We start from the raw sequence: 115343 nt of genomic DNA, 5'->3' as shown, positions 1-115343 counted from the left end.
CGGCATTCTTGACCGGCTCCTTGGCGGCCGTCTTCCAGCCGCGCGCCTTCCAGCCGTGTATCCATTCGCTGATGCCTTTCTGCACATACTGGCTATCCGTGTGCAGCGTCACCAGACAGGGGCGCTTGAGCGCCTGCAGGGCTTCGATCACGGCCTGCAATTCCATCCGGTTGTTCGTGGTGTCATGCGCGCCGCCGCAGATCTCTTTTTCGGCATCGCCTGCCACCAGCAGCGCGCCCCAGCCGCCGAGACCGGGATTACCCTTGCAGGCACCGTCCGTGTAGATCTCGACCTTGTCCATATTTTCCATACTGCTTTACCGCCTTTTATTCGTCGCCGGCACCACCGATGGTGCTGCCGCTGTTTTTCTGCTCCATGCCGGACCGATCAGATGCATGCCTTTGACACGCTTGATCGCCTGCACAATATATACGCCACCCAGATAGGGCCACCAGCGCGGTCCCGCATTATCCATGAAGGTATAGCGTTCCAGCCACTTCTGCGTGCGACAGGCTGGTGCATAACAGCCAAAATGGCTGTGGCTGGCCGTCATATTCAGTAATTTTAACCAGTCCTTCAGGCGCGGCATAGAAATCAGCTCTTCCGTGCGGGGCAGAAAGCCCGTGCCGCCCACACGCCGCAGCACCTGCCGCGCGCCCCACAGGCTGGTCGGATTGAAACCACAGATGATCACCTGCCCTTCCGGTATCAGCACGCGCTCGACTTCACGCAGCACCTGATGGGGATCGGGCGAGAACTCCAGCACATGGGGCAGCACCACCAGATCCATCGACTGGCTAGCAAACGGCAGCTCGACCGGATCGCAGGTCAGCGCTACGGCGCGGCGAGGTGCCTCAGCCAGTGTGCGGATCTTGCGGTCGGCCAGATACTTGTAGGGCATGCGGTTGGCGGCCAACGTATCGAGCTGGGGCATGCCGATCTGCACAGCATTAAAACCGAAAATATCGGCTGTCAAGTGGTCAAGTGTCTGCTGTTCCCATGCGCGCAGGTAGACACCGGCGGGCGTCTGCAGCCAGCCTTCCAGCGCTATAATGGATTTCTCCGAACCTGCTTTATCCATGCCCTGCCTTTACGCTCCAATGACCCATTCTACCAAGCCCGCACTGGAAGTCTTGACGATCCCTGCCTTTCGCGACAACTACCTGTGGCTGATCCACGATGGTGCGCATGCTGTCGCTGTCGACCCCGGTGATGCCCAGCCCATACTGTCAGCTTTGCAGGCCCATGGCCTGAAACTGACCGCCATTCTACTCACCCATCATCATGCTGACCATATCGGTGGTGTGGGCGAATTATTACAGCATTATCCCGTGCCCGTGTACGGACCTACCAATGAAAGCATAGGCTGCGTCACCTTACCCGTCAGCGAAGGAAAATTGATCGAAGTGCCGGGGCTGGATTTGCGTCTAAGCGTACTGGACGTGCCGGGCCACACCATGGGCCACATAGCCTATGTGCGACAGGGCACGCCGGGCTGGCTATTCTGCGGCGACACCCTGTTTGCCGGCGGTTGCGGTCGTCTGTTCGAAGGCACGCCAGCGCAGATGATCAGCTCGCTGGGCAAACTGGCGGCATTACCGGACGATACGCTAGTCTATTGCGCGCACGAATACACGCTGTCCAATCTGCGCTTTGCACGAATGGTCGAACCGGACAATCTCACCTTACAGCAGCGCGTAAAAGACGAGACCGATAAACGCGAGCGTGATCAGCCCACAGTACCCAGCACGATAGCGTTAGAAAAAGCCACCAATCCCTTCCTGCGCTATCGGGAAAAGAGTATCGCCGAGCAATTACAACGCGCTGGCAAGCTTGAGGCTAATGAAACGCCGCTGGCCACATTCACCGCCTTGCGGCTATGGAAGAACGAATTCTAATTCGGTGCCAACGTTCGGGGTCAAAAGTTCGGGGTCAGATCTGTCATTCGGACATGCCGCCTGAAAGGCTGACGAATCTCAATATCAAAATAAATTTCGAATAGTCCGAGATGACTGTGCCAGCGCAAGGGTGAACGCTAAATCATCCACTACTGTGGGGACATGAGCCGACCGCTACGACTAGACCTCGAACGAGCGCTTTACCATATCACCGCGCGTGGCGACAGGCGCAGTGCCATCTATCATTCGGATACGGATCGACAAGTATGGCTGTCCATGCTGGGCAAAACGTGCAAGCGTTTTGAATTTCGCATCCACGCCTACTGCCAGATGGGCAACCATTACCACCTTTTGCTCGAGACACAACATGGCATGCTTGCGCGCGGCTTGCAACAGCTGAACAGCACCTACGCCGCCTACTACAACCGCCAATACAATCAGGTCGGACATCTATTTCAAGGTCGCTATAAAGCCATCCTATGTCAGAGCGACACTTACCTGTTGGAACTATCGCGCTATGTGGAACTCAACCCGGTACGAGCTCAACTAGTTACGCACCCAGCTGACTGGATTTGGAGCAGCTATCGAGCGAAAGTAGCGCAGACCAGCGCACCGAGCTGGCTGGACACGCAAATGGTACTTGGCCATTTCAACACCTCGAATACGATTGCCGCGTACGCAAGCTTTGTCGCTGATGGATTGCTTGGGCGTAGCCCCTGGGCCGATCTGGCTCATGGCGTGCTGCTGGGAGATGCTGAATTTCAAGCTGCCTACCAAGAACAACCACAATACGGCAATCAACTCGAAATCCAGCGCACCCAACGCAAATTCCTCACGCCAGGCTTAGACGACTTCTTCCAGCGCTATTCCGACCGGCGCGAAGCTATGGCGCGAGCCTATTTTTCGCACAGCTATACGATGGCGGAAATTGCCCGCCATGCACAGGTATGTGTAAAAACTGTCAGTCGCGCTATCGCCGCCTTCAGAGAACTAGAAGAGCACACAAAAAGAGATTGAGGCAGCTCAATAGTGCGGCAAGGATGTCCAAATGACAGATCTGACCCCGAAGTAAAAACGGCCCCGCAGGGCCGTTGGTTTTTGCGGCTTAGATTTCTTCGTACAGCGGCAGCGTCAGGAATTCGGCGAACTGGTCGGACGTCGACATTTCTTCGAAGATCTGGGCAGCGCGGACGTAGGTCGGACCTTCGCCGCCCGGTGCGTCGCGCTGCACTTTGGCCAGTTCTTCCGGGATCATGGCGCGCACCATCTCGGCCGTCACTTTGCGGCCGTCTTCCAGCGTGCCTTTGCTGGAGCGGATCCACTGCCATACTTGCGAACGGCTGATTTCGGCCGTGGCAGCATCTTCCATCAGGTTGTGGATAGGCACGCAACCGTTGCCGGCCAGCCAGCTACCGAGGTAGTGGATGCCCACGTTGATGTTGTAGCGCAGACCCGCTTCCGTGATCGGGGCTTCCGGTTTGAAGTCCAGCAGTTCGGCTGCCGTCACTTCCACGTCTGGACGCTGTTTGTCGATCTGGTTAGGCTTGTCGCCCAGTACTTTCTTGAACTCGGTCATGGCCAGTTCCACCAGACCAGGGTGTGCTACCCAGCCGCCATCGTAGCCGTCGGTGGCATCGCGGGCCTTGTCGTTGCGCACGCCACCCATGGCCACTTCGTTTTTCTCCGGATCGTTCTTGATCGGGATCAGTGCTGCCATGCCGCCGATGGCCGGTGCATTGCGCTTGTGGCAGGTCTTCAGCAGCAGCAGTGCGTAGGCCCGCATGAACAGTGCCGTCATGGTCACTTTGGCGCGATCGGCCAGGCAGAAGTCCTTGTCCAGCTTGAATTTCTTGATGCAGGAGAAGATGTAGTCCCAGCGGCCAGCATTCAGGCCGGAGCTGTGCTCGCGCAGTTCATACAGGATTTCGTCCATTTCGAACGCAGCCAGGATGGTTTCGATCAGCACGGTGGCTTTGACGGTGCCCTGTGGCAGACCCAGTTCGTTCTGGGTCATGACGAAAATGTCGTTCCACAGACGGGCTTCCAGATGCGATTCCATCTTAGGCAGGTAGAAATAAGGACCGGCGCCACGTGCCAGCTGTTCTTTTGCGTTGTGGAACATAAACAGGGCGAAGTCGAAGATGCCGCCCGAGATGCGCTTGCCGTCCACCAGCACGTGCTTCTCGTCCAGATGCCAGCCGCGCGGACGTACCACCAGCGTCGCTACTTTGTCGTTCAGTTTGTACGATTTGCCATTCTGTTCCATGGCAATGGTGCCGCGCACGGCATCGAACATATTGATCTGGCCGTCGAGCTGGTTTTCCCAGTTCGGCGTATTCGAATCTTCGAAGTCGGTCATGTAGCTATCGGCGCCCGAGTTCAGGGCGTTGATGACCATCTTGCGATCGACCGGGCCGGTGATTTCTACGCGGCGGCATTCCAGTGCTTTAGGGATAGGGGCAACTTTCCAGTCGCCAGCGCGGATGTGCGCGGTTTCTGGCAGGAAGTCAGGACGCTCGCCCGCATCCAGACGCTTGGCGCGCTCGACGCGAACCGCCAGCAACTGCTGGCGACGGGCTTCGAATTCGCGCGACAGCTTGGCCACCAGTGCCAGCGCTTCGCTGGTCAGGATGTTTTCGTAGCCCGGCTTGATGTTGCCGGTGATTTCCATGCCTGCTGGCAGAGTGAGGGTGGACTGCGTCATGAGCTTCTCTCCGAAAGAAAATATTAACAACCAGACTAATTATAAGCATGCGCCCCAGTGTTGCACGGCTATGTTTTTAGTGTGCAGACTCAGTTACGCCCCGATATGTTTTACAGTATATTCACTAATAAGTTATACAAACAAGACTAAAAATCACTTCATCTATGCGTTTTTCTCACAAATGACAGGTTGATGTATCTATGGGTCAATTCAGACAGATTTCCACCTTTGTCGAGGTGGTTTCCAAGGGCAGTCTCTCCGCTGCCGCCCGCGCCGAGGGCATCGCGCCCGCCATGATAGGCCGACGCCTCGATGCGCTGGAAAGCCGCCTCGGTGTGAAATTATTGCAACGCACCACCCGCAAACTGGCCCTCACCAACGAGGGCGCGGCGTTTCTGGAAGATTGCCAGCGCATCCTGACGGAACTGGAAGAAGCCGAGTCGGCCGTGGCAGAACGTAGCGCCCATGCCACAGGCCATTTGATGATCTCGGCACCGGCAGGCTTCGGTCGCCAGCACGTCGCCCCCTTGATCCCGTCGTTTCTGGCCGAACACCGTGATGTCAGCATCACCTTGAACATGAGCGACCGTGTGGTCGATATCGTCGGCGAAGGCATCGACGTAGCAATCCGGATCGCCAGCCTGTCCGATTCCAGTCTGGTCAGCGTGAAACTGGCCGACAACGAACGGGTGGTGGTGGGCGCCCCCGCCTATCTGAAGCGCCATGGCGTGCCGCAGACGCTGGCTGACCTTTCCAAACACAATTGTCTGGCCATCAGTAGCGAAGGCAGCCAGCGCGGCTGGACTTTCCGCGAGAATGGCAAGAATGTGGTGCTGAAAGTAGCAGGTAATATGGGCAGCAATGACGGGCAGGTGCTGCACGACTGGGCGCTGGCCGGCAAAGGACTGGCCTGGCGCTCGATGTGGGAAGTGGGCAATGAAATTGCCGAGGGCAAGTTGCAGACGGTGCTCGATCAGCATTCCGCGCCGGGCAACGATATCTATGCCGTGTTTGCCCAGCGCCGCCACCTGCCGCTGCGCATCCGGGCGTTTGTGGACTTCCTGCGCCACACTTACGCGCAGCCGGAATACTGGCGCAAGACAGGCAAATAATCCGCTCCGCGCCAAACGCATGGGCAAAAAAAATCCTCGGGAACCGAGGATTTCTTATTTCGTTAGATTCAGCGTATTACAGTGGCTGAATGTTCGAAGCTTGCTTGCCTTTAGGGCCGGCAGTTACTTCGAAAGAAACGCGTTGGTTCTCTTGCAGCGACTTGAAGCCTGCGGTCTGAATCGCCGAGAAGTGAGCGAACAGATCTTCGCCGCCTTCATCAGGGGTGATAAAGCCGAAGCCCTTCGAGTCATTGAACCATTTTACGATACCAGTTGCCATTACAATTCCTATTTCAGTTAAGTTGGGCTTGCGCCCGTGATATCGTTTGAGGCAAGAAGAAAAACAGCGAAACTGCACTACTCTTGAATCTAAACGATGCCGCATTATACCCATTTACTCGAGAAAAGCACGTTTTCGCCAAAATAAATGCAAACTCGCGTCTTTTTTGGTAGAAAACTCGCTTAACTCAGGGTCTGAGTACAACTATAGACAAGTATTTACTTTGCGATTTGAGCTAGATCAATCGCCACTATCAGTCGTAGCGGGTAGCTTGGGGGTCGCGCGCGGCCCAGCGCAGATACTGCTCGACTTGCGGCGCGATACCGTTCCAGCCGGAACCATCCTGCATGGCCGCCCGCAGTTGCTGCTCGATGCGACGGGCCTGCTGGCCCAGCATGGCGTAACCAAAGGTGGCGGCCGAACCGGCCACGCTGTGCAGGGATTCGTGCAGCGCTGCCAGCTGCGCGCTGGTGGGCGTTGCGCCACCGGCCACGCAGGCCGCTAGCGCCTGCGCAGTCTTCTCCAGCATTAGCGGCAACTGCGCGGCAAAGCGCGCATTCAGCGCTTCCAGCCGGGCGCGGAACTCTGCTTCCGCCGACACGGGATCGGCCATTACTTGGTGCCGAAGATACGGTCGCCCGCATCGCCCAGGCCCGGTACGATGTAAGCGTGGTCATTCAGGTGCGAATCGAGCGAAGCACAGTAGATCTTCACGCCCGGATGGGATTTCTGGAACACGGTAATGCCTTCCGGCGCCGCCACCAGTGCGAGGAAGATGATCTGGTCATCCGTCACGCCGCGCGATTTCAGCACATCCACCGCGTGCACGGCCGAATTACCAGTCGCCACCATCGGGTCGCACAGAATGAAAGTACGCTCGGCCAGATCGGGCAGGCGCACCAGATATTCCACCGGCTGGTGGGTTTCCGGATCACGGAACACGCCGATATGGCCGACCCGGGCCGATGGCACCAGATTCAGCAGACCGTCGCTCATGCCGATGCCGGCGCGCAGTATCGGTACGATGGCCAGCTTTTTACCGGCGATGACAGGTGCATCGATGGTCATCAGCGGAGTTTCGATGGTACGGGTGGTGAGCGGCAGATCGCGGGTGATCTCGTAGCCCATCAGCAAGGTGATTTCTTTCAGCAGTTCGCGGAAAGTGCGGGTCGAAGTATCTTTTTCCCGCATGTGGCTCAGCTTGTGCTGAATCAGCGGATGGTCGGTGATAAACAGATTGGGGAAGCGCGGATCTTGTTTCATTGTGGATTCTTTCTTGAAGTACCGATCATTATACTAGGGCTGAGGACCTAAAAACATGGCCACGGCTTCCTCGGCAATCTGGTCGAGATTCAGGCCCTGCCCCGGTTTGTACCACAGCACACTGTAGTTGATAGCGCCCATGAGCAATAAGCGCGCCACCGCACTATCACTTTGCAGCAGGCCTGCCGCCAGCAGCTCGCTCACCACATCCTGCCACAACTGGTCGTAGCGGTCGCGCAGCACCTGCACCCGCTCGCGCAACTCCGGCGTCAGGCGGCGCCAGTCATACAGCAGCACGGGAATAAAGTCATGGCCCTCGCCCAGCACGATCTCCAGATGGGCCCGCACCAGGGCATGAAACTTCTGGCGTGGCGATAGCGCGCTGTCGACGATGCTCTCGGCCGCTGGCAGCCCCGCTACCAGCCCCTCCTCCATCACGGCCGCCAGTATCTCCTGCTTGCTTTTGAAGTGGTAGAACGGACTGCCCGAACGCATGCCGACCGCTTCGGCAATATCGCGCGTGGTGGTGCCGTCAAAGCCCCGTTCGCGAAACAGCCGCGCTGCAACTCGCACCAGCTCGGCACGCCGATTGTCTACTACTACCGTTTGAGTCATCACTACTTTCCGTTATTCGAGCAAGGCACGCGCCAGTATCTGGCCGTATGCCAGGTTTTCCGGCAGGCGGCCATAAGCGCCACCGGGTGCGCATCTGATGCGTGAGGCAATAAATGCCGATGATACATAAGCTGGCGCGTGGCGCAACAGCAATCCTGCCTGCACTGCCAGTACGATACGTTCGGCCAGCAGGCGGGCACCAGCCTCGCTACACTGCAGATCGGCCAGCAAAGCCTGACGATAGGCGCTGAAATCCGCATCGGCATCACCCGCCAGCGCCAGTTCGGCCGCCAGCGCATCGCGCGCGGCAGGAGTCTTACCCAGCGCGCGCAGCAAGTCAAGGCACATCACATTGCCCGAGCCTTCCCAGATGGAATTGACGGGCAGTTCACGGTATAGCCTTGCCAGCGGGCTATCTTCCACATAGCCGCTGCCACCAATCACTTCCATGGCCTCGGCACCGAAGGCTGGGCCGCGCTTGCAGATCCAGTATTTACCCGCTGGTGTCAGCAGCCGCGCCAGCATAGCCTGTGCCGGATCGGCGACTTCGTCAAAACAGCGCGCCAGCCGCAGCGCAAACACCGTCGCCGCTTCCGATTCCAGCGCCAGATCGGCCAGCACATTCTGCATCAGCGGCTGCTCGCATAAATATTTACCGAAGGCTTTGCGCTGGCGTGCATGGTGCAGCGCATGCACCAGTGCCGCGCGCATTGCACCAGCGCTGCCCAGTATGCAATCGAGCCGCGTGTGGCTACCCATTTCCAGTATGGTGGGCACACCCCGCCCCTCCTTGCCGATCAGCCAGCCATAGGCGCCGGTGAATTCCACTTCGGAGGATGCATTCGAGCGGTTGCCCACCTTGCTCTTGAGGCGTTGTACACGAATGCGATTACGCTCGCCATTCGGCAGGAAACGGGGCAGCAGCAAGCAAGACAGGCCATTGCCGTCCGCCGTGGCGGTTTGCGCCAGTATCAGGTGGGCATCGCTCTGGGGTGCGGAAAAGAACCATTTGTGGCCAATCACACGGTAGACGCCCGCCCCCTCGCTACCGAACAGCGCCTGCGCCTCGGCGGCATCGAGCGCTACCGCCTGCGTGGTATTGCTGCGCACATCGCTACCGCCCTGCTTTTCCGTCATGCCCATGCCGATCAGGGCGCCATGTTTCTGTTCGATGGGGAGCGAGCGCGGGTCATAGCTACGCGACAAAATCTTCGGTAGCCATTTCGCCGCCAGCTGCGGCGCCTGCCGCAAAGCGGGAACGCTGGCGTAGGTCATGGTCACCGGACACTGGGAACCATTTTCCACCTGCCCGAACATCAGGTAGCGCGCTGCGCGGGCAACCTGTGCTCCATTGCCGTCCAGCCAGGGGGACGCGTGGGTGCCGTTTTCGATCAGCAGACGCATCAGGCTATGCCAGGCCGGATGGAACTCCACCTCGTCGATGCGCTGCCCGCCACCATCATATTGCTGCAGCCGGGGCGGGTATTCATTGGCCAGCCGCCCCAGTTCCAGTATCTCGGCCCGCCCCAGCTGGGCACCCAGCGCCTGAAGTGCTGCATCGTCCTGCGCCGCGCCTTCGCGCAGAACGCCTTCGCGCAAAGCGGCATCGATCTGATACAGGTTGACGTTGGCCAGCGGGGCCGTTGTGTTGTGCACCTGATGTGTTTCAAACGGTTGCATGGTGTCTCCGGCTTAGTATGGGTTTTAACGCTTAGACTAGCCTAGGGCGGATTGCTAAGCAAGCGCTTGCTTTGCGGAATATCCAGCCCTATGATGGCTATCCTACTCGGGAGACACCATGGAACACGCCTACCTGTACGACGCCATCCGCACCCCGCGCGGCAAAGGTAAAAAAGACGGCAGCCTGCACAGCATCAAGGCCATCGATCTGCTATCAGGGTTGATGCAGACGTTGCAGCAACGCCATCAGATCGATACGTCGCGCATCGACGACGTGGTGCTGGGCTGCGTAACGCCGATAGGCGAACAGGGTGCCGATATCGCCAAAACTGCGGCGCTAGCCGCCGGCTGGGACTGGAAAGTTGCCGGCGTACAGCTCAACCGCTTCTGTGCCTCGGGACTGGAAGCGGTCAATCTGGCGGCACAAAAGGTCCGCTCGGGCTGGGAAGAACTGGTGGTGGCCGGCGGCGTGGAATCCATGTCGCGCGTCCCCATGGGCACGGATGGCGGCGCGTGGGCGAATGATCCGGCCACCAGCATACGCACGGACTTTCTACCGCAAGGCATAGGGGCCGATCTGATCGCCAGCATCGACGGCTATAGCCGCAGCAGCGTCGATGCCTATGCGCTGCGCTCGCAACAGAAGGCTGCCGCCGCGCAGGCAGCAGGCCGCTTCCGTTCTGTCGTGCCGGTACTGGATCAGAACGGCGTACTGGTACTGGGCCATGATGAATTCATCAAACCCGGCACCACGCTGGAGACACTGGGCGCGCTCAAACCATCGTTCGCCCAGATGGGAGCGGCTGGGTTTGACCAGCTGGCATTGCGCCGCTATCCGCAATTGCAGCAGGTACAGCACGTCCACACGGCAGGCAACTCGTCGGGCATCGTCGATGGTGCGGCGCTGGCCCTGATCGGCAACGCCGCGATGGGGCAGCGGCTCGGCTTGCGCCCCCGCGCACGCATCGTTGCCGCTGCCGTGACAGGGAGTGATCCGGCCATCATGCTGACCGGCCCAGCGCCCGCTGCCCGCAAAGCCCTGCAGAAGGCGGGGCTGAGCATCAACGATATCGACCTGTTCGAAGTGAACGAAGCTTTTGCCTCCGTGGTTCTGCGCTTTATGAACGAACTGGAGGTGCCCGAACACAAGGTCAACGTCAACGGCGGTGCCATCGCACTGGGACATCCACTGGGTGCCACCGGCTGCATGTTACTGGGGACGCTGATCGATGAACTGGAAGCGCGCACCCTGCGCTACGGCATGGTCACACTGTGCGTGGGCGGCGGCATGGGCATCGCCACCATCATTGAACGGGTATGAACGGAAGCGCCATGATCAATATACAACAACAGCAACAGCGCTGCGTCGTCACGCTGCATACCCGCAGTATCAATCCGCTCAGTGCTCTGTGGCAGGATGCATTGCAGCAGCTGCTAGAGCAGCTGGAGCAGCTGGCCGCCAGTGCGCAGACTGGCGCCGTAGTCCAGATCAATTTCGAAGGTAGCCCGCCCGACTACCAGCTGGAACAGGTCGCAGCATTGGGGCGGGCGCAGGCCAGTGCCTGTATGCAGCGGCTGGCCAGCTACCAGCAGTTACTGCGCCGGCTGGAGCGGCTGAGCATACCGGTGCTGGCTATCCTTCAAGGTCAGGTGCTTGGTCACGCCTGGGGCTTAGCACTGGCCTGCCATCGCCGCTACGCCCTCGGCGCCGGACAGTTTGGCCTGCCACAAGCCACACTGGGGCTGATGCCCTGCGGCGGCGCCCTGGTGCGCTTCGGACGACTGCTCGGTCTGCAAACAGCCCTGCCCCTGCTGCTCGACGGCGCTGCACTGGACAACGCCAGCGCACTGCAACTGGGGCTGCTGCACGGCGCTGCCGCCGACGCGCCCGCATTGTCTGCGCTGCTTGCCGCCGCGGCCAACAGCGCTATGCCGCCGCAGCAGCCATGGGATAGCACCCGTCCGGCATTGCCGGGCGGTGCCCTCGACAGCGCTGCCAATCGGGCTTTCCTGCAACTGGCACCCGCGCGGCTACGCACACGCCACGCGCAGGATGTGCCCGCCGAGCAGGCCATTCTCTGCGCGCTGGCAGAAGGGTTGCTGGTGGATTTCGACACGGCCGTGTTGATCGAAAGCCGCTATTTCTGCCAGATTGCCATCGCATTTCAAGGCTGACTTCGTAAGTTTGTCCAGAACAATTGTGTTTAACTTTCAATCAACAGAAAAACCGTTAATTTCTGCCTGAAAAATCGCCGAAATATAGCCTCCAAATGGCGATTTTTCACTCTGAGCGACGTTTTTTTCATCATGATTGTAGGAAAACAAAAAAAGTCTGAAAGATATTGTCATTTTTCATGTGATTTCCCCGCTATCAGTGATACATTGCGCTCTGGTGTAGCCTTATTTGTGCTGGCGCCTTACCGGCATAAAAACTGAAAGATTAAAATCACGCGATGTACTCCAGCATTCCCGTCCCGTCTCCGCGACATGAATTGGATAACCTCATGGAGGAGGCTGGCGACGTTGTATTCCGCGTCAGTGCCGATGGACAGATACTGTTTGCCAGCCACCGCGCCGTCCAGCTGATTGCTGCGGCCGCGCCACTGGCGGGTACCGCACTGGTTCAACTGCTCACCGAAGATGACCGCCCTGCGCTGCAAACGGCGCTGACGGATGTGCTATCCGGTGCGGCGAGCCGTCTGTTCGAGAGTCGTATCAAGTGCGCCGCCAGCGAGACGCCGTTCGAGTTGCGCCTGTCCTGCTACACCAGCCAGCAAGGCAGCCGGGAACTGCTGGTGGTGGGCCGCAATATGGCGCAGCAGCGCGCCACCGAAGAGCGCTTGCGCCACATGGCCACCCACGATGCGCTGACCGAGCTACCCAACCGCTTGCTGCTGTCCGACCGTATCCGCATGGTCATCGCCAATGCGCGCCGTTCCGGCCAGAGCTTTTCCGTCGCCTGCATCGGACTGGACGGCTTCAAGAAAGTCAACGATGGGCTCGGCCATCCGGTCGGCGATGCCGTATTGCGCACCGCCGCCAGCCGGCTGCGCAAGACCCTGCGTGATAGCGATACCCTGGCGCGCGTGGGCGGCGACGAATTTGTTGCGATTTTGCCCGGCACCGCCACCGAAGCGCAGATCAAACTGGTCACCGGCCGGCTGATTGCCACCTTGCAGTCGCCGTTCGAAATCGACAGCCACACCATCTATGTGGGCGCTTCGGTCGGCGTGGCCGTGTATCCCCAGCACGCCGAAGAAGAAGGCCGCCTGCTGGCGCTGGCCGACGTGGCCATGTCGCGTGCCAAGGAAACGGGCAAAGCCCGCTGCGTGGTGTACAGCCAGAACCAGTCCGGCCCGCCCGAACATGATATTTCGCTGGAAGCGGCCATGTTCCAGGCCGTGCGCGAAGGCGAATTCCTGCTGTTCTACCAGCCCATCGTGGATGCCCATACGCGCGAAATCCAGGGTTTCGAAACGCTGATGCGCTGGAAGCACCCGACGCTGGGCATGGTGCCGCCGGCCCGCTTCATTCCCATCGCTGAAACGAATGGCCTGATCAATCTGCTGGGCGCCTGGGCGCTCAAAGCCGCCTGCGTGCAACTGCGACAGTTCGAGGAAGTGGCCAAGCGCCCGCTCTACATTTCAGTGAACATCAGCCCGCGGCAATTCCGCAACGACAAATTTCTGGACGTGCTGGACGATGCCATCGCATTCTCCGGCTTACAAGGTGAGCAATTGGTTCTAGAAATTACAGAGGGCACGCTGATGGTCGATCCGGTACATGCCGAGTCCATCCTGTCCAAAATGGCCGAACGCAAGGCGCGCATCGCGATTGACGATTTCGGCACCGGCTATTCTTCGCTGGCCTATCTCAAGCGTTTCCCCATCTCGGTGCTGAAAATCGATCGCACTTTTATCCGCGACTTGCCGAATTCGGAGAAAGACGCGGCCATCTGCAATGCCGTGCTCGATCTAGCCAAACACCTCGATCTGTCGGTAGTGGCCGAAGGCGTCGAAACGGAAGACCAGCTGGCCTATCTGCAGCAGCGCGGCTGCCAGTACATTCAAGGCTATCTGACCGGCAAGCCAATGGCGGCCAACATCGCCATGGCCGCGCTGCGCGAAAGCATGCATCTGAAAATCGTCCAGCCTGATCTGCGGCAGGTGGCCAAATGAGCGTCCGTAGCACAGGCAACGCACTGGGCGACGCTACGCTGGCCACGCTGTGGGAAAGCACGCGCCGGCGCGGCGACATGCCGGGCTTTGCCAAGGCTATCAGCGCGATTCTGGGCGCCATGCGGGGCGAGGACGAGCAGGAATTCAATATGACGCGCACGGTGCTGTCCGACCCTGTGCTGACCCAGAAAGTGCTGCGATTGGCCAATAGCGGTATGTATGCCGCCTTCGGCCAGCACATCAGTACGGTCTCCAAAGCCGTGCAGGTGCTGGGCACGGATGCCATCGGCCATCTGGCACTGGGCTTGAAACTGATCGAGGAACTGTCGGGCGCTTCGTCCGATGCCACGGCCTCCCATGTGGAGATGGAAAAGGCCGTGCTGGCCGGTATCGTCGCACAGCAGATCGCCAACACGGCCGAAAGCCGCCATGGCGAAGAAGCCGTGGTGTGTTCCATGCTGCATACGCTGGGCCGTATGATGCTCACCTACTACATGCCGGAACGCTGGCACGAGATACAGCGCAGCGCAGCGCAGGAAAACTGCGACGTCGAGACTATCGCGCCCAAGCTGCTGGGACTGGGGCTCGATGAAATCGGCCACGCTGCCGCCTTGCACTGGGGCCTGCCGGCCGGGCTGATCAACGGTATGCGCAAGCTGGCGCCGCCCGAGCCGGGTGGTGAAATCAGTTCTTCCGACTGGATAGCCGGTCTGTCCACCATGTCGGCCGCCTGTGCCGAATCGCTGTGGAATGATGACGAAGCCGGTGCGGCAGCCGTGGCGCAACTGGCCGACGCCTATTCGGCCATGCTGGGCGTGCTGCCGGAAAAGCTGATGGGCGCCATCGAGCAAGCCAAAGTGGTCGCCGCCAACGACCTGACCATCGCGCCGCTGTCGAAACCGGCCGAACGGCGCGCCAAGGCGCTGGCACGTACGCGCCAGCGCGATGCGGGCAACCAGATACTGCTCAGCGGTCTGGCCGATATGCGCGACATGATCCATACGGCCAATCCCGGCCAGATGGTGCAGATCGCGCTGGAAACCGTGTTCAAAGGGCTGGAATTCTCCCGTGCACTGGCCTTTGTGCGCAATCGCAAGGACAGCCAGTACGCTGCCAAGATCGGTTTCGGCAACGACATCCGTGACATCCTGCCTCAACTGGTGTTCGAAGATACCTATCAGCCCAACGTATTCCATGCAGCACTGAATAGCGACCGCGTGATCTTCATCGAGAATGCACGCGACGCCAAGTTCGCCGCCAAACTGCCGGACTGGTGGCGCAACACCTTATCGGCGGCGCACAGCTTTGTGATACTGCCGCTATCGGCCAACGGCCAGTCGGCCGGCTTCCTGTATGGCGACTGGGACGACAGCTTCCCTCCTATCGAACTGAGCCAGACCGAGTTCGGTCTGCTCAACGATATGCGGGCTCTCGTGGTGCGTGCCGTGCTGAAGCGCCATCAGCAGGAAACTGTCAGCAAATAATCCGCTGACAATGCTGGCTAGTGGCCATCGTGCTGCTGCCAGCGTGCCGACAACATGGCTGCCCCCAGCGCCAACAAACTCAGCAGCGCCGCCACGTAATACACCGAGGCTGGCCCTGCTTCCTGCCACCACTGGGCCAGAAACAGCCCGCCCAGCGAACCGCCTATACCGTACGACAGGCTCATGTAGAGCGCCTGCCCGCGCGCCTGCAGGGGGCCGGAGAACCAGCGCTGCAAGGTCATCACCGCCGAGGAATGATGCAGCGCGAAGGTGGCCGCGTGCATCAGTTGCGCCACCAGTAATAGCCACAACAGATGCGCCGCCATACCGATCATGACGAAGCGCGCCGCCGCCAATAGCAGCGTCACATACATCAGCTGCATGGGACGCCAGCGGCGGAACAGGGGCGCCTGAAAATAGAACAGCGCCACTTCCGCCAGCACACCGAGCGACCACATGGCGCCGATCACCGTCTTGCTGTAGCCGTTGCGTTCCAGATACAGCGAATAAAAGGTGTACAGCGAAGTGTGGGCGGCCACCATCAGCGCGGTGGAACAGAAGAAGGCGATCACTTCGCGCCGGCGCAGCAGCGTCAGCAAAGGCAGCGGCACTTCCTGATGGCGCTGGCGCGGCACATCGTGCAGACGAAACGCCGCCACGATGGTCAGCACCAGCAGGCCGGCAGCAATGGCGGGCAGCGCCACGATGCCGTAATGGTCGAGCGCATAGGCCGATGCGGAGACGGCGACGATGAAACCGATCGAACCCCACATGCGGATGCGGCCATAATGGGTCAGATCGCCGCGCATTTCGGACAGCATCAGCGCTTCACAGATGGGCGCCTGTCCGCTGGTAAACAGATTCAGTACCACCATGGCCAGCATGAAGTGGCCGAAAGTGGAGCCGAAAAAGAAACCGGAGAAACCGATCAGTGCAGCGAAACCGGCCATCCGCAATACGGTGACGCGGCGATCATAGTGATCCGCCACATAGCCCCAGACATTGGGGCCGATGATGCGCAGCACCTGTATCATCGACATCAGCACGCCGATCTGCGCCACCGTCATGCCGTGGTCGGCAAAGAACAGCGTGGCGTAGGTCGACCAGGTTCCTGCGTGCGCGTAGTAGCAGAAGAGGAATAAGGCGAAGCTGAAGGCCTGAGCCGGCACCGCTTACAGCGCGATGTTAGGCGTATGCACCTTGACGTCGCCACACTGGGCGCGGTGCATCAGCGCATGATCCATCAATACCAGTGCCAGCATGGCTTCGGCGATCGGCGTAGCACGGATACCGACGCAGGGGTCGTGGCGACCGAAGGTTTCTACCAGCACGGGATTGCCATCCTTGTCGATCGACTGGCGCGGCGTACGGATAGACGAAGTGGGCTTGATAGCGATCGAGACGGTGATGTCCTGCCCCGTCGAAATACCGCCCAGCACGCCACCGGCGTTATTACCGATAAAGCCTTGCGGCGTCAGCTGATCGCCGTGTTCGCTGCCCTTCTGCACCACCGACTGGAAGCCGGCGCCGATTTCCACGCCTTTCACGGCATTGATGCCCATCATGGCGTAGGCAATATCGGCATCCAGCTTGTCGTAGATAGGCTGACCCAGACCGACGGGAATATTCTGTGCAATCACATCGATCTTGGCACCGATCGAATCGCCCTCCTTGCGCAGCGCATCCATCGCCGCTTCCATGCGGGCGATCAGTTCGGCATCGCCACTGGCAGCGAAGAACGGATTGTCATGCACGTGGGCCCAGTCCTGGAACGGTACGGCGATGTCGCCCAGCTGGCTCATGCAGCCTTTGAACACGGTGCCGTACTGCTGCTGCAGCCATTTCTTGGCAATCGCGGCGGCGCCCACCACCGGCGCCGTCAGGCGGGCCGAAGAACGGCCGCCGCCGCGCGGATCGCGCACGCCGTATTTATGCCAGTAGGTGTAGTCGGCGTGGCCGGGACGGAAGCTCTCGGCAATATTGCCGTAATCCTTGCTGCGCTGGTCTTCGTTGCGGATCAGCAGCGCAATCGGGGTGCCGGTGGTCACACCCTGATAGACACCGGACAGGATTTCCACCGTATCCGATTCCTGCCGCTGGGTCACATGGCGCGACGTGCCGGGCTTGCGGCGGTCCAGTTCCGGCTGGATATCAGCTTCCGTCAGCGGCAGTCCCGGTGGGCAGCCATCGATCACGCAGCCGATGGCCGGACCGTGCGACTCACCAAAGGTTGTAACGGAAAACAATTTACCAAAAGTATTACCGGACATAGGAAGAGAATCTTTGGAAAAAGGTGGAGAATTCCGTATTCTACCAGCCAGAGCCCCTCTCTGCGGCACTGCGAAATTAATTTCCACTTGGCAATTTTTCCTTGGTAGAATTCCTAATGATGCAAAAAAATTCAACACCGTTGCACAGCGCCACACAGCGAGGTGCAAAAGAGTAGGAAAACTGCATTCTTTTTGACAATTCACTATATACTGAACCGAAGAACACCAAGCAATCCTGGAGAAGCGACACATGCCCCCACCGGTCACACCACTTGATCCAGCCAAGGACGATCAAGACGATCTGGTATTCTTAGAAGAGCATCCGGCTACACCCGTTGCCATGGGTGTGCGCAATGTATGGCGGGTCATGATTATCGATGACGACGAAGACGTCCATTCGACCACTACCTTTGCGCTGGGCAACCTCGACATGCAGCACCGGCAGCTGGAGTTCGTTCACGCCTATTCGGCTGCGCAAGCACGTGAATTACTCAAAACGGAAAAAGAGATCGCTGTCATTCTGCTCGACGTGGTGATGGAGCAGGACGATGCCGGCCTGCATCTGGTGCGCTACATCCGCGAAACACTGGGGCTGAGCGATGTGCGGATCATCCTGCGCACGGGACAACCCGGCTATGCGCCCGAAATCGATGCCATCCGCGACTTCGATATCAACGACTACAAGACCAAGTCGGAATTGACGCGGATCAAATTATTTACCACCGTCACCTCCGCTATCCGCTCCTACGAGCAGATCCGCAAGATCAATGACAGCCGTCGTGGCCTGAGCCAGATCGTGCATGCCAGCACCCAGCTGATGTCGCTACACGGCGTGCACAATTTTGCTGCAGGCGTGCTGGGCCAGATCGCCGAGTTGCTGGGTCAGCAGGCCAGCGGCGTGCTGTGCGTGCTGGAATGCCCGGAAGATGGCTGCCGTGAACTGATGGTCATGGCCACCGTCGGCCCCTATCACAAGTTCGATAACACCACCCTGACCGTACGCTGTGACCAGCGCATCCACGATGCGATGGAACTGACGCTGGCGCAGGGCCGCAATGTGTACGGCCCCGATTATGTGACGCTGTATTTCGCCGGCAAAGCCAGCCGTGATTTCGTCGCCTTCCTCGACGTCAAGACGGCACCGACGGAAATCGACGAACGCCTGCTGGAAGTATTCTGCGCCAACGTGGCCGTCGGCCTCGACAACGTGGAACTGGTGAGCCACCTGCACACGGCGGCGTTCTACGATCAGCTGTCCAAACTACCTAACCGCACCCGACTGATCGAAATCCTCGACGCCACCCTGACCAGCCCTATCCGCGACGAAACCACCCTGTCGCTGGTTGACCTCGATCACTTTGCCGAAACCAACGATGCGCTAGGCCACCGCTTCGGCGATGCCCTGCTGCTGGCCGTGGCTGGCCGGCTGCAGACAGAACTGGGCGATGCGCTCACCGTGGCCCGTCTGGGTGGCGATATCTTCTGCGTGCTGGGCGATTCCTCGCAAGTCAATCCGGCCAATATCCTCACGCTGTTCCAGCGCCCCTTCAGCATCGACGGCCAGGACGTACAACTGTCCGCCACGCTGGGACTGGTGCGGCTGGGCGAACATGAAGGCGGCGGCGTCGACGTGCTGAAGGATGCCGACATCGCCCTCAAACGCGCCAAAACCCAGCAGCGTTCCGGCCACTACTATTTCTCGCGCTCGATGGGCGTAGAAATCCGCGAACGGGTGCGCATGATGCACGCGCTGCGCAAGGCCTTCGGCCAGAACGAACTATTCGTGGTCTACCAGCCGCAGATCGATCTGGAGACCCGTCGCCCAAAGGGGGCCGAAGCCTTGCTGCGCTGGCAGACGCCAGACGGCAAGTTTGTTTCGCCTGACCGTTTCATTCCGATTGCCGAATACTCGGGCCTGATCATCGATCTGGGCGAATGGGTGCTGCGTACCGCCTGTCGCGAGCTGGTGGCACTGCACAAGGCTGGCCACACTGACTTCATGATGTCGATCAACGTGTCGCAAGTCCAGTTCCGTCACCCCTACTTCCTCGAAATGCTGCGCAAGGCACTGGAAGATACAGGCGCACCACCCGAGTTCGTCGAACTGGAAATCACCGAATCGATGGCCATGGAGGAGCCGGATCTGCTGATCAAGATGCTGGCCCAGATCAAGCAGACGGGCGTGAGCATTGCCATCGACGATTTCGGCACGGGTTTCTCGTCGCTATCCTATCTGCAGCGCCTGCAGATCGACAGGCTCAAGATAGACCGCGCCTTCGTCACGGAAATCACTGGCTCCGCACGTGGCAGCAGCATTGCCGAAATGGTGGTGCAACTGGGCCGCAATCTGGGTCTGGCTGTGATCGCGGAAGGGGTGGAAGACGAACGTCAGGCGCAAATCCTGCATGCACTGGGTTGTCCGCTGGCGCAGGGCTTCCTGTTCGCCCGTCCGATGACGGCCGATGCCCTGAATGGCTGGCTCAGCAACGAAGCCCTGCAAGGCGCCGCCTGATCCCCTGCAAAACTGAGCCCCAACAAAAAAGCCATGCAATGCATGGCTTTTCTCTTTAGCGCCTACGCTTTTTTAGTCGGCTGCCTGCTCGGCGGTTTCACCGGGCCAGTCACGGATATAGGCTTTCAGCATGCGGTTCTCGAAGCTCTGGGCTTCCAGCACAGCGCGTGCCACGTCGTAGAACGAAATGACGCCGAGGATGGTCTTGGCATTCATCACCGGCAGATAGCGCGCGTGCTTTTCCAGCATGATGCGGCGCACTTCATTGACTTCCGTATCGGGCGTGACCGTGATCGGGTGATCGTCCATATGCTTGCGCACGGTGCCGCCACCGACCGCACCGCCGTTCTCGTGCAGTGCGCGCAGCACTTCGCGGAAGGTCAGCATACCAGCCAGATCACCAAACTCCATCACCACCAGCGAACCGATATCCTTTTCCGCCATGATGCTGGCTGCTTCGGACAGTTGCTGGTCAGGGTTGATGGTGTAGAGAATACTGCCTTTAACCTGAAGAATTTCCGAGACTTTCATGGGGGCCGTCCTATCGACTGTGGGCTGACTATGGGCTGACTATGAGCTAAATTAAGCGTTATGGTTATATGCGCCGTATTGGGAATGTAGCCTATGCCCAGCAAAAAATCCAGCGCTCTCGATAATCAATTCCCAACATTGTTGCAGTGCTGTCGCCATGGCGGAATTCGGGGTAGCATGCCGTCCATACCAACAACTCACACGAGACAACATGAGCGGCCCACACTATCCCGGCTTCGATACGCTAGCCCTGCATGCCGGCGCAGCCCCCGATCCCGCCACCGGCGCGCGCGCCACCCCGCTGTACTTCAGCGCCTCGTTTGCTTTCAAGGATGCCGACCATGCGGCCGCTCTGTTCAATATGGAGCGGGCCGGCCATGTGTACAGCCGCATTTCCAACCCCACCAATGCCGTGCTGGAGGAACGCATCGCCGCGCTGGAAGGCGGCGTGGCGGGCATCGCCACAGCCAGCGGTCAGGCCGCCATGCATCTGGGGCTGGCGACCATTGCCGGTGCCGGCAGTCACATCGTCGCCTCGCGCGCCCTGTATGGCGGATCGCACAACCTGCTGGCCTACACGCTCAAACGCTTCGGGATAACGACCAGCTTCGTCGATCCGCGCGACCTCGACGCGTGGCGCGCCGCCATCCGCCCCAACACCCGTGTGCTGTTCGGCGAAACGCTGGGCAATCCGGGACTTGATGTACTCAACCTTCCCGCGCTTGCGGAACTGGCCCATGAACACCATCTGCCGCTGATGGTCGATGCCACTTTCACGACGCCCTATCTGCTCAAGCCGCTCGATCATGGGGCCGACCTGATCTTCCACTCGGCGACCAAATTCCTCTGCGGCCATGGCACCGCCATCGGCGGCCTGCTAGTCGATGGCGGCAGCTTCGACTGGCACGCTGCCCATCAGGCCAGCGGCCGTTTCCCCGAACTGTGCGAGCCGTACGAAGGCTTTCACGGCATGGTGTTTGCGGAAGAATCCACGGTTGCGCCGTTTGCGCTGCGCGCGCGACGCGAAGGCTTGCGCGACTTTGGCGCCGCCATGAGCCCGCACAATGCCTTCGCCATCCTGCAAGGTATCGAAACGCTGGGCCTGCGTATGGACCGGCACGTGGCCAATACCCGCAAGGTGGCCGAGTTCCTGCTTAAGCACGACGCTGTTGAAAAAGTCGTGTATCCGGAGCTGCCCGACCATCCCGACTATGCGCTGGCGCAGCGCCTGCTCCCCAGAGGTTGCGGCGCCGTGCTGACCTTTGATCTCAAGGGCGGCCGTACTGCTGGCAAGCGCTTCATCGATAGCCTGCAACTGTTCTCCCATCTGGCCAATGTGGGCGACGCCAAGTCGCTGGCGATACATCCGGCTTCCACCACGCATTTCCGCGTGCCGGCTGAACAACTGGCGCAAGCCGGCATCGGTGAAGGTACGCTGCGCCTGTCCGTAGGGCTGGAAGATGGCGACGATCTGCTGGAAGATCTGGGCCGCGCTCTCAAACTGTCGCAGAAAGGAGGCTGAGATGCTGTTCCACGTACAAGGCCGGCCGGCCTACTGCTACACGGGCGGCAAGCCGCTCGACACCAGCCTGCCCGCCATCGTCTTCATACACGGCGCCCAGAACGATCACAGCGTCTGGGCGCTGCAGAGCCGCTATTTTGCCCATCACGGTTATGCAGTACTGGCAGTCGACCTGCCCGGCCATGGCCGCAGTGCCGGCCCTGCACTGACCTCCGTACCAGCCATGGCGCAATGGCTGCTGGCCCTGCTGGAGACAGCGGGCCTCGCGCAGGCTGCCCTGTGTGGTCACAGCATGGGCTCGCTGATCGCGCTGGAAGCCAGCCATCAGGCACCGGCCCGCGTCAGCCGTCTGGCGCTGTTAGGCAGCACCTATCCGATGAAAGTGTCGCCCGCGCTGCTGGACACGGCACGTAATGACGAACATAGCGCCATCGATATGGTGAACATCTATTCCCACGCCAGCCTGCTGGGACGCTCGGCCAGCCCCGGGGTGAACACCACGGGGGTAGCACAGCGCCTGATGCAGCGCATGTCCACCATCAACCCGCAGCAGCTGTTCTTTACCGACTTCACGGCCTGCAATGAGTACGCCAATGGCGAGGCGGCGGCACTGGCGGTGCAATGCCCCACCCTGCTGATCAGCGGCGCACGGGATATGATGACCCCGCCCAAATCAGCCCGTCTGCTGAGCAGCAGTATCGCCCATGCAAAAACGGTGGTAGTGAATAGCGGCCATTCGATGATGAGCGAGCAGCCCGATGCTGTGCTCGATCACCTGCTGACCTTCATGCACGGCTAGGCACGGGCAGCGGTAGCATCAGCGAGCATTAACGAACATCAATTGGTCCGAAATGCTCGCCCAGCGTCTTGCCCAGCCCTGCTTCCACCGCCGTCTCCACTTCACGTGCCAGTGCAGCGGCATCGCGCGCGGCCTGAATGTCGCGCTCATCGTCACTGTCGTTGACCACACCGGCATTGATGGACATACCGGCAAACACGAACAGACGATAGACTTCGGCCAGGGTCAGCTTGTTGACGTTGGCCAGCAATACCCAGTGGTCGCCGCCATCCGTCACGCGCTTGCCCCATTGCACACGGGCCGGCGCATCGATCTTGACGCGCCCTACCCAGCCCTCTCCGACCATTTTCTCCAGCAGATTATCCATTTCATCGAAGCCGAGGCGGGTGCGGGCACGGATCGCACCGGCACTGACCAGCGCCGTGTCTCCGCACACGGAAGCCACAAACAGCACGCGCAGGATGGCCATGGCATCGACAAACTCGCCTCCGGGCTGGGCTTCATGCCACCAGCGCTCGTATTTCACCACCGGCAGAGCAGCGACCAGCAAGGCGCCGAACAGGGTAATCATCCACGACACGTAGACCCACAGCAGGAACAGCGGCATGGCAGCGAGCGCGCCATAGATCTTGGAATAGGCGGGGAACTGGGTAATGAACACGGCAAACCCGCGCTTGGCCACCTCGAAGGCCACGCCGGCCACCAGCCCGCCCCATGCGGCATCCTGCCAGTCCACATCACGGTTGGGCACGGCCATGTACAGCAGTGTAAAAGTAATCGTGGTCAGCGCCAGTGACAGCAGGGCGTAGATCAGCGCACCGATCACGGGGATATCGCCGATCAGATCACTGGTGGCCATGAATACATGCGAGGACAGCGTCAGCGATACGCCGATCAGCAAAGGCCCCAGCGTAATCAGCGCCCAGTAGACCAGTATACGCTTGGCCCAGCGGCGCTCGGCACGCACGCGCCAGATGCGGTTGAACACCCGCTCGATCTGCCCCATCATCGCCACCGACGTCAAAATCAGCGCCACCGCACCCACCGCCGACAGGCGCGTGGCCTTGGAAGCAAACATGGTCAGATAATTGAGGATGGTGCTCGATATCGTCTTCGGCATCACGCTCTGGACGAAATACGCTTCCAGCGAGGCGCGGAAGGTATTAAACATGGGGAAGGTGGTGAATATCGCCAGCGCGATGGTCAGCAGCGGCACCAGCGCAAACACGGTAGTGAAAGTCAGGCTACCGGCCACTTGGGGCACGCTTTCCTCGCGCAGACGACGGCGCGCAAACATCAGCAGATCGCGCACTTCCGCCCACGACAGCGAGCGCACGGTATCGATACCGGATTGGCAACTACGCGACAGATACTGGAAAACCGGACGTATTATTTTTTCAGACATGTATAAAAACCAAAAACCACGGGGAACACGCGTTCCTATCCGCCAAAGCGCCCTATAATACCGCCGATGAACCAAGCTAATCTGATTATTCTCGTATTGTTTTACTCGCGCCACGGTGCCACCCGCAAACTGGCCGAACTGATCGCGCAGGGAATCGAAAGTGTACCGGGCTGCGACGCCCGTTTGCGCACGGTTCCCGCCGTTTCCACTGTAGCCGAAGCCACCGAGGCCGATGTGCCGGCCGAAGGCGCGCCCTATGTGGAGCCGGAAGATTTGCAGGAATGCGCCGGCATCGCCGTCGGCTCGCCTACCCGCTTCGGCAATATGGCCGCTGCCATGAAATACTTCTGGGATGGCACGGCCACCCAGTGGCTGTCCGGCGCGCTGGCCGGCAAACCGGCCTGCGTGTTTACTTCCACGGGCAGCCTGCACGGTGGCCAGGAATCCACCCTGCTATCGATGATGATACCGCTATTCCACCATGGCCTGATGGTGCTGGGACTGCCCTACACCCATCCGGAGCTGATGACCACTGCCAGCGGCGGCACGCCATACGGTGCCAGTCACTGGGCCGGTCTGGATGGTAAAAAATCCTTTACCGACGACGAAAAGAAACTGGCGATCGCACTGGGCCGGCGTCTGGCGGAAACCGCCCTCAAGCTGCGCGCGCCACAATAAGGAAGCCTTTTATGGAAAGCCGACTGCAGAAATTCTTCCATCTGGGTGCCATCGGCAGCCTGATCACGCTGATCATCTGGTGTCTGGCATGGGAACTGGCGCTAGCGCCCCTCAAACCGGGCGGCTCGTGGCTGGCTTTAAAGGCAGCACCGCTGCTGCTGCCGCTGGTGGGCGTGTGGAAGCGCGATGTGTACACGCTGCAGTGGACTTCCATGATGATACTGCTGTACTTCACCGAAGGTGTGGTACGGGGCTGGAGCGACCGCGGCCAGCTGTCAGCGTGGCTGGGCTGGGGTGAGGCGCTGATTGTGGTGGTCTACTTCATCTGCGCCATCATGTATGTGCGCCCGTACAAAAAGGCAGCCAAAAAGATGGCCAGGGAACTGCTAGCCAAGGTCAAGGAAAACACCGTTCCATGAGCGCTTTTCTACAGCAATGCCGCGACCTGATAGGGGCCGGCTACGTGCTGGAGACAGCGCAGGAGATGGCGCCCTTTCTGAACGACTGGCGCGGACGGCATACCGGTAACGCACTAGCCGTGCTGCGCCCGGGTAGCGTGGAGCAGGTGGCGGCACTGGTGCGGGCCTGTGCCGAACATGCGGTGCCTATCGTCCCTCAAGGCGGCAATACGGGGCTGGTGCTCGGTAGCGTACCCGATCGTTCCGGTCAGGCCGTGGTGCTGTCGCTTGGACGGCTGAGCCGTATCCGCAAGATCGACGTGGCCAACCGCACCATGACGGTGGACGCGGGCTGCATACTGGCGCAGATCCAGCAGGCTGCCGCTGCCGAAGGCTGTCTGTTTCCCCTTTCGCTAGCTGCCGAAGGCAGTTGCACCATCGGTGGCAACCTCTCCAGCAATGCGGGCGGCACGGCCGTTCTTCGCTACGGCAATACGCGCGAGCTGTGTCTGGGGCTGGAAGTGGTCACGCCACAAGGTGAAATCTGGGATGGGTTGCGCGGTCTGCGCAAGGATAATACCGGCTACGATCTGCGTGATCTGTACATCGGCGCGGAAGGCACGCTGGGCATCATTACCGGCGCAGTCCTCAAGCTCTACCCGCAACCGCAAGCGAGCATCACGGCACTGGCAGCCATGGCGTCACCCGAGCAGGCACTCCAGCTGCTCAAACTGATGCAGGACTATTGCGGTGCCAGCCTGACGGGTTTCGAGCTGATGTCGCGCATCTGTATGGAACTCGTGGCGCAGCAGTTCCCCGCCCTGCCGCAACCGATCGCCGCCGCCCACAGCCAGTACGTGCTGCTGGAGCTGTCCAGCAACGAATCGGAGCAGCATGCGGTAAGCCTGCTGGAACGTGCCATCGGGGCTGCACTCGACAGCGCCATCATCAGCGATGCGGTGGTCGCTAGTTCGGTGGCCCAGTCGCAGTCGCTGTGGCAGTTGCGCGAACATATACCGCTGGCGCAAGCCAGGGCGGGCAAGAATATCAAGCACGATATCTCGCTGCCCGTGTCACGCATACCGGAATTCATCGCCGCCACTGCGCCACTGCTGGAACAGGCCTTCCCCGCCTGCCAGCTGGTCTGCTTCGGCCATCTGGGCGACGGCAATCTGCACTTCAACGTGGCGCCGCCCGATGGCGTGGGTCATGAAGCTTTTCTGGCCAATCAAGCCGCCGTCAACCGGCTGGTATATGACAGCGTCCAACAGTTTGGCGGCTCCATCTCGGCGGAACATGGCATAGGCGCGCTCAAAAAAGACGATTTGCTACGCTACAAATCAGCAGTAGAAATAGCGCTGATGCGTTCCATCAAAGCTGCGCTCGACCCGCAAGGCATTATGAATCCCGGTAAAATTCTGTGAACGGGATCGTCATGTATCTGCCCCATCTGGCTGCTGCAGTATGCTGCATGGCTGCCTGGGCCGCCTGTGCGCGCGCCAGCCAACCCGACCAGCAGACGCTGCAGCGCTGCAGTCAGGACGGCAAAATTAGCTACACCAACCAGCCATGTCCCGACGGTGCGCACAGCACCACTCTTACCGTACCCGCAGCCCCGCCAGCCGATCCGGCCAGTGCAACCGAACTGGCGCGGCAGACTGCGCTGGCCGAGCAACTGCGCCAGCAGCGCGAACGGCGTGCCGCGCGCGAGGAACGGGTGGAGCAGCGCGCCAATCTGGCTGCACGCCAGCAGCGCGAGAAGTGCGCACGCTTGCAGATGGCGCAGCGCTGGGCCACCGAAGATGCCAGCCGTGCGCCAGTACCCCAGCGTGAGGCGGCCCAATTGAAAGCCAGCCGTGCTGCGCAGACGCTGGCGCGGGAGTGCCCGCGCTAATGTCCACCCAGGCCACCTCCCCCATGGCAGCAGTACATGCCCGCAGCGGTATGCGCTGGCGCCTGACGTTCGCCCTGCTGCTGGGCGAATGGCGCGCCCACCCGCTGCGCGCGCTGGTGGCCATCGCCGCGATCGCCGTGGGCATCGCACTGGGTTTCGCCATCCATCTGATGAATGCCGCGGCGTTCAATGAATTCTCGTCTGCCATCAAAGGCCTGTCCGGCGTGGCAGACATCCAGATTCGGGCCACCGAACCGCACTTCGACGAAGCCATCTACCCTTATATCGCCCAGCACGAAGGGGTGGCGCTGGCCTCGCCCATACTGGAAATCGAAGCCTCCGTCCCTAGCCAGCACAGTGCGCTGAAAATCATCGGCAATGACGCCTTGCGGGCCGGCTTTCTGACGCCAGAGCTGATCGGCATCAGCACCGAAGGTGGCATGCTGGACGCTCTGGCCGATGATGCGATCTTCCTTTCCCCCGCTGCCGAGGTATGGTTAAAGACCACAGCGGGCCAGACGCTGGCGTTGCAACTGGGCGTGCAGCAGCTCCACCTACGCGTTGCCGGCAGTTTGCCGCAGGCCCGAGCAGGCCAGCGTATCGCCGTGATGGATATCGGCGCCGCACAGTGGCGCTTTAAGCAGCTGGGCAAGCTATCACGCATCGATCTCAAGCTGCGCGCTGGCGTCGACAGTGCGGCCTTCAAGGCGCAATTACAGCGCGAACTGGATCAGCGCCAGCCGGGTCGCTTTCGTGTCAGCCAGCCCGATGACGACGACCAGAACAGCCGCAATGAGGGCATGAGCCGCGCCTATCGGGTTAATCTGACGGTGCTGGCACTGGTGGCATTGTTCACCGGTGCGTTTCTGGTGTTTTCCACCCAGGCGCTGGCGGTGATACGGCGCCGTAGCCAGTTTGCCCTGTTGCGCGTGCTGGGCTTGGAGCGACGCCACCTGATCGCCCAGATTCTGCTGGAAGGCCTCAGCCTCGGCGTGGTGGGTGCCGCCTGCGGGGTGGCCGGTGGCTACCTGCTTGCTGCGACCGCACTACATTTCATGGGCGGCGATCTCGGTGCCGGCCTGTTCTCCGGCGTACAGCCACAAATACACTTCGCCCCTTGGGCCGCTAGCATCTACTTCGCGCTGGGCGTGGCGGTCGCCATCCTTGGCTGCGCCGCGCCGGCTTTTGACGCTGCCCGCGCCCGGCCCGCTGTTGCCCTCAAAGCCGGCACGGAAGAAGCCACCCTGGCCCGCCTTGCGCGCCCATGGCCTGCACTGGCCTGCATTGCGCTGGCTGCCGCCCTGTCGCAGGCGCCGCCCGTATTCGAACTGCCGCTGTTCGGCTATCTGTCGATCGCGCTGCTCCTGATCGGCACCATTGCGCTGATGCCCAGACTGGCAGCCCTGACTTTCCGCTACGCCCACCAGCGCTGGGAGCGCGCCATGGCAGGCAAGGCTGGAGCACCGCCCATCCTCACACTGACACTGGCAAGACTGGCCAATGCTTCCAGTCAGGCCGGAATTGCGCTCGGCGGCGTACTATCGAGCTTCAGTCTGATGGTCGCCATGGCCATCATGGTGGCCAGTTTCCGCGTCTCGCTGGACGACTGGCTGCGCCATATTCTGGCGGCCGACCTGTACATCAGCAGCACCAGCGCCGGTAGCACGGCCGGTCTGCGGCCGCAGGAACAGGCCGCGCTGGCCGCCCTGCCCGGCGTGGAAACTGCCGACTTCCTGCGCGTGACGGCAATTTCGCTCGATCCCGCCCGCCCCGCTGTGGCGTTGATGGCACGCCACGTGGATGCGGCCCAGCCCGACCGTTCACTGGCCATGGTGGGCGAAATTCTGGTGCCGACTGCCGACGCCCCACCGCCCGTGTGGGTCTCGGAAGCCATGGTCGATCTATATGGCATGCGGCTAGGCCAGCGCATCGAACTGCCTCTCAATGGCCAGCGCCATGCCTTCACCGTCGGCGGCATCTGGCGCGATTATGCCCGCCCTACCGGCACTATCCAGATGCGCCTGTCCGATTATCGCCGGCTGACCGGCGATCAGGATGCCAGCAATGCCGCACTGTGGCTGCGCCCCGGTGCCAAGGCGGCCGACACGGAAGCCGCGCTGAAACGGCTGCCGTTTGCAGCAGCGCTGGATGTCAGCCTGCCGTCGGATATCCGCGCCATGAGTATGACCATCTTCGACCGCAGCTTTGCCATTACCTATCTGCTGGAAGCTATCGCCATCGTCATCGGTCTGTTTGGTGTGGCGGCTACCTTCTCGGCCCAGACGCTGGCAAGGGCGCGCGAATTTGGCATGTTGCGCCATGTGGGTCTGACGCGGCGCCAGATACTGGCGATTCTTGCCATCGAGGGCGGTGCCCTGACCGGACTGGGCATACTGACCGGCTTCGTGCTGGGCTGGTTCATCAGCCTGATACTGGTGTTCGTGGTGAATCCGCAGTCCTTCCACTGGACCATGCAGCTGCATCTGCCATGGCCGCTGCTAGCCAGTGTGGCAGGTCTGCTACTGAGTGCTGCCGCACTGACCGCCCTGTTCGCCGGGCGTCAGGCACTGTCCGGTGGCCCGATACGCGCTGTGCGAGAGGACTGGTAATGGCGGTTTTACTGAATAGGCTCACAATCAAGCTGGTACGCGGTCTCGCTTACAGCGCGCTACTGGCCTGCGCCGGATGGCTTTCAGCGGCGCTGGCGGCAGCGCCCGAATTCCTGCCCGTGCTGCCCCTCAAGCCCGGCAAAGCCCTGAGCTTCCCTGCCGACACCGGCGCCCATCCCGACTACAAAACGGAATGGTGGTACGCCACCGGCTGGCTCAACACGCCGGACGGCAAGCCGCTGGGTTTTCAGGTGACTTTTTTCCGCAGCGCCACGAGCCACGACCGTACCAACCCCAGCCAGTTCGCGCCCAAGCAGATCATTATCGGCCACGCCGCCATAGCTGATCCGGCACGGGGACAGCTACTGCACGACCAGCGTAACGGCCGCGAGGGCTTCGGGCTGTACTACGTCAAAGCGGGCAATACCGACATCAAACTGGATGACTGGCGCATGCAGCGCCAGTCCGACGGCAGCTATCGCGTGCTGCTCAATGCCGCCAGTTTCCAGCTCGATCTGACGCTGGCACCGACCCAGCCACGCCTGCTGCAAGGGGAAGCAGGCTTTTCGCGTAAAGGCAAAGAGCCGCTGGCTGCCAGTTATTATTACAGCGAGCCACAATTACGCACCACCGGCTTCCTCACCCGTGCCGGCCAGCGCATCGCCGTCAGCGGCAGCAGCTGGCTAGACCATGAGTGGTCCAGTCAGGTGCTCAGCGCCGATGCCGCAGGCTGGGACTGGATAGGTGCGAATCTGAACGATGGCGGTGCCCTGATGGCTTTCCAGATTCGCAACAAGGCCGGTGCTAAACTATGGTCGCACGCGACATGGCGCGACGCATCCGGTAAGATCACACAGTTTTTGCCTGAACAGGTCAGTTTTGCGCCCCAGCGGCACTGGCGTTCGCCCCGTACAGGAGCGAGCTATCCCGTAGCTACCCGCCTCAACACCGGCAGCAGCGTGTGGGAAATTAAGCCACTGATGGACGATCAGGAGCTTGATTCGCGCCGTTCGACGGGTGCGGTCTACTGGGAAGGCGCCGTAACGCTGGAGCGCGACGGCAAACCGGCCGGCCATGCCTATCTGGAAATGACAGGCTATGTGCAGGCGATAAAATTCTGACAAGAGTCGAAAAAGTTAAAAAACACAGTGTCTCGCATCGGCGACACGGAAGCACGTAACAATAAAGAGACCGTAGCAACGTCTACACCGTAACACTATCAAGAACTAGCCAACAATGACCACTAGCACCACCGCAGCCAGCACCGCCCCCGCCGCCGCCCCCACCACCGCCCGCGAAGCCAAAAAGGGCAGCCTTGCCACGCTGCGTGGTCTGGCGCCGTTTCTCGCACCTTACAAGCGCCAGTTTGCCATGGCCGGTGTGGCACTGGTGGTGGCGGCCGGCTCCACGCTGGCCATTCCTGCCGCCTTCAAGCAGATGATCGATCTGGGTTTCGGTGGCGCTGGCGCCAAGAGCATCCAGCACGTCGATCTGGTGTTCCTCGCCCTATTTGGTCTAGCTACCCTGCTGGCACTGGCCACTGCGGCACGCTTCTATACCGTGTCTTGGCTGGGCGAGCGCGTGACGGCCGATATCCGCCGTGCCGTCTACCAGCACGTGGTGACACAAAGCCCGGAATTCTTCGAGACTACCCAGACCGGCGAAGTCCTGTCGCGCATCACCACCGACACCACGCTGATACAGGCCGTAGTGGGCACCAGCATCTCCATGGCATTGCGGAATATGCTGCTATTCATTGGCGGCCTGATCATGCTGTTCGTCACCAGCGTGAAACTGTCGGCCATCATCATCGGTTTGCTGGTGCTGACCGTGCTGCCTATCGTGGTGTTCGGCCGGCGTGTGCGCAAACTGTCGCGCGATTCGCAAGACCGCATCGCCGATGCCTCTGCCATGGCCGGTGAAATTCTGAACGCCATGCCGACCGTGCAGGCCTTCACGCATGAAAAAATCGAGTCGACCCGCTTCGGTGCTTCGGTAGAAAGCGCCTTCGGCACAGCCATGCGCCGCATCCGCGCACGTGCCTTCCTCACCATGCTGGCCATTGTGCTGGTGTTTGGCACCATCGTGTTCGTGCTGTGGCTGGGCGCGCACGCCGTGCTGGCGGGTAGCATGACGGGCGGCGATCTGGGCCAGTTCATTCTGTATGCGTCTATCGTCGCCGGTGCCATCGGCGCGCTGTCCGAGGTAATGGGCGAAGCCCAGCGTGCAGCCGGCGCTACCGAGCGCCTGCTGGAACTGATTTCCGTGAAATCCAAGATCGAAGCGCCGGCCCAGCCGCTGCCACTGCCACCGCGCGCCGCGTCCGGTGCGGCCCTGAGCCTGCAGGACGTGGGCTTCAGCTATCCTTCGCGCCCGGATACGGCCGCGCTGCAGCACCTGACGCTGGATATCAAACCGGGTGAGACGGTGGCCGTGGTCGGCCCTTCCGGTGCCGGCAAGACCACCTTGTTCCAGCTGTTCCTGCGTTTCTACGATCCGCAATCGGGCAGCATCAAGCTCGATGGGGTGGATATCACCCGCCTCGATCTGCATACGCTGCGCGGCGCCATCGGCATCGTGCCGCAGGATACGGTGATCTTCTCGGCCGATGCGATGGAAAATATCCGTTATGGCCGCGCCGATGCCACCGACGAAGAAGTGATCGCCGTGGCCAAGCTGGCAGCTGCGCACGAGTTTATCGAACGCCTGCCGCAAGGCTACCAGTCCTTCCTCGGCGAGCGCGGCGTGCGCCTGTCCGGCGGCCAGCGTCAGCGCATTGCGATTGCCCGCGCCCTGCTGAAAAATCCGCCTTTGCTGCTGCTCGATGAAGCCACCAGCGCACTGGATGCCGAGTCCGAGCGACTGGTGCAATCGGCGCTGGAAGCGGCCATGGTAGGCCGTACCACCGTGATCATTGCCCACCGTCTGGCCACGGTGCAGCGCGCCGACCGCATCATCGTGATGGAAGATGGCCGCATCGTCGAGACAGGCACCCATAAGTCGCTGGTAGAACTGGGCGGCATTTATGCCAATCTGGCGGCGCTGCAGTTTCACCACGTCCACGCTGGCCACTAAGCGAGCCACTAAGCTAGCCACTAAGCAGCCATCACCTCAGAGGGAGTCACCGTGACCGATGCCGAACTGCGTGCCAGCTGCACCACTCACCTGCCCGGTCACCGCCAGCCCACGCCGGCCCAGCTATTTGCCGCCATGGCCGAGTGGTGCGCCGAGCACCAAGTGGCACATGATGTCTATGGCAGCGGCGCACTGATACAGGAGTTGGAACAGCAGCTGGCCACCCTGCTGGGTTTCGAGTCAGCGCTGTTCTGCATCACCGGCACCATGACGCAGGCCACGGCACTGCGCATCGCCTGCGATGAACGAGGCAGCCGGCTGGTGGCGCTGCATCCCACCTCGCATATTCTGCGTCATGAGCGCAGTAATCACAGCCTGTTCGGCCATTTTCAGGCCTTGCAGGTGGGCGATCCTCATCGCCCGTGGAGCGTCAACGAACTGCAGGCCATACCGGACCAGTTGGGCGCGGCCACACTGGAACTGCCCATGCGTGAAATCGGCGGGCAGTGCCAGAGCTGGGAAGAACTGCAAGCCATCAAAGACCACTGCCGCGCACAGAATATCCATTTGCATCTGGACGGTGCCCGCCTGTGGGAATGCGCGAGCGCCTATGGCCGCAGCGCCGGCCAGATCGCCCAAGGCTTCGATTCCGTGTATGTGTCGCTGTACAAGGGCATCGGCGGGATGGGCGGCGCGGTCTTGCTGGGCAAAGCCAGCTTTATCGCCAAGGCGCAGGAATGGTTCCGCCGTCAGGGCGGCAATGTTTATCAGCGCACCCCTTACGTGGTGGCTGCGGCCATGCAGTTCGAACAACGGCTGGCTGCCATGCCGGCTTATTTTGCCCGCACCGTGTGGCTGTATGAGACTTTGCGCGACTTTCCGCTGCTGACACCGAATCCCGCATGGCCACAAGCCAGCATGCTGCACCTGCACCTGCCCGTCAGCCGCGAGCAGGCCAACGACATCCGCAACCGCATCGCCAGCGAGCATGGCATCTGGCTGTTCAATGCCGCCAACCATGCACCTTTGCCGAATCACAGCTACGTCGAACTGTATATCGGCGATAATCTGCTGAGCCTGCCGGATCAACGTGTGCGCGAGATCCTCGCATTATGGTCTACAGCGCTGGCTGAGGCGCACGCAGAATAATCGGCTGTTCCGGCGCAGTGCTGTTACACTGCGCGCCTTTCTGATTGAACGATACCACCATGACCTTCCAAGCCCTCGGCCTGATCGAACCCCTGCAGCGCACGCTTGAATCGCTGGGCTACCGCCAACCTACCCCCGTGCAGAAGCAGGCCATTCCGGCCGTACTGGCCGGGCGCGACCTGATGGCCGCGGCACAGACAGGCACCGGCAAGACGGCAGCTTTCGCCCTGCCCCAGTTGCAGAAGCTGCTGCTGGAAGGGGTAACGGCACCAAAAGCCGTACGCACGCTGGTGCTGGTGCCCACGCGCGAACTGGCAGAACAGGTCTACCAGAGCTTCCGCAGCTATGGCGGCAATCTGCCGCTCAAATGTGCGGTAGCCTATGGCGGTGTCCCCATCGAAGGCCAGATCAGCAAGCTGCGCAAAGGGCTGGACGTACTGGTGGCCACACCGGGCCGCTTGCTGGACTTGCACGATCAGGCTGCCATCAGCTTTGAATTGCTGACCACACTGGTGCTGGACGAAGCCGACCGCATGCTCGATCTGGGCTTCGAGCGCGATCTCGATATTCTGCTGGCGGCCATGCCGAAACAGCGTCAGACCCTGCTGTTTTCCGCCACCTTCTCCGACGCCATCCGCCAGCTCGCCAGCGGCATGCTGCGCGATCCCGTGACGGTACAGGTGAGCGCCAGTAATACCACCACCAAGACTGTACGCCAGTGGCTGATCCCGACCGACAAGCGCAGCAAACCGGAACTGCTGCTGCACTTGCTGAAGAAGCATCGCTGGGGGCAGGTACTGATTTTCGTGAAGACCCGCAAAGGCGTGGAGGCACTGATCAAGACCCTGCAAGAGCAAGGCTACTCGGCCGATGCTATTCATGGCGACAAGACCCAGCCTATGCGCCTGCGCGCACTTGAGCGCTTTAAACGGCGCGAAGTCCAGCTGCTGGTGGCGACCGACGTGGCAGCGCGCGGCCTTGATATCGAAGCCCTGCCGCAAGTGGTGAATTTCGACCTGCCCACCGTGGCAGAGGACTATGTGCACCGTATCGGCCGTACCGGCCGTGCCGGCATGGAAGGCGAAGCCGTTTCGCTGGTCTGCGCCGACGAGGTAGATCAGCTGAAAGAGATTGAAAGCCTGATCGGCCAAGTCCTGCACAGGGTAGAGGAAGCGGGCTTCGAAGCCGACCACCGCGTACCGGAGACGGGGGCAAAGGGAGCGGCCATCGCTGCAGCGAAAAAGGCTGCCGCCGAAGCCCCGCGCAAGAAACGTCCGTTCACGGGCCCGCCGGGAGGACGCGCTGCTGCCACGCAGGCCCAACCTGCCGCCAAGGCGACGGCAAGAACCGCTAGCGCCGGCACCATCATCGTCACGGCTGGTCGCGGCGCCAAGTCGCTGGCACGCTCGGCCGGCAAAGCACAGGCGCAGGGCAATCCGCGCCGTGGAAAAAACGGCGGACGCTAAGTCACACTGCGCCAGCACGGCTGCTAAAATAGCGGGTTTTCCGGCTCCGGCGAGCCGTCTGTTTTTTGGAGCAATGAATGCAGCAATATCAGGAACTGATCCAGACCGTGATCGACACGGGTAGCTGGCAAGACAACCGCACTGGCATCCGTACCTTGAGCGTACCGGGCGCCATGATGCGCTTCGACCTGCAGCAGGGCTTCCCCGCCGTAACCACCAAGAAGCTGGCCTTCAAATCCGTAGTGGGTGAACTGTGCGCCTTCCTGCGCGCTTCGCGCAGCGCGGCCGATTTCCGCGCGCTGGGCTGCAAGGTGTGGGACCAGAATGCCAATGAAAACCAGCAGTGGCTGGCCAACCCCTACCGTCTGGGCGAAGACGATCTGGGTCCCGTCTACGGCGTTCAGTGGCGCCAGTGGCCCGGCTTCAAGCTGATCGATCTGGATCAGCCGGCCCAGATCGCCGACGCCCAGAACAACGGCTTCCGCCTGATTTCCCAGTTCGATGATGGCGGCGTCGCCAAAGTGCTGCTGCATAAATCCATCGACCAGTTGCGCGAATGTCTGGACACCATCGTCAACAATCCGTCCAGCCGCCGCATCCTGTTCCATGGCTGGAATCCGGCCGTGCTGGACTCTGTAGCGCTGCCCGCCTGCCACCTGCTGTACCAGTTCATCCCGAATCCCACCACGCGCGAACTGAATATGTGTTTGTACGTGCGCAGCAATGACCTCGGCCTCGGCACACCGTTCAATCTGGCCGAAGGGGCAGCGCTGATGCATCTGGTGGGCCGTCTGACGGGCTACCAGCCGCGCTGGTTCAGCTACTTCATCGGCGATGCCCACATCTACGAGAACCATATGGAGATGGTGACGGAGCAGCTGAGCCGCACGCCTTTCCCGGCGCCGCAACTCCGCATCAGCGACCGCGTACCGGATTTCGCCGTCACCGGCAAATACCAGCCAGAGTGGCTGGAACTGGTGGAGCCGGGCGACTTCACGCTGGAAGGCTATCAGCACCACGCGCCCATCACGGCGCCGATGGCAGTATGACGCGACTGGACTTCATTCCCGGCACGCTGTGCGATGCCAGAATGTGGTCCCGCGTCCTGCCACAACTGGACGGGCAGTACGACTGCCACCATGTCCCCCTGTACGAGGCCAGCACGCGCCAGCAGATGCATGCGCTGATTGCCCAGCACAGCGCGCCGTATGCCCATCTGGTGGGATTTTCGCTGGGGGCCTATCTGGCCATTGAATATGCATTGCAGCACCCTGAACGGGTGCAATCGCTGGTGCTGATCGCTAACTCTGCCCGTGGCCTGAGTGCCAGCGAGATCCAGACGCGCCAACGCATCATCCCTACCCTGCAGCGTAATCCCTATACGGGCATTACCCGCGTGCGCCTGCGCGAGATTCTCCACCCCGACCACCTCGACGACGCCGATACGGTTGCCATCATCCAGCAAATGGCGCTCGATCTCGGCAAGGACGTGCTGCTGGCCCAGTTCACGGCATCGATGCAACGCCCCGACCTGATGGAACGGCTGTCCGAACTGCGCTGCCCCGTGCTGCTGATAGGCGCCGAACAGGACCAGTTGGTGCCCCCAGCCGACCTGATCGAAATGCAGCAGCGCCTGCCCGCTGCACGCCTGTCTATGCATGGGGGGACGGGCCACATGCTGCCGCTGGAAGTTGCTGGCGCCGTCAGCAGCGATCTGCATCAGTTCCATGCCGAGCTGGCCGCCAGCGCAGTGCCCGCAGCCTGAAATTTCGACGATAATATCGCCTCACTATTGCACCACACGCCATGAGCCAATTAACCATCATCGTCGCCACCGACGCCCAGCGCGGCATCGGCATTAACAACACTCTGCCGTGGAAGCTGCCGGAAGATCTTGCGCACTTCAAGCGCACCACCAGCGGTCACCCCATCATCATGGGCCGCAAGACGTTCGATTCCATCGGCCGCCCCCTGCCTAACCGGCGCAACATCGTCATTACCCGCAACGCCGCGTGGCAGCATGAGGGTGTGGAAGTGGTGACTTCGGTGGAACAGGCCATCGCCCTGCTGGACGGCGCGGAAGGCTTTGTGATCGGCGGCGCCGAGATCTACCGCCAGACCCTGCCGCTGGCTAGCCGCCTGATTATCACGGAAATCGCCGCGACCTTCGATTGCGACGCTTTCTTCCCCGCACCCGATGCCAGTGTGTGGCAGGAGACGGATCGGGAACAACACGTTTCGGATAACATGAAACTGTCATACGCTTTTGTTACACTGCGCCGCAAAGCAGACATTACCAACTCCAATTAATCTAAAGGCAACACAATATGTCCGGTCACGGTTTTCACGTTCACGGCCCGCACGACCACGCGGTAGAACACGCTGCCCATGGTAGCGATGACTTTTCCAACAACATTGCCGTCATGACGGCGATACTGGCCACCGTAGGCGCACTGTTCGGCTATCTCGGCGGTGCTACCCAGAACGATGCAGCCCTGTACAAGAACAATGCCGCCATCGACAAGACCCAGGCCGCCAATAGCTGGAACTACTATCAGGCCAAGTCGAGCAAGCAGAATCTGGCCGAACTGGCCATGACGCTGCCCGGTGTCGATCCGAAAAAGTACGAAGCCGAAGTGGCCCGCTACAAGCACGAAAAAGAAGACATCAAGAAGGAAGCAGAAAAGTGGGAAGACTCGTCAAAAGAGTGGAACCACAAGTCGGATGAAGCCATGCACCAGCACCACCAGTGGGCGCTGGCCACCACGGCCGAGCAGATTGCCATTTCGCTGGCGGCAATTACCCTGCTGACCCGCAAGAAGTGGATGATGGGTCTGGCCTATGGCGTGGCTGGCGTGGGCATTGCGCTGGGCGCCTTCGCATGGCTGCACGTAGACCCGATCGGCCAGTTGCTGGCCAAGCTCGGTGGCGCTGCTGCAGGCCACTAAGTGTGATCGAATCGCTGTACGGTGGCCGTTGGCCACCGGTTTTAGAGCAGTCCCGCTATTTTTTACCGATTTGAGTGATGTTTTTTCCCGCAGTGGCCCCATTTCTGCGAGAATCCCGTTCTTATTTTTTTTGCGCGACCGCCCACCCGCTGTCGCACCCTAGTCCGCCCCTCAACTTTTGCGTCAGGGGCGGCTTGCTTTTTTGGAGACATGTATGAAATTTCGTTTCCCCATCGTCATCATTGACGAGGATTTCCGTTCCGAGAACACGTCCGGCTTAGGCATACGCGCCCTCGCCGATGCGATGGAAAAAGAAGGCATGGAAGTGGTGGGCGTTACCAGCTACGGCGATCTGTCCCAGTTCGCTCAGCAGCAGTCGCGCGCGTCGGCCTTCGTGCTGTCCATCGACGATGAAGAATTCGGTTCCGGCTCGGCCGAAGAAACCGATCACGCGCTGAAATCGCTGCGCGCCTTCGTCGAAGAAATCCGCTACAAGAACGCCGACATTCCGATCTACCTGTACGGTGAAACCCGCACCTCGCGCCACATCCCTAACGATATCCTGCGCGAACTGCATGGCTTCATCCACATGTTCGAAGATACCCCGGAGTTTGTGGCCCGTCACATCATCCGCGAAGCCAAGTCCTATCTGGACGGTCTGGCGCCGCCCTTCTTCAGCGCACTGGTGGACTACGCTAACGACGGCTCCTACTCGTGGCACTGCCCCGGCCACTCGGGTGGCGTGGCATTCCTGAAATCACCTATCGGCCAGATGTTCCACCAGTTCTTTGGCGAGAACATGCTGCGCGCCGACGTCTGCAACGCGGTGGAAGAACTGGGCCAGCTACTCGACCACACGGGTCCGGTCGCCAAATCGGAACGCAATGCTGCGCGCATCTTCAATGCCGACCATTGCTATTTCGTTACCAACGGTACCTCCACCTCGAACAAGATGGTATGGCACTCGACGGTCGCGCCGGGCGATATCGTCGTGGTGGACCGTAACTGCCACAAATCGATTCTGCACTCGATCATCATGTGCGGCGCAATTCCCGTGTTCCTGATGCCTACCCGTAACCATCTAGGCATCATCGGCCCTATCCCGCTGGAAGAGTTCTCGATGGAGAGCATCCAGCGCAAGATCGAAGCCAATCCGTTCGCCCGTGAAGCCGTGAACAAGAAGCCGCGCATCCTGACCATCACCCAGTCCACCTACGACGGCGTACTGTACAACGTGGAAACCCTGCGCGAACTGCTGGATGGCAAGATCGATACCCTGCACTTCGACGAAGCATGGCTGCCGCACGCCACCTTCCACGATTTCTACAAAGACATGCACGCCATCGGCAAAGACCGTCCGCGCGCCAAGGAATCGATGATCTTCTCGACTCAGTCCACCCACAAACTGCTGGCCGGCCTGTCGCAGGCTTCGCAGGTGCTGGTGCGCGAGTCGGAATCCGTCAAGCTCGATCGTGACGCCTTCAACGAAGCCTATCTGATGCACACCTCCACCTCGCCGCAATACTCGATTATTGCTTCGTGCGACGTGGCGGCCGCCATGATGGAAGCACCGGGTGGCACCTCGCTGGTGGAAGAATCCATCCTCGAAGCACTGGACTTCCGCCGCGCCATGAAGAAGATCGATCAGGAATGGGGCAAAGACTGGTGGTTCAAGGTCTGGGGTCCGGACGAATTCTCGGAAGACGGCATCGGCTCGCGCGAAGACTGGATCATCCGCGCAGAAGACGACTGGCACGGTTTCGGCAAGCTAGCACCGGGCTTCAACATGCTGGACCCGATCAAGGCTACCATCGTTAATCCGGGCCTGTCGCTGGACGGCCAGTTCGACGAAACGGGTATTCCTGCGTCCATCGTGACCAAGTATCTGGCCGAGCACGGCGTGATCATCGAGAAGTGCGGCCTGTACTCGTTCTTCATCATGTTCACCATCGGCATTACCAAAGGCCGCTGGAACACCCTGCTGACGGCACTGCAGCAGTTCAAGGACGATTACGACAAGAACCAGCCGATGTGGCGCATTCTGCCGGAATTCGCGGCAGCCAATCCGACCTACGAAAAAATGGGCCTGCGCGACCTGTGCCAGCAGATCCACGATTTCTACAAGGCTTACGATGTGGCCCGCCTGACGACCGAAATGTACCTGTCGGACATGATTCCGGCCATGAAGCCATCGGAGGCCTTCGCCAAGATGGCGCACCGCGAAATCGAGCGCGTAGCGATCGACGAACTGGAAGGCCGTATCACCTCCATCCTGCTGACGCCTTATCCACCGGGCATTCCTCTGCTGATTCCGGGCGAGCGCTTCAACAAAACCATCGTTGATTACCTGCGCTTTGCACGCGACTTCAACGAGCGCTTCCCCGGCTTCGAGACGGACGTACACGGTCTGGTCAAGCGCGAAGTGGACGGCAAGCGCGGCTACTTCGTCGACTGCGTTAAACAATAGGACGCCAGAAAGCGCCTGCCTATCAGGCTAGTCTGGTAGCTCGCCGCTCAGGCCCGGCCGAGCGACAAGGGTAAAAACTTCCCTCTGTCGCTCGGCCGGGCCTTTTTATTTGTGTTGCAAACATGTCTCCTTGAAAATAAATAGTACCCAAATGCAAATTATGATTGCATTTTGCAACTGTTAGTGTATTCTTATAAACATCTTAAAACTCTTTACAGGAAAGCCACTATGCAGATCAAACATATCGCCCGCATCATTGCTATCGCAACCGCACTGGTAGGCGCCCAGGCGCATGCTGCAGCTGTCAATTTGATCAGCGATGGTGGCTTCAATATCGGTGCAGCCTATAACAACTACAACTATGCCAACGGCTTCCACGGCACGATGACCGGCAAAGGCTCGCCATGGACCTTTACCGACGCTTCGGGGGTTGCCAACCACGCAGGTGCCTGGGGTGGTCTGGCGAGCATCGATTCCGTTGCCTTCATCCAAAGCTACAGCGGCTTCACCTCGAACACGCCGACCGTTAGCCAGAGTTTTAGTTCGAACGCCAGCTCGTACATCGTGACTTTCGATCTGGCCCAGCGTCCGGGCAACCGCGAGAGCCTGCAAGTAACGCTGGATGGCCAGGTACTGAGCGGCGGCTTGCTGACCCCGGCCAGCAGCGCCGTCAGCAGCTACAGCTATACCGTCAGCGGCCTGACCGGCAGCAACCACATCCTGCAATTCAAGGGCGTCAACAATTCCGGCGCAAGCGATTCCTCACTGTTCCTGGACAACGTCAGCGTCACCGCCGCCGTACCGGAACCTGAAACCTATGCCATGCTGATGGCTGGTCTGGCCATGGTGGGTGCCGTAGCGCGCCGCCGTAAAGGCAAGCAAGCCGCCTAAGCTGCTTTCAGCAAGACGCCGCCCCGCAACAGCAGGGCGGCTTTTTTTTTGGTCTGGCCGGTGTCCATGTTCCGAAGTCAGCTGTTACAGTTTGAAATAATTTCGCCCCCAACCTTTACACCCACCCGAATAGACAGCAACGCGCACCTCCTCTAGCCTAGTGTTTTGTCCACCACAAGAGGAGTTCCGCCATGAGTACCACAGAAGGTTTCAAGTTCGTCATCACGAATGGCGCTGTCACCGCCATGTCCCGCGTCGATGGCACGCATACCAGCACCCTGCGCCTGCCCACCGATGCCACCTTCAGCATCAGCGGCAGCACGATCACCGAAACCCGCACCAACACCAAGGGCACGGAAACCCTGCAATTCACCCAGGATGCCAGCGATAGCACCCTGTACCATCTGACTTCGGATGTGCAGAGCTTTAACACCTCCAGCAGCAATGCCGGCGCCTACACCTTTACCATCAGCAACGGCGTGGTAACGGCAGTCCAGCACGTAGTTGGTAGCCGCAGCCATAACGAGCCCATCAGCTCGACCAGCAAGTTTGTGGTGGGGGCGGATGGCAAGATTGTTGAAACCAGCGTCCATGACAATGTGATCGAGACCATCACCTATGTTGCCGGCAGCACGGCAGGCCAGTATGTGATTGCCTCCGATGCGCGCAGCTTTGTGCAGGCCGGAACAGCCACCACTGTGCTGGATGTGGAAGGCTGCGACCGCACCAAGTTCACCATCGATGCCAGCGGTTCTGTAACCCAGGTGCAACAGGTGAAATTCGACGGCAGCACCAGCACGTTGACGGTAGGCAGCAACACCACCTACAAACAACTGGAAGCGGGCTATGTGCTGGAAGTCCAGACACGCGGCAACAACACCAGCTACGAGCTCTACCATGACGGCAACGGCGATGGCATCTACACGGAAGTGGCGCATGGCAGCGGCAGCACGGTGGATCTGGTCGGTCTCAAAACCCAACTGAACGCCACCATCGAAGCACTGCTGTAAGCAGCAGGCGCAGCGGCGCAAGCCGCCAGCAGTGCAACACAGAGGCAGGCCGCGCAACACTATGCGCCGCCTGCCTCGCTTTGTCAGGCTGCCACGGCTAGGGTCAGTGTGGCCACGTAACCATCGGTGGGATTGCCCGTCACGCTGGACATCTGTAGCGCATAGCCATCGCTAAAGATATTGTCGGTGGCATAGCTGATCTGCGCCAGATTGCGCACGCTGGTGCTGTAACCGCTGGTGGCGTAGACCTCGTTGAGCGTCGCCATCGGGAAAGTGAACTGGGAAGTCTTGATGCGATTGGCGGCACTGGTACTCTTGGCCAGCGACGGATAGACCTCGAAGTGCACATGCGGCATACGGCCCGAATAGCAGCCGGGGAAGATGGTCTGGAAGGTCAGGCTGCCGCTAGCATCCGCGGCCTGCACGCCACGCAGATAGTTCTGCGACGTGACGCCGTTCGAATACAGCGAGTAGTTGCCATCGCGATCGCAGTGCCACAGGTAGACGGCGCAGTCGGCCAGTGCGGCACAACTGCCGTTAGCATTGACGATCTGCAGCTTGATGGTCAGTGGCACCCCGGCTGCCGTTCCCGTCATGCCATTAAAGCTACTGCGGATATCGCTACGCACCACCCCCAGCTGGGTCAGCACATTGACCACGCCGCTACTATTGCTATTGGTGCCGTCGCCCGGATACGGACCGCCGGTTTCCTCCGGTATCACGCTGCAGGAGCCGTTGGTCGGCGTGGTGCTGGTGCCGGGTGTCGTGGTGGTCGTGCCGGTGGTGGTGCCCGTCGAAGCAGTGCCGGTGGAGGTACTGGCAGTACTCGTCTCCGTGCTGCTACCGCCGCCACATCCGGCCAGCGGCAAGGCCGCTACGCCGGCGCCGGCGAGCAGCCAGCGCAGGGTCTGGCGCCGGCCACTGCCTGCTTCGAGCATGGTTGCCAGATCTTCGGCCAGACTGTGGCCGTGTGCATGGTCGTGTGATTTCATGGGTTATCCTGTTTAAACGGTGGTGTTAACGAGATTGCCGCTACTGCCATGGTTCTCGACTTTGCTGGCCAGCGCCTGCAGGAAGGCAGCCAGTTTGGCGCTGCTGTCTGTGCTGCTGGTGCTGCTGGTGCTATCAGTGTTGCTATCGCCGCTGACAGAGCTAGCCGTGGTGGCCACGCCCAGCTTGTCGAGCAGACTGGCAAAGCTCGCTTCCAGCTCGCTCACGGCGTCGCTGCTATCCGCGCTGTCCGTGCTGCTGTCACCGGAACTGAGCTTGGAGAGCAGACTCTGCAAGTCGGATTCCATGCGGCCAGGTCCGCCGGGACCGCCGCCCTGCCCGTCGCCGTAAGGCGGTGGCTCGCTAGCGGCAGTGCTGCTGCTTTCTGCATGCAGCGCACCCATCAGGCTCTGCAGGAAGCTGCCCAGTGCATCGGCTACGCTTTCTGTGCTGGTGCTATCAGTGCTGTCGGCGCTGCTGCTAGTACTGGTGCTAGTACTGGCGCTAGTGCCGGACAGGCTGGATTCGTCGATACCGATAGACTTCAGCGCATCGGCTATGGCCGAGGCAAAGCCGCCGCCTTCAGGTGGCTTGGGTGGCGGTGCGCCACGCATGCCTTCGGTGCCGCTGGTCGAACTGTTGCTCGTGCGGCTGAGGAAACTTAACTGGCTAGTACTGGTGCTGCTCAGTGCATTGATGGACATCATTCACTCCCGAAAATAGGCTGCGGTTCAAGGACGACGCTGAGGTGGCACTGCACGCTCGGCCAGTTTTTTGCGCTGTTCCGGCGTCAGTATCGCCAGCAGCTTCTGCTCGGTGCGCACACGTTGCAAAGCGATACTTGCCATGGCCGTTGCCGCTTCTTTCGCTAGCGCTGCAGCTTTGGCATCATCGTATTGCGCGGCAAGGCCCATGGCACGCAAAGCCTCGCCAGCCTTGTCTGCCAGCTTGGCCTGATCGCGCACATAAGGCGCTTCGGCATGCAAAATGGCAAATACTTTGTCCTGCTGCGCTTCGCTCAGATCAACCCCATGCAGCATGGGTGGACGCTGCATGCCCATTCCCATCCCGCCGGGCATGGGCGGATGGCTATGTGCAGGCCCGTCGCCACCCTGCGGGCCAGGGCCTTCGGCACGGTGGTGATACGCAACGGCACGCGGTTCAGCGGGTTCGGCACGGCCAGGGCCAGCGAGCGGACCCGGGCCGCCCGGCGGCATCGCTGGATGGCCAGCCGTCGCATCCACTTCCAGTTCCGCGGGCGCCGCCATGGCAGCTGCAGGCATTAGCGGCAGGGCCAGCAAGCCCGCCAGCAGGAATGGGTATGCGCTGGCATTCTTGATCTTCATCGTTGCAATCCTCGTCTGGTAGTAAGAAGCGCCATTGTCGTTGTGCTGTTTGTAAAGCAACGTTAGGCATAGGTAAATCGGTGTAAAGCCAGCGAATTGATGTGCGGAAACACTTTGTAAAAGCGGGTAAAAGCTTGCATGCGCCCGCCTACGCGCCCACGCGTACTGCTATCATCGGTCTATTCACATCACATTTGGGTCGCAATGAAGAGCAAGGTTCTGCTAATAGACGATGACGTCGAACTGGTAAGCATGTTTCAGGAATATCTGGAACAGGAAGGTTTCGACGTCAAAGCGGTGCACGATGGCGAGGCCGGCACAGCCGAAGCCGCCACGGGTAGCTACGCCATTGCCGTGCTCGACGTGATGATGCCGCGCATGAACGGACTGGAAACGCTGCGCCGCATCCGCACCAACAGCCAGTTGCCGATACTCATGCTGACAGCGCGCGGCGACGACACCGACCGCATCGTCGGACTGGAACTGGGCGCCGACGATTACGTGACCAAGCCCTGCACTCCGCGTGAATTAACAGCGCGCATACGTGCCATCCTGCGCCGGGCGCAAAGCGCCCCCCTGGATAATGGCATGCCGGCAACCTTGACCGTCGGCCAGCTAACCATGTGGCCGGAACAGCGCCGTGCCGCGTGGGCCGGCAGCAAGCTGGAACTGACCAGCACCGAATTCAATCTGCTGGAAGTGCTGGCACGTAATGCCGGTAAGCCGGTCAGCAAGAACACCCTGTCGGAACAGGGGCTGGGCCGTCCGCTGGCCCGTTTCGACCGCAATATCGATGTCCACCTGAGCAGCCTGCGCCACAAACTGGGCACCATTGCCGATGGCCGCTCCTGCCTGCAGACGGTGTATCGGCTCGGCTATCAGCTGATCAAGGAATAAGCCCGTGGGTCGATTGTTCTGGAAGTTCTTCGTCTGCATACTGCTGGCCCAGATCACGGCCACTATCGGCATCGGCGGCGCGGTCTGGCTGCGCAGCCGTGCCCAGTCGGAAAACCAGCTACGCAATGTCGATACCAGTCCGCCGGCAGAAATGGCCATCAATGCCGCCGCCAGCACACTCGAGTTCGGCGGCAGCGCCGCCCTGCGGCGCATGCTGGCATCCAGCGGACGCTATCAGGTGTACGCCATTGATGAACAGAATCAGGAACTGCTGGGGCGCACGTTCAACCCCGCAACGGTGGCCGAAGCGCGCGCCCTGCTCCAGCGCGACGAACGCCAGCGCGGTCTACGCCAGTTACGGGGCGCCGATGGCAAGCAATATCTGCTATTCCTGCCCGCCCATGGCTTCAACCTCGACCGCCCGATACTCAAAAGCCTGACCGAGCCCAAACTGCTGGAATTGCCGGGGCGCCGCCCCGCTCCGGAGTCACGTGGCATGGACCCAGAACGAGGAGCCGAAAGGGGATACGGTCGGGGCGACGATAGGGATGCGAATAACGATCCGTCACGCCAGCCACCTCCGCGTGACGGCTACGGCGGCCGTGGCGGCCCACACCGTGGCCCCATGACGCCGTGGATACCGCTAGCCGCTGCCACCCTGGCCAGCCTGCTGTTCTCCTTCATCCTTGCATGGTATTTTTCCCGCCCGATACGGGCCCTGCGGCAGGCTTTCGATGCGGCCGCCGAAGGCGATCTGGCGCCACGCTTCGGCAGCGGCACCGGTAGCGCCGAACTCAACGATCTGGGGCGCGACTTCGATCGTATGACAGCCCGTCTGCGCGCCCTGATCGATGGCCAGACCCGCTTGCTGCACGATGTCTCGCACGAATTACGCTCGCCGCTCGCGCGCCTGCAGGCAGCGATCGGACTGGCGCACCAGCAACCGGAAAAAATGGCGGCCTCGATGCAGCGCATCGAACTGGAAAGCGTGCGCATGGACAAGCTGGTGGGAGAACTGTTGACGCTGTCACGACTGGAAGCGGGTGCCATCCGGACCAGTCAGGAAGAAGTCGGCATGGCCGAACTGCTGGAACAGATTACCGACGACGCCGCCTTCGAAGCACGCAGCGTCAAGCGCGAAGTCTCACTGCAAGGCGATACCGATGTAATCGTCGTGGGTCAGGCAGAACTGCTCGCGCGCGCGATCGAAAACGTGGTACGCAACGCCATCAAGCACAGCCCGGATCATGGCATGGTGGAACTGCAGGCCGAAACTAGCCACGGCCGCTGGCTGGTGTTGCGCGTACTTGACCGTGGCCCCGGTGTGGCCGAGCAAGACCTCGACACCATCTTCCAGCCCTTCTTCCGCTCCAGTAATGCCGGCATAGAAGGTCACGGACTAGGTCTGGCGATTGCACGCCATGTGGTCGAAGCGCATGGTGGAAAAATAAAAGCCACCAACCGCGATGGTGGTGGCCTCTGTGTGGAACTGCGTCTACCGATCAAGCGCTAGGCCGTCGTATCGATCACACTACCGAGCGTGTCATAGCGTTTATCGCTGCTGGCCGTCGTAGCACTACTGTCCGAGGACTGTTGGGCACTGCCTTGCTGACTGGCCTGCTGGGCTGCCTTCTGGGCCGCTGCCGCCTGCAGCGCAGCGATCTGGGCCTGTATGGCCTGTACCTGCGCCTCGATCAACTGGGCTTTCTGTTTGCCGGACTCGGACGTATCCTTATTCGCTTCGACCAGATCTTTTTGCAGACTCTGCAACTGCTTCTGCAGAGCTGCAATGGCGCTGCTGCTTTCCGAACTACTGCTGGCGGCACTTGCCGACGTACTGGAACCTACTGCGCTAACCATCTTTACCTCCCTAAAACGTGACCATTAATCTCATTAACGGCGACGTTGGTGCAGGACACAGCCTGCACAGTGTAAAGATGGGTAAAGCCCGTGCTTACGCCTTGGGCAGCGTTACACCGTGCTGGCCCTGATACTTGCCGTTGCGGTCCTTGTAGGACACTTCGCAGATTTCGTCGCTCTCGAAGAACAGCACCTGAGCGCAGCCTTCGCCAGCGTAAATCTTGGCGGGCAGCGGGGTGGTGTTGGAAAATTCCAGCGTCACATAGCCTTCCCACTCCGGTTCGAACGGTGTGACGTTGACGATGATGCCGCAGCGGGCATAGGTGGACTTGCCCAGGCAGACCGTCAACACACCGCGGGGAATACGGAAATATTCCATGGTGCGGGCCAGCGCGAACGAATTCGGCGGAATAATGCAGACGTCGCTTTTGACATCCACGAAGGAGTTCGAATCGAAGTTCTTCGGATCGACGATGGTGCTGTTGATGTTGGTAAATACCTTGAATTCATCAGCGCAACGGATATCGTAGCCGTACGACGAAGTACCGTAGGAAATCACCTTGCGGCCTTCCTCCTGACGTACCTGATCGGGGAAGAAAGGCTCGATCATCCCGTGCTGCTCCGCCATCCGGCGTATCCATTTATCGCTTTTAATCGTCATCGCAAGGCTATCCTCAAGTTCAAGGGCGGCGCTGGCGCGCCGGATGCCCGAGATTTTACGCGAAAGCCCTGCTCTGAGGCAGTTTTTTCCCTGATTCTTTACCCGCTACGGCCAGCAAATTGATGATCATGGCGCGGGTTTCCTGCGCGGCCAGTTCGGGCGCTTCCATAGGAAACAGATGGCCACCTTGAATGATGCGGAAATGCTGGCCCACCAGCGCCTGCGTATGGGCATGGCCGGACTGGCTGGTTTCCCATGAATCGGTACCGCCAATGAAACCTATTGGCGTGGGAAAAGGCCGCTTCACTAACCGCGACAGGTGGTGTGGCAGGCTGGCGTAAATGCTGGTCTCCACTTCACGGGTGAAGCGCAATTGCACGCCCTCGGGGTGGGGTTTGAGGCCACTGCTAATGTAATCGTGCAGCACACCCGGTGCCCATGCGGCGAAGATATCCTTGCTGGCAAAATGCTGATAAGCGGCCTGAGCGTTTGGCCACACATTGCGCCGACGGATAGAGTTTTTCGCTGGTGGCACGCGGAACGCGTTGCCACTCAGCTTGATCAGGCGCCAGAACAGTGCACGCCAGCCTGCCACTACCGGCGCATCGAGCATGACCACACAGCGCACCAGATCTGGCCGCGCACGGGCCACCATCAGGCTCAGCATGCCGCCCAGCGAATGCCCGACCAGTATCACCGGCTCGGTATAGCGCGCCTGCAGCTCGCTGATGTATTCATCCACCAGTTTGGGCCAGCCATCGCTGACGGGATAATCACTGTGATGGCCATGCATATCCAGCGCCTGTATTTCGAAATCTTGTTCCAGCGCAGCAAAAAATTGCCGGTACACGCCAGCCGGATAGCTGTTGGCGTGCGCAAAATGCAGCTTGGGCTTACTCACAAGCAGTCTCCCTATCGTTGTTTTCGAACGATTGTAATGGCAGTCTGCTGCCAGAACTTGGGCAAAATGCTCTAATTTAGCGGCCATACCAGTAGCGGGCATGACGCTGTCGATAGGCCGTTAGCTGGATTTCGTCATCAAAGCGCAGTTCTATCGCCCCCGTGAGATCAGTGCGCCAGCGTGTTATCCCTAATCCCCCGTAGCGCTCCCACACAGCAGGATGAGGATGGTGATAGCGGTTGCGATAACCAAGCTGGAAGATCGCGTGACGGGGCTGCACCGCCTGCAGGAAGGCAACGCCGGATGAAGTCTTACTGCCATGATGGGGCGCCAGCAGGACACTGGCGCGCAGCTGCTGGCCATAGCTGCCCAGCATCGCCAGTTCCTGTGCCGCTTCGATATCACCGACCAGCAACAGCGTTCCGGCCAGCGTACTAATCTTCAGGCTGCAAGAAAGAGCATTCGGCTTCAGTCCCGGCTGGCCGTAGCTGCCCGCAGGCGGGGCAAGCATTTCGAAATGCACACCGTCCCAGTCCCATTGCTGACCCGCCTGACATGCCACCGCCGTGCGCGCTGCACGCCGCACCGCATGCCACGGCGGCAAGGACGACCACAGTGCCAGCTCCGGCATCGCAGCAAGCAAGGCCAGTGCCCCTCCCGCATGATCCGTGTCACTGTGGCTAATCATCAAGCGATCCAGCGTGGCGATACCGCGCGCTTGCAGATAAGGCAGGATAATCCGGTTGCCGGCATTAGCGACGCTACCGTAGGCGGGACCGGCATCGTACAGCAGGCGGTGGTGCTGCGTTTCCACCAGTACCGCCATACCCTGCCCTACGTCAAAAAACGTCACTTGCATGGCGGCCCGCCTAGGGGCACTGGATGGTGCAAACAGCAAAGGCAACCAACTAGCGAGGCCTAGCCAGCGCACTGGCCAGCCGCGGGGCGCCAGCAACCACAGTGTTCCCAGCGTGGCCCAGCAGAATAATAATGGTGCTGGCATGGGCGCACGCCACACTGACTGCGGCTGGCGCGACAACCATATCAGCACATCGGCTAGCCAGCCAAATAGCGCGTGCGCCAGTTCGAGCAACGCTGTGGATACGGGCTGTGGCATCACGCTGGCCAGCAAGGCTAGCGGGGCTATGATGATGCTCACCAGCGGTATGGCAAGCGCATTGGCCAGCGGTGTCACCAGCGAAATCTGGGCGAATAGCAGCACGGTCAGCGGCACCAGCCCTATCGTGACGGCATATTGCGCCAGCGCGGCTTCGGCCAGCAGTCGGTACCAGCGTCGCACTATGCTGCCAGACTGTTGCAGGGCCGCGCGCGACGTCCCAGCACTGCTGCTGCGCGCTGCGCGCTGGCGCAGCCGCCCGCTGCCCGCATACACCAGCACCGCGACCGCGCCAAACGACAGCCAGAAACCGGGCCAGATCACCGCCCACGGATCAAGCAGCACTACCAGAAACAAGGCAGCCGCCAGCACATGACTGAAGCGGGTGATGCGCCCCTGCCAGATTGCCAGTGCAACCACCAGCAGCATGTACAAGGTACGCTGGGCAGGAACGCCGTAACCTGCCAGTAGCACATACGCCCATGCGGCCAAGGCGCCGACCAGCGCCGCCACCCTACGGGCCGGTAGAATAAGCGGCAGTTGCGCCGCCGTGAAGAATGAGCGACGCCACAGTTGACTTGCCAGCATGGCTGCCAATCCGGCGACCATGGTAACGTGCAGACCGGAAATCGAGATCAGGTGACTCACGCCTGTGCGGGTGAACACCAGCCAGTCAGACGGACGTATGCCGTGCTGATCGCCTACCACCAGTGCCACCATCACCGCACTATAGCGCCGCCCAGCCAGTGCAGCTTCGATCCGGCTACGGACAGCGCCGCGCAGCGCGTCGACGACACATCCGCCGCAAGGCACCAAGCTATCGATTAGCACAGCCGTGTCCGTTGCGCGCACATAACCCGTGGCCCGGATTCCCTGTTCCAGTAGCCAGACTTCATAGTCAAAGCCATAGGGATTGGCATTGCCATGCGGCCGTTGCAGACGCACGGTAAGCTGCCAACGCTGGCCTGCACGCAGCAAGGGCACCCCGCCCTGCTGAGCGTTGCCGGCATACCAGCCTAATGCAATTCGCGCGGGCAGTTCGGCGGCCGTAGGCGACAGCACCTGCTCGATATGAAAATTGAAGCGCTGCCCCGCGCCGGAAGGATAAGGCAAGCTCTCGACGACACCGCTAACGCGCAGATCACGCCCCTCATCCGCCCCATGCAGAAAGGGCTGCAGCGCCTGATGGGCGAGTAACGCTGCCCAGCAGTAGCCCGTAATCACGCTCGCCAGCGCTGTCAATAGTTGTCGCATGACTGCATATCGCGCAGGCGAAAACTGCCAACGCCACAACAGAACGGTCAGGCTGCCGGCGCTGGCAGTAAGCAACAGGTCGCTCCACGTGGGCAAAGCGGACTGCTGTTGCAGCAAGGCCGCACCGGCGACAAAACCGATACAGAACAGCCGCATGATAGTCTCCGCGCCCCCAGCCGGTGCGGCTACCCGGCCGAGCTACAGACTGCCATGCCGGGGCTAGCGCGGCGCGACATTACTGGCCTGTACGGCAACGTGCGCGGTGATATTGCTCGCCGCCAGCGTCGTGGTAATGAAGGAACTGGCACGCACCAGCAGATCGCGCGCCACTTCCTCCAGTGGCGAGCCGCTGATACCGGCGCGGATCGGCCCGCCCCGCCCCGCTAGAGCGATTAGCCGATTTGCATTTGAGCGCGGAAAACACCATCTTGGCGGCAGACTGGCTACAGCGCGGCACATCAACTTCGCGCTCGATCACCTGACTGGTCTGCGCCATGGCAGGCAATCCCAAGCAGAATAATAAGGCGCGTAAGCACAGCAATCTGGCTGGGTACATGGCGGCAGCTCCGTTCCGGGTTGGCACAGCAGATAGGCTGATTATGCGCGTGCACGCTGCCGCAAAACCTGCCGTGCGCTGGCACTTGCTGCCAGCTTGAACTGGATCAAACGGGCAGCCGCCCCAGCACAGCGCGCGCGTTGGCGCTGGTGGCCTGCGCCACCTCCTGTACACTCAGTCCTCTTAACTGTGCCAGTTCGGCGCCGATACGGGGCAGTTGATCCGGACTATTGCGGCCCGGATGTATCCAGCTAGGGGCGATGTCCGGCGCGTCCGTTTCCAGCACGATAGCCGAGAGCGGCAACTCCGTGGCCAGCCGGCGGATCTGCAAGGCACGGGTGTACGTCATGGCGCCACCGAAGCCCAGCTTGAAACCGGCATCGATGTACGCCTGCGCCTGCTGCATACTGCCATTGAACGCATGGGAGATACCGCCTGCCGGCCGGATCTGGCGCACATGCTTGAGCACCACATCCTGCGAGCGGCGTACATGCAGTAGCACGGGTAGTTCGAATTCACGCGCGATCTTCAGTTGCTCGCGCAGGAAGTGAATCTGCTTCTCGCGCATGGCAGGTTCGGTCAGCATGGGAATGAAGAAATCCAGACCGATTTCACCTAGCGCTACGAAGCGGGGATCGGCCATGGCTGCGGCCACCTGCCGGCGCAAGATCAGCAGATCATCCTCCGTGGCATGAGGCACATAGATGGGATGGATGCCTAGCGCATAACTGGCATTACCGGCTGCGCCAGCCAGCGTGGCCACGGTGGCGAAGTTGGCGGCCTCGACGGCGGGAATCACAATCATCGTCACGCCCTGCTGGCGCGCCAGCACAGCCTGCCCCACGCCATCTCCGGCAAACTCGTGCGCATCCAGATGGCAGTGGGTATCGATCCACATGGCTAATCCTGATAAGGCTGCAGACCGTTATCGGTCAGGCGCAGCACGCGGTCGCAACGGCGCGCCAGTTCCAGATCGTGGGTAACGATGACGAACGCCGTGCCGAGCGTACGCGACAGTTCCAGCATCAGATCAAAAATCTGCTGGGCTGTGGCCTGATCCAGATTGCCGGTCGGTTCATCCGCAAGCACGCAGGCTGGCTGGGTTACCAGCGCGCGCGCCAGTGCTACCCGCTGGCGCTCGCCACCCGACAGTTCGCCCGGCACGTGGCTGACCCGCTTGGCCAGATTCACCCGCGTGAGGATGTCCTGCGCCGCACTGCTAGCCTGCGCTCTAGGCATGCGACGTATCATCAGCGGCATGGCCACATTGTCGAGCGCACTGAATTCGGGTAGCAGATGGTGAAACTGGTAGACAAAGCCCAGCGCTGCATTGCGCAGTTCACCACGCACGCTTTCACTCAGGCTGGCAAAGTCCTTGCCTTGCAGCGTAACGCTGCCGCGCGAGGGCGTATCCAGCCCGCCCAGCAGGTGCAGCAAGGTGGACTTGCCAGACCCGGAGGCGCCGACGATGGCCACGCGCTCGCCACGCCGCACATCCAGATCGATGCCGCTCAGCACCTGTACGGAATAGCTGCCCTGCGTGAAGGTCTTGCCCAGATTGCGGCAGGACAGTACCAGTGCTTCCTGATTACTCATAACGCAGCGCCTCCGCAGGTTTGACACGGGCTGCCCACCAGCTCGGGTACAGCGTAGCCACAAACGCCAGCAGCACGGCGACCCCGCCGATCTTGAAGACATCGGGCCAGCGCAGATCGGACGGCACCGTACTGATGTAATAGATATCCTTGGACAAGAACTGCACTCCCAGTAAATGCTCGATAAACGGTACGATCACGTCGATGTTGAGGGCCACCAGCACGCCCAGCCCCACGCCGATCAGGGTGCCCAGTATGCCCACCAGCGCGCCCTGTATCATGAAGATCTTCATGATGGAACGGGGCGTAGCGCCCAGTGTGCGCAGGATGGCGATGTCGGCCTGCTTGTCGGTCACCGTCATCACTAGCGTGGACACCAGATTGAAGGCGGCAACGGCGATGATCAAGGTCAGAATGATAAACATCATGCGTTTTTCCGTCTGTACTGCGGCAAACCAGTTAGCGTTAAGCTTGGACCAGTCACGCATGATCAGATCGCCGGACATGCTGTTCTTGAGTTCCTGTGCCACTTGCGGTGCCTGATGCATGTCCACCAGCCGCAGGCGCAGGCCTGCCGGGGCATCGAGGCGCAGCAACTTCTCGGCGTCCGTCAGGTGAACGAAAGCCAGCGCCGAGTCGAATTCATTGTGGCCGGCCTCGAAGATACCCACCACGGTAAAAGTACGCACGCGCGGCAGTACCCCCGCCGGCGTAGGCTGTCCCTGTGCCAGCGCCAGCGTCACCTTTTCGCCCAGATTGACACGCAGTGCGCGCGCCAGCTCTATCCCCAGCACGATGTTGTAACTACCGGGCTGCAGTGCATTGAAACTGCCGCGGCGGGTCTGCTTGGCAACATCCGACACATTCGGTTCCTGCTCCGGCAGTACGCCGCGGATGATGGCAGGCCGCAGCACGTCGTCGCGCACCAGCATGCCCTGGGTCTCCGCGAATGGCGCGGCACCGATCACGGCCGGATGACGGCGCGCTTCGGCGGCAGCCGCATGCCAGTCCGGCATGGCGCCACGGGCATCGAACACTTCCACGTGGGCCAGCACCGACAGCATGCGGTCGGTCACTTCTTTCTGGAAGCCGTTCATCACGGACAGCACGACGATCAGGGCGGCCACGCCGAGGCCGATGCCGGCCATGGAGATCAGCGAAATAAACGAGATAAAACTATTGCGCCCGCTGCGCTTGCCGGCGCGCGTATAACGCAGGCCGACTAGCCATTCAAAGGGCAGATTCTGCATAAAACTCATGGGCTATGGTGAAGGTTTGCATAGACGAGCCCGAAGTGTGCCACACATTGGCCCCTAAGCGGGAGACTGCTTAATTAGGAACAATAAAAAACCGCGCCGTGCAGGACTCCTGCGACGGCGCGGTCAGGCTTGAATTCCTAAGGAATTAAGCGAATTTTTCGTTCTTCTGCTTGCGGCGGCCAACCAGACCGACCAGGCCCAGACCAACCGCCATCATGGCCCAGGTATCAGCTTCCGGCACAGCGGCGATGGCGTTCACGCCCAGCAGTTGCTGCGATTGCTTACCATTGAAGCTACCGTTAAACACCACATAGTTGTAGTGGCTGGTAGTCAGTGGCTGGTTCTCCGCCGCATTCAGCATGGCCGCAGCGAGGGCAATTTGCGGATTCGGATCGTTCAGTGCGAAACGCATATTGCCAGTAGTCAGGTTCTTGTCATCATTCTGCAGTTCCCATAATGCCAATTGGAAAGCAATTTGCTTGTCCGAATCACCTACGGTACCGGCGAAAGACGATTCGTACAGACGTTGAACCTCGTTCGATGGGGTGAAGTTATAAGAAGCGGTATAGGTCGCTTTGGTGTTGAAATCGATCATCGGCTGCACGCAGAATGCGTAGTAGCGTTGGGTCGTATTGTTTACGTTATACATTTCCCAAACAGATACGCCGATTTGCAGCGTGTTTTCGTCGATCGACACATCCTTGAAGAAGGCACTGGTGTGCGAATCAACATAGATTGCATCTTCTGGCGTGCTGACATGGGTATACACATCAGCGGCCTGACCTGCAGAGGCGAAAGTCAGGGCGGTTGCAGCTACAGCGGCTTGCATTACTTTGTTGAAGGTAGTTTTCATAATGTAATCTTAGTTGTCTTTCGTATATTGTAACAAGAAATTTTAAATGTGTGCAAAAATTTGGCTTTGACCAACTAAAGTTGCCACAGTTTCAGCATTTACCAGATCGTCTATCGTCGGTGCCGTGATGCCGGCGGCCAGGGCGTCTTCACGTGCCACATTGAAGTAGACGTCGGTCATGTCGGCACTCTGGCCGTTGCTCATCACGACGCTGCTACGCTCCAGATGGACGTTGTTGTTGGCATCAACGAACGGCAGTTCCACGAAGCTGACCTTCAGGCTGGCCACACCGGCCTGTTCCAGCGTCATCAGTTCGCCCGCATCGGTCTTGCCGTTGCTGTTGGCATCCTGCCAGACACGCAGTTCGGCAAACTGGGCGTCCTTGGCATCGACCACACCGTCGTGGTTGCTGTCAAAAGTTTCCAGCTTGGCGAAGCCGGCACCCTTGGCGGCGCCACCGAACAGTTCGCTGATGTCATCGATGCTGCCGTTGGCGTTGCTATCGATGGCGAGGAAGCCGTCGCCGGACGAGAGCCAGCCCGTCTGGATGGCTTTACCCGTACCCAGCAAATCGAAGCTGCCCGTCATCGCTTCACGCGCGATGGTGTGGATGCCGTCACCATTCAGATCGATCGCGATCGGGGTGATGGTGGCATCCCAGCTCATGTCGTTCTTGCCCGAGGTCAGCGTGATGGTGTCGGTGTGGGTCACATTGGCGTAGTCTTTCGCATCGCCCACCACGTCCGAATCGATGGCATCGTTGCTACCCACGTTTTTCACGCCCCACTTCCAGTTACTCATGTTGTAAGTGCCTTTATCGGAAGCAAAGGTCACCGTCACATTGGTCTTGTCGAACACCAGATAGTAGGTACCCGGATTCAGATCGGCAAACTTGTAGTTGCCGTTGGCATCCGTCTTGATGGTCGAACCCACCTGTTTATTGGTGGTGGAGTCGAACAGCGCGACACTGATGCCGCCGATACCTTCTTCGCCGGAATCCTGTATCCCGTTGTGGTTAGCGTCACGCCAGACCTTGTCGCCAATGCTGGCTTTACGATACACACCGGCGTCCTTGTTGCTGATGTCCTGACCAGCTGCCAGCGTGATGGTATCCATCCGGCCCGTGCTGCCGCTGATGCTGGTGATATCGGAATTGGTGGTGCTCGTACCTGCGCCCGTCTTGGTGAAGTAGTAACCAGTCTTGTTGGTCACTTCCACCTGATACGAACCTGCGCTCAGACCCGTGAACTGGTACTGGCCGCCATCATGGGTCAGCGTGGTGGCTTTCAGCACGTTGTTAGCGTCGTACAGCTTGACCGTCACACCATCGACACCAGCTTCACCGGCATCCTGCACGCCGTTGTAGTTGCTGTCTTCCCACACCAGATTGCCGATACTGCCCGCCTTGATCAGGCCCGCTTCGCGGGTCAGATCGCTGGCGCCGGAGCTGACGCTGAACTGCGCGGTCACACCATTGGCCGCGGCATCCGAATCGACACTGTCATTGGTGCCCTGATCCTGCTTGGTGAACATATAGCCGCTCGGCGCGGTGAACTTGACCGAGTATTTGCCCGGTCCCAGATCGGTGAACAGATAGGCACCGCTAGAATCGGTCACGTCGGTCGCTACCACTACACCTTTTTCATTCAGCAGCGCTACCGTGACATTGGCCGCGCCCAGTTCGGTCGACTGCTTGATGCCATCGCCATTCGTGTCGTACCAGACTTTATCGCCGATCGTGGCCTTCTGGTACAGACCGGCATCGAAGTTGGTCACACTCTGGCCGGCAGCCACCGTTACCGTACCCAGGTTACCGCTGGCATCGGCATTGCTATCGAGTGCACGATCGCTACCGGCACCAGCCGTGGTCAGGGTATAACCGGTCGGCGCTTTCACGCTGACGGAATAGGTACCGGCTTCCACCGAGAACTTGTAATTGCCGCTTGCGTCGGTGGTGGTGGTTTTAACCACGTTACCAGCCGCGTTGCGCAGTTCTACCGTGACACCAGCCTTGCCGCTGTCGCTGCCATCATCCTGCAGACCATTGCCGTTCTTGTCTATCCAGACCTTGTCGCCGATGGTCGCTGCTGCCACCACACCGGCATCGACCGATTTATCAGTCTGGCCGGATACCAGCGTCACCATGTGCGACAGACCACTGGCGTTCACATCCGAATCCAGCGTATCGCTGCTACCCTGATTGGCGGTGGTGAAGGTCATACCTTCCGGCAGCGAGCTCTTGTCGAACTGCACGGTGTACACGCCTGGTTTCAGATTGCTGAACATATAGTTGCCGTCGCAATCCGTGGTCACGGCATTACCCACCTGCTTGCCATTGGCGTCCAGCAGTACCACTTTGACGCCGGCGACGCCGCATTCGTCAGTATCTTGCAGGCCGTTCTTGTTGCTGTCATACCAGACCCGGTCGCCAATCGCGGCGCCCTTGTACAGACCAGCATCGACGGTCGTGTTGATTTCGGCCGCAGCCAGCTTGATCACGTCGCTGACGCCAGCGCTGCTGAAGTCGCTATCCTTGGCATCGTCGCTTCCGGCATCCTTGCCCGTGAAACTGTAGCCGCTCGGTGCCGTAACGGACACCGTGTAGCTGCCCGGATCTGCCGTGAAGGTGTAGCGGCCAGCGGCATCGGTAGTGGTGGTCGCCACCACTTTGCCCGTGGCATCCTTGAGCTGCACGCTGACGCCGCACAGACCGGCTTCGCCCGTATCCTGCACGCCATTACCGTTCTTGTCTTCCCAGACGGTATCGCCCAGCTTGGCCTGTATCGCCATCACGCCCGCGTCCAGATCGCTATACACCTGACCCGAAGTCAGACTTACCTGCGCCGTCTTGCCGGTGCTGACGTTGGCGTCCGAATCCTTGGCATCGCTGCTACCCTGGTCGGCATTGGTGAAGATGTAGTTCAGCGGCAAGGTCGTCTTGTCGAACTGCACGCTGTAGGTGCCCGGCTTCAGGTTGGTGAAGCTGTAGCTACCATTGGCATCCGTGGTCGCCGTGGTGCCCGTAGGATTGCCAGCCTGATCCAGCAGGATCACTTTTACGCCGGCCACGCCCAGTTCGCCCGTGTCCTGCAGGCCGTTACGGTTGGTATCGAGCCAGACCCGGTCACCCAGCGTAGCGCCCTTATACAGACCGGCGTCCAGATTGACGTTGCTCTGACCGGCAGTCAGCGTGACCAGATCGCTCTGACCGCTGCTGTTGATGTCGCTATCGGCCGCATCGTTACTGCCCGCGTCCTTGCTGGTGGCCAGCATACCGCTAGGCGCGGTGACCGAGATCGCGTATTTGCCAGCATCAACGGTGAAGCTGTATTTGCCGTCAGTACCCGTCGTGGTGGTTTTGACGATGTTGCCTGCCTCGTCTTTCAGATCGACCTTGACACCCACCAGACCCGCTTCACCCGTATCCTGAATGCCGTTGCCGTTCTTGTCTTCCCACACACGGTCACCGATAGTCGCCTGCAGCGCGACCACACCGGCATCCAGATTGTGGTTGGAGCCGCCGGACGTCAGCGTGACCTGCTGGGTGACACCCGTGTTCACATCGGCGTCGGAATCCAGATTACCGTTCGTACCCGTATGGGCGCTGGTGAAGGCGTAACCCGTACCCAGCGTGGTCTTGTCGAACTGCACACTGTAGGTGCCTGGTTTCAGGTTGTTGAACAGGTAGTGGCCATCGACGTCCGTGGTGGTGCTGGCAACGGCTTTGCCGGCCGCATCCAGCAGCGTGACTTTCACGCCGGCACGACCGGTTTCACCGCTATCCTGCACGCCGTTACGGTTGCTATCGTTCCATACTACATCGCCCAGTTCGGCGAATTTGTACAGGCCGGCGTCCACCGTGGTGTTGGACTGGCCTGCCGCCAGCGTCACGCTGCCGCTCTTGCCGGCAGCATCGATATCGCTGTCCGCAGCCGTATCGCTACCCTGATTCTTGGTGCTGATGCCATAGCCGGCCGGTGCCGTCACGGCGATCGAGTAAGTGCCCGGATCGACCGTGAAGCTGTACTGGCCGCCATCATGGCTGACAGTGGAAGCGACGGTGTTGCCCAGGCTGTCTTTCAGATCGACCTTGACACCATCGATACCGGTCTCGCCGCTATCCTGCACGCCATTGCCATTGCTGTCTTCCCACACGCGGTCGCCCAGCGTACCTTGCTGCACGGTCAGACCAGCGCGCACGGTCAGGCTGTCGCCCGAATTCAGCGTAACCTGCCCCGTCTTGCCGCTGCCCGTATCGGCATCGGAACCGCCGCTGCCTGGCGCACCCTGCGTGGCGGACGTGAAGTTGTAACCGGCTGGCAGCGTGCTCTTATCGAACTGCACACTGTACACGCCCGGAGCCAGACCATTGAACTGGTAGTGGCCATTGGCATCGGTCACTGCGGAAGCGCCCGCGACCGGATTGCCGTTAGCATCCAGCAGGGTGACCTTGATGCCGGCCGCACCCACTTCGCCATTGTTCAGGCGACCGTCACGATTGCTATCGATCCAGACGATTTCGCTGAGCGAAGCGGGACGATAAATGCCGGCATCGACGTCGGTATTCACTTCACCGGCTTGCACCGACACGCTTACCGAGCCATTGCTGTTGACATCGCTGTCCAGCGCACCGTTACCGCCCTTGCCGGCCGCCGTGAAAGCATAACCGCTAGGTGGTGCTACCGATACCGTATAAGTACCGGGATCGACCGTGAAGCTGTACTGACCGCCATCATGGGTAGTAACGGAACCCAGCGTTGCGCCGTTGGCGCCTTTCAGCGTGACCACCACGCCATCAACGCCCTGTTCGCCACCATCCTGCACACCATTGCCGTTCGTATCGAGCCAGACCCGATCGCCAATGGTGGCAGGCAGCGCCACGATACCGGCATCCAGATCCTGATTGCTATCGCCCGAGTTCAGCGTTACCTGCTGGGTTACTCCGGTAACGCGATTGGCATCCGAGTCGATTGCGCCATTGCTGCCCGCATGGGCATTGGTCAGTACGTAGTTGGCTGGCAGCGTGCTGGTGTCAAACTGCACGCTGTAGGTGCCCGGCTTCAGGTTGGTAAAGCTGTAGCTACCGTTGCCGTCCGTTATCGCACTGGCGCCGGTAGGATTGCCGCTGGCATCAAGCAGCAGCACTTTAACGCCGGCCACACCGGCTTCAGCGCTATCCTGCACACCATTTTTGTTGCTATCGAGCCAGACACGGTTACCCAGCGATGCTGCCTTGTAATAGCCGGCATCGATATGGGCGTCGTTATTGCCCGAGTTCAGAGTAAATACTTCGCTCTGGCCATTGCTGCCGATATCGCTATCGATGCTGCTGTCGCTACCGCTATGCTGCGACGTCACGGTGCTGCCGGCCGGCGCCGTTACCGAGATCGAATATTTACCCGGATCAACGGTGAAGCTGTACTTGCCATCGGTGCCAGTGCTGGTGGTAGCCACCACTTTGCCGCTCTCGTCCTTGAGCTCGACCTTGGCGCCGACGATGCCGGCTTCACCGGCATCCTGCACGCCGTTGCCGTTCTTATCTTCCCACACACGGCTGCTCATGTTTGCCTGTACCACGGTCACGCCCGCATCCAGCGCACGGTCGCTGCTACCGGAGGTCAGCGTTACCTGCTGGGTCAGGCCGGTATTGACGTCGGCATCGGAGTCGGTCGCCGCGTTGCCAGCATGAACGCTGGTGAACTGATAACCCTCGCCCAGCGAAGCTTTGTCGAACTGCACGCTGTACACGCCCGGTTTCAGGTTGTCGAACAGGTAGTGACCGGCAGTATCGGTGGTGGTGGTAGCAACTACGGCGCCGTTTGCGTCGAGCAGCGTCACTTTGACATCGGCACGCCCCGTCTCGCCGGCATCCTGCAAGCCGTTGCGGTTAGTGTCATTCCACACGGTATCGCCCAGATCGGAGAATTTCACCAGACCGGCATCCAGATTGCCGTTGTTCTGGCCCGCCGTCAGGGTGATGCTGGCGCTGTTGCCAGTGGCATCGATATCGCTGTCAGCGGCAGCATTGCTGCCCTGCGCCTGCGCAGTGGCCGCGTAACCCGCTGGGGCTTTGACCGCGATGCTGTAAGTCCCCGGATCCACCGTGAAGCTGTACTGGCCGCCATCATGGGTGACAGTGCTGGCAACGGTATTGCCCAGACTATCTTTCAGATCGACGGTCACGCCGTTCAGACCCTGCTCGCCGCTATCCTGAACGCCATTGCCATTGCTATCTTCCCATACACGGTCACCCAGCGTGGCCTGCTGCACGATCAGACCTGCACGCAAGGTCAGGTTGTCGCCCGAAGCCAGCGTCACCTGTGCGGTTTTACCGGTGGTAGTGTCGGCATCGGAACCGGCGCCCGCAGGACCGCCTTGCGCTGCGCTGGTGAAGTTGTAACCGGCTGGCAGGCTGGCTTTATCGAACTGCACACTGTAGCTGCCTGGTGCCAGGCCATCGAACTGATAGTGGCCGTTGGCGTCGGTAGTCGCGACTGCGCCGGCAACCGGGTTGCCATTCGCATCGAGCAGGGTGACGGTCACGCCCGCTGCGCCCACTTCGCCGTTATTGAGGCGACCGTCGCGGTTGGCATCGATCCAGACCACTTCGCTCAGGCTGGCCGGACGGTACACGCCGGCATCGATATCCGTGTTATCTGAACCGGAACTGACGTTGACGACAGCGCTACTGCCGTCGGCACCCACATCGCTATCGAGTGCGCCGTTGCCACCTTTGCCCGCAGCGGTAAATACATAGCCGCTCGGCGCGGCCACGGACACCGAATAGGTACCCGGATCTACCGTGAAGCTGTACTGGCCGCCATCATGGGTGGTGACCGTGCTGACCACATGGCCGTCAGCCGCTTTCAGCGTGACCACGGCGCCATCGACGCCCTGCTCGCCGGCATCCTGCACGCCATTACCATTCTTGTCTTCCCAGACGCGGTCACCCAGTTTGCCCTGAACTACCACCAGACCCGCATCAAGATCGGTATTGTGGTCACCGGATGCCAGCGTCACCTGCGCGGTCAGGCCGGTATCGGCGTTAGCGTCGGAATCGTTGGCACCGCCCTGGCCGGCGGTGGTGAACACGTAATTGGCTGGCAGCGTGGCTTTGTCGAATTGCACGCTGTAGGTGCCCGGCTTCAGATCGTTGAAGCTGTAGTTACCGTTGGCATCGGTGGTGGCCACGGCGCCCGTCGGCTTGCCGCTGGCATCGAGCAGCACCACTTTCACGCCGGCCACACCGGCTTCGCTGGCATCCTGTACGCCGTCGCGGTTGGCGTCGATCCAGACTTTATCGCCCAGCGTTGCAGGACGGTAGTAGCCAAAGTCGATCTCGGCATTGGTCTGGCCTGCCTTCAGGCTGACGGCAGTGCCGGCAGTGCCCGGATTGCCGGTGGTGGCAACAAAGCCATTCGGCGCCGACACGGAGACCGAGTAGGTGCCCGGATCAACGGTGAAGCTGTACTGGCCGCCATCGTGGGTGGTCACGGTGCTGATCACCTTACCGGACGCATCCTTCAGGCTCACCTGTGCGCCATCGATACCCTGCTCGCCAGCGTCCTGCTGGCCGTTACCGTTAGCGTCTTCCCACACGCGGTCGCCCACGGTGGCCTGGCGCACCACGATACCGGCATCCAGATGCTGGGCGCTAGCACCGGAATTCAGGGTGACCTGCGCGGTCATGCCGGTGCTGACATCAGCGTCCGAGTCCTTGCCGGCGTCGCCGCCCTGACCTTGCTCGGTGAAGTAGAAATCTACCGGCAGCGAGGTCTTTTCGAACTGCACGCTATAGCTGCCGGGCTTCAGGCCCTCGAACTGGTAATGGCCGCTAGCATCGGTGGTCGCGCTAATGCCAGTCGACTGACCGTTGGCATCGAGCAGCGTGACTTTGACGCCGGCCACGCCGGTTTCGCCATTGTTCTGCACGCCATCACGGTTAGTGTCGTACCACACGGTGCTGCCCAGCGAGACGGGACGTACCAGCCCCGCATCGGCCTTATTGTTGGTTTCACCCGGCGCCAGCGTGATGCTGGCAGTGTTGCCTTGCGCATCGATATCGCTGTCGGCCGCAGCGTCGCCGCCCAGCCCTTTGCCGGTGGCCACATAGCCGTTCGGCGCCTGCACGGTCACCGAGTAGGTGCCGGGATTTACATCGAAATGGTATTGACCGTTCGCTTCGGTCTTGGTGCTAGCGACAACATTCCCGCTACCATCCTTTAGCTGCACCACCACATCGGCCAGACCGGCTTCGCCGCTGTCCTGCACGCCATTGCCGTTGCTGTCTTCCCAGACGAAATCGCCCAGATGTGCCGGTGGTACTTTGAAGGTCAGGTGATTTTCTGCCACGCTGGTATCAATCGCGCCCGGGCCCACCGTGCCGCCCGTGTCGCGCACGTGGAAACCGACGTCGAAGCTGCCGGCCTGCGTTTGGCTAGGAACGAAACTCAGATTTCCAGCATCAATCTCGGCTACGCTGATTTCCGTGTTCAACGCAACTTCCACGCCATTCAGCATCAGTTTGCCTGCACTAGGCAGCGACGAAATGATGACCGATTTAAAGCCGTCGTGTTCAACCGGATCGACAAAGCCGAAATCGGCACGTGCCAGTACGACTGCATTGCCGTTGGTCAGGTCGAAAACCTTATCTGCTGCGACCGGCGCATCGTTAACCGGATCAACATTGACTGTCAGACTCAAGTTGACGGAACCACCGCCAACGCCTTCTTCCAGTACTACTTCCAGCGTGGTGAATTTACCAAACCAATCCTTGGCCCACTGCCCGGGACGAACGTAAATCGTATCCTGATCGACAGTGCCGAAGAGTCCGGTATTCACCGTCTTAACGGATCCATCCGGCATGGTTACACGGATGCCCGTGACCTTCAGGTCTCCCGTACTATCAAATCCCGCCTGCTTCAATAAGTCACGAATTTCAAACGTGTTTTCGGTATCTTCAAATACATTGATTGAGGTTCTGACTAAAGGATTACTCATGCCTGCACCTCTGCTGCAACACCGCTGAAAGTAGTTTTCGTCATTTTTCTTAGTCTTTAAAAGTTGTTCTTGGGTCTGATGAACTGGCCGCTAAGACTGGTGACGGGGCTGGGTCAGCAGTGTCGGCTTGACTTACATCAGGCAGTGACAGGTCTAGAGTCATGCCTAAAAGATATTTCTCTTGTCGAGATTATAGCAAACTTTGTACAAATGAAATGAATTTTCCTTAAAAAAAGATTCTTTTTTGTACTTTATTATTCCCGATAGCAATTTTCCAAAGCAGTGCGGGATGGCCTACAATGGCGCCATGAACCAGATTACCGTTGCACTTCCCTTTGCCCTGCCACCCGAAGAACTCTCTGGCGACCTGATCCGAGTACTGGATACGCCCGCCTACGCTACGTTGTTATCGCGCCACAAACGTTTGCAACGGCAGGTATTCCGCAGTGAGGCCCGCGCCCTACCCCACGAAGTCTGGCTGGCCCGACTCGACGCTCAATCCGGCGACAGCGTGGCCCTGGCCACCGCCGCCATGCACGGCTGCCAACTGGGTGCCGCTGCACAGCAGGGCCACTGGTTCATGGTCCAGCCCGCTCACCTCCAACTGGCCCGCACCCATCTGTTACTAGCCGACCAGCGCAATATCGCGCTGTCCGAAGCCGAATCGCGCGCGCTGTTCGACAGCGCCCGTCCTAGCTTCGAACAGCAAGGCGGCACGCTGCTATATGCCGGCCCGCAACTGTGGTTCTGGCGGGCCGACGCCTGGGCCAGCCTCGACACCGCCAGCCCCGATGCTGCCGTTACCCAGAACGTGGCCGACTGGATGCCTGAAGGCGAACTGGCCCGTAGCGGCCGCCGCCTGCAGAATGAAGTGCAGATGGCCTGGCACGAACATCCCGTCAATCAGGCCCGCGAAGCGCGCGGAGCCGCAATCATCAATGCCTGCTGGATCTGGGGCGGTGCGCCGGCCCGTAGCGCTGCCATGCCCGCGCTAGCCATCGCCGGCGGCACCGACTGGATGCAGGCGCTGGCCGGCAGTGGTGGGATTGCGACCCAGCCCGAACAGTTACTGGCGGCGCCACGCCCCTTGCTGGTGGCCGATCTGATCGCGCCGGCACAGGCGGGCGAATGGTCGGTCTGGCTGGAACGCATGCACGCGATCGAACGCATCTGGCTGGCTCCCTTGCTGCAAGCTTTACGCAGCGGACAGATCGATCAGCTGACTTTGCTGCTGAGCGACCGCGAACGCACGGTGCAGATCGATTGCACGCGTCTGGCACTACACGCTTTCTGGAAAAAATGCAACTTGAACACTTTATCGAAGCAAGGCTGACATGACCCGTATCGCCACCCGTCCCTGCCCCTTACGTGCGGCCGAAATGCTGCGTCAGGGCGGCATCCATCCGGTACTGGCACGGCTCTACGCCGCCCGCGGCCTGACTAACCCGCAGGAACTTTCCAGTGAACTAGCGGCCATGACCCCGCCCGGCGCCTTGCTGCATATCGATGCTGCCGCCGCATTTCTGGCCGACGCCATCGCCCGCCGTGCCCGCATGGTGATCGTGGCCGACTACGACTGTGATGGCGCCACCGCCTGCGCCGTGGCCCTGCGCGGCCTGCGCAGCATGGGCGCGGAGATCGATTTCATCGTACCCAACCGCTTCGAGTACGGCTATGGCCTGACGCCCGAGATCGTCGCCCTGACAGCGGCAGAAAAGCAACCGGACATCATCATTACGGTGGATAACGGCATCGCCAGCATCAGCGGCGTGGCCGAAGCCAACCGGCGCGGCATCGCCGTGGTGGTCACCGACCACCACCTGCCCGGTGACGAGTTGCCCGCCGCGCAGGTCATCGTCAATCCCAACCAGCCCGGCTGCGGCTTTCCCAGCAAGCATATAGCCGGTGTAGGCGTGGTGTTCTATGTGCTACTGGCCCTGCGCGCCGAACTGCGCCGGCGTGGCGTGTTCGATGCCCAGACCCAGCCCAAGCTCGACCACCTGCTCGATCTGGTGGCACTGGGCACGGTGGCCGACGTGGTGCGGCTCGATACGAATAACCGCATACTGGTAGCGCAGGGGCTAAAGCGCATGCGCGCCGGCCGCATGCACGCCGGCGTTGCCGCCCTGTTCCGCGTCGCGGGACGCAACCCGCGCACGGCCAATCCCTTCGATCTGGGCTTTGCGCTGGGGCCACGCCTGAATGCGGCGGGACGGCTGGAAGATATGTCGCTAGGGATCGAATGTCTGATCACGGATGACGACAGCCGCGCATGGGAACTGGCCCAGCAACTCAACGACATCAATCTGAAGCGGCGCGAAATCGAAGCGGAGATGCAGGATACCGCCCTGCTCCATCTGGATAGTTTCGAGCCGGCCAACAGCAGCACGATCTGCGTGTTCGATCCGGACTGGCATCAAGGGGTGATCGGCATCGTCGCTTCGCGCCTGAAAGAGAAGTTCTTCCGCCCCACCATCACTTTCGCTCCCGGCGGCGATGGCTGGATCAAAGGTTCGGGCCGCTCCATCCCCGGCTTCCACCTGCGCGATGCGCTCGATCTGGTCTCCAAAAAAGCCCCCTCGCTGATCGACAAGTTCGGTGGCCATGCCATGGCGGCCGGTCTGACTCTGCGCGCCGACGCCTTTGAGGCTTTCGCCGCAGCCTTTGAAGAAGTGGGTCGTGCCTGGCTGAGCAGCCAGCAACTGGAACGGGTGATCGAAACGGATGGCCCACTGGAAGATGCCTATTTCAGCACCGACTTTATCGCCCTGATGGATGGACAAGTGTGGGGGCAAGGTTTTGCCCCGCCCGTGTTCTGCGACGACTTCCGCGTAGTCAGCCAGCGCATCCTCAAGGAGCGCCACCTCAAACTGCTGCTGGAAAAGAACGGCGCGCGCTACGACGCCATCTGGTTCGGCCACACGGATGCGCTAGGCGAACGGGCAAAAGTTGCATTCCGGCTGGATGCCAACGAATACAACGGCGTAACAAAAGTGCAATTACTAGTCGAACACGCGGAAGCCGCCTGACTACCCGCCCCCTGTTTGACCACCATCCGGAAAAGGAGTATAAATACTCCAAAGACGGAGGAGATATGAATCTGACTTACGCCTACCCACGCAGCCGCTTCGAACCAACCATACTGGTCGACCTGAATGCCAAGGCCGAGCGCGAGCGTCTGAGCAAAGCAGCACTGAAGGGCTTCTTCAAGCTAGTTGCAGCTTGGAAACTGCGCGACGAGGACGCCCGTGAACTACTGGGCGGTATTTCCAATAGTGCCTACTACGAGTGGAAGAAAAAGCCTGAGCGCACGCTGGAAGTCGACTGCATCACGCGCATCTCCTATCTGCTAGGCATCTACAAGGCCTTGCACATCCTGTATGGCGACCAGTTGGCCGACGAGTGGATCAGCCTGCCTAACAGCAATCTGCTGTTCGGCGGGCGCACGCCGCTGTCCTATCTGCTGAGTGGTGGCTTGCCGGCCATGCAGATCGTGCGGCAGCTGCTCGATGCGCGGCGCGGAGGCCTGTAAGTGCTGCCGCTGACCACGCTGCGCCAGTTCGATACCTGCCGTTTGCTGCCCTCGCGCTTCGCCGATACGGAAGATTCGGTGCTTTCGCCGCTGGCCGATAGCGATCAGGAATTGCATGACCTGTTCGAGCTCGATAACGCCACCAATGCCCGCCTGCGTGCCCAGCATGGTGGCGCCGTCGGTATCACCACCGATGAACTGGTGTTCGGCGTACCGCACTTCCGCATCATTAACGCCGCTTTTACTTACGCCCGCCCCGAAGGCAGCCGCTTCAATACGGGCGAACGGGGCGCCTGGTACTGCGCTTTCGACGTCGCCACGGCACTGGCCGAAGTGAGCTTCCACAAAGCGGTGGAATATGCCGAAATCAATCGTTACGACGATAGCGTGCAGTATCAGACCATGCTGGCCGATTTCACCGCCAGTTTCCACGATCTACGCAGCCAGCCCCGTTATCAGGACTGCCTGCAGCCGGATAGCTATATCGCCTCGCAGACTCTGGCCGAACGCCTGCTCGACAGCGGCGCGCTAGGCCTGATCTACCCTAGCGTACGGCATCCCGGCGGCACCAATCTGGTTTGTTTCCGGCCCGCGCTCGTGGGCAATGTTCGCAAAGGCGCCAGCTATCGGTTAACATGGCGGGGTAGTCCTGTCCCCAACATCGAGTCACTCTGAATCAAGCAAGCCCATGCAAACCAAACCTGAAAAAGATATCGAACTGCGCAACAAGGTCAACCGCGAAACGGCACGTCTGCCATGGACCGAGCTGCTCAAGCATTTTGCCCAGGGTAATGTGGTGTGGATCGCCGATACGCTCGATTTGGTCGATGTCGCGGTGCGCATTTCGCACGACGACAAGGCCAATATTAGCCGCTGGATGGAAGCAGGCCTGCTGGCCAAGGTCAGCGATGAACAGGCCCAGCGCTGGCTGGAAACCAATGCCGAACTCTGGGCCTGCGTGGTCAGCCCCTTCATCCTGGTGCAGCAGCAGAAGGCTGTAGCGACCAGCGTACACTGATATACTAGGCGTTACGGGCAGCCTGCGCCAGTTGCAGCGCCAGCCCGTTATGCCGTTCTATCAGCGCAGGCAAATCCAGCGTGGCCAGCTGGCCAGCGCGCACCACGACGCGGCCATGAATGATGCTGTAGTCCACCGCTGGCGGAGTGCAGAATACCAAAGCCGCGACCGGATCGTGTAACGCACCGGCGGTCGCAATTCCATCCATGCGGAACAGCACCAGATCGGCCGACATGCCCCGCTTGAGCGCGCCGATATCATCGCGATTGAGTACACGGGCACCACCCAGCGTAGCCAGTTCCAGCGCCTGCCGTGCCGTCATGGCGTCCGGCCCAAAACCCACGCGCTGCAGCAGCATGGCCTGACGTACTTCGCCGAGCATATGGCCTGCGTCATTGGAAGCACTGCCATCCACACCCAGCCCCACCGCTACGCCACGATCGAGCATCTTGCGGATCGGAGCGATGCCGGAGGCGAGGCGCATATTCGAGCACGGACAATGAGCAATGCCTGTGCCCGTGCGGGCGAACAGATAGATGCCGTCATCGTCCAGCTGAACGCAGTGGGCATGCCAGACATCCGGCCCTACCCAGCCGCAGTCTTCCGCATATTCGGCCGGCGTCATATTGAATTTTTCGCGACTGTAGGCGATATCATTGGCGTTTTCCGCCAGATGGGTATGTAGCGACACACCATAGCTACGCGCCAGCGCTGCCGCCTCCTTCATCAGATCGCGCGAGACGGAAAACGGCGAACAGGGCGCCACCACGATGCGCTGCATGGCGTGGCGGCCGGCGTCGTGATACTGCTCGATCAGGCGCTGGCTATCTTTCAGGATGGCTGCTTCGCATTCCACCACACGGTCAGGCGGCAGTCCCCCTTGCGACTGGCCCACGCTCATGGCGCCGCGCGCAGCATGGAAGCGCATGCCGATCTCGCTGGCAGCTTCAATACTGTCATCGAGCCTGCAGCCATTCGGATAGATGTAAAGATGATCGCTGCTGGTGGTGCAGCCAGACAGTATCAGTTCGGCCATCGCGGTCTGGGTCGAAACCCGCACCATCTCCGGCGTCAGACCGGCCCATACGGGGTATAAATTGGTCAGCCAGTTAAACAGTTCGCCGTTCTGCGCGGCCGGTATGGCGCGCGTCAGGCTCTGGTACATATGGTGATGGGTGTTGATCAGGCCGGGCAGCACCACATGGGCACTGGCGTCGATTACCTCGTCCGCCGACTGCGGCAGATCGGCGCTATAACCCACCTGCTCGATGACATGGTCACGGATAAATATCGCACCATCGGCCAGTTCGCGCCGCTGCTCGTCCATCGTGACGAGCACCCGCGCATTCCTGATCAGCAGAGTTCTACTCATGGCGTGGCAAACAGGTAGTTGCAGCTCTGATCGGCCGGATCACGCTGCAGGATGCGGTCGTACAGGCCCAGATTGCCAGCCATGGTGCGCTCCAGATCTTCCGGCAGCAGCAGGCGCGCACGTATCAGGTTCTCTGCTGCAGCGCGCACGGCGGCAGCAAAATCGTCGCGGGTCGGGTAGCGTTCGGCCAGACTGGGGCGCGGATCGCCCGCCGCCAGACGCTCCGCCTCGGTGCGGGCAAACGGTACAAAGCTGCCATCGAAGCGCGAGGTAGCCCAGGCAAAGCCCGTTACAGGTGCACGCAGATTCCAGCCCGTATGGGTGCCCAGTGGCGCCTGCACTTCCACCAGTCGCACCCCGCCTTTGTCATTGCCATCGGCATCCGGCACCGGCACCAGCGTTTCGTATGCAGCGCCCTGTTTCGGCGGCACGGTATCGGCGATACCGAAGCGTTCGTAGCGCCAGCCGAATTTCAGCCTCGGTTCGCGCAGATTCTGCTCGGGCGGCGTAATCCCCAGACCTTTCGGGAACACCGCATGGTAATCGGCGACGCTGGTTAGCGTGTGCTGATCCAGACTCGGGTAGGCGCTGGCAGGCGGCGCCTTGCCCTGACTGGTCCATTCATCCAGCGCCAGCACCAGTGCGCGCATAGTGGTGTAGTGGTCGCTGGTAGAGACGCAGGCCGTGAACGGTGCGCGCGTGCGCGAACGTCCCACATAATGCTGCGCCCCCATCAGGCCATACAGGCGCACATTCTCTGGTGGCGCCACATCGGCCAGTCCATCCGGCGTGGTCGCGATCAGCGAAGCGCCGCGGTTCCAGAATTCGGTAGAGGTGTTGGCGATGAATAGCTTGGGCAAGCGCCCCTGCCGGTCACGCGCTCTGTCGAGAGTGGATGCGGTCTTGCCGCTGACGGGATCGCGCGTGAGCGTGGCCGTGAACGGGAAAGCGTCAGCCGGATAGTCGTGCTCCTCCAGCATGGACGGATGGCGGGTCGGCTGCACGAAGCGGCTATTGAAACCGGCCGAGCCACCGGCGCCGGGCACGTGCAGATAGGCGCCATCGAATACCAGCTTGCCCCCTTCATCCACATTCAGACCATCATGCAGCATGCGGCCGATCAGGCGGCCGGACTGGCTGATGCCGAACATCAGAATATTTTTCGGCACAGGAGCACCTTCCAGCGGATGGTCGCGCAGGTAGGACAGCAGATCGCGTATCCCCGCCATGCCGGCACCGGCCACATACGGGTCACGCGCCACATAGCTTAGTTCATAAATCACATCGGGCTGAAAGCCGCCTTCCAGCCGTATCCGCCCCGGACCACCGGCCTGCGCCGGTTCGACAAACTGCCAGCTACTGCGGGCAACAGGCCGGCGCGGATCTTGCGGCCGGCGACGCTGGGTCAGTTGGGCATGCGGATCGTTAGGCGTGGCCGGTTCATAGGTCAGGCCCCGCATGCCCGCATACGTGGCGATGTCGCTGACGGCATTCACGGTGAACTCATTATTCACCCTGCCCTGCAAGCCTTTCAGTACGGGCGGCGCCAATACCAGCGGGCGTGCCGCTGGTGCGGCCGGCGCCACATCCCAGGTCCATGCGGAAAACAGCAGACTGAATCCGTGCCGCATCAGGAAGCCATCGCCGGCATCGGCCGCCGTGCTGGGGTCGTTATTGGCCGGGCTGCGGCCATTGATCTGCCCCAGCATGGCGATACCGCCACGGTTGTTGACGTCGTAGATCAGCGTGGTCGGCTTGCCGTGCACTGGTCGCAGCAGCACGAACTCGCTGGAGAAGTGCACGCGCCCGTATTCGTCACGCGGCGCCCGCCCTAGATCGATGATGCTGGCATTGGCACGGTCACGCGGATCGAGCGCAAAGTGGGCAACACCGCGGATCTTTTCGTAGGCTCCCGTCTCGCCGTAGCTGGTGCCGGCCGCAAATGGCACGCGCTCGCGAATTTCGATGCGCTCCACTGCGCCCTGTGCCGGCGCATAAGCGCCAGCCAGCAGAGCCAGCGCTACGGCACTAGCCACCCGATCGAGCTTCAGGCTCAGGCGCTTCAGCATACGTCCACCCAAGTCCCTGCCGTCACGCTGGCGATCATGGCGGGTGTAATGCGCACGGCACTATTGATAGAGCCGGCTGCCGGTAGCACTTCGTCGTAATTATTCAGCGACTGGTCCAGATAGACAGGAATCTCCTGCGCCAGCCCGAACGGACAGACGCCGCCGACAGGATGACCAGTAATATCGGCCACTTCGTCCGGCGCCAGCATCTTGCCTTTACCGAAAGCGTCCTTGAATTTGCGGTTATCGATACGTGCCACGCCGCTGGCCACCAGCAGAATGATCTTGCCCTCCCCCAGCCGGAACGCCAGCGTCTTGGCGATCCGGCCCGGCTCCACCCCGTGCGCTTCGGCAGCCAGTGCTACGGTGGCGGTACTCACATCCAGTTCGATGATGGGCATCTGCATGTCGCGAGCGACGAAAAAATCACGTACCGATTGCAAACTCATATTGCTAGTGTCCTCCTCCAAGGTAGGCCGCGATCACCTTGGGATCTGTTTTCAGGCTCTCCGCCGGGCCGTGGACGGAGATACTGCCATTCTCCAGCACATAGCCATAATCGGCAACGTTTAGTGCAGCAGCGGCAAACTGCTCCACCAGTAGCATGGTCACGCCTTCCGTCTTCAGACGCTGGATAATGCGGAACACTTCCTCCACCAGTATCGGCGCCAGACCCATCGAAGGTTCATCCAGCAGAATGACCTCGGGATTGAGCATGACCGCGCGCGCCATGGCCAGCATCTGCTGCTCGCCGCCCGACAGCGTACCGGCCAGCTGGGTCTGCCGCTCTTTCAGGCGGGGGAACAGTTCCAGCGCCTTGTCCAGATCGTGCTTGATATCGCCTTTGGGGCGGGCGCGAGTGAACCGGGGAAAGGCCCCCAGCAGCAGGTTGTCCAATACCGTCATCGATGCGAACACCCGCCGCCCTTCCGGTGAATGTGCCAGTCCGGCGCGGGCTATCCGGTGCGAATCGACGCCGGTAATATCCTTGCCGTCCAGCGTCACTTTGCCCCCCTTGGGCTTGAGCATGCCGGAAATGGCACGCATAGTGGTGGTTTTGCCGGCTCCGTTGGAGCCGATCAGCGTCACCAGCTTACCTTTGGGGACTTCCAGCGAGATACCGTGCAGGACTTCGACTTTGCCGTAGGCGGCCTGCAGATTTGAAATCGAAAGCATGGGCTATCCTTATCTGTCTATTCAGTACGCCGCTGGCGCTTTGGTACCGCCGTGTTCTTCACCGCTACCGCCAAGGTAAGCCTCGATCACCTTGGCATCGTTCTGCACAGCGCTAGGCACGCCTTCGGCAATCTTCTGGCCAAAGTCCAGCACTGTCACCGTATCGGACAGCGCCATCACCACGTCCATGTGGTGCTCGATCAGGATGATGGTAATGCCGTGATCGCGGATCTTGCGGATAATCGCCATCAGTTCCTTGATATCGGGCGCCGTCAGGCCCGCCGCCGGTTCATCCAGCAGCAGCAGACGGGGGCTAAGCCCCAGCGCACGGCCGATTTCCAGCAGGCGCTGCTTGCCATACGGCAGATTGCGCGCTTCCTCGTTGGCCATGGCAGACAGGCCGACGAATTCGAGGATGCTGGCGGCCCGTTCGCGCGCGGCCTTTTCTTCGGCCTTGTAGCGCGGCGTCTGCAGCATCACATCCAGCACATTCGATTTGAAAGTATTGTGCAGCCCCACCAGCACATTCTCGGTGGCCGTCATTTCGCCGAATAGCTGCACGTTCTGGAAGGTGCGCGCCACACCGCCCAGCGCAATCTCGGATGGCGTGCGACCGGAAATCACGGCACCGGCAAAGCTGACCTTCCCGCTAGTGGGCTTGTAGATCCCCGTCAGCACATTCATCATGGTGCTCTTGCCGGAACCGTTAGGCCCGATCAGGCCATGCACCGAACCCTGTATCACGTTCAGATCCACCTGATTCAGCGCTTTCAGGCCGCCGAACTGCATCAGGATCTGGTCCACCTGCAACAGCGTACTGCCAGCCGCTCCGCCCTGGGCACGATCAAACGGTGCCACACCGCTGGCGGCCACACCACGCGCATGCTGGGCACCCCGTCCCATCAGGTTCTGCAGGAAGCCCACAATACCGTCCTGCAGGTAGTACACCACGAACAGCGTCATCAGGCCAAAGATCGTCAGGCGCCAGTCGACAATGTTCTCCAGCTTGAATGACGTGGCAGCCATACCGATGGTCGCCACCAGCGGCACCATCACGCCACGCAGCGTGCTACGCTTTTTAGCCAGCATCAGGGCCGAACCCAGCACACCGAGCACGGCGGCGGCAACGGCGATCTGGCGGAACAGCTCTATATCGGCCAGCAGGCTAGGCAGCATCACCACGATCAGCGCGCCGATCAGCGAACCGGAACGGGTCTTGCGGCCGCCCATGATCACGGCCAGCAGGAACAGAATGGTCAGCTCGAAGTTGTAGGTATTGGGCGAGATGTATTCTTCCGAATAGGCATACAGGCTGCCCGCCAGACCGGCAAAGCCGGCGCTGATGATGAAGGCATACACCTTGTAGCGATATACCGAGACACCCATGCAGTCGGATGCAATCGGGCTATCGCGCAGCGCTTCGAAGGCCCGCCCCAGATTCGACTTGAGCACACGGTGCACGATCACCAGCGCCAGCACCATCAGCACGGCCACCATGTAGTAGTAGCTGACTTCACTGAGCTTCTGACCAAAGATCACCGGCTTGGCGATCTTGATGCCCATCGGGCCTTCCGTCAGGAAGGTCATCTCGTTGATCAGAATCTGGATGATGGTGCCGAAAGCCAGCGTCACCATGGCCAGATAGGGCCCCGTCACACGCAGCGCGGGCAGCGCAAGGATGGCGCCGAACACGGCGGCGCTGGCAATACTGGCCGGTATCGCCACCCAGAACGGCGCACCGAGTTTGAATACCAGCACGCCGGTGGCATACGAACCGATGCCGAACAGCCCAGCGTGACCAAGCGATACCTGCCCCGTATAGCCGACCACGATATCGAGGCCGAACAATAGTATCGCGTAGATCAGTATCGTTTCGAATAGATGGATATAGTAAGGATTAGGAATCAGCACCGGATACAGTGCCAGTACTGCCAGTCCGAGTACGCTTGCGGCGAGTAGCTTCTTGTTCATGTAGACCTCAGACTTTCTTGATGGCGGCTTTGCCGAACAGGCCGGACGGTTTCACCGCCAGCACCAGCAACAGCAGCAGCAAGCCCGGCACTTCCTTGTAGCCGGTCGAGATGTAATAGCCCGTCATGGTTTCGGCGATACCCAGTATCAGCCCGCCGACGATCGCCCCCACGCCCGAAGTCAGGCCACCGATGATGGCCACGGCGAAAGCCTTCAGCCCCAGCGAAGCCCCCATGGTGGCCCCCGTCAGCGTGAGTGGCGCCACCAGCACACCGGCAAACGCCGCCGTCGCCGAGGACAGCGCATACGAAAAAGTAATCACCATGCCGGTATTAATCCCCATCAGGCCGGCCGCATCGCGGTCATTGGCGGTCGCAACGACGGCTTTGCCGTAGATGGATTTGCGGTTGAACAGTTCGACGGCCGCCATGATGGCCAGCGCGCCCACAATCACGGCGATCTGCATGGGCTGTACATTGGCGCCGAAGATTTCGATCGGTGCGGAACTGAGCGGCATAGGGAAAGTCAGGTCATCCTTGCCCCAGATGTTTTCCGCCACGTTTTTAAAGATAATGGCCAGCGCGATGGTGGACATGATCCAGCCGAATTCCGATTTGATCTTGATGGCGGGCCGCACCCCTATCCATTCAACGAACATACCCTGTAGCGCGCCGAATACGATCACCAGCGGGATCATCAGCAGATAGCTCATGTAAGGGCCGCCGTGGATATTACCCACCAGACTGAGGCCGACCAGCGCGCCCAGCATCAGTGATTCGCCCTGACCGAAATTGAGGGTGCCGGAAGTGGCAAAGGTTAGCTGGTAGCCGAAAGCGATGACGGCATAGATCATGCCGAGCGCAATGCCACTGAAAGCCAGTTGCAGCAGAATTTCCATATTGACCACCGATAGGTTGTATCGATAAGAAAAAGGCCAGACTTGACGTATCAAGACTGGCCAGAACCAGAACCGTGCGGCTTACTTACCGGCCGCCACGACTTTACCGTCCTTGACTTCACCGAATACGGTGATATCGGCCGTGATGGCTTCGTGATTATCCTTGCTATACGGTTTGCTATAGGTGGTGACCACGCCTTCGATCTTCTCGTTCAGATTCTCCAGCGCCGCCTTCACTTTCGGCCCCTCGGTGGTGCCAGCCTGCTTGATGGCAGCTGCCAGCAGATAGATGGAATCGTAACCCTGCGCTGCCGACACTGGCGAAGGCATGCGGTCGCCCGGCGGATGGTAGGCTTTGACATAAGCGTCGATAAAGGCTTTACGCTTGGGCGTATTCGGATCCTGAATAAAGGTTTGCGGCATGCGGGTGCCGTTGCCGTTCTTGCCGGCGTTGTCGATGAAGTTGGCCATCGACAGGGTCCAGCTACCGATCAGCGGCACTTTCCAGCCCAGCTTCTCCATGCCGTTGGCGATCTGCGCCAGCTCGGGACCGATACCGTAGGTCAGCACCACTTCCGCGCCGGCCTGCTTGGCTTTCAGCAGCTGGGCCGTCATATCGACGTCCTTCAGGTTGTACTTCTCGGTGGCGACGGCTTTCATGCCCTTCTTGTCGAGTGCCTTCTCCAGATCTTCGCGACCCAGCTGACCGTAGTTGGTGGAGTCCGCCAGAATCGCCACCTTCTTGAATTTGCGGTTATCGACCGCTTCCTGCACGATCATGTGCGACTGGATGGTGTCATTGGCCGAGTTGCGGAAGATGTAGTTCTCCGGCTGATCGGCGAACTGCTTGGTGATGATGGAGCCGGTGGCCACGTTGTTCATCACGGGGATCTTGGCATCCTGATAGAAGCGCTGCGACGCCAGCGCCACGCCGGTGTTGATATAGCCAACGGTGGCGACCACGCGTTCCTTGTTGATCATCTCCTGCGCGATCTGTACGCCGCGCTCGTTCTTGGCTTCGTCATCGCGTTCTATCAGCTGGATCTGGCGGCCCAGCAGGCCGCCTTTGGCATTGATTTCCGCCACGGCCAGCTTGACGCCGTCACGCATGGAAACGCCCATGGGCGCTGAGCCGCCCGTGAACGGACCGGCTACGCCGATCTTGATGGGGTCTGCCGCCATGGCGCCAGCCGAAAAACCGAGTGCTATCCCTGCAACGAGCAACTTCAACTTGAAAGTCATCTGCTATCTCCTGTTATGTAACGTTCTTATGGTGTCGAGTACATCGAAACTATGCTGAAACTATGCTGAAACTACGCTGGAAATACGGCTAGATTACGCCCCATCGATGGTGCATTGTAGGGGGCTTATCTAGCGCGAGCAACAGATACATGTGCGGCATCGCACAACGCCAAAAGGCCTGCTGCAACAGGCCTCGTTGTAAGTTCGCTGTAAGGAAGATTACCTAGCTGCGCGGGCTTTACATGCCCGAAGTACGGCGCTCCAGTGCGCGCTGGGCAAAGCGCATCTGGGTTTCATATAGCGCCTCATTGCGCTCGAAGCCCATGGAACCATCACGCAGACCGATGGCCATAGCCATCACGGCATCGGGATACTCCAGATCGGCGGCCTTCTCTATCCAGCGACGCGCCACCAGTTCATCCCGTTTCACGCCTTCGCCGCGCAGATACAGGTGGGCCAGTGCGAACATCGCGGCCGGCATCTGATGCCGGGCCGAGAACGACAGCCAGTGCGCTGCCGCCTTGGCATCGGCCTTCGCACCCATACCGTTACGGTACATCATGCCCAGATAGTAGGCGGCCTGCGCATCGCCAGCCTTGGCCGCTGTGCTGAACAAGGCGAACGCCTTGGGCAGATTGACTGCTACCTCGGCACTACCGCGCAGATACAGGCGGGCCTGATCGACCGGCCCGGCGCAGACCGTACCCGCCATCATCAGGATGGCTGCAAGCGCCGCCGGCAGCAGGCGCACCCGTTTAGTGCATTGCTTATTCATAGTGACAAATCTATTGCGTACAAGGCCAGCCCTTTACCGCCGCCATCATCGTTGTTTAACTGGGTAATGCCGCGCAAGCCGGCCTGTTCGGCCAGTTCCAGCAACTGTGGCGCCGAGTGGAACACCACCGGAGCACGGGTTTTAAGCGGCGCGAAACGCCAGCTACGCTGGGCGCCGTCGCGGCTGTAATTGAGCTGACGCCGTGCGCGGATATAGCTGATCAGCACATCACGGCTGGCATCCGGCGCGGCCAGCACGGTGCGGCTGCCATCGAGTGCCGGGAAAGCGCCGCCACCACTGGCACGGTAGTTATTGGTTGCCACCAGAAACTGCTGGTTCGACGCCACGTCAACGCCCCGATAGATCAGGCGGCTGATGCGCTGTCCTACCGGCTGGCTGATGTCGATCTGATAGCTGACGTCAGCATCGGTCAGCACATCGAAGTTAAATCCGGGCACCGCCGGATTGACCAGTTCCTGCGGCGTGCTGCTGTCCGGATCGATACGGTTGAAGCGCTCGGCCGATTTTTCCAGCCATGCGCGCAGCTCCGCCCCGCTCACCCGCACCACTTGCAATGCATTCGGATACAGGTAAAGATCGGCCACATTATTCAACGCCAGCCCACCGGCCAGTACATCGGTGTAATCGGCCGCACCGGCGGCACCGGTTTTGAAGGGCGAGGCCATAGACAGCACTGGCAGGCCGCCCCAAGATGGCCGGCTGCTTTCGATATAGCGCCGCACATAATCCGTCTGCGCCTGATTCACCACCTGTAGCGCCGTCACATCCCCCACATCGGCAAAATAGCTACTCATGCGGAAGTCACTTTGCCCTACCGGCGACTGTACGTAGCGGATCGTGGCTTCATGCTCGGCTGCCACCAGACTGGCCAGCGCCGCATCGGGCGCCACATAGCTGCGGTCGGCCTGGCGCGTTGCGCGCACTTCCACCGTGCTGGCATCACGCTCGATCTGCCAGCGCCGACCATCGTGACGCAACTGCAGCCCCACCACGCCCAGATGCTTGCCCCATAGATTAGCCATCACGGCGGGCACACCATGGACGCGGCCCCGTACCTTATCGATGCCGGCCAGATTAAAAGCCGGCAGCTGGCTATCCGCTTGCGGGAAGCTCTGGTGTGCATGCCCCATTAGCAGCACATCGACGCCGGGCACTTGCGCCAGATAATAGCCCGCATCTTCCATCGCCGCCGTGTAGGGCGCACCATCCAGACCACCATGCGCCAACGCAATCACCACATCGGCGCCCTCGGCGCGCATCTGCGGGATATATTTGAGTGCCGCCTCGCGCATACCTTCGGCATACACCTTGCCCTCCAGCGCACGCTGATCCCACTGCAACACGGCAGGAGGCGTAAAGCCGATAATACCGATGCGTAGGCTGCTGCGGATGGCCGTACCGTCCGGCGCCGTGGCGCTGATCTGGCGCTGCAAAATACGGTAAGGTGGGAATAGCGGCTGGCGCGTGCGGCTGCTATAGATATTCGCCAGCACCAGCGGGAAAGCGGGACCAGCGCACCGCGCCGCGCCGGCGGCGACGCCATCGACTTCGAAATGGCTGGCCGTAACCTGATTCAAATAAGGCAGTCCGTAATTGAATTCGTGGTTGCCGATGCCGCCGCCATCGTAGGCCAGCTGGTTCATGGCCTTGTAGATGGCCAGCGTCTGCGCGCAAGAAACCGGCGCTACCAGCGCCTGATAGTCGGCCAGCGCTGTGCCCTGTATGGCATCGCCATTATCCAGCAGCACATTATTGGGATACTCTTTGCGTGCAGCAGCGATCAGATTCGCCGTACGTTCCAGTCCGATGGAAGGATCGGCCTTCAGCTTGTAGTAGTCGTAACCCACCAGATTGGCATGCAGATCGGTCGTTTCCAGTACACCCAGCTTGGCGCGGCTGCCCGCCGGCGGCGCGGCGTCATGCGGCAGGCTGACGCAAGCCGTCAGGCTGGTCGCCAGAGTGGCCGCCAATAAGGCAGACAGCATCGTTAGGCGGCGCGCCACAGTGGCACGATGAAACACTGATCGCATGGGTGAGCGGTTTCCAGAAATGTAATTGTTTTGACAACGACACACTGCGCGAAATCATACGCAGACAGCGTGCCGACCACAAGTAACATGCGGCTCAGAGGCGAGATATTACCTGTTTTGTGGCATAAATGGCAGCATTTCACCATCCCCTTCCCAAACAAAACTTGATCATGGGAGCTGGGCGAGAAGCAAGTCATCCGGTGGTGCGAGCAGCATTGTGTGTTATTTTGACAATTTCCTCATTTTAAACATTCGAAAATCTTTATGCAAAACGCAGAAAATTTGCATCCTAAGCTGTCGCCGCCACTCGATGAGCAATCCGCTCCGGCAAATATGTCAGCCGCCTCAGACGGCAAAACATTTTCGGACGACTGGCGCACATGGATAGCCGAAAATATCGTATTAAGCAATTCTCTATCTGGAATGCATGAAATATTAATCCAGCAAGGGTTTAGTGAGGAAGTCGCACGCAGCGAAATCGAATTGGCACTTCAAAGTCCCTATCTAAAGGGGTCAAAACGGCTGCAGAATAAACTATTGAAGCGCGACTGGGTATTGGGAATCTATCAAAAGCTTTCTCGCCTGGCACCTCAATCGGTGCCCCGTTGTCACCAATTGTCGGGGGGGGATTTTTTACATAATTTCTACATGAAAAACCAGCCCGTCATCATTACCGGAATGATGGACGACTGGGCTGGAATGCAGCTGTGGAGCATGGACTATTTCAAGAAAATCCTCCCCGACGCCGAAGTTCAAATTCAGTGGGGTCGAGAAAAGGATCCGCATTACGAAGCCAATAGTGAAACTCACCGAAAAATACTGAGGTTCGAGGAATATATTGATTTAATTGAAACCAGAAGCCCGACCAATGATTTCTACATGACAGCCAATAACGATGGTTTAAATAAAAGAAATCTATCCACATTATGGAAAGATATCGGCCCGCTAAAAGAATATCTGACCGCTTGCGAAGATCGACAGGGGTTCTTATGGCTAGGTCCGGCGGGCACCCTAACACCGTTCCATCATGATTTAACCAATAATCTTATGGCTCAGGTAGTAGGGAGAAAACGAATTAAAATTATTCCTGCGCATGACATTACACGGTTACCCAACCCGTTTCACTGTTTTACCCCACTAGATGGAACGCAAATGCTTGCATCGACCTTTCCCGTAAACGAAACCGATCCTATGGTTCTGGAGTGCGTCATAGAACCAGGGGAGATTCTGTTTTTGCCAGTCGGCTCATGGCATTTCGTAGAAGCTCTGGATATCTCGGCCACCATGTCCTTTACCAATTTCAAATGGGACAATGATTTTTACTCCAGCTATCCGGACCATACTCAGTTCTAATGTCATCGACATGCTGGAAGTTGCCTGGAAGCCAAGCGAGGTCGATGACTGGAAGAACAAGGTTAGATCGCTACAAGAACAGGGCCTGCATAGGGTATAATCTAAGGTTTGATTTCAGCCTGAGAAAAGAAGAAAACATGGAAGCCGAACGCATCAACTCCCTCTCCGCCCTGCTCGCCGATCTGACCACGCGCGAAGCCGAACTTCGGAGGTATCTTTGACTTCGATAAGAAGTCGGAGAAACTCGAACAGGTAAACGAAGAACTGGAAGATCCTACCGTCTGGAACGAGCCGAAAAAGGCTCAGGATCTGGGCAAGGAAAAGAAATCGCTGGAAGCAGTGGTATTTACCCTGACCAAGGCCAATACCGACCTGCAGGACATGGGCGATCTGTTCGCCATGGCCAAGGAAGAAGGCGATGACGACACGCTGGAAGCGCTGATCGTCGATGCGGAAGAAGTCCGTAAAGTCATCGAAGGCATGGAATTCCGCCGGATGTTCAACAATCCTATGGATCCGAATAACTGCTTCATCGACATTCAGGCCGGTGCCGGCGGTACCGAAGCGCAGGACTGGGCTTCCATGCTGCTGCGCCAGTACTTGCGCTACGCGGAACGCAAAGGCTTCAAAGTCGAAGTCATGGAACAGTCGGACGGCGAGGTCGCCGGCATCAAGACCGCCACCATCAAGGTGGAAGGCGATTACGCCTATGGCTTCCTGCGCACGGAAACCGGCGTACACCGTCTGGTACGCAAGTCGCCGTTCGATTCGTCCAACGGCCGCCACACTTCGTTCACGTCGCTGTTCGTCTATCCGGAAGTGGATGACTCGATCGATATCGAAGTCAATCCGGCCGATCTGCGTATCGACACCTACCGTGCATCCGGCGCCGGTGGTCAGCACATCAATAAAACCGACTCCGCAGTGCGTCTGACCCACGGCCCGACGGGCATCGTCGTGCAATGCCAGAATGACCGTTCGCAGCACCGCAACAAGGCCGAGGCAATGGAAATGCTGAAAGCCAAACTGTACGAACTGGAACTGCGCAAGCGTATGAGCGAGCAGCAGAAACTGGAAGACTCCAAGACCGATGTGGGCTGGGGCCACCAGATCCGTTCCTACGTGCTCGATCAGTCGCGCATCAAGGATCTGCGTACCAACTTCGAAACGGGTAATACCAAGGGCGTACTGGACGGCGATCTGGACGACTTCATTTCCGCTTCGCTGAAACAGGGCGTCTAATGACCAGCACTCCGGCCCGCGCCTTCATCTTCGATATGGACGGCACCCTCGTCGACAACATGGCTTACCACATGCAGTCGTGGCTGAGCTTCATGCAGCAACAGGGGCTGAATCCCGAACCGGATGCGTTCTTCCGCGCTACCGCGGGACGCACCAGCCACGAGATTCTGGCCGCCTATCTGGGCGAACATCTGTCGCGCGAGGACTATGCCCGCTTCGATCAGGAAAAGGAATCGCTCTACCGCGAACTGTATGCGCCCCATCTGGCGCCCGCAGGCGGACTGGAAGCTTTCATGGCGAGCGCCAAGCGTGCCGGCGTGCGTATGGCAGTGGCCACCGCTGCGCCGAAAGAAAACATCGACTTCACGCTGGATGGACTGGATCTGCGCGCCGAATTCGCCGCCATCGCCGGTGCTGCCGACGTAGCCCGCGGCAAACCGCATCCGGACGTGTTTCTGCTGGCAGCCGAACGGGCCGGCACCCGCCCCGAACACAGCATCGTGTTCGAGGATGCACCGCTGGGCGTAGAAGCAGCACGCCGCGCCGGCATGCGCGCCGTAGTGCTGACCACTACCCTGCCAGCGGAAGCGTTCGCCGGTTTCGATAACATCATTGCCATGGCGCGCGACTTCAGCGAACTCGATGTCGAATCGCTGTTTGCCAGCGCCGCCGTATAACTCACTATCACCACCTCAACAGAAGAAATGACCATGACTACGGATCATCACGAACACCCAGCGCATGACGAAAACAAGATCATCGCCGAGCGCCGCGCCAAGCTGGCCGCCATCCGCGAACAAGGCGTAGCCTTCCCGAACGACTTCAAGCCGGAACACAAGGCGGCCGATCTGCATGCGCAATTTGGCGAGAAGACCCGTGAAGAGCTGGAAGCGACTCCCGTCAACGTGGTGCTGGCTGGCCGTATGATGCTGAAACGCGAAGCTGGCAAGAAAGCCGCTTTCGCCACGCTGCAGGATTCGTCGGGCGCACGCGCCGATGGCCGTATCCAGATCTACGTCACGCTGGACCTGACGGGCGAAGCTGCCATGGCCGCGCTGCACCACTACGACCTGGGCGACATTCTGGGCGTGACCGGTACCCTGTTCAAGACCAAGACCGATGAACTGACCATCAAGGTCAGCACCCTGCGTCTGATCACCAAGTCGCTGCGTCCGCTGCCGGACAAGTTCCACGGTCTGGCCGATCAGGAAACCAAATACCGTCAGCGCTATGTTGATCTGATCATGAACGAAGAGACGCGCCGTACGTTCAAAGCGCGCACCGCTGCCATCTCGTCGATGCGCCGTTTCATGGAAAAGAACGCCTTCATGGAAGTGGAAACGCCGATGCTGCACACCATCCCCGGTGGCGCTGCGGCCAAGCCTTTCATCACCCACCACAATGCGCTGGACATGCAGATGTTCCTGCGTATCGCGCCTGAACTGTACCTGAAGCGTCTGGTGGTAGGTGGCTTCGACCGCGTGTTCGAGATCAACCGTAACTTCCGTAACGAAGGCGTGTCGATCCGTCACAACCCAGAATTCACCATGATGGAGTTCTACGCGGCCTACACCGACTACAAATGGATCATGGACTTCACGGAAGAAATCATCCGTCAGGCCGCCATCGATGCACACGGCACCGCCACCCTGACCTACGGCGGCCGCGAGCTGGATCTGGCCAAGCCATTCCATCGCCTGACCATCGTCGAAGCCATCAACAAGTATGCACCGGGCTACACCCCTGAGCAGCTGACCGACATGGAATTCCTCACCAAGGAACTGGCCAAGTTCGGCGTCAAGCCGTTCGCCACGTCCGGTCTGGGCGCGCTGCAACTGGCGCTGTTCGAAGAAACCGCCGAAGCCCAGCTGTGGGAACCGACTTTCATCATCGACTATCCAGCCGAAGTATCGCCACTGGCACGCGCCTCCGATACGCAGGCCGGCATCACCGAACGCTTCGAGCTATTCATGGTGGGCCGCGAAATCGCCAACGGCTTCTCCGAGCTGAACGACGCCGAAGACCAGTCGGCCCGCTTCCTCGCTCAGGTAGCCGCCAAGGATGCCGGTGACGAAGAAGCCATGTTCTACGACGCCGACTACATCCGCGCGCTGGAATATGGCATGCCGCCAGCCGGTGGTTGCGGTATCGGTATCGACCGTCTGATGATGATCATCACCGATTCGCCTAACATCCGTGACGTGCTGCTGTTCCCGCACCTGCGCCGCGAAGAGTAAGCATAGCGCTATGCATCCTGAGTATGTATAGCAAAAGGCCCGCCAAGTGCATTCACTCGGCGGGCCTTTTTCATGGCGCTAGCATTTGCGCGCGCGGCTTATACCAGCATACCGCCCGACGCTTCAATACGCTGGGCGTTGATCCAGCCGCTACGCTGATCGAGCAGACTGGCCACGGCACCGCCGATATCATCGGCTTCGCCGACGCGACCCAGCGCCGTCGCTGCCGCTACATGGGCGTTGATTTGCGGGTTATCGCGCACCACGCCGCCACCGAAATCGGTCGCAATCGCACCGGGCGCCAGTGTGTTGACACGGATACCGCGCGGGCCCAGTTCCTTGGCCAGATAGCGGGTCAGCACTTCCACCCCGCCCTTCATGATCGCGTACACCGCCTTGCCCGGGAAGGAGAAGCGCGCCAGACCGCTGGACACATTCAGAATCTGGCCACCATCGGCCAGCAGCGGTAGCAGCGTCTGGGTCAGGAAGAACACCCCTTTCAGGTGCACGTTCAGCATCTCGTCGAACTGCTGCTCGGTGGTGTCGGCAAACGACACGTCGGCGCCATTGCCGGCGTTATTCACCAGCGCATCGAACTGCGAGCGGCCAAATTCGCTGGCCAGCACGGCAGCAAGGCGGCTGCGGCAATCGGCAAAGCCGGCCACCATGCCGCTATCGAGCGCCAGTGCAGCGCCTTTACGGCCCAGCGCACGCACTTCTGCCAGCGTGGCTTCGGCCGCGTCGGCGCGTTCTTTGTAGGTAATCACCACATCCCAGCCGGCACGGGCCAGATGGATGGCGGCCGAACGGCCCAGTCCACGGCTACCGCCAGTAATCAGGGCCACACGGCCGTTCGATGCTGGCTTGCTGCTTACGATATTGTTGCTCATGTCAGACTCCTATCTCGTTCATGCTCGCCACGTGGAGCAGATGGAATAGAGTGTAATTCCGTATAATGTCCGGATAAACTGCGTAAATCCGACATCACTGATCAAAAAATGAAACCAATCCAGACGGAAGACCTCAGAATTTTTAGCTGGGTAGCTAGACTGGGCAGCTTTACCCGCACGGCCGACCAGCTCCAGCTACCGCGCGCCACCATCTCGAACGCCATCCAGCGACTGGAAGAACAACTAGGCGCACGCCTGCTGCAACGGACGACACGGCGCGTACAGATCACGCGCGAAGGCGCCGATCTGCTGGAACGCTGCGACCGTCTGCTCGATGATCTGGATGACATCAGTGCCCTGTTCCGTCAGGGTGATCAGCTACGGGGACGTATTCGTGCCGACATGCCGCTAGGGCTGGCAGCGCAGGTCGCCGCCCATCTGGGGGAATTCCTGGTCAGCCACCCGCAACTACAGGTGGATCTGTTCAGCACCGACCGCCGTGTCGATCTGCTCAGCGAAGGCTTCGATCTGGTGGTGCGGGTGGGCGCGGTGGTGGATCAGTCGCTGGTGGCACGGCCACTGCCGCCACTGGAACTGATCAATGTGGCCAGCCCCGCGTATCTGGCGCGCCATGGCACCCCGGCCACGCTGGATGATCTGGCGCAGCACTGGCTGGTCAACTACCAGCCCAATCCGGCAAGTCAGCCAGCCGGTTTTGAATATTACGATGCGGCCAGCGACCAGACCCGCTATCTCGCCATGGGACACAAGGTCAGTGTGAATAACAGTCTGGCGTATAGCGCGGCCTGCCGCGGCGGACTAGGTATCGCCCAGTTACCGCAGTCGGCCGCGCAGGCCGACCTACAGGCCGGCCTGCTGGTACAGGTGCTGCCCGACTATCTGCCTGCGCCCATGCCCAGCCACATCCTGTTCCCGCACCGGCGCAATATACCCAAGCGGGTGCGGGTGTTTGCCGACTGGCTGACGGGCATGGTGCAGACCATGCGCTAGGCGCGACTTACTGGATCACGCGGTAGCAAGGCGTGTAATGTTTGCCGGCCAGTTTCATGCGGTGCTGGACGACGAAGGAAGCCAGCAGCTTATCCATCGGTTCCATGATCTCCTTGTCGCCGTGGATTTCGAACACGCCATGCTTTTCGACGGCACGGATGCCCTCTTCCTTCACATTGCCCGCCACCACCCCGGAGAAGGCGCGGCGCAGATTGGCCGCCAGCAGGTGAACCGGCTGCTGCTTGTGCAGACTCAGTTTGCGCATATTTTCGTGGGTCGGTGCGAACGGCCGCTGGAATTCGTGGTCGATCTTCAGTCCCCAGTTGAAGTAATAGGCATCGCTGCGCTGCTTGCGGTATTCGCGTACTTGCTTGATCCCTTCCTGCATTTCACGGGCCACCAGCTCCGGATCATCGATGATGATCTTGTAGCGCTGCTGCGCTTCCGGTCCCAGCGTGTCGTGGATGAACTGGTTAATCTGCACGAAGTATTCGCGCGACGTCTCCGGCCCCGTAAAGATCAGCGGGAACGGAATCTCGGCGTTTTCGGGGTGCAGCAGGATGCCGAGAATGTACAGTATCTCCTCGGCCGTACCGGCACCACCGGGGAACACCACGATGCCATGACCCGTACGCACAAACGCTTCGAGACGCTTCTCGATATCGGGCATGATCACCAGTTCGTTGACGATAGGATTAGGCGACTCGGCAGCGATGATGCCCGGCTCGGTAATCCCCAGATAGCGGCCATTGGTAAAGCGCTGCTTGGCGTGACCGATGGTGGCACCCTTCATCGGCCCTTTCATGGCGCCAGGGCCGCAGCCCGTGCAGATATCCAGATCGCGCAGGCCCATCTGGTAACCCACTTCCTTGGAATAGGTATATTCGGCGCGGTTAATCGAATGGCCGCCCCAGCACACTACCAGTTTCGGGTTGAGCATGGGCTTCAGCACATCGGCATTGCGCAGGATATGGAACACGGCATCGGTAATGCCTTCCGTGCTCTCCACATCGAACTTGGGATTGTCGCTGATTTCGCTGCTGACGAAGACGATATCGCGCAGCACCGCGAACAGATGCTCGTGTATGCCCTTGATCATTTTGCCATCAACAAAAGCGATGGCGGGTGCGCCCTTGATATCGAGCTTGATGCCGCGCTCGCGCTGCAGAATGCTGATATCGAACGATTCATACCGTTCCAGCAGTTCCTTGCCATCGTCGATGGTGCTGCCGCAATTGAGCACTGCCAGTGCGCAGCGGCGCAAAGTATTAAACAGGCCGCCCTGACTGGTATCGAGCAGTTTGGCCACCTCCGCCTTGGACAGGACTTCCAGATGTCCTTCCGGCGAAATCAGGGTATCGACAACGTCATGTTCCATGATGCGTAAATCCTTATTCAATTTCGATGCACGACACAGAGTGCCGCGCCCTCAATATACGACAAACGGCTGCTGTGCGGGGCTGAGATTGTGCATACCTGCCATGGTTAATTTAATAGCACAAATGCCACAACTTTACGAACTACACATCAAATTGCCCGTTGGCGGCGATTTGTAGATTAAAATGGCGCCCACCTGACTCCCCACGAGGGAAACAGGCAGACTTTTTTTCGATCATAAAAAATAGGAGAAGCCGCATGAGCGGTGCGACCACCATCAATACGGAAGCGAAGATTCCCGAATTCAAACAGATCTTGGGCCATCCCGCCCCGCTCTGGATGCTGTTCATGACCGAGTTCTGGGAGCGTTTTGCCTTCTACGGCATACGCTGGGCCCTGGTTCTCTACGTCGTGGCCCAGTTCTATAGCGGCGACTCAACGGGCGAATCGGCCGCCAATCTGGTGTACGGCTCCTATCTGGCGCTGGTATATGCAGCAGCGCTGTTCGGCGGCTATGTGGCCGACCGTGTGCTTGGCTATCAGCGCTCGATTCTGGTCGGCGCCTCGTTCATGGCCGCCGGCCTGTTCATGATTGCCTTCCCTGACCAGACCGTATTCAAGTTCGGCCTGGCCACCATCATCGTCGGTAACGGCATGTTCAAGCCTAACATCTCGACCATGGTAGGCAAGCTGTATAGCTCGGCCGATCCACGGCGCGATTCCGGCTTCACCATTTTCTACATGGGCATCAACTCGGGCGCGCTGGTCGCACCGGTGCTGACCGAGTGGCTGGCTTCCGCCATCTTCGGCAACCACGGCATGCCTGCCTATAAAGTGGTATTCCTGTCGGCCGGCGTCGGTATGCTGGTGAGTCTGGTATGGTTCTTCATCGGCCGCGCCCAGCTGAAAGGCATCGGCGCTCCAGACGAAAGCAATGCTGATCCTAAGCGCATGATCTACGTGGTACTGGGCTCGCTGTGCGTGATTCCACTGGTGTACTTCCTGCTGGCCGCTGGCGCAGCCAACCTGCAGATCGTGCTGACTGGCCTGTTCATTCTGCTGTCCGTGATGCTGCTGGTTGAAGGCATCCGCAATGGCAAAGTAGCCCGCGACAAAGTCATCGCCATGCTGCTGATCTTCTTCTTCAACATCATGTTCTGGATGTTCTTCGAGCAAGCAGGTAGCTCGTTCACCTTCCTGGCCGACAAGATCGTTGACCGCGTGATGTTTAACTGGACCTTCCCTGTAGCGTGGTTCCAGACCGTGAACTCGCTGGCCATCATCACCTGCGCACCGATCATCGCCTTCATCTGGGTGGCTATGCGCAACGCCAATCCTTCGATCCCGCGTAAATTCGGTATCGGCCTACTGTTCAACGGCGCAGCCTTCGGTCTGCTAATGTACGCGCTGTCGATGCTTGTGAATGTCGATAACAAAATCCCGTTCTGGACCCTGTTCATGGTCTACGTGCTGCAATCGATCGGTGAGCTGTGCCTGTCGCCTATCGGCCTGTCGATGGTGACCAAGCTGGCACCTACCCGCCTGGTTGGTCTGGGCATGGGCGGCTGGTTCCTGTCTACCGGTATCGGCAACAACCTGTCGGGCATCTTCGCTTCCCACGTCAGCGGCGAGGCCGGTATGTCCGTCACCTCGGCCCTGAGCGGCTACACCTTCGGCTTCTACTCGCTGATGGCGGGTGGCGTGCTGCTGTTCCTGATCGCTCCCCTGATCCAGAAACTGATGCACGGCGTGAAGTAATTCAGCTAGCGCCGCGCACGCGGCGCCTAGCGCAAAACGGCGCCTGATCCGCAAGGACAGGCGCCGTTTTCTCGTCGTCGCTTCCTATTTACACTGGACGGGATGGGCCAGTAGCCAGTCTTGCAGCCGCTGGGCCGCATAGGCAGGCAAGTGCAGACCCAGTTTGGAGCGACGCCACAGGATGTCCTGCGCCGTGCGGGCCCATTCATAGCGGCGTAGATATTCCACTTCCGCCGCGTACAGGCCGGGCAGGATTTCCTCACCCATCTCGGACAGCACGGTTTTCTGCGCCAGCAGCGTATGAAGCCGGGTGCCATAAGCACGCGCATAACGCGCCACCAGCAAGGAAGGTAACCAGGCATACTGGTTCTGCACAGTGCGCACCCAGCTATCGAACTCCAGAACCGAACGATTCTGCGGTTTGGCGCCGAAAATATCGCCGCCCGGCAGGCAGGCATCGTGCGTCCACGCCCCTTGGCGCTTGCCCAGCGCACGTACCACCTGATCGACCGCATCTTCGGCCAGCTTGCGATAGGTGGTGATCTTGCCACCAAAAACGCTCAGGAGAGGCGGCCCGTCGCTATCGACTTCCAGCCGGTAGTCGCGCGTGACGGCTTTGGCATCGGCACCATCTTCCACCAGCGGGCGTACGCCAGAATAAGTGGCCACCACATCGGCCGGTTCTACGGGACGGACGAAATACTCGCTAGCCAGCTGACACAGATAGCGGATTTCTTCCTCGCTGATGGCCACCTGATCGGGGTCGCCGTGATAATCCAGATCGGTGGTGCCGATCAGCGTGAATTCGCGCTCGTAAGGGATGGCGAACACGATCCGACCATCCCGATGCTGGAAAATATAGGCATGTTCGTGCTCGAAAATGCGCCGCACGATGATATGGCTGCCTTTAATCAGACGCAGATGGCCGCCACCTTCTTTGGGCACGGCAGCATGCAGCAGCTGCGCCGTCCACGGCCCGGCCGCATTCACCACATAACGCGCGTGTACCCGCACATCACCGCAGCCCTGCTTGTGCAGGTCGGCCTGCCAGCGTTCGCCCTGCCTTTGCAGCTTGCTGCACAACGTCTGGGTCAGAATAATGGCCCCCTTTTCTTCCGCGTCCATGGCGTTCAGCACCACCAGCCGGGCATCATCCACCCAGCCGTCGGAATAGATGTAACCGCAGCGGAACTCCGGCTTTAGCGGCTGGCCGGCCGGATGGCAGCGCAGATTGATGGCGGCCGAAGACGGCAGCAGTTCGCGCTTGGCCAGCAGATCGTAGAGTTTCAGGCCCGCCCGTATCATCCAGCTAGGCCGCAGGCCGGCCGCATGGGGCATGACGAAGCGCAGCGGCCACATGATGTGGGGCGCAGCGCGCAGCAGCACTTCCCGTTCGATCAGCGCTTTGCGCACCAGATTGAACTCGTAATATTCGAGATAGCGCAGTCCGCCGTGGATCAGTTTGGAGGAAGCCGACGAGGTATGGGCAGCCAGATCGTCTTTTTCGCACAGCACCACCGACAGTCCCCGTCCGGCCGCATCGCGCGCGATACCCACTCCGTTGATGCCGCCGCCGACGATCAACAGATCGCAATCGAGAGTGTGCTGCGGTTCCGCCATGTCTTCCCCGGTAATACGTTTAAGCCCGAATAGCGCTACGTTACGACAAATCTTGGCGCCAGCATAGACTGATGCCCTCTAATTTGCAAAAATCGCCATTTTCCAATTAAAGATGCGGTCAGCGCGATGGTCTATAATCGCGCCTACCGATGTCTCCGAGAGTGCCTGCCTTGTCTACTTCTTCCATCGATTTCTCCAAGTGGCTGACCCGACGTAACGCCATCCGTGGCTTCATCGCTATTGGCGTTGCCGGCCTGATTGCCGGCGGCTTGCTGATCGCCTATCTGCTACTGGTGGTGGCACCCAATCTGCCATCGCTCGATGCCGTCACCGACTACCGTCCCAAGATCCCGCTGCGCATCTACACGGCAGATAATGCCCTGATCGGCGAATTCGGCGAAGAACACCGTGATTTCATCCCCATCAAGGACATGCCGGAGATGATGAAGAAGTCCGTGCTGGCCATCGAGGACAAGCGCTTCTACGAACATAACGGCATAGACTGGGTGCGCGCACTGGGCGCGGCCAAAGCCAATCTAGGTGGCGCCATGCGTCAGGGCGGCTCCACCATTACCATGCAGGTGGCGCGTAACTTCTTCCTGACGCGGGAAAAATTCTACGGCCGCAAGCTCAATGAAGTCATGCTGGCCTTTAAAATCGAAGCAGCCCTGAACAAGGACCAGATCCTGGAACTGTATATGAACCAGATCTATCTGGGTCAGCGCTCGTTCGGCTTTGGCAGCGCCGCCCAGACCTATTTCGGCAAGTCGCTGAAAGACCTGAATATCGCCGAAATGGCGATGCTGGCCGGCCTGCCGCAAAATCCTGCACGCCACAATCCGGCTGTTAATCCGAAGCGCGCCAAACAGCGCCAGCAGGTAGTACTGCGCTCCATGCGCGAGCTCGACTACATCACGGAAGAACAGTACCAGAAGGCACTGCACACCACGCTGCATGTGAGCCACCGTGGTCAGGAATTCGAAACCCACGCAGAATACGTGGCCGAACTGGCACGTCAGGTGGTGTATGCCCAGTTTAAGGAAGACACTTACACCAAGGGCATCAGTGTCTACACCACCATCCTCAAAGCCGACCAGATTGCCGCCTACGAGTCGGTGCGTCGTAATGTGCTGAACTACGATCAGCGCCACGGCTACCGTGGGCCGGAAACCTTCATCAATCTGCCAGCTAATCTTGAAGAACGCGATGACGCCATCGAAGAAGCACTGCAGCGCCGTCCCAGCAGCGACCGCCTGATTCCGGCGGTGGTACTGGAAGCCAGCCCGAAAGCGGTCAAGGTGCAGAATCCTTCCGGCGACGAAATCACCGTCACCGGTGACGGCCTGCGACTGGTGACCAATGCCCTGAGCGACAAGGCCAAAGACAGCGTACGCCTGCGCCCCGGCGCCGTGGTGCGCATCATGCAGGAAAAGAATAGCTGGAGCATCACCCAGGTGCCGCAGGTGGCAGCCGCCTTCGTGTCCATCGATTCGGTTACGGGCGGCTACCATGCCATGGTAGGCGGCTTCGATTACAACCTGCAGAAGTTCAACCACGTTACCCAGGCATGGCGCCAGCCCGGCTCCTCGATCAAGCCTTTCGTGTATTCGGCAGCACTGGAAAAAGGCTTCAACCCATCCACCATCATCAACGATTCCCCGCTCGATCTGACGGGCGCCGAAACCGGCAACGAGGCCTGGAGTCCGAAAAACGATGACGGCAAATTCGATGGCCCGATCAGCATGCGTACCGCGCTATCCGAATCCAAGAACGTCGCCTCGGTGCGCATCCTGCGCTCGATTACCGTGCCGTTTGCCCACAACTATCTGGGCAAGTTCGGCTTCGATCTGGCCAAGCATCCCAAGAATCTGACTCTGGCGCTGGGTACGGGCTCGGTCACCCCGGCCCAACTGGTGGGCGCCTACGCCGTGTTTGCCAACGGCGGCTATGAGGTAGAACCGTATTTCATCGCCAAAATCGTCGACGGCAGCGGCAAGGTGATCTCCGAGACCAAACCGCGCACTTCCCTGCCCGACGAAGCCCGCAAGATCGATCCGCGCAATGCCTATGTGGCCGATAGCCTGATGCGGCAAGTTACCCGTACCGGCACGGGTGCCGCTGTGGCCAAGCTGGGTCGTCCTGATCTGGCCGGCAAAACCGGCACTTCCAGCGATGCCGTAGATGGCTGGTTCGCCGGCTATGGCGGCGGCATCGTGGCTGTCTCGTGGATGGGCTACGATGACTCCAAATCGCTGGGCGGCAAGGAGTTCGGCGCCACCGTGGCACTGCCGATCTGGATCGATTACATGAAGGTAGCGCTGCAGAACCGTCCCGCGCAGGAACGTCCCGTACCGGCGGGGCTGACGCAGGTGAATGGCGAATGGCTGTTTGACGAGTTCATGGGCGATGCGGCGCGCCACTCGCTCGACATGGAAGACTATGTACCGCCTGGCGGCGAGAATGTGGCGCCGACGCCGCCCGCTAGCCCCACCACGCCCACCACACCCGCGACGCCTGGCAATAACTGACGTTCACCGCGGCACCGGCCTGAGGGCTGGTGCCCGCTATGGCTACGGCTGACCGGCCAGATAGCCGCGCATCATCCGCACGGCACTATCGGCAAACTGGTCCGGTGTAATTTCCGCAGCACGGTATTTCCAGCGTTTGACATACCAGTCCTGGAACATCGCCAGGATGTGCGCAGCCAGCAGTTCGGGACTGCCCTGCGGCCGGTTCGGCAATTCGCTGATGATATTGGCGAACAAGGCCTGAACGTATAGTTCCGATTCCTTGGCGGTCGTACGCTGGGCCGCTTGCAGCACGCGCGAATCCATAAAAACGAAATAGAACCACGGCTGCAGAATTTCGGAGACGTAAATGGAAGCGCGCATCAGTGCCTCCAGCCGGTCCAGCGGGTCGCTGACATCATCGAACATGCGCGGCACTTCGTGGGTGGCATGGCGCACCACATCCTCTATCATTTCCGCTAACTGATCCTTGCTGCTGATGTAACCATACAGCCCGCCCATGGACAGCCCGGTCTCGCGGCACAGATCGCGCAGATTCATGGTGCGGAAGCCCACCTCGTTGGCCAGCTTGAAGGTGGCGCGGAAAATTTTTTCGATGTTTTCCAGCGCCGGCTTGCGTCGTTTCACGGTAATCCGCTCGGCATTGTGGTCGAGCAGATAGGCCCAGATATTGTCGCCGTCCAGCGGCGTCATAGCCTGAAATTGTTGCAGGTTGAAGTGGGCTGGCAAGGTCGTCTCGCTCTCTCTCGCTGAAAGTGCTGTGGTTTTTTTGCCCTGATTATAGCGCAGCCTCCCCGCCATCATCAGCCACCATGCAGATTGGCTCCTCAGGCCTAGTGTGCGGTCTGCGCGGTCATCGGGCTGGTGCTACATTTTCCTCACCGGTTGCACGCCGGACTACAAAAAAACTACGGAGACCACCATGAGACAACGCCTGTGCCAGTTACTGGCATTCTGTCTGCTCGCCAGCAGCCTGTTCAGCAGCCCCGCCCATGCCGCCGGCTACACCCAGACCCGCTATCCCATCGTACTGGTGCACGGCCTGTTCGGTTTCGATAATATCGGTCCCGTCGATTATTTCTACGGCATCGCCTCGGCGCTGCGTAGCGGCGGTGCGCAGGTGTACATTACCCAGGTGTCGGCCGCCAACAGCACGGAAGTAAGGGGCGAACAGCTGCTCACGCAGGTGCGCCAGATACTCGCCGCCACCGGCGCCAGCAAAGTCAACCTGATCGGCCATAGCCATGGCGGCCCCACGTCGCGCTATGTGGCTTCGGTGCGGCCCGATCTGGTCGCTTCCGTAACCAGCATCGGTGGCGTCAACAAAGGTTCGCGCGTGGCCGACGTGCTGATCGGCGCCGTGCCCGATGTCACGTATGGCGTGGCGAATGCTGTTTCCGGCTTCATCAGCTTCATTTCCGGCAATCCCACCCTGCCGCAGAATGCACGTGCAGCCGCGACTTCGCTCAGTACGGCCGGCACACTGGCCTTCAACCAGCGCCACCCACAGGGGGTGCCCGTCAGCGCCTGCGGCGAAGGCGACTATCAGGTCAACGGCGTGTACTATTTCTCGTGGAGCGGCGCCCAGCCCTACACCAATCTGCTCGATATCAGCGACCCCGTACTGGCGCTCACAGCGCTGGCATTCAACGGCGCCAAGAACGATGGTCTGGTCAGCAGCTGCTCCAGCCATCTGGGACGGGTAATCCGCGACGACTATGCGCTCAATCATCTGGATGAGGTCAACCAGATGGTCGGCATTACCAATCTGTTCGAAACCAATCCCGTCACCCTGTTCCGCCAGCAGGCCAACCGCCTGCAAGGCATGGGTCTGTAAGGACGGCGCGTATGACGAAGGCAAAACGCTATGGGCTGATCCTGCTGGCTGGCGCCATCACTATTGGCGCCTATCTTAGCTGGCATCAGCCGGCTGTTCCGGCCACTGCCACTGCCAGTGCCGGTGCAAGGGCTGGGGCTGGGGCAGGCTCGCCGGACTATTTCGCCTTCGTGCCGTCCATGCTGGGCACCCGACCAGATGGCCATCTGGCGCAACAGGAGGCGGACCAGCTAGTGCTGTCGCCGGAACTCATCTATTTGTTCGACTATTATCTGGCCGCGCTGGGCGAAAAGCCTCTGGACGCCATCCGCACGCAAATCCGTCTCGAATTGGCGCGCCGCCTGCAGGGCAATGCAGTGGCCGAAGCCCAGCGCCTGCTCGATGCCTACATCTACTACAAGCGCGCGCTAGCCAGTGTAGAAGGCCAGCTTGGCAGCAGCAAGGATCCCGTGCAAGCGGCGCGCCAGCGCCTGCAGGCTATGCGCCAGACCCGTGCCAGCTACTTCAGCGCTGCCGAATCCAGCGCCCTGTTCGGCAGCAGTGACGCCTATGACGAAGATGCCATTGCCCGCATGGAGATCAGCAGTGACCGCCAGCTCAGCGAAGCACAGCGCCAGCAACGCTGGCAGCAACTCGATGCGCGCCTGACACCAGCCCAGCGCGCCGAACGTGCCGCGCCCACCCGCGTGCTGGCACTGGAGCAGTCGGTTGCGCAGGCGCGGGCGCAGGGTGCCGATGAAAACCAGATCTATCGACTGCGCGCCAGCAGCTTCTCCCCTGCTGCCGCCGACCGACTGGCCGAACTCGATAGAGACGAAGCCGACTGGCAGCGCCGCATCAGCAGCTATCAGAAAAGCCGACTAGCACTGCTGCAACAGGGACGCGATCAGACGCAAGCCCTACAGCAATTGCGCGATGCCAGCTTCAGTCCGGCCGAGCAACTGAGACTGGGCGCGTACGAGCAATAATGTGAGCATTGGTGTGAACATTAATATGAGCGGTGATACGAGCAGGGATGCGTCGACTCAGGCCGCACACACCTGATTGCGGCCGCTGCGCTTGGCATCGTACATGGCGCGGTCACCAGCAGCCATGAGGGTCGGCAGGTCGTAGCCGGCCGTCACGGAGGCCACCACCCCGATGCTCACCGTATAGGCCACGGCCGCACCATCACAGGGCACGGATTCATCAGCGATGCGCGCCCGCAGCCGTTCGGCCAGCCGGAGCGCGGCCGCCGGATCGACGCCATCGAGCACCAGCACAAACTCTTCGCCGCCGATACGGGCCAGCACATCCATCGGCCGTAACTCCTGCCTGAGCAAGCGGGTCAGGCAGCGCAGCACTTCATCACCAGCCGCATGGCCGAAACTGTCATTGATCTGCTTGAAATGATCGACGTCGATCATCAGCACCGCCAAGTCGCGCCGCGCACGCTGCAGGCGCAGCGCCAGCCGGCCACCCTGATCTTCCAGTCCGGCACGGTTCAGCGCTCCCGTCAGCGCATCAATGCTGGACAGATGGCGTAAGCGTTCCGCATAGCGCCACATCACCATCAGAATCAGACCGACAGTGGTACACACCTGAGCCAGCGGGATCGTTAGCATGGTAATGCCCAGCACCGTCGAGCTGGATAAATCTACCGGCCCTTCCTGCATTAACAGATGCACGCCCCGCACCACCAGCGCCGTGCCCAGCAACCCGAAGCCAGCCACCGCGATCGGCACACCGCGCTCGTTGGAATAGCGCCCAGCCGAATAGCCACATATCCAGTTGAGCACGCCGAAATACAAGCCACTGAATGCCACACGGGCTTTGACGCTAGGTTCTATCAATGAGAAATACGCACTGACCAGCAACGATATCAGGGTAATCAGCAAGACGTGAGACAGCGCAAGCGTGTCGCCGCAATGTACCCGTACACCCCGCAGCACCAGCGCGATCCCCAGTGCGATCAGGCTATACCCCAGCAGCGCATACACTAGAAAAGGGATGCCGCCCAGATTAGTCATACTCAGGCCGACGGATATCACCAGATTACCCGTAGCCCACCAGCGCATTTCGGGCGGACTGTCACGATAGCAAGCGGAAGCGACCAGCAATGCCGTCGTCAGTACCGTGGTACAGACCTGAACCAGTAACAGTGTGTCGAAGCTAAGCACGCCGGCTCCCGTCCCGAGGATGACTCAATGTAACTCAGCCCGCCAACGCTCGCAACCGGAAGTGTTCTGGACAAACAAAAATAGCTGCCGAAGCAGCTATTTTGGTAACAGTGACGCTAAACCAGACGCTAGATTTACTGCTGGCGACGACGACGGGCAACTGCGCCCACCAGACCCAGACCGGCCAGCAGCATAGCGTAGGTTTCAGGTTCCGGTACCGGCGCTGCCACGTAGCCCTTGAACGGCTCCCAGCCTACTTCGACTGCCGAGCTGATGGAATTGGCAATCACGGTGCCTTCCAGATGGCCCGTACCAAACAGATTGGCGTTGCTGGCCAGAATAGAACCCCAAGTACCGGTTGCAATATTTACCCCGGTAGCGCCATTCAGGTTGAACAGTACATTGGCTCGCAGCGCTTTCAACTGGCCGTCCTGACCACCAGCGAATTTCACGTCGCCTGTGCCACTGACGTTGATCAACACGGTGGCATCAGCACCCACGTTGCTCAACGTCAGGTTGGTCAGGTCGTGCGTGGTCAGATTGAACACCTGCACGCCGGATTTGCCGTTGCCGATCAGCTCGATACCGCTATTACGGTAGTTCACCGATGTGCCGTTGCTGGCCTGCTTGCTCAGGGTATTCGACAGAGCGCTCAGTTCGGTCTTGGCCGCTTTGAAGTCCGTCACCTTGCTGATATCCGTCTGTTTCAGATTATGGTAGCCGGAAGAAGTATTGCTGCCGCCGTAAACGCCTTTGCCGTATGGATTGGTGGTGTATTCGGTAATCGGGCCGATCGACGCATTGGTATCAACGTTTTTCAGGGGCGGACCATAGATATTGCCACTCTGCAGATTGACGTTGCCAGCCACTACCATGCTAGGGCCAGTGCTGCCGTATGGGGCACGGTAGCCGATCGAGGTGCCGCTGGCCGAGAAATTGCCACCGACGGCGAGGCGACCCTCGATATCGGTCACGCCCGAGACATTGCTGAAAATGTAGGCGCTGTAATTGCTGGCCGCGCCCAGGTTAAAACTAGGCACAGCGGCCTGGGCCGTACCGATTGCTGCGATGCTCAACACCAGTGGCAAAACACGTTTGATCAGATTCGAAGTGGTCATGGTATGTAATTGGTATATGTTGGAGAAAATGTAAGCAAAAACAGGTAAAACCAGACTGTATGGGAAGAATTATATCCTTAAATCAAGATAAATAACCATCCTGACAATGAAAATTCTCTTAAATTAACTACCAGTTCCATACCAGTGAACAAAATCAGCACACGCGTTGGCATTGCGGTAAAGTGATACACATTGCAACCAGCCCAGTCGCCATGGCCTATCCCATCGAAAACAAGCTAGTTATCGGCATCGCTTCCAGCGCCCTGTTCGACCTCAGTGCGTCACATAAAATTTTTTTGGAAGAAGGTGAAGAAAGTTACCGAAAGTATCAAGAACAGCAGCACGACGTGGTGCTGGGCAAAGGCGTGGCCTTTCCTTTCATCCGTCGCTTCCTCAGCATTAACCAGCATTTCGCTGGTGAAGCGCCGGTGGAAGTGGTGCTGTTGTCGCGCAACTCGCCGGAAACCGGACTGCGCGTGATGAATTCCATCGCCCATTACGGACTGGACATTTCGCGTGCCTGCTTTGTAACGGGCAATTCACCCTACACTTATCTACCAGCCTTCAATACCTCGCTGTTCCTGACGGCGCATGAGGAAGATGTGCGCAATGCACTGGCTGCCAACTATCCCGCCGGACTGGTTCTACCATCGCGCATCGAGGATGACGACAGCGACAACGAATTACGGGTGGCCTTCGATTTTGACGGCGTGATCGCCGACGACGAATCGGAAACTGTTTTCAAGCGTAATAACGATGTGGATGAATTCCATGCCCACGAACGCGAACGTGTGGCTGTGCCGCACCAGCCGGGGCCACTGGCCACCCTGTTCCAGAAACTCTCGCTGATGCAGCGGCTAGAAGAAGAAGCCTGCCGGCGCGATCCGTCCTACCGCAAGATCCTGCGCATTGCCATCATCACGGCCCGCAGTGCTCCGGCCCACGAGCGGGTGGTCACCACCCTGAAAAGCTGGGGCGTTTCGGCCAACGAAACCTTCTTCCTCGGCGGCATGGAGAAGGCCCGCGTGCTGTCCATCCTCAAGCCGCACATCTTCTTTGACGACCAGTTAAGCCACCTAAAATCCGCCGGCGGCAATATCCCCATGGTGCATGTACCATTCGGCGTGGCCAACCGGCCAGTTGTACCGGCCAGACCGGGCTAGTCCCGCCGCACCGGAACGGGGCTTGGTCTATAATGCTGGCAGCGGCATCGCCACTCTGGCGATGCGCCTTAACAGTGAAGCTGCGTTGTGTCTCTGGTCTTAAAAAATTCCATCCCAAAACCCGGCAACCGTTACGCCCTGCCTGCGCTGCATGGCTCGTCGGACGCCTATGCACTGGCGCAAACCGCGCTCGAACTCAAAGCCCAAGGCCAGATGCTGGCCGTGATCGTCGCCAGCGCTAGCGACGGCCAGCGTCTGCTCGATGAGATCCCGTGGTTCGGCGGCGAGCAACTGCGCTGCCACCTGCTGCCGGACTGGGAGACACTGCCTTACGACGCGTTTTCGCCCCATCAGGATCTGGTCTCCGAACGTCTGGCCACGCTGCATGAAATCTCCAGCGGCCAGTGCGATGTGATGCTGGTGCCAGCCACCACGGCGCTAGTGCGCATGGCGCCGCCGTCCTTCCTCGCCGCCTATACCTTCTTCTTCAAGAAGGGCGAATCGCTCGATGAAGCGCGTCTGAAAACCCAGCTGACGCTGGCCGGCTACACCCACGTGACCCAGGTGATGTCGCCCGGCGAATACTCGGTGCGCGGTGGCCTGATCGACCTGTTCCCCATGGGTTCGGCCCTGCCCTACCGGCTCGACCTGTTCGGCGACACCATCGAAACCATCCGTACTTTCGATGCCGACACCCAGCGCTCGCTGTATCCCGTGCAGGAAGTCCGTTTGCTGCCGGGGCGCGAATTCCCCATGGACGAAGCGGCCCGCACCACCTTCCGCAGCCGCTGGCGCGAACAGTTCGAAGGCGATCCTTCGCGCTCGGTGGTGTACAAGGACATCAGTTCGGGCATCGCTTCGGCCGGTATCGAATACTATCTGCCGCTGTTTTTCGAGCAGACCGCGACGCTGTTCGACTACCTGCCGGACGGCGCCACGCTGGCACTGGTGGGCGATATCAATGCCGCCATTCAGCGCTTCTGGACCGATACCAGCTCGCGCTACCGCTTCCTGAAAGCCGACCGCGAGCGCCCTATCCTGCCACCGGAATCGCTGTTCCTGTCGGACGAACAGTTCTTCGTGCTGGCCAAGCCGTATGGCCGTCTGGTGATCAGCCGCGAGGCCGATGCGGGCGCTTCCGAGTTGTCAGCACCAGTACCAAATATCGCCGTCAACCGCCACAGCGACGATCCGCTGACCAATCTGCGCGCCTACCTGCTGCAGTCTGGCCGCCGCGTGATGATCTGCGCCGAATCGAACGGCCGGCGCGAAACCCTGCAGCAGTACTTCAACGAATACGACCTGCCACTGGCGCCAGCCGAAGGCTACGAGGGCTTCCTCACCTCCAGTGCCAAACTGATGCTGGGCGTCGCGCCGCTGCATGCGGGCTTCGAGCTGTCCACGCCGGACGAACACCTGATCTTCATCACCGAAACGGAACTGTATGCCGGTTCCGGTCGCCGCGTGGGCAAGAAGAAGCAGGAAGCCGTCACGCAGGTGGAATCCATGGTGCGCGATCTGTCGGAGCTGAAGATCGGCGATCCGGTAGTGCACATCAACCATGGCATCGGCCGCTACATGGGCCTGACCAGCATGGATCTGGGCGAAGGCGAAACCGAGTTCCTGCATCTGGAATACGCCAAGGACACCAAGCTGTATGTGCCGGTATCGCAGTTGCACGTGATTTCGCGCTATTCGGGTGCCTCGCCGGACGACGCGCCGCTGCATTCGCTGGGCTCCGGTCAGTGGGAAAAAGCCAAGCGCAAAGCGGCAGAACAGGTACGCGATACGGCGGCCGAACTGCTTAATCTGTACGCCCGCCGCGCACTGCGTCAGGGCCATGCCTTCGAATACTCGGCGCATGATTACGAGCGCTTTGCCGACAGCTTCGGCTTCGACGAAACGCCGGACCAGCAGGAAGCCATCAACAACGTGATGCGCGATATGACTTCCGGCAAGCCGATGGACCGTCTGGTCTGCGGCGACGTCGGCTTCGGCAAGACCGAAGTGGCGTTGCGCGCTGCCTTCATCGCCGTGATGGGCGGCAAACAGGTGGCCATCCTCGCACCCACCACCCTGCTGGCCGAGCAGCATGCCCAGACCTTTGCCGACCGCTTTGCCGACTGGCCCGTGAAGATCGCGGAAATGTCGCGCTTCCGCACTGGCAAGGAAATCAGTCAGGCAATCAAGGGCATGGCTGACGGCACGCTCGATATCGTCATCGGGACCCACAAGCTGCTGTCGGAAGACGTGAAGTTCACGCGCCTCGGACTTGTCATCATCGACGAAGAACACCGCTTCGGCGTGCGCCAGAAGGAAGCGCTGAAGTCTCTGCGCGCCGAAGTCGACGTGCTGACGCTGACGGCCACACCGATACCCCGCACGCTGGGCATGGCGCTGGAAGGCCTGCGCGACTTTTCGGTCATCGCCACCGCACCGCAGAAGCGCCTCGCCATCAAGACCTTTGTGCGTAGCGAAGGCGAATCGATCATCCGCGAAGCCTGTCTGCGCGAACTCAAGCGCGGTGGTCAGGTGTACTTCCTGCACAATGAAGTGGAGACCATCCAGAACCGGCTGGCCATGCTGACCGAACTGCTGCCCGAGGCGCGTATCGCCGTGGCGCACGGCCAGATGCACGAACGCGATCTGGAAAAAGTCATGCGCGACTTCGTGGCGCAGCGCTACAACATCCTGCTGTGCACCACGATTATCGAAACCGGTATCGACGTCCCCACCGCCAACACCATCATCATGCACCGCGCCGACAAATTCGGTCTGGCGCAGCTGCACCAGTTGCGCGGCCGCGTAGGTCGTTCGCACCATCAGGCTTATGCCTATCTGCTGGTGAACGATGTGGGGGCGCTGAGCAAACAGTCGCAACGCCGCCTTGACGCCATCCAGCAGATGGAAGAACTGGGCAGCGGCTTCTATCTGGCCATGCATGATCTGGAAATCCGCGGCGCGGGCGAAGTGCTGGGCGATAACCAGTCCGGCGAAATGACGGAAGTGGGCTTCCAGCTGTATTCGGACATGCTCAACGAAGCCGTGCGTGCGCTCAAGGCGGGCAAGGAGCCGGATCTGGCCGCGCCGCTATCTACCACCACCGAAATCAATCTGCACGTACCTGCCCTGCTACCCGCAGACTTCTGCGGCGACGTGCACGAACGCCTGTCCATCTACAAGCGTATGGCCAACTGCAATGCCCAAGACAAAATCGACGACATGCAGGAAGAACTGATCGACCGCTTCGGTAAACTGCCGGATGCCGTCAAGGCCCTGATCGAAACCCACCGTCTGCGCATCGCTGCCAAGACTGTCGGCATCATCAAGATCGATGCCCACACCGAAGCAGCCAATCTGCAGTTCATGGCCAAGCCGCCTATCGACCCGATGCGCATCATTGAACTGATACAGAAAAACCGCCAGATCAAACTGAACGGACAGGACAAGCTGAAGATCACTGCGGCCATGCCGGATCTGGCCACGCGCGTGGCCCAGATCAAGGGCGCCATCAAGCAGCTGACCAGCTAGTCCAAGGCAATCTCTCTTTTTATGAATACGGAAAACAACATGACGAATCTGGTGCTGCAAGGTCTGGGCGACTGCAAGGCGCAACTGCAACAGCTGGCAGCACTGGCCGGTGTCACCGGCACGACCAGCAGCCGCTGGCTCAGCGACACGGCACTGCGCTGCGAAGGCGTGGCGCTGGATGATGCGCAGCGCCAGAGTCTGGCCACGGCGGCACTGGCCGCCAAAGTCGATATCACGTACGACGCCGGTCAGCGCAAGCTCAGCGACTTCAAACTGGTCGCGATGGACATGGATTCCACCCTGATCACCATCGAGTGCATCGACGAAATCGCCGATATGCAGGGGCTGAAAGCCGAAGTATCGGAGATCACTGAAGCGGCCATGCGCGGCGAACTGGATTTCTCCGCCAGCCTGAAACGCCGCGTGGCACTGCTCAAAGGGCTGGAAGCGACGGCACTGGAACGGGTGTACGAAGAACGTCTGCAATTGTCGCTGGGTGCGGAAGCCATGCTCAAAGCCGTGCAACAGGCTGGCATGAAAACCCTGCTGGTATCGGGCGGCTTCACCTTCTTCACCGCACGCCTGAAACAGCGTCTGGGACTGGACTACACCCACGCCAATGAACTGGAAATTATCGATGGCCGCCTGACGGGTAACGTCATCGGCGGCATTGTCGATGCGGAAGAAAAGAAACGTACGGTGGCACGCGTCTGCGCCGAGCTGGGTATCAGCACCAGTCAGGCCATCGTAATGGGCGACGGCGCCAACGATCTGAAGATGATGAGCATCTCCGGTATGTCCGTCGCCTTCCGCGCCAAGCCGGTAGTGCGTGAACAGGCCAGCGTAGCGCTCAACTTCGTCGGTCTGGACGGCATCCTGCCATTGCTGGCGTGATCCCTAGGCAGCGCCGCAGCCTAGCGCTGCGCGCTGCGCAGCAAGTCCAGCAAGCCGTCGGAGGCGTCCTCGATATAGTCTAGCACCAGATCGAAGCCACGGCCGCCGCCATAATACGGATCCGGCACTTCCAGCGCGCCGCTACGACGGGCGTGCTGCATGAACAGCCCCAGTTTGTGGCGGTGCTCGGCGGGACAGGCCGCTTCCAGCAGACTCAGATTGTGCTGGTCCATCGCCAGTACATGGTCAAACAGCTCGAAATCACTGGCTTTCACCTTGCGCGAACGCTGGTACGACAGATCATAGCCGCGCTTGAGCGCAAACTCCATCGAACGAGGATCGGGCTGCTCACCCACATGGTAGCCATGGGTGCCGGCCGAATCGATCTCTATCCAGTCAGCCATACCGGCGGCTTCCACGCGCTGGCGGAACACCCCTTCTGCCGTAGGCGAACGGCAGATATTCCCCATGCAGACAAACAGCACCGCTACTTTGCCAGTCATCGCCGCATCCTTCACAGCAAAGCTTGAAGTGCCGCCACCAGTTGCGCGCATTCCTCGTCCGTGCCGATGGAAATGCGCAGGAACTGGTCGATGCGGGCCTGTTTGAAGTGACGCACGAGGATGGCGCGCTCGCGCAGTCCGGCCGCCAGCGTGGCTGCATCGTGTGTTGGGTGGCGGGCAAAAATAAAGTTCGCCTTGGATGGCAGCACTTCAAAGCCTAGTCCCTGCATCTGCTGCGTCAGCCATGCCCGGCTGGCAATGATGGCCTCGGAGGTCTGGCGCGTGTACGCCACATCCTGTAGCGCCGCCACGGCACCGGCTTGCGCCACCTGCCCCAGCGGGTAGCAGTTGAAGCTGTTCTTGACCCGTTCCAGTCCGGCGATCAGATCGGCATGGCCGAGCGCAAAGCCAACCCGCAAACCAGCCAGCGAGCGTGATTTGGACAGCGTCTGGACCACCAGCAGATTCTCGTAACGGTTCACCAGTGCTGCCGCGCTTTCGCCCCCAAAGTCTACATAGGCTTCATCGATCACCACAGGTTGAGCGGGATGCGCCTGCAGCAGCGCTTCGATCTGCGCCAGCGTCAGCGCGATGCCGGTCGGAGCATTCGGGTTGGCGATGATGATGGCGCCGCACGGTTGCTGGTAATCGGCGATATCGATCTCGAACTGCGCGTTGAGCGGCACCTGCACATTGCGTATGCCGTACAGGCTGCAATAGGTCGGATAGAAGCTGTAGCTGATATCGGGACTGAGTAGCGGCAGGTCATGCTTGAGCAGCGCATGGAAGGTATGTGCCAGCACTTCGTCCGAACTATTCCCCACGAACACCTGTTCGCGGCGCAGGCCGAAATGTGCCGCCAGCGTATCCTTGAGCGCAGCATTCGACGGGTCGGAATACTTGCGCAACTGCTCGCCCGCTGCTGCTTGCATGGCGGCGATGGCCAGCGGCGATGGCGGATACGGGTTTTCGTTGGTATTGAGTTTGATCAGGCCCGACATCTGCACCTGCTCGCCCGGTGTGTAGGGCGTCAGCGCGTGGACCACATCGCTCCAGTAGCGGCTCATTGCAGCACCTCCAGCGCGTGTTCGATGTCGGCAATCAGATCATGCACATCTTCCAGCCCCACGTTGAAGCGTACCAGCTGGCCTTTGTTCGGCCAGTCCTTGCGCATGCTCTGTATGCGGTAAGGCATGACCAGACTGTTGGCACCACCCCAGCTATAGCCGATTTTGAACAGCTGGAGTGCATCGATGAAGCGGTCGGTCTGCGCTTCCGTGTACTGTTCGTTGAAGATCACCGAGAACAGGCCACCGGCGCCTGTGAAGTCGCGCTTCCAGAATTCGTGGCCGGGGCAATCGGTAAAGGCCGGATGCAGCACTTTGGAGATTTCAGGACGTGCCTGCAGCCATGCGGCCAGTTTGCGCGCCGCTGCATCATGCGCCTCGAAGCGCAGACGCATGGTGGGAAGGCCACGCGAAACGAGGAAAGCGTCGTCCGCACCCACGCCCATACCGAGACGCATGTGGGCGCCAGCGATCTTGTCGTGCAGCGCACGGTCGCGCGTAATCACAGCGCCCATCAGCACATCCGAACCGCCGGACTGGTATTTAGTCAGTGCCTGCATGATGATGTCTACACCCAGATCGAAACCGCGCAGTGCCAGACCGGCCGACCACGTGTTATCCAGTGCCACCACCACGCCGCGTTCGTGCGCTGCCTTGCAGATGGCCGGCAGGTCCGGCACTTCCATCGACACGGAGCCCGGTGCTTCGGTCCAGATCAATCGGGTATTCGGCTGTATCAGTTCGGCGATACCGGCGCCGATCAGCGGATCGTAGTAGCGCGCCGTGATGCCGTAATCGGCTGACAGCCAGCGTCCCAGTTCGCGATTCGGGTTATACACGTTATCCGGCAACAGCACGTCGTCGCCGCTACGCAGCAAGCCCAGATCGACCATGGCAATCGCTGCCAGTCCGCTCGGCGCCAGCAGGCAGTAGCTGCCGCCTTCGATTTCGGCCAGCCGCGCTTCCAGCGTGAAGGTGGTCGGCGTGCCATGCAGGCCGTAGGTATAAGCGTTCTTGTCTTTCCATTCGCCCGAGCGCATGGCGGCCACGTTCTTGAACAGCACAGTGGAAGCGTGATGAATCACGGCGGGGAAAGCGGCAAAGCCTTCCGGTGCGCGGTAATCGGGATGCACGATGGCGGTCTGCTGGGATTTTTTAAGTGTCATGATGAGTAAGCTCGGACGAAAAAAAAGGCGGTCCATGACTGGTCCGCCTTTATTATAGGTTTGATTCGCTTATTGCGCCTCGCCCCACAGGTCGTGCGCGTCGGACGTGGTGATCTTCACGTCGACAAACTGGCCAACTGCCAGCTTCTTGTGTGGCTCGAACGGTGGCTTGACGTACACCACGCCATCGATTTCCGGCGCATCGGCGCTGGTACGGCCCACGCCGCCCGTGCGGTTGATCTCGTCAATCAGCACGCGCACGGTCTTGCCGACCTTGGCCTTCAGACGATTACGCGAGATTTCCTCCTGCAGCAGCATGACGCGGCCACGGCGCTCTTCGCGCACTTCTTCCGGCACAGGGTTGGCCAGTTCGTTGGCGGTTGCTCCTTCTACTGGCGAGTAGGCGAAGCAGCCCAGACGGTCGATCTGAGCTTCCTTGAGGAAGTCCAACAGATATTCGAATTCCGCTTCCGTCTCGCCGGGGAAACCAGCGATGAAGGTGGAACGGATGGTCAGGTCCGGGTTCATCTTGCGCCAAGCCTGAATGCGGTCCAGATTCTTCTCGCCGCTAGCGGGACGTTTCATACGCTTCAGCACTTCCGGATGGGCGTGCTGCATAGGGATGTCGAGGTAAGGCAGAATGTGGCCGTCGCCCATCATCGGGATGATCTGATCCACGTGCGGGTACGGATACACATAGTGCAGACGGATCCACGCGCCATACGATTTAGCCAGTTCGCCCAGCGCTTCGGTCAGCTGGGTCATGTGGGTCTTGATCGGACGGCCATTCCAGAAACCGGTGCGGAACTTCACGTCCACGCCATAGGCCGAAGTGTCCTGCGAGATCACCAGCAGTTCTTTCACGCCCGATTTGAACAGGTTTTCTGCTTCCAGCATCAGGTCTGCAATCGGACGCGAGACCAGATCGCCACGCATCGAAGGAATGATGCAGAAGCTGCAGCGGTGGTTGCAGCCTTCGGAAATTTTCAGGTAGGCGTAGTGCTTAGGCGTGAGCTTCACGCCCTGCGCCGGAATCAGGTCGAGGAAAGGCTCGTGCGGCTTAGGCAGGTGGGTGTGGACCGAATCCATCACTTCCGCCAGCGCATGCGGGCCGGTCACGGCCAGCACTTTCGGGTGTACCTTCATGATGATGTCGTCACCGGACGCATCCTTCTTCGCGCCCAGACAGCCAGTGACGATCACTTTGCCGTTTTCGGCCAGCGCTTCGCCGATCGCATCGAGCGATTCCTGCACGGCTGCGTCGATGAAACCGCAGGTGTTGACGATGACCAGATCGGCACCATCGTAGGACTTGGCCGTTTCATAGCCTTCCGCGCGCAGCTGGGTCAGAATCTGTTCGGAGTCCACCAGCGCTTTAGGGCAGCCGAGGGAAACAAAACCGACTTTGGGCGCGGCGCCACTGGTGCTGCCGGTGTCTGCGGCAGGCTTGTTACGGGAGAGAGGTTGCGATTGCATGGTATGGGTCGAAAGCGATTGTCGAAAACGCGTAAAAATGTCGAGCAATCGAACATTATACCCCATTCTTCATAGTGCGCCGTGATAGGATGGCGCTCCGGCCGCGGGCAGCATCTGGCGCGGCAGCACTCAACAGGGAGTTTATTTCGTGGCAACGCTGAAAGACGTCGCAGCCTTGGCAGGCGTGGGCATGTCCACCGCCTCGCGCGCCATCAGCGGCGCCGGTCCCGTCTCGGCCGATGCCATGAAAAAGGTGCAAGCCGCCGTCGAGCAGCTGAATTTCCGCCCTTCTTCCATAGGCCGCTCGCTGTCGAGCAAATCGCTGGGCATGGTCGGTATTTACACGCCCTCCTTCTTCGGCGCCTACTACGGCACCATCCTGCAGCAGACCGATATCGAACTACGCGCCATCCGGCGCCATGTGGTGGTAGCTACCGGCTGCGGCGATGGCGACCGGCGGGAGGAAACCATCGAAGCCGTCAACTTCCTGATCGACCGCGATTGCGACGGCATTGTCGTGCTGGCGCATGACCTGCGCGAGGAAGATATGCTGGCCCTACAGAAAAAGCAGCCGCGCATCGCTTTTCTCAACCGGCGCAATCCCCACGCGCCCGAAACGGGCTTCTGCCCCGACCACTACCATGGCGGCGAGCTAGCGGCACGCGCGCTGATCGAAGCCGGCCACAGCCAGTTGGCCGTGATTAGCGGGCCCGCTAGCGCCTTCGACAACGTGGAGCGTATCAGCGGCTTCTATGCCGAACTGGCCAAGCATGGCATCGCCCGTACCGACGTGCTGCAGATAGACGGCGACTTTTCGCGCGATAGCGGCTTCGCTGCGGCAGCGAACCTGCTGGATCAAGGGTTGAACTTCACTGCGCTGTTCTGCGCCAATGATGAAATGGCCACCGGCGCCCTCGCCTGCCTGCACCAGCGCGATATCAGCGTGCCGCAGCAGGTTTCGGTACTGGGCTATGACGATGACTACACGGCCGAATACAGCGTACCGGCCCTGAGTTCCGTACACATCCCCATGCAGGAAGTCACGCGCAATGCCGTGCGCTGGCTACTCAATCTGTGTTACGGCACAGGCCACGAAATCGTGCGCGAATATCCCATCACCGTATCGATGCGGGCCACGCTAAAGCCTCCCGCCACGGACCCAAGACGGTAATCAGCGGCGCCGCAAGAATAGCAGGGGCAGCAGAAGCAGATGCTACAGGCGCTGCTCGCTGGCGGCGTCGAACAGGGAAACACGCTGGCTGCGTATGGAGAAGGCCATAGTCTGCTCGCCTTCCACCGCCAGACCATCCTGCACGATGCCCGCCACCGGCGTGCCATGCAGATCCAGCCACACCACGCGGTGCGCGCCCATCGCTTCGATCAGCGTCACCGTGCCAGTGACAGCGTTAGCCGCCTCATCGCGGTTGCCAATGTCGATATCTTCGGGACGCACACCCAGCACGCAAGCCTGCCCATCCACAGCGGCCTGCGCAAACGGATAGGCCGACACGTCGAGCGTCAGGTGCTCGTTACGGAACACCACCTGCCCGCCCTGTACCGACAGGCTGCCCTTGAACAAATTCATTCCGGGCGAGCCGAGGAAGGTGGCCACGAACAGATTGGCCGGACGGCTGTAGATATTGTCCGGCGTATCAAACTGCTGCACCACACCGCCCTTCATCACGGCCATGCGCTGCGCCAGCGTCATGGCTTCCACCTGATCGTGCGTCACATAGATCATGGTGGCGCCCAGCTGCTTGTGCAGTTGCTTGAGTTCGCGCCGCAATTCGGTGCGCAGCTTGGCATCCAGATTCGACAGCGGTTCATCGAACAGCATCACATCGGCCTCTCGCACGATGGCGCGACCAATCGCCACGCGCTGGCGCTGACCACCGGACAGGTTGGCCGGTTTGCGCTTCAGCAGCGGCCCCAGTTGCAGCATGTCCGAAGCACGCGCAACGCGGCGCGCGATTTCCGCCTTGGGCGTGCCGCTGATGCGCAGGCCAAACGACATATTCGCTTCCACATCCATAGTCGGATACAGCGCATAGGACTGGAACACCAGCGCAATGCCGCGATCCTTGGGATCGGCCCAGGTCATATCCTTACCACCGATTTCGATCTGGCCACCACTGGTATCGATCAGCCCCGCAATGCTATGCAGCAGCGTCGATTTGCCGCAGCCCGATGGCCCCAGCAGCACAACGAATTCACCCGCCTTCACATCCAGATTCAGGGACTCGATTACCGTGTTACCGCTGAGGGTAATCTTCAGATCCCGTATCGCTACATTCGACATGCTTTATCCTTTAACCGCGCCAGAGGCGATGCCGCGTACGAACCAGCGGCCAGAAATGAAATAGAGAGCCAGCGGCACCAGCGACGTCAGAATGGTGGCAGCCATATTGACGTTGTACAGACGCTCGCCCGTGGTAGTGTTGATGATGTTATTGAGCTGCACCGTCATCGGCAGATGCTCGGTACCGGCAAACACCAGCCCTAACAGGAAGTCATTCCAGATACCCGTGACCTGCATGATCACCGCCACCACGATAACCGGCGTGGACATCGGCAGCATCAACTGCAGGAAGATGCGCCAGAAGCCGCCACCATCGATACGCGCCGCCTTGAACAGCTCTACCGGCAGCGCCGCATAGTAGTTACGGAACAGCAGCGTCATCACGGGCATACCGAAGATGGTGTGGATCAGCACGATGCCCGGCAGCGAGCTATACAGATTCAAGGTCGCCAGCACACGCACGAGCGGATACACCATCACCTGCACGGGAATGAATGCGCCCATCATCAGGATGGCGAACAGCAGGCCCGCGCCGCGTGGACGCCAGAACGACAGCGCGTAGCCATTCACGGCGCCAATCGCAATCGACAATATGGTGCTGGGCACGACGATAGCGACAGAATTCCAGAAGCCGCCGCGAATACCTTCGCACTCCAGCCCTGTGCAGGCCGACTGCCACGCCTGCAGCCACGGCTCCAGCGTGGGATGCAGCGGCAGCGCAAACAGCGTGCCGAGACGGATCTCTTCCATCGGTTTCACGGAGGTGACCAGCATCACGTACAGCGGCAGCAGGAAGAATAGCGCCGCCACGATCAGGAAGCCGTACACGCCCATGCGCGCAGGCGTCCAGCCCGGCGTGCGGCGCGGTTTGGCGATGGCGCTCATGCTGCACCTCCTTTGGCGGCACGGCGGCTACGCACGAAATACAGCGGCGCGACAATCGCCAGCACCGTCGTCAGCAGCACAATGGAAGCGGCCGAAGCCAGTCCGATATTGGCGCGGCCGAACAGATAGTCCATGATGAATTTGGCCGGTACTTCGCTGGCCGTGCCAGGGCCGCCCTGCGTCATGGCCACCACCGCGTCGAATACTTTAACCACCATCACGAACAACAGTACAAACGCGGTCGACAGCGAAGCGCCCAGCATGGGCAATACGATGCTCAGATACACGCGCCAGCGCGGTATGCCGTCAATACGGGCGGCCTTCCAGATTTCCTCGTCCACGCCGCGCAGGCCGGACAGCATCAGCGCCATCACCAGACCGGAAGCCTGCCACACGGTGGCGATCACGATGGTGTAGATCACCATGTCCTGATCGACGATCCAGTCGAAGTGCGCTTCCGTGAAACCCAGTTTGTGCAGCACTTCCTGTATGCCCAGTTCGGGATTGAGTATCCACTGCCAGATCAGACCAGTAGCCACGAACGACATCGCGTACGGATACAGGAAGATGGTGCGCAGCGCGCCTTCGGCCATCACTTTCTGGTCGATGAATACGGCCAGCAGAAAGCCGATGGCCAGACAGGCGATGATGAACAGCACGCCGTAGATAGCGATATTCTGCAGCGACAGCAGCCAGCGTTCGTTGTTGAAGAGGCGGATGTACTGCGCGGCACCGACAAAATCGCTATTCGGGAAAGTGCGCGAACTGCTGACGGACACGCGCGCCGTCCACAGCATGGTGCCCAGATACGCCAGCAGCACCGTGGCTGCCATGGGCAGCAGCGCAAGGTAGGCGGCAAAAGATACGCGCTGGCGCCCACGCTGGCGCGCCACCCTGCCCGGCTGGTTAGCCTTATTCATTCTGTCTCCTGAGGACGTAGTCCGCCCATTTTATGCGTTTGGCCGCGTGAAACTCAATGCTGGCCGCTTATTTGGCGCGTCGCTGGGCGAGGAACTGCTGCACCAGCTGTGCGCTACGTTTCGGCGTACGCTGCTGGGTGGCGTAATCGACGTGGACGATGCCGAAACGGCGCTCGTAGCCGAAAGCCCATTCGAAGTTATCCAGCAGCGACCAGATGAAGTAGCCGCGCACATCCACACCGGCCTTGACCGCCTGATCGACGGCCGCCAGATGGCGATTAAAGAAGCTGATACGCTGACTATCGATGACTTCCCCGTCCACTACCTGATCATCCGACGCCATGCCGTTTTCCGTGATGTAGATCGGTGGCAGTTGCGGATAATCGCGTTGGAAGCCCACCAGCAGGTGGCGCAGGCCGTCGGGATAGACTTCCCAGCCCATCTGGGTACGCTCCACGCCTTCCAGTGCCACTTCCGTATAACCATGCTGCCCATCGCTGACCACATTGCTGCGGAAGTAGTAATTGATGCCGAGGTAATCGACCTTGGTGCCGATGATGGCCAGATCACCTTCCTGCATCACGGGCTGGGCCTCCGGCCACAGTTCCCACAGCGCGGCCGGATAGCTCTGTTTCAGCAGCGGGTCCAGCACCCACTGGTTGTTCTGCACTTCGAACAGCATGGCTGCGCGCTGGTCGGCCTCGCGATTCCCGGTAGTAGTGGCGTGGCCCACATTGACCACGATGCCGGCCTGCGCGGCCGGATCGTTGGCGCGCAGATGCGCCATCGCCAGGCCATGCCCCAGCAGCAGGTGGTGCATGGCCTGCGTGGCCAGTTTCACATCCTGCTTGCCCGGCGCATGGTGGCCGTTGCCATAGCCCAGCCATGCCGAGCACCATGGTTCGTTCAGGGTAGCCCATGCATCGACCAGACCAGCAAGTTCGCGGCTGATCATGTCGGCATATTCGGCGAAGCGGTAGGCGGTAGCACGGTTGGTCCAGCCGCCCTGATCTTCCAGATGCTGGGGCAGATCCCAGTGATACAGGGTGACAAAAGTCTTCATGCCCTTGGCGCGCAG

General features: G+C 60.1%; 93 protein-coding genes (2 of these 93 cut by a window edge). 46 read left to right on the top strand and 47 right to left on the bottom strand.

Annotated features, from left to right (window positions below; all coding sequences use genetic code 11):
- Positions 1-301 carry the 5' portion of a ribonuclease HI gene (gene rnhA / locus ABNT42_RS13935; protein WP_348698115.1) on the bottom strand. Its footprint begins 140 nt before the window's first position, so 301 of the gene's 441 nt are visible here — the first part of the coding sequence; it begins with the start codon at positions 299-301; its stop codon lies off the left edge, out of view.
- Positions 302-316: 15 nt separating this feature from the next.
- Positions 317-1081 (bottom strand): class I SAM-dependent methyltransferase, encoded by a 765-nt coding sequence (locus tag ABNT42_RS13930; RefSeq protein WP_348697877.1) that lies wholly within the window; start codon positions 1079-1081, stop codon positions 317-319.
- A gap of 19 nt (positions 1082-1100) precedes the next feature.
- Here ABNT42_RS13930 and gloB point away from each other — a divergent pair, with 19 nt between their 5' ends.
- Complete coding sequence (gene gloB, locus ABNT42_RS13925; protein WP_348697875.1) at positions 1101-1898, top strand: hydroxyacylglutathione hydrolase; 798 nt, start codon at positions 1101-1103, stop codon at positions 1896-1898.
- Between the two features lie 162 nt (positions 1899-2060).
- A complete protein-coding gene (locus ABNT42_RS13920) occupies positions 2061-2915 on the top strand; it encodes a transposase (RefSeq protein WP_348697874.1) in 855 nt (284 codons plus the stop codon).
- Positions 2916-3003: 88 nt separating this feature from the next.
- Here ABNT42_RS13920 and aceB read toward each other — a convergent pair whose 3' ends face one another.
- Positions 3004-4602, bottom strand: a complete 1599-nt coding sequence (gene aceB / locus ABNT42_RS13915; RefSeq protein ID WP_348697872.1) for a malate synthase A — start codon at positions 4600-4602, stop codon at positions 3004-3006.
- A gap of 200 nt (positions 4603-4802) precedes the next feature.
- On the opposite strand from aceB, the gene ABNT42_RS13910 reads away from it, so the two are divergent.
- Entirely contained in the window at positions 4803-5714 is a 912-nt protein-coding gene (locus tag ABNT42_RS13910; protein ID WP_348697870.1) for a LysR family transcriptional regulator, read from the top strand.
- Positions 5715-5790: 76 nt separating this feature from the next.
- Here ABNT42_RS13910 and ABNT42_RS13905 read toward each other — a convergent pair whose 3' ends face one another.
- The 5 genes from ABNT42_RS13905 to ABNT42_RS13885 all read right to left on the bottom strand — a co-directional run bounded on the left by ABNT42_RS13905 (position 5791) and on the right by ABNT42_RS13885 (position 9552).
- Positions 5791-5994, bottom strand: a complete 204-nt coding sequence (locus tag ABNT42_RS13905; RefSeq protein ID WP_093555047.1) for a cold-shock protein — start codon at positions 5992-5994, stop codon at positions 5791-5793.
- A 253-nt stretch (positions 5995-6247) separates the two neighbouring features.
- Positions 6248-6607 carry an Hpt domain-containing protein gene (locus tag ABNT42_RS13900; RefSeq protein WP_348697868.1) on the bottom strand — a complete coding sequence of 120 codons (360 nt, stop codon included), beginning with the start codon at positions 6605-6607 and terminating at the stop codon, positions 6248-6250.
- Complete coding sequence (gene upp, locus ABNT42_RS13895; protein ID WP_155436100.1) at positions 6607-7257, bottom strand: uracil phosphoribosyltransferase; 651 nt, start codon at positions 7255-7257, stop codon at positions 6607-6609. Before upp ends, ABNT42_RS13900 begins: the two co-directional genes overlap by 1 nt.
- Before the next feature lie 33 nt (positions 7258-7290).
- Positions 7291-7872: a TetR/AcrR family transcriptional regulator gene (locus ABNT42_RS13890; protein WP_348697866.1), complete on the bottom strand. Its 582-nt coding sequence runs from the start codon at positions 7870-7872 to the stop codon at positions 7291-7293.
- 12 nt (positions 7873-7884) lie between these two features.
- Positions 7885-9552, bottom strand: coding sequence for an isovaleryl-CoA dehydrogenase (locus ABNT42_RS13885; protein ID WP_348697864.1), 1668 nt, complete (start codon positions 9550-9552; stop codon positions 7885-7887).
- Between the two features lie 118 nt (positions 9553-9670).
- Here ABNT42_RS13885 and ABNT42_RS13880 point away from each other — a divergent pair, with 118 nt between their 5' ends.
- The 4 genes from ABNT42_RS13880 (at position 9671) to ABNT42_RS13865 (ending at position 15214) form a co-directional block, all read left to right on the top strand.
- On the top strand, positions 9671-10873 hold the full coding sequence (locus ABNT42_RS13880; RefSeq protein WP_348697863.1) for an acetyl-CoA C-acetyltransferase: 1203 nt from the start codon (positions 9671-9673) through the stop codon (positions 10871-10873).
- An 11-nt stretch (positions 10874-10884) separates the two neighbouring features.
- Positions 10885-11727: an enoyl-CoA hydratase/isomerase family protein gene (locus tag ABNT42_RS13875; protein WP_348697861.1), complete on the top strand. Its 843-nt coding sequence runs from the start codon at positions 10885-10887 to the stop codon at positions 11725-11727.
- Between the two features lie 329 nt (positions 11728-12056).
- Positions 12057-13730 (top strand): GGDEF domain-containing protein, encoded by a 1674-nt coding sequence (locus tag ABNT42_RS13870; protein ID WP_348697860.1) that lies wholly within the window; start codon positions 12057-12059, stop codon positions 13728-13730.
- On the top strand, positions 13727-15214 hold the full coding sequence (locus tag ABNT42_RS13865) for an HDOD domain-containing protein (RefSeq protein WP_348697859.1): 1488 nt from the start codon (positions 13727-13729) through the stop codon (positions 15212-15214). The genes ABNT42_RS13870 and ABNT42_RS13865 overlap by 4 nt, the downstream gene beginning before the upstream one ends.
- A 17-nt stretch (positions 15215-15231) precedes the next feature.
- On the opposite strand, the gene ABNT42_RS13860 is transcribed toward ABNT42_RS13865, so the two are convergent.
- Both ABNT42_RS13860 and aroC read right to left on the bottom strand, forming a co-directional pair.
- Positions 15232-16383, bottom strand: coding sequence for an MFS transporter (locus ABNT42_RS13860; protein WP_348697857.1), 1152 nt, complete (start codon positions 16381-16383; stop codon positions 15232-15234).
- Between the two features lie 3 nt (positions 16384-16386).
- Positions 16387-17484, bottom strand: a complete 1098-nt coding sequence (gene aroC, locus ABNT42_RS13855; protein WP_348697855.1) for a chorismate synthase — start codon at positions 17482-17484, stop codon at positions 16387-16389.
- Between the two features lie 250 nt (positions 17485-17734).
- Here aroC and ABNT42_RS13850 point away from each other — a divergent pair, with 250 nt between their 5' ends.
- Complete coding sequence (locus ABNT42_RS13850; RefSeq protein ID WP_348697854.1) at positions 17735-19996, top strand: EAL domain-containing protein; 2262 nt, start codon at positions 17735-17737, stop codon at positions 19994-19996.
- 72 nt (positions 19997-20068) lie between these two features.
- Here ABNT42_RS13850 and ABNT42_RS13845 read toward each other — a convergent pair whose 3' ends face one another.
- Entirely contained in the window at positions 20069-20527 is a 459-nt protein-coding gene (locus ABNT42_RS13845) for a CBS domain-containing protein (protein WP_348697853.1), read from the bottom strand.
- Positions 20528-20738: 211 nt separating this feature from the next.
- Between ABNT42_RS13845 and ABNT42_RS13840 the strand changes: the two genes are divergently transcribed.
- Both ABNT42_RS13840 and ABNT42_RS13835 read left to right on the top strand, forming a co-directional pair.
- A complete protein-coding gene (locus tag ABNT42_RS13840) occupies positions 20739-22049 on the top strand; it encodes an O-acetylhomoserine aminocarboxypropyltransferase (RefSeq protein WP_348697852.1) in 1311 nt (436 codons plus the stop codon).
- A gap of 1 nt (position 22050) precedes the next feature.
- On the top strand, positions 22051-22848 hold the full coding sequence (locus ABNT42_RS13835; RefSeq protein WP_348697850.1) for an alpha/beta hydrolase: 798 nt from the start codon (positions 22051-22053) through the stop codon (positions 22846-22848).
- A gap of 28 nt (positions 22849-22876) precedes the next feature.
- Here the strand turns inward: ABNT42_RS13835 and ABNT42_RS13830 are convergent, their stop codons facing one another.
- Complete coding sequence (locus tag ABNT42_RS13830; protein WP_348697848.1) at positions 22877-24253, bottom strand: YihY family inner membrane protein; 1377 nt, start codon at positions 24251-24253, stop codon at positions 22877-22879.
- A gap of 66 nt (positions 24254-24319) precedes the next feature.
- Here ABNT42_RS13830 and wrbA point away from each other — a divergent pair, with 66 nt between their 5' ends.
- The 16 genes from wrbA to ABNT42_RS13750 all read left to right on the top strand — a co-directional run bounded on the left by wrbA (position 24320) and on the right by ABNT42_RS13750 (position 42838).
- Positions 24320-24931, top strand: a complete 612-nt coding sequence (gene wrbA, locus ABNT42_RS13825) for an NAD(P)H:quinone oxidoreductase (RefSeq protein ID WP_348697846.1) — start codon at positions 24320-24322, stop codon at positions 24929-24931.
- A gap of 11 nt (positions 24932-24942) precedes the next feature.
- Positions 24943-25350, top strand: a complete 408-nt coding sequence (locus ABNT42_RS13820) for a DUF2069 domain-containing protein (RefSeq protein ID WP_348697845.1) — start codon at positions 24943-24945, stop codon at positions 25348-25350.
- Positions 25347-26753, top strand: coding sequence for an FAD-binding oxidoreductase (locus ABNT42_RS13815; protein ID WP_348697843.1), 1407 nt, complete (start codon positions 25347-25349; stop codon positions 26751-26753). Before ABNT42_RS13820 ends, ABNT42_RS13815 begins: the two co-directional genes overlap by 4 nt.
- Positions 26750-27223 (top strand): DUF4124 domain-containing protein, encoded by a 474-nt coding sequence (locus tag ABNT42_RS13810; RefSeq protein WP_348697841.1) that lies wholly within the window; start codon positions 26750-26752, stop codon positions 27221-27223. The genes ABNT42_RS13815 and ABNT42_RS13810 overlap by 4 nt, the downstream gene beginning before the upstream one ends.
- A gap of 50 nt (positions 27224-27273) precedes the next feature.
- Entirely contained in the window at positions 27274-29832 is a 2559-nt protein-coding gene (locus tag ABNT42_RS13805) for an FtsX-like permease family protein (protein WP_348698113.1), read from the top strand.
- Positions 29832-30953 carry a carotenoid 1,2-hydratase gene (locus ABNT42_RS13800; protein ID WP_348697840.1) on the top strand — a complete coding sequence of 374 codons (1122 nt, stop codon included), beginning with the start codon at positions 29832-29834 and terminating at the stop codon, positions 30951-30953. The genes ABNT42_RS13805 and ABNT42_RS13800 overlap by 1 nt, the downstream gene beginning before the upstream one ends.
- 115 nt (positions 30954-31068) lie before the next feature.
- Positions 31069-32907, top strand: coding sequence for an ABC transporter transmembrane domain-containing protein (locus tag ABNT42_RS13795; RefSeq protein ID WP_348697838.1), 1839 nt, complete (start codon positions 31069-31071; stop codon positions 32905-32907).
- Between the two features lie 51 nt (positions 32908-32958).
- On the top strand, positions 32959-34056 hold the full coding sequence (locus ABNT42_RS13790; protein WP_348697837.1) for a beta-eliminating lyase-related protein: 1098 nt from the start codon (positions 32959-32961) through the stop codon (positions 34054-34056).
- 59 nt (positions 34057-34115) lie between these two features.
- The gene (locus ABNT42_RS13785; RefSeq protein WP_348697835.1) at positions 34116-35522 is read left to right on the top strand and encodes a DEAD/DEAH box helicase; all 1407 of its coding nucleotides are present in this window, start codon (positions 34116-34118) and stop codon (positions 35520-35522) included.
- A gap of 77 nt (positions 35523-35599) precedes the next feature.
- On the top strand, positions 35600-36571 hold the full coding sequence (locus ABNT42_RS13780) for a thymidylate synthase (protein WP_348697833.1): 972 nt from the start codon (positions 35600-35602) through the stop codon (positions 36569-36571).
- Positions 36568-37287 (top strand): alpha/beta hydrolase, encoded by a 720-nt coding sequence (locus ABNT42_RS13775; protein WP_348697832.1) that lies wholly within the window; start codon positions 36568-36570, stop codon positions 37285-37287. The genes ABNT42_RS13780 and ABNT42_RS13775 overlap by 4 nt, the downstream gene beginning before the upstream one ends.
- Before the next feature lie 41 nt (positions 37288-37328).
- Positions 37329-37832: a dihydrofolate reductase gene (locus tag ABNT42_RS13770; RefSeq protein WP_348697830.1), complete on the top strand. Its 504-nt coding sequence runs from the start codon at positions 37329-37331 to the stop codon at positions 37830-37832.
- Between the two features lie 17 nt (positions 37833-37849).
- Positions 37850-38470 carry a DUF4337 domain-containing protein gene (locus tag ABNT42_RS13765; protein ID WP_348697828.1) on the top strand — a complete coding sequence of 207 codons (621 nt, stop codon included), beginning with the start codon at positions 37850-37852 and terminating at the stop codon, positions 38468-38470.
- 214 nt (positions 38471-38684) lie between these two features.
- Positions 38685-40937, top strand: a complete 2253-nt coding sequence (locus tag ABNT42_RS13760) for an arginine/lysine/ornithine decarboxylase (protein WP_348697827.1) — start codon at positions 38685-38687, stop codon at positions 40935-40937.
- A 228-nt stretch (positions 40938-41165) separates the two neighbouring features.
- Positions 41166-41828, top strand: coding sequence for a PEP-CTERM sorting domain-containing protein (locus ABNT42_RS13755; RefSeq protein ID WP_348697825.1), 663 nt, complete (start codon positions 41166-41168; stop codon positions 41826-41828).
- A 191-nt stretch (positions 41829-42019) separates the two neighbouring features.
- Positions 42020-42838, top strand: a complete 819-nt coding sequence (locus ABNT42_RS13750) for a hypothetical protein (RefSeq protein WP_348697824.1) — start codon at positions 42020-42022, stop codon at positions 42836-42838.
- An 83-nt stretch (positions 42839-42921) separates the two neighbouring features.
- Here ABNT42_RS13750 and ABNT42_RS13745 read toward each other — a convergent pair whose 3' ends face one another.
- The 3 genes from ABNT42_RS13745 to ABNT42_RS13735 are packed head-to-tail and all read right to left on the bottom strand — an operon-like array spanning position 42922 to position 45174.
- The gene (locus ABNT42_RS13745) at positions 42922-43830 is read right to left on the bottom strand and encodes an intradiol ring-cleavage dioxygenase (RefSeq protein ID WP_348697823.1); all 909 of its coding nucleotides are present in this window, start codon (positions 43828-43830) and stop codon (positions 42922-42924) included.
- Between the two features lie 12 nt (positions 43831-43842).
- Positions 43843-44532: a hypothetical protein gene (locus ABNT42_RS13740; protein WP_348697822.1), complete on the bottom strand. Its 690-nt coding sequence runs from the start codon at positions 44530-44532 to the stop codon at positions 43843-43845.
- Between the two features lie 27 nt (positions 44533-44559).
- Positions 44560-45174, bottom strand: coding sequence for a Spy/CpxP family protein refolding chaperone (locus ABNT42_RS13735; protein ID WP_348697821.1), 615 nt, complete (start codon positions 45172-45174; stop codon positions 44560-44562).
- Positions 45175-45378: 204 nt separating this feature from the next.
- On the opposite strand from ABNT42_RS13735, the gene ABNT42_RS13730 reads away from it, so the two are divergent.
- Together ABNT42_RS13730 and ABNT42_RS13725 are read left to right on the top strand one after the other, a co-directional pair.
- Positions 45379-46071, top strand: a complete 693-nt coding sequence (locus ABNT42_RS13730; RefSeq protein ID WP_348697819.1) for a response regulator transcription factor — start codon at positions 45379-45381, stop codon at positions 46069-46071.
- Positions 46072-46075: 4 nt separating this feature from the next.
- Positions 46076-47584, top strand: coding sequence for an ATP-binding protein (locus ABNT42_RS13725; RefSeq protein ID WP_348697817.1), 1509 nt, complete (start codon positions 46076-46078; stop codon positions 47582-47584).
- Here ABNT42_RS13725 and ABNT42_RS13720 read toward each other — a convergent pair.
- The 9 genes from ABNT42_RS13720 to ABNT42_RS13680 all read right to left on the bottom strand — a co-directional run bounded on the left by ABNT42_RS13720 (position 47581) and on the right by ABNT42_RS13680 (position 64968).
- Positions 47581-47931, bottom strand: a complete 351-nt coding sequence (locus ABNT42_RS13720) for a FlxA-like family protein (protein ID WP_348697815.1) — start codon at positions 47929-47931, stop codon at positions 47581-47583. The two genes, ABNT42_RS13725 and ABNT42_RS13720, sit on opposite strands and share 4 nt — an antisense overlap.
- A gap of 94 nt (positions 47932-48025) precedes the next feature.
- Positions 48026-48592, bottom strand: a complete 567-nt coding sequence (dcd, locus tag ABNT42_RS13715) for a dCTP deaminase (RefSeq protein WP_155434009.1) — start codon at positions 48590-48592, stop codon at positions 48026-48028.
- A gap of 55 nt (positions 48593-48647) precedes the next feature.
- Positions 48648-49493, bottom strand: a complete 846-nt coding sequence (locus ABNT42_RS13710; RefSeq protein ID WP_348697813.1) for an alpha/beta hydrolase — start codon at positions 49491-49493, stop codon at positions 48648-48650.
- A 76-nt stretch (positions 49494-49569) separates the two neighbouring features.
- Positions 49570-52020, bottom strand: a complete 2451-nt coding sequence (locus ABNT42_RS13705) for a DNA internalization-related competence protein ComEC/Rec2 (RefSeq protein ID WP_348697812.1) — start codon at positions 52018-52020, stop codon at positions 49570-49572.
- Positions 52021-52526: 506 nt separating this feature from the next.
- Positions 52527-53318, bottom strand: a complete 792-nt coding sequence (locus ABNT42_RS13700) for a TatD family hydrolase (protein WP_348697810.1) — start codon at positions 53316-53318, stop codon at positions 52527-52529.
- Between the two features lie 2 nt (positions 53319-53320).
- Positions 53321-54016, bottom strand: a complete 696-nt coding sequence (gene lolD / locus ABNT42_RS13695) for a lipoprotein-releasing ABC transporter ATP-binding protein LolD (protein ID WP_348697808.1) — start codon at positions 54014-54016, stop codon at positions 53321-53323.
- Positions 54009-55274: a lipoprotein-releasing ABC transporter permease subunit gene (locus ABNT42_RS13690; protein ID WP_348697806.1), complete on the bottom strand. Its 1266-nt coding sequence runs from the start codon at positions 55272-55274 to the stop codon at positions 54009-54011. Before ABNT42_RS13690 ends, lolD begins: the two co-directional genes overlap by 8 nt.
- A 145-nt stretch (positions 55275-55419) precedes the next feature.
- A complete protein-coding gene (locus ABNT42_RS13685) occupies positions 55420-56127 on the bottom strand; it encodes an FxDxF family PEP-CTERM protein (RefSeq protein ID WP_348697804.1) in 708 nt (235 codons plus the stop codon).
- A 42-nt stretch (positions 56128-56169) separates the two neighbouring features.
- The gene (locus ABNT42_RS13680) at positions 56170-64968 is read right to left on the bottom strand and encodes an SdrD B-like domain-containing protein (protein ID WP_348697802.1); all 8799 of its coding nucleotides are present in this window, start codon (positions 64966-64968) and stop codon (positions 56170-56172) included.
- Between the two features lie 448 nt (positions 64969-65416).
- Here ABNT42_RS13680 and ABNT42_RS13675 point away from each other — a divergent pair, with 448 nt between their 5' ends.
- From ABNT42_RS13675 to ABNT42_RS13655, 5 genes are all read left to right on the top strand, one after another.
- The gene (locus ABNT42_RS13675) at positions 65417-66460 is read left to right on the top strand and encodes a hypothetical protein (RefSeq protein WP_348697800.1); all 1044 of its coding nucleotides are present in this window, start codon (positions 65417-65419) and stop codon (positions 66458-66460) included.
- Between the two features lies 1 nt (position 66461).
- Positions 66462-68156, top strand: a complete 1695-nt coding sequence (gene recJ, locus ABNT42_RS13670) for a single-stranded-DNA-specific exonuclease RecJ (RefSeq protein ID WP_348697798.1) — start codon at positions 66462-66464, stop codon at positions 68154-68156.
- A 65-nt stretch (positions 68157-68221) separates the two neighbouring features.
- On the top strand, positions 68222-68659 hold the full coding sequence (locus tag ABNT42_RS13665; RefSeq protein ID WP_348697796.1) for an MbcA/ParS/Xre antitoxin family protein: 438 nt from the start codon (positions 68222-68224) through the stop codon (positions 68657-68659).
- A complete protein-coding gene (locus tag ABNT42_RS13660; RefSeq protein ID WP_348697795.1) occupies positions 68660-69334 on the top strand; it encodes an RES family NAD+ phosphorylase in 675 nt (224 codons plus the stop codon).
- Positions 69335-69347: 13 nt separating this feature from the next.
- Positions 69348-69677 (top strand): DUF2288 domain-containing protein, encoded by a 330-nt coding sequence (locus ABNT42_RS13655; RefSeq protein WP_348697793.1) that lies wholly within the window; start codon positions 69348-69350, stop codon positions 69675-69677.
- Between the two features lie 4 nt (positions 69678-69681).
- On the opposite strand, the gene ABNT42_RS13650 is transcribed toward ABNT42_RS13655, so the two are convergent.
- The 9 genes from ABNT42_RS13650 to ABNT42_RS13610 all read right to left on the bottom strand — a co-directional run bounded on the left by ABNT42_RS13650 (position 69682) and on the right by ABNT42_RS13610 (position 81186).
- Complete coding sequence (locus ABNT42_RS13650; RefSeq protein WP_348697791.1) at positions 69682-71049, bottom strand: 8-oxoguanine deaminase; 1368 nt, start codon at positions 71047-71049, stop codon at positions 69682-69684.
- Complete coding sequence (locus ABNT42_RS13645; protein WP_348697789.1) at positions 71046-73118, bottom strand: alpha/beta hydrolase domain-containing protein; 2073 nt, start codon at positions 73116-73118, stop codon at positions 71046-71048. Before ABNT42_RS13645 ends, ABNT42_RS13650 begins: the two co-directional genes overlap by 4 nt.
- Entirely contained in the window at positions 73112-73567 is a 456-nt protein-coding gene (locus ABNT42_RS13640) for a YbaK/EbsC family protein (RefSeq protein ID WP_348697787.1), read from the bottom strand. The genes ABNT42_RS13645 and ABNT42_RS13640 overlap by 7 nt, the downstream gene beginning before the upstream one ends.
- Before the next feature lie 4 nt (positions 73568-73571).
- Positions 73572-74294, bottom strand: a complete 723-nt coding sequence (locus ABNT42_RS13635) for an ABC transporter ATP-binding protein (RefSeq protein ID WP_348697785.1) — start codon at positions 74292-74294, stop codon at positions 73572-73574.
- A 21-nt stretch (positions 74295-74315) separates the two neighbouring features.
- Positions 74316-76265, bottom strand: coding sequence for a branched-chain amino acid ABC transporter ATP-binding protein/permease (locus ABNT42_RS13630; RefSeq protein ID WP_348697783.1), 1950 nt, complete (start codon positions 76263-76265; stop codon positions 74316-74318).
- A gap of 7 nt (positions 76266-76272) precedes the next feature.
- Positions 76273-77163: a branched-chain amino acid ABC transporter permease gene (locus tag ABNT42_RS13625; RefSeq protein WP_348697781.1), complete on the bottom strand. Its 891-nt coding sequence runs from the start codon at positions 77161-77163 to the stop codon at positions 76273-76275.
- Positions 77164-77244: 81 nt separating this feature from the next.
- Positions 77245-78405 (bottom strand): ABC transporter substrate-binding protein, encoded by a 1161-nt coding sequence (locus ABNT42_RS13620; RefSeq protein ID WP_348697780.1) that lies wholly within the window; start codon positions 78403-78405, stop codon positions 77245-77247.
- Between the two features lie 238 nt (positions 78406-78643).
- Positions 78644-79180, bottom strand: coding sequence for a sel1 repeat family protein (locus ABNT42_RS13615; RefSeq protein ID WP_348697778.1), 537 nt, complete (start codon positions 79178-79180; stop codon positions 78644-78646).
- Entirely contained in the window at positions 79177-81186 is a 2010-nt protein-coding gene (locus ABNT42_RS13610; protein WP_348697776.1) for a bifunctional 2',3'-cyclic-nucleotide 2'-phosphodiesterase/3'-nucleotidase, read from the bottom strand. The genes ABNT42_RS13615 and ABNT42_RS13610 overlap by 4 nt, the downstream gene beginning before the upstream one ends.
- Positions 81187-81495: 309 nt before the next feature.
- Here ABNT42_RS13610 and ABNT42_RS13605 point away from each other — a divergent pair, with 309 nt between their 5' ends.
- The 4 genes from ABNT42_RS13605 to lysS all read left to right on the top strand — a co-directional run bounded on the left by ABNT42_RS13605 (position 81496) and on the right by lysS (position 86063).
- On the top strand, positions 81496-82584 hold the full coding sequence (locus tag ABNT42_RS13605) for a cupin-like domain-containing protein (protein ID WP_348697775.1): 1089 nt from the start codon (positions 81496-81498) through the stop codon (positions 82582-82584).
- A gap of 137 nt (positions 82585-82721) precedes the next feature.
- A protein-coding gene (prfB, locus tag ABNT42_RS13600; protein ID WP_161036937.1) for a peptide chain release factor 2 occupies positions 82722-83826 on the top strand; the annotation gives its coding sequence in 2 pieces (ribosomal slippage) (positions 82722-82802 and positions 82804-83826; 1104 coding nt in all).
- Positions 83826-84503 carry an HAD family phosphatase gene (locus ABNT42_RS13595; RefSeq protein WP_348697773.1) on the top strand — a complete coding sequence of 226 codons (678 nt, stop codon included), beginning with the start codon at positions 83826-83828 and terminating at the stop codon, positions 84501-84503. Before prfB ends, ABNT42_RS13595 begins: the two co-directional genes overlap by 1 nt.
- Positions 84504-84536: 33 nt before the next feature.
- On the top strand, positions 84537-86063 hold the full coding sequence (gene lysS, locus ABNT42_RS13590) for a lysine--tRNA ligase (RefSeq protein ID WP_348697771.1): 1527 nt from the start codon (positions 84537-84539) through the stop codon (positions 86061-86063).
- Between the two features lie 98 nt (positions 86064-86161).
- Here the strand turns inward: lysS and ABNT42_RS13585 are convergent, their stop codons facing one another.
- Positions 86162-86953 carry an SDR family oxidoreductase gene (locus ABNT42_RS13585; protein ID WP_348697769.1) on the bottom strand — a complete coding sequence of 264 codons (792 nt, stop codon included), beginning with the start codon at positions 86951-86953 and terminating at the stop codon, positions 86162-86164.
- A 108-nt stretch (positions 86954-87061) separates the two neighbouring features.
- Here ABNT42_RS13585 and ABNT42_RS13580 point away from each other — a divergent pair, with 108 nt between their 5' ends.
- Positions 87062-87964, top strand: a complete 903-nt coding sequence (locus ABNT42_RS13580; protein WP_348697767.1) for a LysR family transcriptional regulator — start codon at positions 87062-87064, stop codon at positions 87962-87964.
- Between the two features lie 7 nt (positions 87965-87971).
- On the opposite strand, the gene ppnN is transcribed toward ABNT42_RS13580, so the two are convergent.
- A complete protein-coding gene (gene ppnN / locus ABNT42_RS13575; protein WP_348697766.1) occupies positions 87972-89342 on the bottom strand; it encodes a nucleotide 5'-monophosphate nucleosidase PpnN in 1371 nt (456 codons plus the stop codon).
- Between the two features lie 257 nt (positions 89343-89599).
- On the opposite strand from ppnN, the gene ABNT42_RS13570 reads away from it, so the two are divergent.
- A complete protein-coding gene (locus ABNT42_RS13570) occupies positions 89600-91099 on the top strand; it encodes an oligopeptide:H+ symporter (protein ID WP_348697764.1) in 1500 nt (499 codons plus the stop codon).
- A gap of 84 nt (positions 91100-91183) precedes the next feature.
- Here the strand turns inward: ABNT42_RS13570 and glpD are convergent, their stop codons facing one another.
- Positions 91184-92719, bottom strand: a complete 1536-nt coding sequence (glpD, locus tag ABNT42_RS13565; RefSeq protein ID WP_348697762.1) for a glycerol-3-phosphate dehydrogenase — start codon at positions 92717-92719, stop codon at positions 91184-91186.
- Positions 92720-92889: 170 nt separating this feature from the next.
- On the opposite strand from glpD, the gene ABNT42_RS13560 reads away from it, so the two are divergent.
- Positions 92890-95247, top strand: a complete 2358-nt coding sequence (locus tag ABNT42_RS13560; RefSeq protein WP_348697760.1) for a penicillin-binding protein 1A — start codon at positions 92890-92892, stop codon at positions 95245-95247.
- Positions 95248-95289: 42 nt separating this feature from the next.
- On the opposite strand, the gene ABNT42_RS13555 is transcribed toward ABNT42_RS13560, so the two are convergent.
- Positions 95290-95976 carry a helix-turn-helix domain-containing protein gene (locus ABNT42_RS13555; protein ID WP_348697758.1) on the bottom strand — a complete coding sequence of 229 codons (687 nt, stop codon included), beginning with the start codon at positions 95974-95976 and terminating at the stop codon, positions 95290-95292.
- A gap of 193 nt (positions 95977-96169) precedes the next feature.
- On the opposite strand from ABNT42_RS13555, the gene ABNT42_RS13550 reads away from it, so the two are divergent.
- Positions 96170-97084: a triacylglycerol lipase gene (locus tag ABNT42_RS13550; RefSeq protein ID WP_348697756.1), complete on the top strand. Its 915-nt coding sequence runs from the start codon at positions 96170-96172 to the stop codon at positions 97082-97084.
- An 11-nt stretch (positions 97085-97095) separates the two neighbouring features.
- On the top strand, positions 97096-98052 hold the full coding sequence (locus tag ABNT42_RS13545; RefSeq protein WP_348697754.1) for a lipase secretion chaperone: 957 nt from the start codon (positions 97096-97098) through the stop codon (positions 98050-98052).
- A gap of 57 nt (positions 98053-98109) precedes the next feature.
- On the opposite strand, the gene ABNT42_RS13540 is transcribed toward ABNT42_RS13545, so the two are convergent.
- Positions 98110-99243 (bottom strand): GGDEF domain-containing protein, encoded by a 1134-nt coding sequence (locus ABNT42_RS13540; RefSeq protein WP_348697752.1) that lies wholly within the window; start codon positions 99241-99243, stop codon positions 98110-98112.
- A 134-nt stretch (positions 99244-99377) separates the two neighbouring features.
- Positions 99378-100361 (bottom strand): choice-of-anchor A family protein, encoded by a 984-nt coding sequence (locus tag ABNT42_RS13535; protein WP_348697750.1) that lies wholly within the window; start codon positions 100359-100361, stop codon positions 99378-99380.
- Positions 100362-100573: 212 nt separating this feature from the next.
- Between ABNT42_RS13535 and ABNT42_RS13530 the strand changes: the two genes are divergently transcribed.
- The 3 genes from ABNT42_RS13530 to serB all read left to right on the top strand — a co-directional run bounded on the left by ABNT42_RS13530 (position 100574) and on the right by serB (position 105949).
- The gene (locus tag ABNT42_RS13530) at positions 100574-101524 is read left to right on the top strand and encodes a 5'-nucleotidase (RefSeq protein ID WP_348697748.1); all 951 of its coding nucleotides are present in this window, start codon (positions 100574-100576) and stop codon (positions 101522-101524) included.
- An 87-nt stretch (positions 101525-101611) separates the two neighbouring features.
- On the top strand, positions 101612-105055 hold the full coding sequence (gene mfd, locus ABNT42_RS13525; protein WP_348697746.1) for a transcription-repair coupling factor: 3444 nt from the start codon (positions 101612-101614) through the stop codon (positions 105053-105055).
- A gap of 21 nt (positions 105056-105076) precedes the next feature.
- Positions 105077-105949, top strand: a complete 873-nt coding sequence (gene serB / locus ABNT42_RS13520) for a phosphoserine phosphatase SerB (RefSeq protein ID WP_348697744.1) — start codon at positions 105077-105079, stop codon at positions 105947-105949.
- A 20-nt stretch (positions 105950-105969) separates the two neighbouring features.
- Here the strand turns inward: serB and ABNT42_RS13515 are convergent, their stop codons facing one another.
- The 4 genes from ABNT42_RS13515 to rimO form a co-directional block, all read right to left on the bottom strand.
- Entirely contained in the window at positions 105970-106452 is a 483-nt protein-coding gene (locus ABNT42_RS13515; protein WP_348697742.1) for a low molecular weight protein-tyrosine-phosphatase, read from the bottom strand.
- An 11-nt stretch (positions 106453-106463) separates the two neighbouring features.
- The gene (hisC, locus tag ABNT42_RS13510) at positions 106464-107519 is read right to left on the bottom strand and encodes a histidinol-phosphate transaminase (protein WP_348697740.1); all 1056 of its coding nucleotides are present in this window, start codon (positions 107517-107519) and stop codon (positions 106464-106466) included.
- A complete protein-coding gene (locus tag ABNT42_RS13505) occupies positions 107516-108685 on the bottom strand; it encodes a cystathionine beta-lyase (protein ID WP_348697738.1) in 1170 nt (389 codons plus the stop codon). Before ABNT42_RS13505 ends, hisC begins: the two co-directional genes overlap by 4 nt.
- 69 nt (positions 108686-108754) lie before the next feature.
- Entirely contained in the window at positions 108755-110161 is a 1407-nt protein-coding gene (gene rimO / locus ABNT42_RS13500) for a 30S ribosomal protein S12 methylthiotransferase RimO (RefSeq protein WP_348697736.1), read from the bottom strand.
- A 148-nt stretch (positions 110162-110309) separates the two neighbouring features.
- Here rimO and ABNT42_RS13495 point away from each other — a divergent pair, with 148 nt between their 5' ends.
- A complete protein-coding gene (locus ABNT42_RS13495; protein WP_348697734.1) occupies positions 110310-111332 on the top strand; it encodes a substrate-binding domain-containing protein in 1023 nt (340 codons plus the stop codon).
- A gap of 42 nt (positions 111333-111374) precedes the next feature.
- Here the strand turns inward: ABNT42_RS13495 and ABNT42_RS13490 are convergent, their stop codons facing one another.
- The 4 genes from ABNT42_RS13490 to ABNT42_RS13475 all read right to left on the bottom strand — a co-directional run.
- A complete protein-coding gene (locus tag ABNT42_RS13490) occupies positions 111375-112460 on the bottom strand; it encodes an ABC transporter ATP-binding protein (RefSeq protein WP_348697731.1) in 1086 nt (361 codons plus the stop codon).
- 3 nt (positions 112461-112463) lie between these two features.
- Positions 112464-113345, bottom strand: coding sequence for a carbohydrate ABC transporter permease (locus tag ABNT42_RS13485; protein WP_348697730.1), 882 nt, complete (start codon positions 113343-113345; stop codon positions 112464-112466).
- A complete protein-coding gene (locus tag ABNT42_RS13480; protein WP_348697728.1) occupies positions 113342-114265 on the bottom strand; it encodes a sugar ABC transporter permease in 924 nt (307 codons plus the stop codon). Before ABNT42_RS13480 ends, ABNT42_RS13485 begins: the two co-directional genes overlap by 4 nt.
- Positions 114266-114332: 67 nt before the next feature.
- Positions 114333-115343 carry the 3' portion of a GH1 family beta-glucosidase gene (locus ABNT42_RS13475; RefSeq protein WP_348697726.1) on the bottom strand. It continues 330 nt past the right edge of the window, so 1011 of the gene's 1341 nt are visible here — the last part of the coding sequence; the start codon falls outside the window, past its right edge; the stop codon is at positions 114333-114335.

Origin of the sequence: Duganella fentianensis (assembly GCF_964031615.1) — a bacterium.
GTDB lineage: Bacteria > Pseudomonadota > Gammaproteobacteria > Burkholderiales > Burkholderiaceae_D > Rugamonas > Rugamonas fentianensis_A.
Note: the sequence above shows the minus strand (reverse complement) of the source record. Positions and strands in the feature narration are given on the sequence as shown.

Coding starts and splice junctions, on each gene's coding strand:
- ABNT42_RS13780 (WP_348697833.1), top strand. CDS start 35,600: ATGCAGCAATATCAGGAACTGATCCAGACCGTGATCGACACGGGTAGC.
- ABNT42_RS13665 (WP_348697796.1), top strand. CDS start 68,222: ATGAATCTGACTTACGCCTACCCACGCAGCCGCTTCGAACCAACCATA.
- serB (WP_348697744.1), top strand. CDS start 105,077: ATGAATACGGAAAACAACATGACGAATCTGGTGCTGCAAGGTCTGGGC.
- ABNT42_RS13610 (WP_348697776.1), bottom strand. CDS start 81,186: ATGCTGTCTGCCTTATTGGCGGCCACTCTGGCGACCAGCCTGACGGCT.
- ABNT42_RS13875 (WP_348697861.1), top strand. CDS start 10,885: ATGATCAATATACAACAACAGCAACAGCGCTGCGTCGTCACGCTGCAT.
- ABNT42_RS13865 (WP_348697859.1), top strand. CDS start 13,727: ATGAGCGTCCGTAGCACAGGCAACGCACTGGGCGACGCTACGCTGGCC.
- ABNT42_RS13545 (WP_348697754.1), top strand. CDS start 97,096: ATGACGAAGGCAAAACGCTATGGGCTGATCCTGCTGGCTGGCGCCATC.
- ABNT42_RS13890 (WP_348697866.1), bottom strand. CDS start 7,872: ATGACTCAAACGGTAGTAGTAGACAATCGGCGTGCCGAGCTGGTGCGA.
- ABNT42_RS13645 (WP_348697789.1), bottom strand. CDS start 73,118: ATGCTGAAGCGCCTGAGCCTGAAGCTCGATCGGGTGGCTAGTGCCGTA.
- upp (WP_155436100.1), bottom strand. CDS start 7,257: ATGAAACAAGATCCGCGCTTCCCCAATCTGTTTATCACCGACCATCCG.
- ABNT42_RS13480 (WP_348697728.1), bottom strand. CDS start 114,265: ATGAATAAGGCTAACCAGCCGGGCAGGGTGGCGCGCCAGCGTGGGCGC.
- ppnN (WP_348697766.1), bottom strand. CDS start 89,342: ATGGAACATGACGTTGTCGATACCCTGATTTCGCCGGAAGGACATCTG.
- aroC (WP_348697855.1), bottom strand. CDS start 17,484: ATGTCCGGTAATACTTTTGGTAAATTGTTTTCCGTTACAACCTTTGGT.
- ABNT42_RS13820 (WP_348697845.1), top strand. CDS start 24,943: ATGGAAAGCCGACTGCAGAAATTCTTCCATCTGGGTGCCATCGGCAGC.
- ABNT42_RS13640 (WP_348697787.1), bottom strand. CDS start 73,567: ATGAGTTTGCAATCGGTACGTGATTTTTTCGTCGCTCGCGACATGCAG.
- ABNT42_RS13605 (WP_348697775.1), top strand. CDS start 81,496: ATGCAAAACGCAGAAAATTTGCATCCTAAGCTGTCGCCGCCACTCGAT.
- ABNT42_RS13885 (WP_348697864.1), bottom strand. CDS start 9,552: ATGCAACCGTTTGAAACACATCAGGTGCACAACACAACGGCCCCGCTG.
- ABNT42_RS13650 (WP_348697791.1), bottom strand. CDS start 71,049: ATGAGTAGAACTCTGCTGATCAGGAATGCGCGGGTGCTCGTCACGATG.
- rimO (WP_348697736.1), bottom strand. CDS start 110,161: ATGCAATCGCAACCTCTCTCCCGTAACAAGCCTGCCGCAGACACCGGC.
- ABNT42_RS13630 (WP_348697783.1), bottom strand. CDS start 76,265: ATGAACAAGAAGCTACTCGCCGCAAGCGTACTCGGACTGGCAGTACTG.
- ABNT42_RS13785 (WP_348697835.1), top strand. CDS start 34,116: ATGACCTTCCAAGCCCTCGGCCTGATCGAACCCCTGCAGCGCACGCTT.
- ABNT42_RS13800 (WP_348697840.1), top strand. CDS start 29,832: ATGGCGGTTTTACTGAATAGGCTCACAATCAAGCTGGTACGCGGTCTC.
- ABNT42_RS13880 (WP_348697863.1), top strand. CDS start 9,671: ATGGAACACGCCTACCTGTACGACGCCATCCGCACCCCGCGCGGCAAA.
- ABNT42_RS13815 (WP_348697843.1), top strand. CDS start 25,347: ATGAGCGCTTTTCTACAGCAATGCCGCGACCTGATAGGGGCCGGCTAC.
- ABNT42_RS13550 (WP_348697756.1), top strand. CDS start 96,170: ATGAGACAACGCCTGTGCCAGTTACTGGCATTCTGTCTGCTCGCCAGC.
- ABNT42_RS13735 (WP_348697821.1), bottom strand. CDS start 45,174: ATGAAGATCAAGAATGCCAGCGCATACCCATTCCTGCTGGCGGGCTTG.
- ABNT42_RS13755 (WP_348697825.1), top strand. CDS start 41,166: ATGCAGATCAAACATATCGCCCGCATCATTGCTATCGCAACCGCACTG.
- ABNT42_RS13620 (WP_348697780.1), bottom strand. CDS start 78,405: ATGACTTTCAAGTTGAAGTTGCTCGTTGCAGGGATAGCACTCGGTTTT.
- ABNT42_RS13585 (WP_348697769.1), bottom strand. CDS start 86,953: ATGAGCAACAATATCGTAAGCAGCAAGCCAGCATCGAACGGCCGTGTG.
- ABNT42_RS13625 (WP_348697781.1), bottom strand. CDS start 77,163: ATGGAAATTCTGCTGCAACTGGCTTTCAGTGGCATTGCGCTCGGCATG.
- ABNT42_RS13705 (WP_348697812.1), bottom strand. CDS start 52,020: ATGCGGCTGTTCTGTATCGGTTTTGTCGCCGGTGCGGCCTTGCTGCAA.
- ABNT42_RS13675 (WP_348697800.1), top strand. CDS start 65,417: ATGGCCTACAATGGCGCCATGAACCAGATTACCGTTGCACTTCCCTTT.
- wrbA (WP_348697846.1), top strand. CDS start 24,320: ATGAACCAAGCTAATCTGATTATTCTCGTATTGTTTTACTCGCGCCAC.
- aceB (WP_348697872.1), bottom strand. CDS start 4,602: ATGACGCAGTCCACCCTCACTCTGCCAGCAGGCATGGAAATCACCGGC.
- ABNT42_RS13835 (WP_348697850.1), top strand. CDS start 22,051: ATGCTGTTCCACGTACAAGGCCGGCCGGCCTACTGCTACACGGGCGGC.
- ABNT42_RS13870 (WP_348697860.1), top strand. CDS start 12,057: ATGGAGGAGGCTGGCGACGTTGTATTCCGCGTCAGTGCCGATGGACAG.
- ABNT42_RS13685 (WP_348697804.1), bottom strand. CDS start 56,127: ATGAAAACTACCTTCAACAAAGTAATGCAAGCCGCTGTAGCTGCAACC.
- ABNT42_RS13745 (WP_348697823.1), bottom strand. CDS start 43,830: ATGAAATCACACGACCATGCACACGGCCACAGTCTGGCCGAAGATCTG.
- ABNT42_RS13775 (WP_348697832.1), top strand. CDS start 36,568: ATGACGCGACTGGACTTCATTCCCGGCACGCTGTGCGATGCCAGAATG.
- ABNT42_RS13840 (WP_348697852.1), top strand. CDS start 20,739: ATGAGCGGCCCACACTATCCCGGCTTCGATACGCTAGCCCTGCATGCC.
- ABNT42_RS13535 (WP_348697750.1), bottom strand. CDS start 100,361: ATGACCACTTCGAATCTGATCAAACGTGTTTTGCCACTGGTGTTGAGC.
- ABNT42_RS13700 (WP_348697810.1), bottom strand. CDS start 53,318: ATGTGGATCGATACCCACTGCCATCTGGATGCGCACGAGTTTGCCGGA.
- ABNT42_RS13690 (WP_348697806.1), bottom strand. CDS start 55,274: ATGAGTTTTATGCAGAATCTGCCCTTTGAATGGCTAGTCGGCCTGCGT.
- ABNT42_RS13795 (WP_348697838.1), top strand. CDS start 31,069: ATGACCACTAGCACCACCGCAGCCAGCACCGCCCCCGCCGCCGCCCCC.
- ABNT42_RS13765 (WP_348697828.1), top strand. CDS start 37,850: ATGTCCGGTCACGGTTTTCACGTTCACGGCCCGCACGACCACGCGGTA.
- ABNT42_RS13805 (WP_348698113.1), top strand. CDS start 27,274: ATGCGCTGGCGCCTGACGTTCGCCCTGCTGCTGGGCGAATGGCGCGCC.
- ABNT42_RS13850 (WP_348697854.1), top strand. CDS start 17,735: ATGCCCCCACCGGTCACACCACTTGATCCAGCCAAGGACGATCAAGAC.
- ABNT42_RS13920 (WP_348697874.1), top strand. CDS start 2,061: ATGAGCCGACCGCTACGACTAGACCTCGAACGAGCGCTTTACCATATC.
- ABNT42_RS13910 (WP_348697870.1), top strand. CDS start 4,803: ATGGGTCAATTCAGACAGATTTCCACCTTTGTCGAGGTGGTTTCCAAG.
- ABNT42_RS13750 (WP_348697824.1), top strand. CDS start 42,020: ATGAGTACCACAGAAGGTTTCAAGTTCGTCATCACGAATGGCGCTGTC.
- hisC (WP_348697740.1), bottom strand. CDS start 107,519: ATGAGCCGCTACTGGAGCGATGTGGTCCACGCGCTGACGCCCTACACA.
- ABNT42_RS13530 (WP_348697748.1), top strand. CDS start 100,574: ATGGCCTATCCCATCGAAAACAAGCTAGTTATCGGCATCGCTTCCAGC.
- dcd (WP_155434009.1), bottom strand. CDS start 48,592: ATGACGATTAAAAGCGATAAATGGATACGCCGGATGGCGGAGCAGCAC.
- ABNT42_RS13930 (WP_348697877.1), bottom strand. CDS start 1,081: ATGGATAAAGCAGGTTCGGAGAAATCCATTATAGCGCTGGAAGGCTGG.
- ABNT42_RS13505 (WP_348697738.1), bottom strand. CDS start 108,685: ATGACACTTAAAAAATCCCAGCAGACCGCCATCGTGCATCCCGATTAC.
- ABNT42_RS13570 (WP_348697764.1), top strand. CDS start 89,600: ATGAGCGGTGCGACCACCATCAATACGGAAGCGAAGATTCCCGAATTC.
- ABNT42_RS13905 (WP_093555047.1), bottom strand. CDS start 5,994: ATGGCAACTGGTATCGTAAAATGGTTCAATGACTCGAAGGGCTTCGGC.
- gloB (WP_348697875.1), top strand. CDS start 1,101: ATGACCCATTCTACCAAGCCCGCACTGGAAGTCTTGACGATCCCTGCC.
- ABNT42_RS13655 (WP_348697793.1), top strand. CDS start 69,348: ATGCAAACCAAACCTGAAAAAGATATCGAACTGCGCAACAAGGTCAAC.
- glpD (WP_348697762.1), bottom strand. CDS start 92,719: ATGGCGGAACCGCAGCACACTCTCGATTGCGATCTGTTGATCGTCGGC.
- lolD (WP_348697808.1), bottom strand. CDS start 54,016: ATGAGTAATCAGGAAGCACTGGTACTGTCCTGCCGCAATCTGGGCAAG.
- ABNT42_RS13595 (WP_348697773.1), top strand. CDS start 83,826: ATGACCAGCACTCCGGCCCGCGCCTTCATCTTCGATATGGACGGCACC.
- ABNT42_RS13900 (WP_348697868.1), bottom strand. CDS start 6,607: ATGGCCGATCCCGTGTCGGCGGAAGCAGAGTTCCGCGCCCGGCTGGAA.
- ABNT42_RS13740 (WP_348697822.1), bottom strand. CDS start 44,532: ATGTCCATCAATGCACTGAGCAGCACCAGTACTAGCCAGTTAAGTTTC.
- ABNT42_RS13730 (WP_348697819.1), top strand. CDS start 45,379: ATGAAGAGCAAGGTTCTGCTAATAGACGATGACGTCGAACTGGTAAGC.
- ABNT42_RS13615 (WP_348697778.1), bottom strand. CDS start 79,180: ATGAATAAGCAATGCACTAAACGGGTGCGCCTGCTGCCGGCGGCGCTT.
- lysS (WP_348697771.1), top strand. CDS start 84,537: ATGACTACGGATCATCACGAACACCCAGCGCATGACGAAAACAAGATC.
- ABNT42_RS13485 (WP_348697730.1), bottom strand. CDS start 113,345: ATGAGCGCCATCGCCAAACCGCGCCGCACGCCGGGCTGGACGCCTGCG.
- recJ (WP_348697798.1), top strand. CDS start 66,462: ATGACCCGTATCGCCACCCGTCCCTGCCCCTTACGTGCGGCCGAAATG.
- ABNT42_RS13770 (WP_348697830.1), top strand. CDS start 37,329: ATGAGCCAATTAACCATCATCGTCGCCACCGACGCCCAGCGCGGCATC.
- ABNT42_RS13845 (WP_348697853.1), bottom strand. CDS start 20,527: ATGAAAGTCTCGGAAATTCTTCAGGTTAAAGGCAGTATTCTCTACACC.
- ABNT42_RS13490 (WP_348697731.1), bottom strand. CDS start 112,460: ATGTCGAATGTAGCGATACGGGATCTGAAGATTACCCTCAGCGGTAAC.
- ABNT42_RS13515 (WP_348697742.1), bottom strand. CDS start 106,452: ATGACTGGCAAAGTAGCGGTGCTGTTTGTCTGCATGGGGAATATCTGC.
- ABNT42_RS13720 (WP_348697815.1), bottom strand. CDS start 47,931: ATGGTTAGCGCAGTAGGTTCCAGTACGTCGGCAAGTGCCGCCAGCAGT.
- ABNT42_RS13580 (WP_348697767.1), top strand. CDS start 87,062: ATGAAACCAATCCAGACGGAAGACCTCAGAATTTTTAGCTGGGTAGCT.
- ABNT42_RS13760 (WP_348697827.1), top strand. CDS start 38,685: ATGAAATTTCGTTTCCCCATCGTCATCATTGACGAGGATTTCCGTTCC.
- ABNT42_RS13635 (WP_348697785.1), bottom strand. CDS start 74,294: ATGCTTTCGATTTCAAATCTGCAGGCCGCCTACGGCAAAGTCGAAGTC.
- ABNT42_RS13830 (WP_348697848.1), bottom strand. CDS start 24,253: ATGTCTGAAAAAATAATACGTCCGGTTTTCCAGTATCTGTCGCGTAGT.